Source organism: Acutalibacter sp. 1XD8-36 (genome assembly GCF_009917525.1).
Lineage (GTDB): Bacteria > Bacillota > Clostridia > Oscillospirales > Acutalibacteraceae > Acutalibacter.
The window spans coordinates 114,152-224,473 of the sequence record NZ_QZDU01000003.1; the positions used below are offsets into that span (position 1 = coordinate 114,152).

Sequence of the window (110,322 nt, forward strand, 5' to 3'; positions counted from 1 at the left end):
CGTCCAAATCGGGCTGGAAGGGCACGCCAAGCTTTTCGGCCATCTCTGCGCCGCGCTTTGAATCGCTGTCCCAGAGGCAGGAGAGGGTGGTGCGGGAATTGTTCTGCACGGCGGTGGCGTACTCCATTGTGTGCACGTGCCATGCGCCCAAAACTGCTACGTTCATAATAATTTCCTCCAAAGGTTTATATTACTCATGCTTCTCCAAGCATGGCTCTAACACAGTTTGCGGCCTCAAAGTCCTTGCTGCCCATGCCGTAGCCCACCTGCAGGAGGGTCATAACGGGCATGTCGCCGAATTTAGTGGCGAAGTGCCTGAGGAGCGCCGCGCCGGTGGGGGTGCAGAGCTCGCCCTTGATTTTGCCCCCAAAGATGGGCACGCCTGTGAGAATATGGGCGGTGGCAGGGGCCGGGACAGGCAGTATGCCGTGGGCGCACCGGACCTGGCCGCTGCCCACATGCACCGGGGAGACGATGACCTGCTCCGGGGACAGCCTGTCCATTAATAGGCAGACTGCGGCTACATCCGCCACAGCGTCCATGGTGCCCACCTCGTGGAAGTGGATTTCAGTTACCGGCACGCCGTGGGCGTGGCTCTCGGCCTGGGCTATCAGATTATATACAGCCAGAATGTCGGACTTCACCTTCTCGGGGATGTTTAGGTGCCCGCTTACAATATGCTCGATGTCGTGCATACCGCTGTGGTGGTGGGAATGTCCGTGCTCGTGATGATGCTCACGTTCGTGATGTTCGTGTCCATGATGTTCGTGCTCATGATGTTCATGTTTATGTTCATGGTGGTGCTCTTCACCTTCGGTATGTCCGTTTACAGACACCTCCATATGGGTGCCGGTAATGCCGCATTTCACCGAGGGCTGGGCTGTGAACTCCACCCCGGGTATACCCAGGGCGTTCAGTTCGTCTATAAAGCCCGGGCGCTCCTCTGGGGGAAGGAGCTCTAAAAGGGCGGCGGAGAGCATGTCCCCGGCGGCGCCCATATTGCAGTCAAGATACAGGGTCTTCATATATGGTCCTCTCCTTCTGTTTTATCCTATTATAACAGATGCGGGGGATTTGTCAATGTGAAGGGGACTCCAGTGTTGACTTTTGGGCAGACGGTGGGTATAATAGGTCTTGTATACGAAAGTCTTACCAATAATAACCAAAGTATTTTAGAAAAGAGGTCAGCAAAAATGGAAGAGAATAAAAAGACTCAGGCTCAGGAGCTCAGCGAGAAGCTTCTGATGGACAAGGCTAAGCCCTCAAGGGAGGCCGCCCTCAGGGACGCCCCCAAGGCCATGGATTTTGCCGAGGGCTATAAGGATTTCATCACTGCCGCAAAGACCGAGCGCGAGGCCGTGGACTGGACTGTTACGGCGGCTAAAGCGGCGGGATTTGTGGAGTTTGACCCGCTGAAGAAGTACAGCGCCGGGGAGAAGGTATACTATAACAACAGGGGCAGGGCCATGTGCCTGGCGGTTATCGGCAAAAACGGCGCAAAGGACGGCGTCAGGATAGCCGCGGCCCATATCGACAGCCCCCGGGTGGATTTAAAGCCCATTCCCCTGTATGAGAGCGGGGAGCTGGCCCTTCTGAAGACCCATTATTACGGCGGCATTAAGAAGTACCAGTGGACGGCGATACCCCTGTCCATCCACGGAAAGATTGTGAAAAAGGACGGCAGTGAGGTCATCCTGAACGTGGGCGAGAACCCCGGGGACCCTCAGTTCTGCATTACCGATATCCTGCCCCACCTGGGGAAGGACCAGGCCGTAAAGAAGCTGGGCGAGGCCTTCACCGGCGAGGATTTAAATGTGCTCATAGGCAGCCTGCCCCTTGACAAGGAGGGGGAGCAGCTCTATAAGCTGAATGTTATGAAGATTCTCAACGAGCAGTATGGCATTGTAGAGAGCGACCTTATCTCCGCCGAGCTGGAGTTTGTGCCCGCGTTCCCCGCCGCCGACATCGGCTTTGACCGCAGCATGGTGGGTGCTTACGGGCACGACGACCGGGTCTGCGCATACCCGGCCCTCCAGGCGCTGTTTGCCAGCGAGGCCCCGGAGAAGACCTGCATTGTCTGCCTGGCTGATAAGGAGGAGATTGGCTCTGTGGGCAATACCGGCCTCTGCTCGGAGTACCTGAACTACTTTGTCTGTGACCTGAGCCGTGCCGAGGGCCTGGAGCCCCAGCATGTGTGGAGCAAGTCGAGCTGCCTTTCAGCGGACGTGACCGCGGCCTTTGACCCCACCTATGCCTCTGCCTTTGAGCCGGGCAACTCCACCTATGTGAACCGCGGCGTAGGCATTGCCAAGTACACAGGCAGCCGCGGCAAGGGCGGCAGCAACGACGCCTCGGCCGAGTTCCTGGGCTGGGTGCGCAGGGTCCTGGACAACGCCGGCGTGCTCTGGCAGATAGGTGAGCTGGGGAAGGTGGACCAGGGCGGCGGAGGCACCGTGGCTCTGGACATTGCCCGCCTGAACGCCGACGTCATCGACATCGGGGTGCCGGTGCTCAGTATGCACGCCCCCTTCGAGGTCATCTCCAAGGTGGACCTGTATGCGGCCTATCAGGCGTTCAAGGCCTACTTTGAGGCTGAGTAAGCAATAAAAAAAACCAGGCAGTACGGCGGCTTTCCATACTGCCTTTTGTTTGGAGATGTTTTTATGACTGTACTGTACCTGGTCTGCTCGCCCGTGCTGCTCATAGCCGGAGGGGCCATAGCTTTCTTCACCTTCCGCTGGGGACGAAAGCTCAGAGAGCGCGGGGTAAAAAGCGGGGCCCTTTTCGGGCTGTACTTCATCAGCGGGGTATGGCTGCTGATGGGGATAGTGTTCATGATATACGGACTGCTGGGGGTGATGTGAGGGGCGGTCATGGCGAAAGCGCCCCGAGGACCGGAGCGCTTCATTTAAAGTGCATCAGTTATTTATGTACTTTACCGCTGTGCCGTAGGCCAGCACCTCGGCGGCTCCGGCCATAATGGCGGAGCCCGAGAAGCGCAGTGACACTATCGCGTCCGCGCCCATCTGCTGTGCCTGCTCCACCATGCGCTGCATGGCTATGTTCCGGGCCTCGTCCATCATTTTTGTGTAAGACTTCAGCTCGCCGCCTACCAGGGTCTTGAAGCCCTGGCCTATATCCTTGCCGATATTTTTGGACTGGATGGTGCTGCCTGTTACTACGCCCAGGGCCTGGATGGGCTGTCCGGGGATGTCGTTGGTGTTTACGATGAACATTTGCGTTGCCTCCTTATATTGGTGTGATATCATTATAATATCATCAAAGGGAATTGTCAAGGGGATTGGGCAAAAAAACGCGCCGGCCTTCCAAGGGAAAACCGGCGCATTGCCATTACGTTATATATTTACTATTTATCTCAAATACTATTACTTTGTCTTACGCTCCGGGACGACCTCGGACTTGTCCACTGAATGGGCCACAAGCCCGGGCTCCTGGGGCTCAACCTCGGGTATTGCCAGGTTCATGATGATACCCACGATTATGCCAAGCCCGATATTGGTAAAGTTAAAGGTGGCGTTACCGATAACGGCGCCGCCAATCGCCAGGACCAGCATGACCGCCGCAATGCACAGGTTGCGGTTTTTTGTAAAGTCCACGTGGTTTTCAACCAGCGTCCTCAGGCCCACAGAGGCTATCATGCCGTACAGCACAATGCACGCCCCGCCCAGCACGCAGTTGGGCACGGACTGTATGACACCGATGGCTTTGCCGAAGAAGCTCACCACTATGGCGACAATGGCGGCTATCCGCAGGGAGGCGGGGTTATAGTTGCCGGTGGCAGCCAGCACAGCGGTGTTCTCGCTGTAGGTGGTGTTGGGAGGGCCGCCTACTAAGCCGGCGAAGACTGTGGCTAAGCCGTCGCCCAACATGGTGCGGTGCAGACCGGGGTCCTTGGTGAAGTCCTTGCCCACAACAGCGCCGTTGGCGTACACATCACCCACGTGCTCAACGCAGGTGACTATGGCAATGGGCGCTATCATGCCGATGGCGGTGATGTTGAAGCTGGGCAGGACAAAGTGGGGGGCCTGAATCCAGTTATAGTCGGCGATGACCCCGGTGTTCATAAGGGCCGCGGGGGCAAGGCCTGTCTTTGTGACGATGAGGGAGAGCACATAGCCGCCCACCAGGGCTATCACAATGGAGGACATCTTTACCATGCCCTTGCAGCAGCTGGAGAGCACCACGGCTGTGAGGCAGACGATGGCCGCCAGCACCCAGGCCCATACATAGGTAGGCATGTCATAGCCCTCTCCGAAGATGGGGAGGGCGCTGCCGTCGGGACCGTACTGGGTCTGGATATTGTTGATGGCGGAGGAGGCCAGGTTCAGGCCAATCAAAGTGATTCCCACGCCCCGGACCACCGGGGGGAAGAGCTTGTCGATAAGGCCCTTGCCGCAGAACCTTATCACCAGGGACAGCAGCAGGTAGAAGGCACCCGCGGCTATAATGCCGCCCATTGCCGCCGAAACCTGCTCGTCATAGGTTGCCCCGAAGCTTGAGTTGCCTATTACCCCGCAGAGTGCCGAGATGAAGGCGAAGGAGCTGCCCAGGAAGGTGGGCATGCGCCCGCCGGTGCAGAGGTGGAAGATGATGGTGCCAACGCCGGCGCAGAACAGGGCCACACCCACATCAAGCCCCGTGAGCAGCGGCACCAGTATAGTGGCGCAGCTCATTGCAAAGGCGTGCTGAAATCCCAGGGCCAGCGCTTTCTTGGCGCCAAGCTTCTCGTACTCCTCAGACCGGGGGAACAACAGGCGGTTGAGCTTAGATAGAATTTCCATTTTTTGGCCTCCTCTATTTAGTTGTATAAAAGCTTAAACGGCCTAATTGTAGCAGAGTGGGGGAAGTTTGTCAATGATATTAACGAATTATGAAGAAATTTCTGTGAAGCCGAGTTTACAGATGTCCTGGAAATTGATATAATAGGGGCAGCTGATAGGAAAGCCGGGGATAAGGCTGTGTGGTATGTGGGGAAGATTGACAGGGGGATATACTCGTGTGTCGCGGGGGAGATTTTGACGGACGAGGTGGTTATTACGGATGAACGTGTGGAGCATATAAAGGAGCGGCACCCGGGGGATTATGAGCGCTTTGTGGGCTATATTCCTGATATCATCGCAGAGCCTGACTATATTATCTCGGCAAATAAAGATAATACCGCTGTGATTTTAAAGGAGATAGAAGATAATGGTGAGAAGTTTAAATTGGTTTTGAGGCTAAAGGTCAAAGCTGACCCTGTGGAGTATAAAAATTCTGTTCTGACCTTTTGGCATATAGGGAATGTGACCTGGATGAAAAGCCTGAAGAATAAAAAAATACTTTACAGGAGGGAATAGTTTTGCTATAATTATAGTAGGATAAGGGTAGGCTTTGAGGTGAAAAGCGCGTCTTCATACGCCGCGTGCTGCTGCAACGGGCAAAAGAGATGCCGGGAGTGACGCTCCGGCCAAAGCCAAACTTTTTAGGGGATACCGCAGGGTGTCCCCTTTCCTTTTGCAACCCGCAATTTCCTCCCCTCAACCGTCTTGAACTTTGCGAAAATTGTGCTATAATATAAAGATATCAAGTATTTAGTGAAAGGAAGTCTTTTTAGCTATGGCAATGAAAGAATTTCAGGCCGAATCGAAACGGCTGATGGACCTGATGATAAACTCCATCTATACCCATAAGGAGATTTTCCTTAGGGAGCTTATCTCTAATGCCAGCGACGCCATTGACAAGCTCTACTATAAGAGCGTCAGCGAGGGGGTCACCGGCCTTAACCGGGAGGATTTCTTTATCCGCATTGAGGCCGACAAGGAGGGGCGTACCCTTAGGATAACCGATAACGGCATCGGCATGACCGCTGAGGAACTGGACAATAACCTGGGTGTTATCGCCAAGAGCGGCTCGCTGCAGTTTAAGAGTGAGAATGAAAAGAATGACGCGGATGTGGACATTATCGGGCAGTTTGGCGTTGGGTTTTACTCGGCGTTTATGGTGAGCTCGAAGGTGGTTGTGGAGACAAAAGCCTTTGGAGCAGAGAAGGGCGCCATGTGGGTCTCTGAGGGCCTTGACGGCTATGAGATATCAGACAGCAGCTGGAACAAGCGGGGGACGCGCATTACCCTCACAATCAAGCCCGACACCGAGGACGAGAACTACAGCGAGTTCCTGGACCAGTACAGGCTAAGCCATTTGGTCAAGCGGTACTCGGACTATATAAGGTATCCTATTAAGATGGAGATGCAGCGCTCCAGGATGAAGGAGGGCACGGGCACCGAGGGCAAGGAGCCCGAGTATGAGAGCTATTTTGAGGAGGAGACCCTCAACTCTATGGTGCCAATTTGGAAGAAGGCAAAGAGCGAGGTCACTGACGAGGAGCTGAACGGCTTTTATAAGGAGAAGTTCGGGGACTGGCAGGACCCGCTGAGGGTGATACGCACCTCCACAGAGGGCGCTGCTACCTATACCGCCATGCTCTTTGTGCCAAAGGCCGCGCCCTATAATTACTATACCCGGGATTTTGAGAAGGGCCTGCAGCTCTATGCCAGCGGGGTGCTTATTATGGACAAGTGCGCCGATTTGCTGCCAGACTGCTTCAGCTTTATGCGGGGCCTGGTGGACTCCCAGGATTTGTCGCTGAATATCTCCAGGGAAATGCTGCAGCACGACAGGCAGCTGAAGCTTATTGCCGGGCGGCTTGAGAAGAAGATAGCAAGCGAGCTTAAATCCATGCTGGAGAACGACAGGGAGAAGTATGAGGAATTCTGGAAAAGCTTTGGTTTGCAGATAAAGTACGGCATGTATGAGGGCTTTGGTGCCAAGAAGGACGAGCTCAAGGACTTGGTGCTGTTCACGTCCTCCAATGAGAGGAAGCTTGTGAGCCTCAAAGAGTATAGGGAGCGGATGAAGCCGGAGCAGGACTGCATATACTATGGGTGCGGGGAGAGCGCCCAGCGCATTATGGCGCTGCCCCAGGCCGAGGCCCTTGTGGAGAAGGGCTTTGAGATTTTGTGCCTGACGGATGATGTGGATGAGTTTGCCCTTAAAATGCTGGATAAGTACGACGAGAAGGAGTTTAAGAACATCACCGCGGAGGGCCTGGACTTACAGAGCGACGAGGAGAAGCAGCACACCAAAGAGCTTGCCGACGAGAATAAGGGGCTGCTCGAGGCCATGGGAAAGGCCCTTGATGGGAAGGTAAAGGAGGTCAAGCTGAACGCAGGGCTTATGAGCCATCCCGCCGCCATGTCCACCCAGGGGGAAATATCCTCTGAGATGGAGAAGGTGCTGAACAATATGCCCGCAGGTGAAAAGGTGAAGGCCCAGAGGGTGCTGGAGCTGAACCCTGAGCACCCGGTCTTCGGCAAGCTTTGTGAGCTGAAGGACGACGAGGAGCGGCTGGGCCTCTATGTCAATGTGCTGTACGGCCAGGCGCTGCTGGTGGAGGGCACGCCCCTTGAGGACCCGGCTGAGTTCGCAAGGCAGGTCTCGGCTATAATAGTCTGATATTTTAATTGAGATAAATCGAAAGGAGCCGGTATGAACCAGGCAAATTACCCCAGTTATCCAAATTATCCAGAGGGCCAGGGCTGCCCGGCCTATCCCGCCTATCAGGGCCAGCCGGCGCAGAACTTCCAGGGCCAACAGGGTTATCCGGCGCAGCAGGGATATCCGAGGTATACCCCGGGATACTATCCTGCCCAGGCGCAGGCCCCGGCCTTTGCGCTCAGGCAGAAGGACCCAAGAAAATCAGGGGCACTGAGGACGCTGAACACGGTGGGACTGCTGATAGTGGCCCAGACGGTGCTGAGCTTTGCGCTGCAGGCGGCGGTGTCCGTAATCTGCGTGGCGGCTGGCGTGAATATTATGGGCGACAACCTGGCGATGGTGATGCTGTCCGTCGGGCTCTCGCCGGTGTGCACGGCGCTGCCGCCCCTTATCTATATGGTGAAGAAGGACTGGAACTTTCACCTGCGCTTTGGCAGGAGCAGCTTTATTGGATGTGTGCTGGTAATCCTTGGCGGGCTTGGGGTGTGCATGGCTGCAAACATCCCTGCGGCGGTAATAAAGGAGCTGCTGGAGGATTACGGGGCGAAGGAGCTGCCCAGCGTTTTGGGGAATGGGGGCGGCTGGCTGAACTTTTGGATAGAGTTCCTGGGCGTGGCGGTGATGGTGCCGGTGCTGGAGGAATTTGCCTTTCGGGGGGTAATACTCTCATCCCTGAGAAGGTTTGGCACAGGCTTTGCAATAGCGGCCTCGTCGGTGATATTCGGCATGGCCCATATGCAGCTCTCAAGCGTAGTTTTCGCTACAATAGCGGGGGTTGCCATGGGCGCGGCCTATGTTATCACAGGAAATCTCTGGGTGAGCGTGTGCATACACGCTATGAATAACGGCATTGCCGTTATTGAGAGCTATTACTACCTGTTCACAGGCTGGGGCCAATCGAAGCAGGAGCTGCTTGCCGGAATCACAATGGTGACCGTCTGTGCCCTGGGTATGCTGGCGCTGGTGCTGCTGTTGGCGCTGAGAAAGAGGCTGTTTCCGAAGCGGGAGCCAATGGTCCCGGCGGACGGCGTGCTGTATGCGCCGCTGAGGGTAGGGGAGTCTATACTGACGCTGCTGAAATCAGTGGTGCTCTGGGCCATAGCCGCGATGGTGGCGGTGGAGACAATCATGCTGTTTTTTATCTGAGGGCAGTATGAAGCTTGAGTTTCTGCCGGAGAAGCGGTTTATGGAAAGGGCGCTGGAGCTGGCGCTGGAGGCCGGGGAAGCCGGTGAAGTGCCTGTGGGCGCTGTGATAGTGAGCGGCGGGCAGGTGATAGGCGAGGGGCGCAACAGGCGGGAGAGCCTGGGGAATGCCATTGCCCACGCGGAGATTGAGGCTATCGCAAGGGCCTGTGAAAGGCTGGGCACCTGGCGGCTGAGCGGGTGCCAGCTTTACGTAACGCTGGAGCCCTGTCAGATGTGCGCGGGGGCGGCGTATAATGCCAGGGTAGAGCGGGTGGTATTTGGGGCGGAGAGCCCGGAGGCCGGGACGCTGAAGATACCCGCCTACCCAGGCTTTATGGAAGATGAAGCGCGGCAAATCCTGCGGGACTTCTTTGCGCGGCAAAGATAACGGGGTCCAGGGGAACAGGTTCCCCTGGCGGGGTTTGGGGCAGCGCCCCAAGGTCTGGCGCGGCCAAAGGCCAGCGTAAAAAAGAGGGCTTTCTCAAAGGAAAAGCCCTCTTTCATTATACCATAAACCTTGACATTACCATATTTTTATGCTATATTTTTCACCGTTAGGACTCCGCGGTGCCTGCGGCATAGCACAATAATAAATTAGCTATACCGTAGCCGAACACAGGAACAGGGTGCAAATCCCTGGCGAACCCGTCGCCGTAATGACGGAGCCCGCGCCCCCGGAAGCCGGTACAGCAGGGCCGGACCATCCGGGAATTGCCACTGGAAATTATAACAGCATTTATAATGCTGCTTCTGGGAAGGCCGGGCGCAGGCGCTGATGTCAGAGCCGGAAGACTTGCCCGGAGGGCCGCAGGGTAGCTGCGATGTTCAGCGAGCCCTGCAGAAGCGCGGCAGACTGCGTACACAGCAGCCCGCGCCCTTAGTCTGGGGTTTTATAGTAAACGTACTTAAAATCTGTATATTCCGGCTTTTAAACTGCGTAAACTATACCCCGGCAGGCCACCCTAAAATAAATATTTTTAGGAGGCATATTACTATGCAGAACAAAACTATCGCTAAGAGGACGGCGGCGCTTCTGCTGGCGCTGCTAATGACCGTGGGAATCTTTGCCGGGTGCAGCAAGGGCGGCGGCAGCGGGGAAAAGAAATCCGTTACCGTCACTGTGACCCATAAGGACGGCAGCACCAAGGACTTTACCTACGAGACCACCGAGGAAATGCTGGGGGCTGTCCTCCAGAAGGAGGGCCTTATTGAGGGGGAGGACTCCCAGTACGGCCTGTTTGTAAAGGCTGTTGACGGCTATACCGCCGACGAGGGCAGCCAGGAGTGGTGGCGCCTGACGGTGGACGGAGAGACGGCAATGACCGGCATTGACTCCACCCCTATTGAGGAGGGCAAAAGCTACGGCCTGGTGCTGACGGTGGGCTACTGATGAACAAGCGCCTTTTATCCATGTGCGTCATGGCAATGATGGGTGTGCTGCTGACAGCGGGCAAGGAGGTAATGGCCTTTCTGCCCAACTTCGAGCCGGTGACCCTTTTAATTGTGCTGTTCACCTTGAGCTTCGGGCCGGTGGCAATGGGGGCCGTCTGCGTGTTCCTGCTGCTGGAGGGGCTGCTGTACGGATTCGGGAGCTGGTGGGTGATGTACCTTTACATATGGCCGCTGCTGGCGGCGCTCACCTGGGTTTTCAGGCGCATGGATAAGGCGTGGCAGTGGGCGGTGTTCGCGGGGCTGTATGGCCTGTGTTTCGGGACGCTGTGCTCGCTGACGTACCTGCCTGTGGGCGGGGTGCGGATGATGTTTGCCTGGATTATAAGCGGGCTCCCCTTTGACTTTATGCACGCCGGCGGCAATTTCCTGCTGATGCTGCTGTTGTACAGGCCGTTAAAAGGGGCTCTGGACAGGCTTAGGGGGGTGAGTGGGCTGTGAGGTACTTTGCAAGATACTTTATAGATTTCGGGGCCATTGCCCTGGTGTATGCCCTGGTGCTTTTCAGGCGGTGGCGGGCCCGGGGCCGGGACGTGCTGGTGGTGCGCACGCTGATGTACGCGTACCTCACATTAGTGCTCCTTGTCACATTGATGCCGGTGATAGCTTCGTTGCCATTTATGCTGAACCACCCCTATGAGCCCATGAACATGACGCCCTTTGTGGACGTTTTTGAGGGGCGGGGGGATTTTGTGAGGCAGGTGGCGCTAAACGTGGTTATGACTGCGCCCTTCGGGTTCCTGCTACCGCTGTGCAGGCGGGCGGGCTTTGGAAAGACGGTGCTGTGGTGCCTGCTCATGAGCCTTTCCATAGAGCTTATCCAGCCGCTCATGAGCGGAGGAAGGAGCTCCGACATTACGGACATTATCACAAATACGGCCGGAGGGGCGATTGGGTACGGACTGCACGTCCTGTTCAGGCCGGTTACAGATTGGCTTTTGGAGCGCCTGAAAAAGGCTGAGTAAAAAAAGAGCTGTCCCGGAAAATGGGACAGCTCAATTCTTTGGTTTCAGCGCTTCATGCGCTCCATGACTATGCGGGCCATCTCGCCCACGTTCTTCATGGAGGATATCTCGCCCATCTTGAACTTCATGCGGAACTCCCGCTCTACGGCGGAGATGAGGGTGATATGCTCCAGGCTGTCCCAGTCCTCGATGTCGTCGGCGGTGGTCTCGGGGTTGACACGGATGGAGCTATCGTCAAATACATCCTGGAATACCCGGTCGAGCCTTGCGAATACGTCTCTTGCGTCCATTATACATGCCTCCTTTCAGTTTAGGTTAATCTACGGCACCGGCGGCGGGGGGAGCCGTGGTGGGGCCGGGCTGGGGGTATGGGTCGGTGACTGACTCACCGGCGTTCTGGTCGATGATGGCCTGGATGTAGTTTGCATTGTCACCAACCACAGAGAAGGCTGAGACTGTGAACACCACGTCGGTTATGCCCAGGTCACGAATCATGCTTACAAGGTTGCGCTCCATATACCGGATGTCGGCTACGTATATCTCGCCGAAGGAGCTGGTATAGAAGGGGACGGTGGCGTTGCCGTAGCTGTCCTTCATAACTAAGAGCTTGCGGCCGTTCTGCACATCGGTGGTGATTTTGACAATATACTGGTCGCCGCCGAGATAGACAATATAGGGGTCCTCGGGGACCTCGGCACCGAAGAGGTCGTCATCATCCCAGGAGAAGTTGAAGGCCTGGTCGTAGTAGACGGCGGAATAGGGGACGCCGGGGAGATAGTAGATAAAGTCCTCGGGGTCGCTGAGAAGGTCCGCGGATTTGGACCAGCTGTACATGGTGCCCATGGAGTTTTCAATCTTCTTGGAGGTATAGGTGGAGATGTCCGCAAAGGGTACTCCGGCGGCGTTGGCGAAGGCCTGGGCCGCGTAGTAGGCCCCCAGGGGCTGCCAGTGGTGGTCGGTGCGGCAATAGATTGGCTCTTCTGAGTGGGCGGAGAGGGCGCTGCAGATGTTCAGGGGCTTTATTGCAGGGTCGAGCTTCTGGTGGACGCTGTCGAAGCACTGGGACTGGTCGGCAACATACTCCTTATACTCCTCCGGGGTGTAGAACTGGCAGGGGAGGGGGGCGGGCATGGACCAGATGTTTACAGAGGGGTCCACCTTTTGGCGCAGATTATTTAGGGCCGAGGCGTAGGCGTCGCCGCTGCCCCCGGCGAACATCTCCATGCCCCGCCAGTGTCCGTCCTGCTTGATTATCATGATATTCTCGATGATATCCTTGCCCTCGACCTCTTGGTTGGGGAAGGGGTCGGCGGTGGGGCCGGGGTCGGGGTTGGCTGGGACGGCGTCCATACGGCGGCCCGCGGCGCCTGCGGGCAGAACAGTTCCGCTGCCTTCGCCAGCGGAACTATCGTTGTTCATGGGGACAGGGGTGGGCTCGGACGTTGGGTTATCGTCGGTTATTTTATTTATCTTGCCCACGAACTGCACGGAGTTGTCGGACTTGGGCAGGCCGAAAAGCCGCTTGAAGCTGTTGCCAAGGTTTTTAAAGCCGTCATGATTCGGGACGGTATCATCATAGTAGGTGGCAACCCCTGCGGTGAAGTCGCCGGAGAAGTAGCTCTCCAGGGTGAACTTTGGAAAGGCGGCCAGGTCGCGTTTTTCAATAAGGGACTTGGTGGAGCGGGGCAGCACCAGCAGGAGAACCGACGTTGTGGCGAAGGCCAGTACCAGTACCAGCAGGCAGAGGACGGACATGCGGCTGCTGAGGACACGGCGGCGGTCGGCCTTTTTGCGGCGGCGCGGCTGTGGGGGCGGCTGGGATGAGGGGTCGCGCATATGCTTTATCTCAGGGGTTTCCATTAGAGTCACCTTGCTTTCATTATGGTATGGCTGGAGCTAGAAGCGCCAGTAGAGGAACACATTGTTGGTGGCGTCCACCAGCAGGATACTCACTATGGCTAAAAGGCCCATGCAGGCGATGAGGGAGCCTGCGCGCCCAGCTATATACAGGGAGTCCTGGGAGGACTCCAGGAAGAAGCTCTTGATTTTCGGCAGGAGGGGCAGGCTGCAGGCCACGGAGACGGCGATAAGGAAGAGGTTGTTCTGGAAAGAGGCCCAGGTGATGGGGTCGAAGAAGGGTGCCGCGCCGGTTATAGCTCCCACAGCGGTGATGTTTTTGAAGAACAGGCCGAGCTGGGAGAGGTCCTCAAAGTAGAAAATGCCGAAGCCGATGATTATGACAAGCTTGCTGTAGATATGCTTCCACCATAGGGGCCACTTTTTAATCCGCTTCTTGCCCAGCTTCTGCTCGAAGAATATAAAGCAGCCAAAGTATAGGCCCCAAATAATGTAGTTCCAGGCGGCGCCATGCCAGACGCCGGTGCAGAACCATACAAGGAAAAGGCTTATATACTTGCGGTTCTGACCGAAGATGGGCACATAGAGAAGGTAATCCCGGAAGAAGGAGCCAAGAGAGATATGCCAGCGCTGCCAGAACTCCGCTATTGTCCGGCAGGCAAAGGGGTGGGTGAAGTTCTCGTCAAAGTGGAAGCCGAACATGCGGCCAAGGCCTATGGCTATGTCGGAGTAGCCGGAGAAGTCAAAGTAGACATAGAGGGAGTAGACTATCACCGTGTACCAGGTGCCGAGGAAGGAGAGGGTGGAGATGTCCTTGCCGAAGAAGGAGTCCACTATCACCCAAAGGTTATTGGCAAGTACCACCTTCTTTGAGAGGCCGACTATCACCCTGAGGGCGCCGTCGCAGAGGTCCGTGGGGGTGACGGTGCGGGACTCAATCTCCTCCTCCACCACGCTGTACCGCACGATGGGGCCGGCTATGAGCTGGGGGAAGAGGGAGAGGTACAGAAGAAAGCGGGAGTAGCGGGGCTGGACCTCCACGGTCTCCCAGTAGCAGTCCAGGATATAGGATATGGCCTGGAAGGTGAAGAAGCTTATGCCTATGGGCATACGTATCTGGGGCACCGGCAGGGACAGGCCTGAGAGCCCGTTCAGGTTTTCCACAATAAAGCCGCTGTATTTGAATATCACCAGCAGGGCTATGTCAATTACAATGCCAAGGGCCACAGCGACTTTGTCTCTGCCGGTGCCCCGGTTTTTGCCGATAAGTATGCCTATGTACCAGTTGAGGAAGGAGCTGAATATGAGCAGGACAATCCATAGGGGCTCGCCCCAGGCGTAGAATATCAGGGAGAAGACTATGAGCACCACGTTTTTTGCGGGCAGGGTCTTCGCCAGGAAATAGCTTATGAAGCATAGGGGCAGGAATATGTAGATGAAGAAAAGGTCTGCAAATACCAAATGAGGTCAGCTCCTCTTATAGTTTTCGTATGCGGGAGGGGCCCTCGCTGCGCTGGGAGGACTTGACTATCATGGGCGTGCGGCTCTCCCGGTGGAGCACGGTGGTGCGGGGTGGGGTCACCAAAGGGCTGTGGCGATGGACCCTGCGGCGGGGGGCATACCTGCGGCGGCGCCCGCGGAATGCAAAGAATGCAATACAGACCGCGGCGGCGGGCAGGGATATAAGCAACCCCAAGGGAAGGGCCCCAAGGCCTTTCCCCTCCTCCTCAGGCTCCGGTTCTGCCAGGACCGGCTGGCCCTCTGGGGTATCGGTGAAGGCCTCGGCCTCCGCTGCCGCCTCGGTGATGAACTTTGAGACCCCGGCATCGTAGGCGCGGGCGGCGAAGTCCGGCTCCAGCTGGGCGTCGAGCATGGACTTGAGAAGGTCTGTGGTGAAGTGGGACTGAAGGCCGTCCCCTGCCGCGGCTACGTAGTCCTCGTCGGATATGGACAGGGCCAGGATAAGGCCACGGCCCTCGGTCCCTCCCACCTGCCAGGACTTCATCACCGAGCGTAGGTACTCTACCCGCTGGGTGTAGCCGGTCACAGGCAGGGTGTCCATTGTGAGGACAACGAGCTGGACAGAGCGGGAGCTGAGCCCGGCGTTTTTTGTGAGGATAAGGGATTTGGTCTCGCCGCTGAGCACGTTGGCTCCGTCGCTATAGTAGAAGTCGGCGCCGGGCTCGGGGATAGCAGGCCCGGACTCGGCGCGGGCGGTATTGGCTGCCCCACAATATAAAGACGATAAAAGAAACAGGAAGGTCACAAATAACAGGGAAAAAATCTTAGAAAATCTCAGCCTGGCGCTGCGCTCCATAATACTCCTCCTGGAGGGACAAAATAAGGGGCAAATATCCCCCTATATATTCTAACCCGAAAAGGGAAGGGTGTCAAGCTACGATATATGGTGGAGGATATAGGGGTATGGGCAAGAGAAAGCTGCCGGGGAATACCCGGCAGCGGCGGTATTGAGGCTGACCCGCCGCAGGCCTCCCAGCCGGTTATCGGCGGTGGCGGTGCAGGCGGTCAGAAAAAGGCATAGCAGCAGGAATACTGCCAGCAGCTTTGGGATAGACATGGGAAAACTCCTCCTACCCCTATAGTCTGGCCCCTATTCCCTGATATATTCCCGCACGAAGAAGTCCGCTCCGACGCTCTCGGCGACCTTCTGGCAGGCGTCGAGCTCCGCCTTGGGGAGGGTGCTCACGGCGGTCATGCGCACATGGGGCACGTTCAGGACTGCTGTGCTTGTAAAGCGCAGGATGGCAGGGAAGGCCCTGAGACCGAAGCGGCTGTGGCAGAGCCTGTCATAACCCTCGGGGGTGCTGGCGTTGAGGCTTATTGAGACGGCGTCAACACGCCCGTCCAGGTCCAAGGCGGCGTTGCGGCCTGTTATGAGGTTTGCAAGGCCGTTGGTGTTTATGCGGATGAAGTGGGAGCCTGTGGAGCGTATCTGGTCGCAGAGCCACATCATGTCGTCCCAGCGGCAGGCGGGCTCGCCATAGCCGCAGAAGACTATCTCGGGGTATGTATTCAGATCCCGGCGCTGCAGCTGGGCCCAGAACTCCTCCCTGGTGGGCTCCCCGCCCTGATACCAGAGGTTATTGGAGTAGAGGCTGCCGGAGCTGTTCTGCCTGAGGCAGAAGTCGCAGCGGTTGGGGCAAGAGTTTGTCATATTGATGTACAGGTTTACGCCGTATTCGTAGGTGGCGCTGGCTCCGTATAGCTGGCTAATGTGGTTTTCCATACAGATTATACTCCTATTGTGTTGCTCCTAAAGATTTAGTATGCGTTGGGGCTTTGGGCCGTTACCCGGGGGATTCGGCCCTCAAGACGGAAGAGCCGCCGGATATTTTGGTTGGAGGCCTCCAGGACCTCCCGGGTGGTAATGCCCCGAAGCTCCGCGATTTTGGCGGCGGTATGGGGAATCATGCTGGAGTCGTTGCGGCGGCCCCTATGGGGCTCGGGGGCCATATAGGGGGCGTCGGTCTCCAAAAGCAGGCGGTCGAGGGGTATCCCGGCGGCTACCCGCAGGATTTTCTTGGCATTTTTAAAGGTGACCGCGCCGCCGATACCGATATACATGCCAAGGTCCAATATTTCCCGGGCCATCTCAAGGCTCCCGGAGAAGCAGTGCAGGACGCCCTGGGGACGGTACTCTCTGAGCAGCTCCAGCACGTCGGCGTGGGCGTCCCGGTCGTGGACGCATACCGGCAGGTCCAGCTCCTTTGCAAGGGAGAGCTGGGCGGCGAAGACCTCCCGCTGGCGCTCCCTTGGGGCGCAGTCCTCCCAGTGGTAGTCAAGGCCTATCTCGCCTACAGCCACGGCGTCACCCCGCTCCAGCCAGACCCTGAGGCACTGTAGCCAGTCCTCCGGCAGGCTGCCGTCTATCTCCTCGGGGTGTATGCCCACGGCGGCGAAGATATAGGGGTTAAGGTCGGAGAGGCCCACGGTGGAGGCGCAGGTGAGCAGGCGGGTGCCCATATTTATGACGCAGCGCACGCCGGACAGGGGGAGCTGCTTCTCTAAAAGCCAGGCCCTGTCCTCCTGGAAGGCGCTGTCGTCGTAGTGGGCGTGGGAGTCGTATATTTCAAAGTAATCCTCAGGGCCCATATCAGCGGACCTTGCTGCCGGCGGGGATACCGTCGGCGAATATCACTTTTACGTCGTTTTCCCCGGCGTCGGCGGCTAATATCATGCCCTGGCTCTCCACGCCGCAGAGGGTGGCGGGCTTAAGGTTTGAGACCACTATCACATTATGGCCTGTAAGCTCCTCGGGCTTGTACCAGGGGGCGATTCCTGAGGCTACCGTGCGCACCACCCCGGTGCCGTCGTCCAGGCTGAGCTTTAACAGCTTCTTTGCCCGCTTCACCGGCTGGCAGTCGATTATTTTCGCTACCCGCAGGTCCACGGCGGCGAAGTCGGTGATAGCTATTTTCGCTATGCCATGGAGCTCCTTATGGAGCTCGGCCTTCTTTTGCATGTCGTCCTCAGTGGGGGCGGGGGAGCTGCCGGCGTATTTTTCCTCCATGCGCTTCATAATGTCCTCCATCTCCTGGCGCTCAAAGAGTATGGAGGGGGAGTCCGTGACCTTATTGCCGGAGGCGGGATAGTTGTTGGTCCTGTCAAGGAGCTCCCAGGGCAGGGGCACAGTGCCCAGCTGCCGCAGTATGGAGACTGAGGTTTCGGGCATGAAGGGGAACAGCAGGGTGGCGCTGGTGGTGATGGAGTCCACCAGGTTATAGAGCACTGTGGAGAGCCGGGCGCACTGGGTGGGGTCCTTGGCTAAAATCCAGGGGGTGGTCTCGTCGATATATTTATTGCAGCGCTTTAAGAGGGTGAATATCTCCGAGAGGGCGTCGGCTGTGCGCAGCTGCTCCATTTTAGCCGCAACCTTATCCCGGCAGGAGGCCACGCAGGCGTGCAGGTCGCTGTCCTCGGGGGCGGTTATTTTGCAGTCCTCCACCTTGCCGTCGAAGTATTTGTTTATCATGGAGACAGTGCGGTTTACAAGATTTCCCAGGACATTGGCAAGGTCGCTGTTGGTGCGGTCGTTTATCAAGTCCCAGGTGATGTTGCCGTCGTTCTCGAAGGGCAGCTCCCTGAGGATATAGTAGCGCACAGCGTCCGTGTCGAACACGTCCACCAGGTCGTCGGCGTACATGACGTTCCCGGCGGATTTCGACATCTTGCTGCCGTCCATTAGGACCCAGGGGTGTCCGAAGACCTGCTTGGGAAGGTGGAGGCCCAGGGCCATAAGGAAGATGGGCCAGTAGATGGTGTGGAAGCGGGTGATGTCCTTGCCGATTACATGGATGCCCGCGGGCCAGTATTTTTTGAAGAGCTCATCGCTCTCGCCGCCGCAGTGGTAGCCAAGGCCGGTGATATAGTTGGTGAGGGCGTCCAGCCAGACGTATATTACATGCTGGGGGTCGAAGTCCACAGGCACGCCCCACTTGATGGAGGTGCGGGTGACGCAGAGGTCCTGAAGCCCGGGCAGCAGGAAGTTGTTCATCATCTCGTTGCGGCGGGATACGGGCTGGATGAAGTCGGGGTGGGAGTTGATATGGTCTATGAGCCGCTGGGCATAGTTGCTCATTTTGAAGAAGTAGGCTTCCTCCCGCTCCTTCCTGGGCTCGCGGCCGCAGTCGGGGCATTTGCCGTCTATCAGCTGGCTCTCGGTGAGGAAGGACTCGCACTCGTCGCAGTAGAGGCCCTCATAGGAGCTCTTATAGATGTCCCCCTGGTCGTAGAACTTTTTGAATATCCTCTGGACCTCTTTTACGTGATAGTCGTCGGTGGTGCGGATAAAATGGTCGTAGGAAAGGTTCATCAGGTCAAACTGCTGCCTTACAAGGGACGAGGTGCCGTCCACGAACTCCTTCGGGGATAGGCCGGAGGCCTTGGCCTTCTGCTCGTTCTTCTTGCCGTGCTCGTCGGTGCCGGTCTGGAAGTATACGTCATAGCCCTGCATACGCTTGAAGCGGGCTATGCAGTCGGCTAAAACAGGGTCGGCAATGTTGCCGATATGGGGCTTGCCCGAGGTATAGGCTATGGCCGTGGTGATATAATAAGCGCCTTTTGATTCCATTGGTATCCTCCGTAAGCTTTGGTATTTTTGAACTGTATATATTTTCTTATATTATTTCCGTTTCATGCACTCCCTATCGGCTCTTTATCGGGCGAGCAGGGCGGAGAAGACCGCCGCCAGCATTAAAAGCGCCAGCGCGCCGGCTATGATACGGACGAGCATGGTGCGTCGGTCGGGTCGGGGCTTCATTGTGCACGCTCCTTTTCTGTGTAAGCCGTAATTAAACTACATTTTACCATTTTTTTTTCAATTTGTAAACACTTGAGCGGAGAAAAAAGCGCTCCCGAAAGGGAGCGCTTTCTGTGCTATTTTGGCAGATACCAGTAGGAATTGAAACCGTGGTTATATACCCTCCCGCCCTTTGGCACCTGGGTGAGGGTGTTGAAAATATTGTAGTAGTCCCCGGCGCCCATGCCGGTGCAGATGGCGCCGAACATGGCGGTGGCAAGGTTTGGCAGGGCCATACCTATTATATAGGGAGTGAGGCCGAACACCAGGTTTGGGAGCAGGCTCATGAAGATAAAGCGGGATTTGCTCATGTCCTCGGTGCCTATGACGAAGAGCATGCCCTGACGCAGGTTCGTGTAGAGGTACACGTCCTCCCTGAAGCATACGGCGTGCAGCAGCTCGTGGGGCAGCAGGACAGCCATGGGCAGGAAGCACCCGGCTATCATCTGGCCTGTGTTGAAGGTGCCCTGGCAGCGCTGAAACGCCGGTGCCGCAAGCAGTATTAAAATGAGCACGCACAGGCCGTTGGCTATCAGAGACAGGGCCTTGGTATCCCTGACTTCCCTAAACTGGACCGCTCTCGAACGTCGAGGGGCACGGGGCAGGGAGGCGGGGTCCAGGTTATAGGTGCCTTTATAATGCAGTCGCATATGTCAGTCCCTGAGAATGACGCCGTTGCCGTCGAAGCGGGCGCCGTTTGAGGAGAGAATCGTTACACCCTCGATGAAGGCCCATACTGCGGTGGCGGCAGTGGCGAGGCCGCAGGTGAGCAGGCCTCCGGCAAGGCTGAGCACAAGCTGGATTACGCCCCGGGAGTTAAAGCCCAGGTAGAAGTTATGCACGCCGAAGATTCCCAGTATGATAGCCAGAAGGCCTGCCGCAAGGCGGCTCTTCTGCTGGTAGCCCGCGGGGGGAGTAGTGTATATGGGCTGCCGGGGAGGTTCCGGGCGGTAGCTCTGGGTGGTGTAGTTTGGGGGCTGATAGCCGGAGTAGGGCTGGGAATAGGGCTGCTGGCCGGAGCTTTGGGGATGGCCGGGGTCGCCGGAGGGCTGGGTGTTAAAATTATATACGTACTGGTTCTGAACCGTGGGCTGGGGCTCCACAGGGGGCTCCGGCGCATGGGGCGGCTCGGTGGTGAACTCGATAGCCGGGGGCTCCGGCTGAGGGTCCAGGGTGAGCTGGGGGGTGGGCTTTTCCCAGGCTGGGGTCGGGTCCGGCGCTGGAGCCTGGGGAGCGGGCTCAGAGGCCTGACCCTCCTGTGGGACGGTGGCAGCGGGCTCCGCGGGTGCCTCGGGCTGCTGGGGGTTAAGGTCCTTGTTTTCCATATCGTTCATGAGTGCTGCCTCCTTAGTCTTTCAGGTAGACGCCGTTGGCGTCGGTGTTTATACGTCCGTCCAGAAGCTTAATGCCGTCCAGTATGCCCCATATCTGCATGACGATGGCTCCAACGCCGCAGGTCAGGATAGATATGAGCAGTTGCATAAGGCCCCTGGAGGTGTTGCCAAGGTAGAAGCTGTGTACGCCGTAGGCCCCAAGGATTATTCCGAAAATACCCGCAGCGATACGGCTGCGCTGCATGTAGCCGGGAGGCGGGTCAATGCCCGCCTGAGGCTGGTATTGTGGGGGATTGTACATGGGCTGCTGGCCCTGGGGCTGGTAGCCGTTATTATAGTCTGCCATAATCTCTGTCGCTCCTTTATACCGGCTTTTGCCGTGATTCTTTTCCGTAGGTATATCTTAGCACGAGTAATGTTAAGAAAGCAAGGGGGTGGGGGCAAAAGTAAGGTATTCTTAATCAGTAGAAAGGTTTTTGGCGGCGGAGGACCGGTTTTTTGAAAAAATATTTATTTTTTTTCGCGGAAGTTCGCCTTTTTTACGAAACTTTGGGGTGTTTTCGAGGTATGGTTGAGAGGAGGTTTCATGAGCATAAAAAACAGCGGAAATCTGAAAGGAGTGGTTAGGCCTTGTTTCGGAAGAAGCAGGAGAGGCCCGCGGCACTGAGCGTGCAGGCGAGGCCGGCGGGCGGGTTTAACGGGCTGCCCCTTGGAGCGGGGGAGCGGGAGCTGTACAGGGCTCTCAGGCAGTCGGTGCCCATAATCGACGCGGCTGTGTATAAGCTGAGGCGGCTTATAGGGGATTTTAAGGTGAGCTGCCCGGACTTAAATGTACAGGAAAGGCTGCAGAGGTTTTTGGACGGCGTAAAGGTAAACGCCGGGGGCACAGGGATAAATGAGTTTCTGGGGATATACCTTGAGGAGCTCATCACCTATGGGAACGCCGTGGGGGAGATGGTGGCCTCCGGGGGACAGATAGGGGCGCTGTATAACGCGGGGCTGAGGGACCTGGAGCTGGAGGACGACGGCTCTTTGGGCATTAAGGTGTATGTGCTGGAGCCCGGCGGGCGCAGGGAGTGCACGTGCAGGGAGCTGCTGCTTGTCTCGGCGCTGAACCCTGAGGCGGGGTCCCTCTGGGGGGTGTCGCTGCTGAGGGGGCTGCCCTTTGTGAGCTCGGTGCTCACGCAGATATACCAGACCCTGGGGACGAACTGGGAGCGCATGGGGAACGTGAGGTTTGCTGTGACCTGCAGGCCGGACGGCGCCCCGGGCGGGGCCCTGGAGCGGGCCAGGCAGATGGCGAAGGAGTGGAAGAACGCTATGAGCTCCAGGGAGCCAAGGGACTTTGTGGCGGTGGGGGATGTGTCCATCAAAGCCATAGGGCCTGATAACCAGCTGATGGAGAGCGAGGTACCTGTAAGGCAGATGCTGGAGCAGATAGTGGCGAAGCTGGGGCTGCCGCCGTTCCTTTTAGGGCTTAGCTGGTCCTCCACGGAGAGGATGTCCAGCCAGCAGGCGGATGTGCTCACAAGCGAGCTGGAGGCATACAGGAGGGTGCTGACCCCGGTGGTGCTGAAGGTGTGCAGGACCTGGCTGATGCTTGAGGGGCTGCCTGTGGAGTGCGGGATTGTCTGGGACGAAATCACAATGCAGGACGAGGTGGACCATGCCAACGCGAGATATTATACGGCGAGGGCCAGGAAGCTTGAGAGGGAGCTGGAAGCAGAGGACAGAGAGAGGGGGAGCGTTTTATGAAAGAGGGGCTTGTGATGAAAGCGGCGGGAGTGCCGGGGAGGGAGGACATGGAGGCTATAAACAGGTACACCAGAAGGGCGTATGGGCCGGAGGAGGTGTATATGTTTTCCCTGGTGCTCTGTGACAATGAGATAGACCGGGACTTTGAGAGGTTTTCTGTTGAGAGCCTTGAAAGGCTGCGGGAGCTGTTTTTGGGGAAGACCTGTATCTTTGACCACGAGCGCAAAAGCGCCAATCAGACGGCCCGCATATACCATACGGAGCTGGAGCAGGCAAAGGGGGAAATAACCCAGGCCGGGGAGGGGCTGGTGCGCCTTACAGCCAGGGCGTACCTCCCCAGGACCCAGGGGAATAAGGAGACCATCGAGCTTATTGAGAGCGGGATTTTAAAGGAGGTGAGCGTGAGCTGCTCGGTAAAGCGCGGGGTCTGCGGCATTTGCGGAAAGGAGAGCTGTGAGCACAAAAAGGGCGGCACCTATGGGGGCAGGCTGGCCCATACGGTACTTACCGAGCCTACGGACGCCTATGAGTGCTCCTTTGTGGCTGTGCCGGCCCAGAGGGGCGCGGGAGTGGTTAAGAGCGCGAAGGTGGAGAAGCTGCTAAGTGGTGAGTATGGAGGGGAGGTGACTCTCAGCAAGGCCCAGGTGACGGAAATAGGAGAGCGGTTTAAACGTCTCTCCGAGAAGGCGGGCTGGGGAGAGCGCTACCGGATGAAGCTGGAGCAGGGCGTGCTGAAGTACAGCGCCATCGTGCAGCCGGATATGCCAAGGGCTGTGATGGAGTCGGCGGTAAAGGGGCTGTCCATTGAGGAGCTGTCCGCTATGGAGAAGACCTATAGCGGGATGGCCCAGAAGATACTGCCACTAAAGCCCCAGCTTATGCCGGCAGCCTGCGGCAGGAAGGAGAGCAATAACAGGGACTTTAAGATTTGAGTAATATACAAAAAATAAAAAATACACTAAATTTTCAGGAGGATTTAGCTATGGCTTATTATGAGAATATTTCTTTGGAGAAGGGCATGTACACAACCCCCGGCAAGAGCTTCAGCCAGGTGCTGGAGGAGCTGGACAGCTCGGAAAACTACCGGGGAACGCCGATGGAGGGTCTGGACGCGTACCAGCGGCAGCTCAAGCGTTTTGCCATTAAGGTGAGCGGGCCGGAGTCCGGAACGCTGGAGAGCTTTTTCCAGAGCACCCAGAGCGCTGCACTGTTCCCGGAATATGTGGCCCGGGCGGTGAAGCAGGGCATGGAGAGCGGCACAAGGGCCGAGGACCTGGCGGCGACGGTCACCAGAATAGACGCCATGGACTATAGGAGCATAGTAGCCGAGCCTGAGACCGAGGGCGATACCGGCGAGCTAAAGATTGTGGCAGAGGGGGCGCTGCTGCCCAGCACGAAGATACATACCAGCGCAAACCTGGTGAGGCTGCAAAAGCACGGCCGTATGCTTGTGAGCACCTATGAGGCGCTGAGGTTCCAGAAGCTGGACCTGCTGACGGTGACTCTGCGGCAGATAGGGGCTTATATGGCAGGGGCCCAGGTGAAGGACGCGGTAGAGGTGCTGATGAACGGCGAGGACGGGAATACCCCGCTGACGTTTAAAAAGGGCACGCCCAATTACGGCGACTTCATCGGGCTCTGGGGGGAGCTGGCCCCCTACGAGCTGAACACGGTGGTGGCAGGGACGGCGGCTATGCAGAAGCTTTTGCAGGTGGAGGAATTTAAGGACGCCCAGGCGGGGATGAACTTCCAGGGGACCGGGACCCTGTGCACTCCCCTGGGGGCGAAGCTGATACATGTGCCGGGGATGGCTGCGGATAAGATAGTGGTGCTGGACAGGGGCTGCGCATTGGAGATGGTGCAGTCGGGGGACATAAACCTGGACTGCGATAAGCTGATAGACAGGCAGCTGGAGCGGGCAGGCATCAGCGTTATCAGCGGGTTTGCAAGGATATTCAAGGACGCGGTGTCCGGCCTGGACTGCGGCGCGTAACTGACAGAATGAACTAGGCTGAAGGCGGGGGCGCAAAGCGCGAAGGGAGTCAAGGGAGATATGTCCCCCTTGCGGGTCTAGGGCGGCTTCGCATGGCGAATGCCAGGAGCCCTAGTGGGGTTTGGGACGACTTCGCACAGCGAATGCCAAAAGTCCCAGCCGCCGTAGGCCGTAAATATAATCCTAAAAAGGAAACGGAGAAAGGGGTAACAGCCATGACTATAAGCACAGAAAACGTAGCCGAGAAATTCAGGCTCTACAGCGGCGAGGAGCCTGACGGCAATGAGCCCGTAAGGGAGGCTCTTTGCAGGGAGCTTTGCAGGGAGTGCGCGGCGTGGGTGGCGGCAAGAATAAAGCCCGAGCTCACGGATACCGAGGGCACCGAGAGCGAAAGGAACGCCCTGGAATGCCTGGCGGCAGCGGAAGCCTTCTGGCAGCTGGCGGCGCTGGACCAGGCGGCGGCACCCCAGGGGGTGGGCTCAGGCGAGATAAAAATACAGCTTGGTGACAGGCTGGGGGCGGCACAGCGGCTGCGGGACGAAAAGGGGCTTGCCTGCCGGGGGCTGACAGTTGAGGACGGATTTTATTTCGGAACGGCATGAGAGGAGGTAAAGGGTCATGGGGACGGCTAGGGAGATTTTGCTGGGCCTGCTTGAAATGTTCCGGGCGGCTATGCCTGAGGTGGAGTTTCGGGAGGCCTTAAGCGCGAAGGAGGCCTTCAGGCCGGGAGCCCGGGTGTGCGTTATGGGCGCGGTCTCGAAGGAGAGCGAGCAGGGCGGCGAGTGGAGCGGCAAGCTGGCCTTTACAGTGTATGTGCCAAGGGGCAGGGGCAGCGCCGATGATGTTCTGAATAAAATGGCGGAGCTTGCAAAGGCGGGAGAGCCTTTATTTGCGGGAGTTGAGCGGGGGGCGGCGGCCTTAGACAAGGCTGGCGGAGCCGTAGCCGCCGGGTGCGTGTTCACCTTCCTGCGGGCCGGGAGCGCCGGAGGGAAGAAGGTGAGATACCCGGTGGAGATAAACGGCGAGAGATGTACTGCCGCAGGCTGGAAGGTATCGGAGAAGGAGTCCGGGGAGGGGATAAGGGCCATTGGAGAGAGCGAGCCTTTCTATTATAAAGGAAGCCGGGGATTTACGGTGGAGGTTCAGGGGCTGGATTTTGAGAGCCCGGAGGAGCTTGAGGGCTTTACCCTGAGGCTTGGGAGCCAGAGGGTGATGTACACAGGGTGCAGGTGGAGGAGCCTCTCGGCAGAGGGCAGCGGGGTGCTGACTGCCGGGAGGAGAATAGAGATAGAGGGGGAATGAGCATGGAGAGCCTGGAGCGGGCGGAGGAGCTGAGCAGGGAGATTGAACGGGACAGCAGGAGGTATCCCGGGACTATAGGGGAGGCGCTGAGATGAGGCTGATGACTATGAGCTTCAAGGGGCTTTGCTGGCAGGTAAACCCCACTGAGCTGAATGTGGAGTACGCCCAGAATATCCGGGAGACCACCCTGCCCTTTGCCGGGAGCAGGCTGACGGACCTGGGGGTGAAAAAGCGGCAGGTGACCGGCAAGGGGTATTTTGTGGGCAGTACCTGCATGGAGCAGTGGAGGAAGCTTGAGGAGCTCTTTGGGCAGGGCGGTCCTGGAAACTTGCAGCTTCCGGGGCTGGAGCCCTTTAGGGCTGTGCTCTCGGGGCTCAGGCTGCTGGGGGAGGAAGGAGCGGATATTGTGAAGTACAGCTTTGCTTTTACCGAGGTATGGGCCGGAGAGAGCTATAGGGGCCAGGGGGTGCACAGGGCCGAGGCCGGGGAGAGCCTTTGGGACTATGCCGGAAGGTATGGCTGGGACATGGAGCTGCTGCGGGCGGCTAATCCCCATATCAGGGATATCGCCTGCCTGGAGCTTGGGGAGGAGGTGTTTGCGCCGTGATTTACTGGGGGGTAATGCAGGACGGCGGGAGAATGCTGCTGGGGGACCCGAGGGAGGCGGCGCTCTCCTTTGACTGGGATGCTCCGGCGGACCAGCTAAAGGCGGTCTTCCCGGCTGACAGAATTTGGGAGGATATCAACGAGGTCTGTATGTATGAGGGCGGCAAGGGGGTCTTCAGGGGAATAGTGGACGAGCAGAACACCCGGCTCACCTCTGAGGGGCTGTTTGTGGAGCTGGTGTCCAGGAGCAGGGAGGCACTGCTTTTGGACAATGAGGCCGAGCCGGTGATTATTAAGAGGCCCTCCCTGGAGAGCATACATAAAAGGCTTATAGAGCCGCTGGGGTTCGGGCGGATAAAGGGGGAGAGCGAAAGCGTGCCGGGGGAGCTGAGGGTTGAGAAGGGGGCCTCCTGCTGGCGGGTGCTCTGTGACTTCTGCGGGGAGTATTTGGGGACCGAGCCCTATGTTGACTTTGAGGGGGACATACGCTGCGAGGGGCTGGGGGAAGTGAGGGCGGAGCTTCGGGACGTGATAAGCGCGGAGCTCCAGAGGCTGCCCTATAAAAGGCTGAGCGCGGTGTGGAAGCAGGGCTACCGAGGGGGCTACGACACCCTTTACAGCGACCCGGAGGCACCTGTAGTGCGCAGGAGATATGTGAGCGCCCAGAGCGGCAGGGACCCGAGGGGAATGCTTGAGGAGGCCAAAAGGGACAGCGGGCTATTGACGGTGGTATGCGCCGGGGGTGTCTGGCCCTTAAGGGGGATAATAGCTGACGTGTCTGTGCCGGGGCTTGGGAGGTTTGAGGGCTGCCGGGTGCGGCGGGGCACGTATTTTAGGGATGGAAACGGTGAGCGGACAAGATTAGTGCTGGAAAGGGGGAAAGGGGATGTGGCTGACCAGGAAGCTTTTTGAGGGCGGCGGCGTGAGGCTGCACAGCGGCAGGGTAGAGGAGGCCGGGGGCTTCTCGGTGCAGGGGGAGAGCCTGTTTAAGGAGCCGGAGCAGCTTCTGCCCTATGGACTCATGAGCGTTGCCGAGGCGGGGAAGCAGGCGGTAATGCTGGACGGCTACTGCGCCGGGGTAGCCGGAGTCCCGGACAGCGGGCTGCAGGCGGGTGAGACCAGGCTGTACTCGGCGGGGGGCGCGGAGATATGCCTTTTAAACGACGGCAGGGTGGTTATAAACGGACAGGCCTTTGAGCCAAAGGAGGGTTAGAGCTTGGACACGGTTGTAAAGGACGGCGGCTTCGTGCCGGGACCTGGGGGGCTTCCGGCAGTGGCCGTGGGGCTTGAGGAGACGCTGAACTATGTGCGGCTGAGCCTGGCGGTAAGGCAGGGGGAGTTCCCATATGACAGGGGCATGGGCAGCAGGCTGCACCTGCTTGACAGGGAGGAGGAGCATGCCCCGGAGCGGGCTTTGGCTATGGCGAACGAGGCGCTGCTGTGGCTGCCGGGGGTGCGGGTGACTGAGGTTTTTATAAGCGGCGGGGGCATGAGCTTTAGGGTGTCGGCCCCGGCGGGAGAGGGGAGTGTTGAGCTTGGAGAGCTATAGGGAGATACTTGAGAGGATGAAAGGGGAGTACACAGAAAGGAGCGGCAGCAGGCCGGAGGATGTTTCGGATATAGGAATCAGGCTGCAGGTGATGGCTGGGGAGGTGTACAGATTACAGGCGCGGATGGACTGGCTGTGGCGGCAGGCCTTCCCACAGACTGCCGACGGGGAGCGGCTGGACATGCACGGCATGGAGCGGGGCGTAAAGCGCAGGGGCAGCGAGAAGGCCAAGGGAACCCTGGTATTCTCAAGATATGTGCCGGTGAGCTTTGACCTGGTGATACCAAAGGGGACTGTCTGCGCTTCCTCGGGGGAGGCGGCAGAGTATGAGACCACAGAGGAGGCTGTGCTCGGCGCGGGGTCGGTAACGGTAGCTGTACCGGCTATGGCGGTGACAGGGGGCAGCGGTGGGAACGCCGCGGCGGGGTATATAAACACCCTGGTGAGTGAAGTAAACGGCATAAACTATGTGACAAACCCCAAGGCCTTTTCCGGCGGCACGGACCCGGAGCAGGACGGGGACTACAGGAAGCGGATACTTGAGGGTATCGACAGGCTTGAGGGCTTCGGCAGCCCGGGTTACTTTGAGGGCATAGCTTTGGAGCACGAGGGCGTGCGCTCGGCCCAGGCGGGGGTCTCAGGGGACGGCTCCATGGTGACGGTCTACGTCTGGGGAGACGGGGCGGCTGTCTCCGAGGAGGCGGCCGCTGCCCTGCAGGAGGAGCTTAACGGCAGGTGCCCGGTGGGTGTGGAGGCTGTGGTCCAGTCCGCCGGAACAAAGAAGGTGGCGGTGGGCGCGGCGCTGAAAATGCGGGAGGGCGTGGAGTTCAGCGCCGTAACCGCCTCCCTTACAAATGCTGTGAAGGCCTGGCTTGGGAAGCGCTCTGTGGGGGAGAGCGTGTATATGGCGGACATACAGCGGCTCATTATGGACACGGAGCCGGGCGTGGGCAGGGTCAACTTTATTGACTCCAGCCGGGACCATGAGGGTACGCTGGGCATAGTGCCAACGGCCGGCATGGTGGTATTCTCGGAGGTGAAGTGATGGACAGCGTTGAGAATATGAGGAAGATACTGAACGGCTCTGGGGCCTATAGGCTGGACGGCGGCACCATGATAGACCAGGAGCTGGAGGCCTACGGCGCGGGGCTCAGGCCGGTTGAGGAGAGCCTTGTAAGGCTGGAGGGGGATATTTTTGCCGCCACCGCCGGGCCGGAGCGCCTGGGTATCTGGGAGCGCTTATACAGGCGGCAGTCCTCCTGGGCGGACATTGACACCCGCAGGCGCGGCGCTGCCGCCGCCCTCTCCCGTCGGGGCGGGCCGGTGCTCATGAGGGATATGGAGGGCATACTGGACGCCGCGGGGATAAGGGGGAGCGCTGGCCTTGAGGAAGGGAAGATGGTCATACATGTTCAGGAGTACCTGGGTATCACGGAGGCCGAGGCCCGGAAGGTGGCGGAAAGGATGATGCCTGCGGGGGTCAGGTGGGAGATTCGGGCGGATTGACTATGCTTTTTGAATCTGGTAGAATGGAAAAAACAACATGTGAGTCGGGGTGCGCATATGATACCAAAAATCAAAGCTGTTACGCCGCTGCCGGATTTTTTTCTGCGTGTGGTTTTTGATGACGGAAAGTCGGTCCTATATGATGTGAAGGAGGATATGGAGCAGATAGAGAGCTACAGGGATTTGCGCTCCATCACGGGCCTTTTCAATCAGGTCCAGCTTGACCAGAGCCGGACCTGTGTGTTCTGGAATGACAGGATAGACCTGCCGAGTGACACTATTTATGAGTATGGCAGGGTGCAGTAGTACGAGTATTTGAGCAAAAACAGAAAGTCCCCCGGAGGTTTTGCCTGCCGGGGGCTTTCTTGCATTATCCCCCAATCCCCCGGCATATATTTATACCATCCAATCACATACCTGCAAGGAGTGTATGAATATGAAAAAAACTGTCGCTTTGATGCTGGCCCTGCTGCTGGCTGTAATTTTCCTGCCGGGGCTTGCCGCCCGGGGGGAGGGGGTTGAGATATCCGCGCCGTCGGCTGTGCTTATGGAGGCGGGGACCGGGCGGGTGCTCTTTGAGAAGAACTCCCGGGAGGTGAGGCCATGCGCGTCCATTACCAAGGTCATGACCCTGTGCCTTACCTTTGACGCTTTGGAGAGCGGCCAGCTTTCCCTTGGGGACCAGCTCTCGGCCTCGGCCCACGCTGCGTCTATGGGGGGCTCGGATATCTGGCTCAAAGAGGGGGAGCTCATGAGCGTGGACGACCTGATAAAGGCCACGGTGATAATGAGCGCCAACGACGCGGCTGTGGTACTGGCTGAAAACGTGGCCGGGAGCGAGGAGTCCTTTGTGCAGAGGATGAACGAGCGGGCCGGGGAGCTGGGCATGGAGGATACTGTATTTAAAAACTGCAACGGCCTGGACGAGGAGGGGCATGTCACCAGCGCCTATGACGTGGCGCTTATGAGCCGGGAGCTTATAAGGCATGAGAGGATAACCGACTACACGCTGACCTGGATAGACTACGTGAGGGACGGCGCGACCCAGCTTGTGAACACCAACAAGCTCATACGCAGCTATCAGGGCATAACGGGCCTGAAGACCGGCACGACCTCCCAGGCGGGGAGCTGCATAACCGCTACCGCCGAGAGGAACGGCCTGAGGCTCATTGCCGTGGTGCTGGGCGCGGGGAGCACCGACGACAGGTTCAAGGACGCCGCAGCCCTTCTGGACTACGGCTTCGGCGGCTGGTCGGTGACGGTGCCGGAGAGCCCGGAGCTGCCCATGGTGCCGGTAAAGGGGGGCATGGAGGAGACTGTGGGGGCAGAGGCCGGGGAGAGCCCGGAGATACTCATGGAGTCCGCCTCGATGGGGGAGATTGAGGAGCAGATAAGCTGGGTGCCGGAGCTGAAGGCCCCGGTGAAGAAGGGAGATATTATAGGGAAGATAACCTATTCCGCAGGGGGCGAGGTGGTGGCGAAGGTAGATATCACCGCCGCCGGGGACGTTCCCGCCATAAGCTTTTCCTCGGCCTTTACCTACCTGCTGTATAGCTTTCTTGGCCTTTAAAAAAAGTTTTTAGCCAATCTTCGGAAACTTGCCTTGCAAAATGCTCAGACTTATTGTACAATATAGGTTAGAAAAAAGTTACCGCCCCATAGCGGCATGTTTGCCGCGGGGCCTAGCAAAGGAGTTTTGAAAATGCCGCTAAAACTGGACGACAGGTATTTAAAAGGCTTTGTTTCACAGCACGAGTACGAGGGTATCGGGGCGCAGGTAAAGTGCGCTTCGGAACTGCTCATGTCCGGCAAGGGCCAGGGCAACGACTTCTTAGGATGGGTCACCCTGCCTGAGGACTACGATAAGGAGGAGTTCGCGCGAATCAAGTCCGCAGCCGAGCGCATAAAGAAGAACTCCCAGGTGTTCATCGTCATCGGTATCGGCGGCTCCTATCTGGGGGCGAGGGCCGCTATCGAGTTTCTGAAGTCGGATAAGTACAATAACCTGCCAAAGGACACCCCGGATATCTACTTCACCGGGAACTCAATCAGCTCCACCGCCCTGCAGGAGCTGGTGACAATCTGTGAGGGCAGGGACGTGTCCATTAACATGATTTCAAAGTCAGGCACCACCACCGAGCCCGCCATAGCCTTTAGGGTCTTCAGGGAGCTTCTGGAGAAGAAGTACGGCAAGGAGGGCGCAAGGGAGCGTATCTTCTGCACCACGGATAAGGCCCGGGGCACCTTAAAGCAGCTTGCCGACAAGGAGGGCTTTGAGACCTTCGTTGTGCCCGACGACGTGGGCGGGCGCTTCTCCGTGCTCACCGCCGTGGGCCTGCTGCCCATCGCCGTTGCAGGCTGCGATATCGACGCGCTTATGGGCGGCGCGCGCAAGGCAATGAAGGCCTATACGAGCACTGAGCTTGACGAGAACGACTGCTATAAGTATGCGGCTATCCGCAATATACTCTATAATAAGGGCAAGTCCGTAGAGGTCATGGTGAGCTATGAGCCCTGCTACGCAATGATGAACGAGTGGTGGAAGCAGCTCTACGGCGAGAGCGAGGGCAAGGACCAGAAGGGCCTGCTCCCTGCCTCGGTGGTCTTCTCCACGGACCTGCACTCCCTTGGGCAGTATATCCAGGACGGGCGCAGGCAGCTCTTTGAGACCGTGGTGCTCATCGACCAGCCCAAGCACCAGGTCACCCTTGGGAAGGACCCCACCGACGTGGACGGCCTCAACTACCTTGAGGGCCGCACCATGGCCTTTATAAACGAGAAGGCCTTCGAGGGCACAGTGCTGGCCCATAACGACGGCGGCGTGCCCAACGTGGTGATACACGCCAGCGACTTCTCCGAGGACACCCTGGGCCAGCTTATATACTTCTTCGAGAAGGCCTGCGCCATCTCCGGCTACCTGCTGGGGGTCAACCCCTTCGACCAGCCCGGCGTTGAGAGCTATAAGAAGAACATGTTCGCCCTGCTGGGCAAGCCGGGGTATGAGGACCAGAAGGCCGCCCTGGAGGAGCGTATCGGGCGCTGATAAAATTTTGGGACGAAACGGTCCGCTGTGCGGGCTGTCAAAATATTACAAAACAAAGGAGAGTTAAATATGGTTACTCTTTTAACAGGAAAAAAAGGTTCCGGCAAGACAAAGAAGCTCATTGAGCTGGTGAACGTGGCCCTGGAGAAGTCCAACGGCAATGTGGTCGTCATCGAGAAGGGCAAGCAGATGACCTTCAACATCCCCTACGCCGCCCGCCTGGTGGACTCCGACGCCTATGACATCAAGGGCGCGGAGACCCTGCAGGGCTTCATCTGCGGCATCTGCGCGGGAAACTACGACGTGACCGACATCTTCGTGGACTCCACCCTGAAGATTACCGGCACCGGCGCCGCCGAGATAGAGGGCCTGGTAGCGGAGCTCAAGAAGCTCAGCGAGACCGCCGACACCAATATCGTCCTCTCGGTCTCCGCCGCCGAGGAGGATATACCCGCCTCTATGATGGACTGCGTGCTGAAATAAGTCTTGACAAATCACATTTTGGAAACTATAATATACTTTGTGAAAGTTCGGCAATTCTAGGCCGGAGGCTTTCGTGAAGCTGCCAGAGGTATATGCGATATGGAAATTGACCTGAAAAAGCTGTTTCAGTCAGACGCTTTAGAGCGTCTAAATGTGGAGCTGGACCTTTCCGGGGTGGAATTGGGCGGTGCCAAGCCGTTTTGTGCGCCCGTGAGGGTCGAGGCCCGGCTGAGGGGCTTTGCCGGTTCAGTGGAGCTGAGCGCCCGGGTGGAGTATACCATGAGTATGCCCTGCGACCGGTGCGCGGAGCCTGTCGTGCGCGATTATACAAAGGAGTTCTCCCACACCCTGGTCCGTGAAAGCCAGGAGGACACGGCTGAGTTTATCACTGTGCCCGGTGAGCGGCTGGACCTGGACGCCCTGGTGCTGGAGGACCTTTTGATGGACAGCCCAGGCCAATTCCTCTGCAGGGAGGACTGCAAGGGGTTATGCCCGAGCTGTGGAAAAAACTGGAACGAGGGAATGTGCGCCTGCGGGGCGCCGCAGACGGACCCAAGGCTAGAGGTTTTAAGGCAGCTGCTTTGACTCTGAAAAAATCCATCTATAAAAATTAAGGAGGTGCTGAAAATGGCGGTACCCAAGAGAAAACTGTCCAGTGCCCGCAAGAATAAGCGGCGCTCAAACGTGTGGAAGCTTCAGGCCCCCGCGCTGATGAAGTGCCCCCAGTGCGGAGAGTTCAAGTCTCCCCACCGTGTCTGCTCCCACTGCGGTTTCTATAACAACCGGAAAGTGGTCGACAAGGGCGCGTAAGCGCACTTCGTCGTACAAGGATGCGTAAGCGAGCTTTATTAAACGAGGGAGCTCAGCCTGTTTTAAAGGACGAGAAGGGAACGCCGGAGGTTCTGGGCGCTCCCTTTTTTGTTACCGGAAGATATATGGAAGGGGGCGGCGGTGTGGTAAGGATAACCGGCGTTGAGGAGGGGAGCCGCGCTAAGCGCGCGGGCATTTGCCCCGGGGACATTCTCATAAGCATAAACGGCCACGGGATAGGGGATATTTTAGATTACCGTTTCTTTGAGACCGAGCGGGAGCTGAGGCTCCTGCTGGAGCGGGAGGGCAGGGAGTACAGCCTGGAGCTGGTGAAGCCCCGGTATGCCGGGCTGGGGCTGGAGTTTGACAGCTACCTTATGGACAGGGAGCGCTCCTGCCGGAACAAGTGCGTGTTCTGCTTTATAGACCAGCTCCCAAAGGGTATGCGGGAGACGCTCTATTTTAAGGATGACGACGACAGGCTCAGCTTCCTCTTCGGCAACTATATCACCCTGACAAATATAGACGACAGGGAGGTTGAGCGCATACTTGAAATGCACATCAGCCCCATAAATATTTCCGTGCACACAATAGAGCCCGAGCTGCGGTGCAGGATGATGGGCAACAGGTTTGCGGGGGAGAGCCTTAGGCACCTGTACCGGCTGGCGGAGGGGGGCATACAGCTCAACTGCCAGATAGTCCTCTGCCCGGGGCTAAACGACGGCGGGGCGCTGGACTTCACCCTAAAAGAGCTCTGTGGGCTGAAGGGCAGCCTGCAGAGCGTGGCCTGTGTGCCGGTGGGCCTTACAAGGTACAGGGAGGGATTGTATCCTTTGGAGCCCTTTGACAGGGAGTCCGCGGGAGCGGCTCTGGAGATAATTGAGGGCTGGGGAGAGCGCTGCAAGAGGGAGCGCGGGGCCCGGACGGTGTACGCCTCGGACGAGCTGTATATACTCTCGGGGAGGGAGCTGCCGCCCCTGGAGTTTTACGAGGATTTCCCCCAGATAGAGAACGGCGTGGGAATGCTGCGGGATTTGGAGGACAGCTTCCTCTGGGCCATTGAGGAGGCCGGGGACGTGGAGCTGGAGGGCCCCAGGCACGTCACCATACCCACCGGGGAGTGCGGCTATGATTTTTTGAATAAAATGCTTGACGTACTGCGGGATAGATGTCATAATTTAAGCATAGACCTTGTGCCCATAAAAAATGAGTTCTTCGGCGGCACAGTAAACGTCACCGGGCTGCTGACCGGGCGGGATATCTGCGCACAGCTTAGAGGCCGGGAACTGGGGGACCAGGTGCTTATCGCAAACAACATGCTGCGCTCCGGAGAGGATGTCTTCCTGGACGACATGACCCTTTTGGAGCTCTCCGAAAATCTTGGCACCCCGGCAGCAAGGGTAGGCAGCTCCGGCGCGGACCTGCTCTCGGCCCTCCTGAACCAAAGCAATCCCGAAACCACATCCCATAACCCCTACGAATACCAAAGCTGGGAAACGGATAAAAGTTAAAGATGATAAGTGAAAGATAAAAAGTTTTTGAAAGGTGTCGGAAAACTTTTTTCAAAAAGTTTTCTGACAGAAGGTGGGAAAAATGCCAAAGCCGATTGTAGCCATAGTGGGGCGGCCCAACGTAGGCAAATCCACTTTATTTAATAAGATAGTAGGGCGAAGGCTGTCCATAGTTGAGGACACCCCCGGGGTCACCAGGGACCGTATCTTTGGGGACGCGGAGTGGTGCGGGCGGCAGTTCTCCCTGGTGGACACAGGAGGCCTGGAGCCCGCCTCCAGGGACGTGCTCCTGACCCAAATGCGGGAGCAGGCCCAGATAGCCATAGACTCCGCCAGCGCCATTATATTTGTCACCGACATCCGCACAGGGGTCACAGCCACGGACCAGGAGGTGGCCAGCCTGCTGCTGAAAAGCGGAAGGCCGGTGGTGCTCTGCGTGAACAAATGCGACAGCGTGGGACAGCCGCCGGTGGAGTTCTATGAGTTCTATAACCTGGGGCTGGGGGACCCGGTGATGGTCTCCTCGGTCCACGGCCACGGCACCGGGGACCTGCTGGACAGGGTGATGGAGTCCCTGCCCGAGGAGCCGGAGGAGGAGCCGGACGGTGAGATAATCAAGGTCGCCGTTATAGGCAAACCCAACGTGGGCAAGTCCTCCCTGGTGAACAGGGTGGCGGGGGAAAACCGCTGCATAGTCTCGGACATGGCGGGGACTACAAGGGACGCCGTTGACATGACTATCGAAAACGAGCACGGCACATTCACCTTTATTGACACGGCGGGCCTTAGAAGAAAGTCCAAGGTTGAGGACTCCGTGGAATACTACAGCAACCTGCGGGCGGAGATGGCGGTGGAGCGGGCCGACGTGTGCCTTATCCTGATAGACGGCACCGTGGGCTTTACAGACCAGGATTCCAAGGTGGCGGGCATTGCCCATGAGGCCGGGAAGGGCTGTATCGTCTGCGTAAATAAGTGGGACGCGGTTGAGAAGGACGATAAGACCATGGACCAAATGCGCCTGAAGCTGGCTGAGGACTTCTCATTTATGAGCTACGCCCCAATCATCTTTATCTCGGCAAAAACTGGGCAGCGGCTCTCGAGGATGTTTGAGCTTATAAAGCTGGCGGCTATGAGCAACTCCATGCGGGTCACCACCGGCGCTTTAAACGATGTGCTGGCCCAGGCGGTGAACCGGGTACAGCCGCCCACGGACAAGGGGCGCCGCCTGAAGATATACTATATGACCCAGGCCTCTACCAAGCCGCCCACCTTCGTGTGCTTCTGCAACGACCACGAGCTTTTCCACTACTCCTACCAGCGGTACATCATTAACCGTATCCGGGAGACCTTCGGGCTGGACTGCACGCCGGTGCGCCTGATGATTCGGGACAAGAAGGACGAGAAAGAATAAACTAGGGGGAGAAAAACATGTCAATGCAGGCTGTATTTATTCTGGCGCTGATAATTTCAACGGTGATAGGCTATCTGCTGGGGGGAGTGAGCTGGGCTATAATCCTCACCAGGATAGTCCAGCGAAAGGACATCCGGGAACAGGGCAGCGGCAACGCGGGCATGACAAATGTGCTCAGGAGCGTGGGCAAGCTCCCGGCCCTGCTGACCTTTGCGGGGGACTTTATAAAGTGCGTGGCAGCCGTGCTCCTGAGCCAGCTTGCCCTCTACCTGCTGGCTATGGCCTTTACAGACATAGCTCCCGGGGCGGAGCTCTTTAGATACACCCGCTATATTGCCGGGACGGCCTGCGTGGTGGGGCATATCTTCCCAATCTATTACGGCTTTAGGGGGGGCAAGGGCATTGTGACCGCGGCGGCAATGATACTTCTCACGGACTGGCGGGTGTTCATAGCCGTCATACTTACCTTCGGCCTGGTCTTTGCCTGGAAGAAGATAATGTCCCTGTGCTCGGTGACAAGCGCGGGGATGTACCCGGTGTGCACCTTCCTGATAGTCTTTTTCATGGACTATAGCCGGGGCTTCTGCGGGCTGGAGTACCTGCTGTTTGCCACAGGGGTGAGCGTGTTCGTGGGGGTGCTGGTGATGGTGAAGCACCGGGCGAACATAGGGCGGCTTATGAGGGGCGAGGAGAAGCCCATTATCGGGACAAAATCACGCTGACAAAGCATAGCAGGGATTATGAGGGGGACATGGGTTCCCCCTCATTTGTGGTTTGCATAGGTACGGACACAGGTAAAAGTTTATGCTACATAGAGGAGGAATGATTTATGGACTGCAATTTCAAGACGGCTGAGGGCCGGTTCAACTTCCGGGTAGGGGCCGTGATTCAGCGGGGCGGCAGGCTCCTGGGGGTACACGACCGCCCGGGCGACGAGAAGTTCCACTACCTGCCCGGGGGCCGGGTACAGCTGCACGAGACCATGGAGGAGGCCCTGAGGCGGGAGCTCCGGGAGGAGCTGGGGGTTGACTCCAGGGTGCTGCGCCCCCTATGGCTGAGGGAGTGCTTTGACGACGGAGATGAGCCGCCGTACCATGGATTTGAGGTGTATTTCCTGGTTGAACTGGACTGGGACGCCCTGCCCAGTACCGACGGGCCATTTGAGCGGGCGGACACCGGCGGGGAGCAGCACTTTTTCAACTGGATTGAGCCGGGGAGTTATCAGGGCTATATACACCCGGAGTTTGTGCGCCGGAGCTTCCCGGAGCTGCCGGAGAGCTTTACGCTTATCACTGACAGAGTTTCCGGGGGCGCGCGGCCCGGCGGCGACGTAAAATTTCCCACTGAAGCGGGGCTTTTCAACTTCCGGGCTGCCGGTATCTTCGTCCATGAGGGAAAACTCCTTGCGATGACGGAGCCGGGAATCGGGCACTACTACCTGCCCGGGGGCCGGGTGCGGATAAATGAGGCCATGGAGGAAGCCCTGAGGCGGGAGGTCCGGGAGGAGCTGGGGGTTGGCTCCAGGCTGGTGCGCCCCCTATGGCTCTGCGAGAGCTTCTTCCCCCTGGGGGGCCGGCAGGTCCACGAGCTGGCAATGTACTATTTAGGGGAGCTGGACTGGGAGCGGCTCCCGGCCCTTGAGGGGGAGTTCAGCCTTGCAGACAGCGACGGCGCTGAGCACAGCTATAGGTGGCTCACAGAGGAGGAGGTGAAAAGGGCCAGGATATACCCCATACCCATGCAGGAGTGCTGGCCTGTCCTGCCGGAGGAGTTCACCCTGTACAGCAATGTCAGGGACCGTCGAATCCTGTAAAAATTTACAGAAAATTCACATTTAGGCACATCTTGCTCTCCAGGGATTGACTTTTGCCCGGGAATGTATTATCATTAGCATAAGCTCCCATAATATTTGCAGATGAAAAATCCCGGGCAAAGGGCCGTATGCGGCCTTTACAAGCCCTATAGGAAGTGGAAATTTGAATAAATACGTGATTCATGGAGGCCACCGCCTTTGCGGTGAGGTCGTAATAAACGGCGCTAAAAATGCCGCGGTAGCCATACTGCCCGCGGTAATACTGTCCGACTCCCCCTGCCGCATTGAAAACCTGCCGGATATCTCCGACGTGAAGAACGCCGCCTATATCCTGGAGGAGATGGGCGCGGCGGTGAGCTACCCGGACAGGCATACTATCGATATAGACCCAAGGCCCATCAGCACCCATATTGTCAGCGCGGACGTGGCCCGCGGCATGCGGGGCTCCTACTACTTTATCGGGGCGCTGCTGGGACGGTGCAGGCAGGCACTGGTGCCGCTGCCGGGGGGCTGTGACTTCGGCGTGCGGCCCATTGACCAGCATTTAAAGGGCTTCGAGGCTTTGGGCTGTGAGCACAGCCTGGACAACGGCGGCATGATTTCCGTCACGGCCCCAAACGATTTATTCGGAGCGCATATATATTTGGACGTGGTTTCAGTGGGGGCCACCATCAACATCATGCTCACGGCAGTGAAGGCCCGGGGCGTGACTGTTATTGAGAACGCCGCCAGGGAGCCCCACGTGGTGGACCTTGCCAATTTCCTGAATACCATGGGTGCTGACGTGCGCGGTGCAGGCACCGACACCATTAAAATACATGGCGTCCAGCAGCTGCGGGGCGTCTGCTACGCCATTATACCCGACCAGATAGAGGCGGGCACCTATATGATGGCTGCCGCCGCCACCCACGGTGACATCACCGTGCGCAATGTCACCCCCCAGCACCTGGCCTCTATTTCCGCAAAGCTGGTGGAGATGGGCGTGCACGTGGAGGAGGGCGACGACACTGTGCGGGTCACCTGCGACAGGCAGCTCAGAAAGTGCAACGTGAAGACCCTGCCGCACCCGGGCTTCCCCACGGATATGCAGCCCCAGATAACTACCCTGCTCTCTGCGGCCGGGGGTATCAGCATGGTGACCGAGAGCATTTACAGCGGCGGGCGCTTTAAGTACGTGGACGAGCTCAGAAAGATGGGCGCGAAGATTACCGTAGAGGGGAGCCTCGCGGTGGTGGAGGGCGTGCCCATGCTCAAGGGGGCGCCTGTGCGGGCTTTAGATTTGCGGGCCGGGGTAGCCATGGTGCTGGCAGGGCTCATGTGCGACGGCGTGACCCAGGTGGAGAATATCAAGTTTATCGAGCGGGGCTATGAGAATATTGTGGATAAGCTGGCGAGTTTAGGCGCTGACATATACCTGGAGAAGACCCCCGACCGGACCATGTACCAGATTGGATAGAAGAGAGGGAAAGTGGGCCGCTGAGATACTGGGTATGCAGAACCCGGACGGCACCTGGGGGAGCCAGTTCCACACCCTGTCCATGCCGGACCGCCGCCGGGGGCTTATCACCACCGAGCAGGCTTTGAGACGGCTGAAGATACTGGGATTTACCATCGGGGACGAGCCTGTCAGACGCGCGGTAGACTGTATGCTGGCCTGCCTGCGGGGGGAGCGGAAGATTGACAGCTACTGGGAGAAGGGCCACGACTGGGCGCTTTTCACAAGGCTCATGCTCTGCACATGGGTGCGGGAGTTTGACCCCGAGGAGCCCTTGGCCCTGGATTTCGCCCGCCGTTGGGCGCGGGTAATCGAGGGCGCGTTCGCGGGGGGAGGCTATGATTTTGCGGCCTACAGTGAGGCGTATACGGCCGAGTTTAATTCCCCTATCCGTGGCGGCAGGGAGCGGGACTTTGTGGATTTCTACCATGTAAGCCTGCTGAGAGGCATGCTTACTGAGGGTACGGAGAGTAAGTTTTTAGACTATATAGTAAATAAGCCTGAGGGTATCTACTATATATGTGACGGCCCGGTGAGTGTGCCGCCAAAGGAGTTTGCCTCCCGGGAGACAGTGCGGTATTTATCTGCGCTGGAGCTGCTGCTGGGCTATAGACTGGGGCCGGGGAAGCTGCGTTTTGCCGCAGACTGGCTTCGGGAGAACCGGGACGCCGGCGGGCTCTGGGACCTGGGGCCCAAGGCTGCCGACCGGGTGCATTTGCCCCTTGCGGACTCATGGCGCAGGAAGGGCTCCCGGCAGGCCGACTGTACGTACTGGGTGGGGAGTATCCTCGCCCGGCTGACTTAGAATATCCGCACCCTGCCGACGGCGGGGTGATTTTATGGGGAGGGGTACATATGGCAAGGTTTTGCCCGCTGTTCTCGGGGAGCTCCGGGAACAGCTCATACCTGGGCTCTCGGAGCGCCGGGGTGCTTATCGACGCGGGGGTAAGCGCAAGGAGGCTTGACGGACGCATGAAGCTCTGCGGCATAGACCCGCTGGCCGTTGGGGGGATACTTGTCACCCACGAGCACAGCGACCATGTGAGCGGCATAAGGGTCTTTGCCAGGAAGTACGGCCTGCCGGTGTACGGCTCGGCGGGTACCCTCAGGGCCATTGGGGACAGCCTGGAGGGGGTGGAGCTCATTGACATCGGCGCGGGGGCAGAGATAGCCGGGATGGAGGTGCGGCCCTTCCCCACCTCCCACGACTGCCTTCAGCCCACAGGTTACCGCATACATACTGAGGACGGCAGGGATTTCTGCTTCGCCACTGACCTGGGGTATCTCTCGGAGGAGGTCCGGGAGAACCTGCTGGGCTGTGATATGGTGGTGATAGAGTCAAACCATGACGTTGAAATGCTGCGCAACGGACCGTACCCCTACTACCTTAAGCGCCGCATACTCTCCGACAGGGGGCACCTCTCCAACGCCGTCTGTGCGGAGTTTCTGCCGGAGCTCTTAAAGAGCGGCGTGCGCCGTTTCGTGCTGGCCCATTTGAGCGACACCAACAATACCCCTAAACTTGCCCATGAGACCTCCCTAGCCGCCCTTGTCCGGGAGGGTTATGTGAGTGACGTCGACTTTATATTGCAGGTAGCCATGCCCGAGAACACCGGAAGCCATACGGTTATCTTTTAGGAGGGCCTATGCTGGGAGTGAAAATTGTCTGCCTGGGCAAGCTCAAGGAGGAGTATTGGCGGGCGGCGGTGAGGGAATATGAGAAGCGCCTGTCGGCCCTGTGCAGGTTTGAGCTGGTGGAGCTGCCTGAGGCGCGGCTTGGGAGCTCCCCTAATAAGGGGGAGATATCGGCGGCCCTGGAGCGTGAGGCGGGGGCGGTGATACCGAAGCTGGAGGGCATGGTAGTGCCCTTGTGCATAGAGGGCAGGAAGCTGGACTCGGTGGGGCTGAGCAGGCTGCTGTCGGGGGCCATGCAGTCGCCGGGGGCCATAAGCTTTGTGATTGGCAGCTCCTATGGGCTGTCGGACTCGGTGAAGGCCCTGGGGACGGGGATATCCATGTCGCCCATGACCTTCCCCCACCAGCTTGCCAGGGTCATGCTCTGCGAGCAGATATATCGGGGGCTCCAGATTCTGCGGGGCGCGCCCTACCATAAGTAAGAGTCCACCCGGTTGGGTGGACTCTTTTGGCTGTTATTGAAAAAGTTTTTAAATGTCGAGCTTCATGTCGTCCGGCTTTACCCAGCCCAGCTTACGCAGGCCCAGGTCGAACAGGAGGGCCAGTATGGCGGGAAGGACTATGCTTATAAGTATGAGCCCCAGCCAGTCCATGGCGGTTATCCCGGCCTTGACCCCCTGGGACACGTCGCTTACCCAGCCGGAGTACACGCCAATCTGCCCCACCAGCCCACAGGTGCCCATTCCCGAGGCCACGCCGCCGGAGGGGTCGTTCATCTGCAGGCCGAAGACACAGGTGGCTATGGGGCCGGTCACAGCCGAGGCAAGGGTGGGGGCTATCCAAATGCGGGGGTTTTTCACGATGTTTGGCACCTGGAGCATGGAGGTGCCAAGCCCTTGGGCCACGAGGCCTCCCCAGCCGTTTTCCCTGAAGCTAATCACCGCGAAGCCCACCATCTGGGCACAGCAGCCCGCAACCGCCGCGCCCCCTGCAAGCCCAGTGAGCCCGAAGGCCGCGCAGAGCGCCGCAGAGGAGATGGGCAAGGTGAGGGCTATGCCCACCAGCACCGAGACGATTATCCCCATCCAGAAGGGCTGCAGAACTGTTGCGTCCTTAATGAGCTGCCCGAAGGCCGCCGCCGCCGAGCCCACCGCCGGGGCCAGGAGATAGGCCAGGGCTGTGCCGCTGCCGATGGTGACAATGGGGGTTACCAAGATGTCCACAGGGGTCTTTTTGCTCACCAGCTTCCCCAGCTGGGCGGCTGCTATAGCCATTATGAGCACGGCTAATGGTCCGCCGCCCCCTCCAAGGCTGTTTGCCGCGGTGCCCACCGCTGTCAGTGAAAACAGTACCAGCGGGGGTGCTTTAAGGGCGTAGCCGATGGCCACAGCCATTGCCGGGCCGGACATGGACTTTGCGAAATTCCCGACCTCCTCTAAAACAGGCAGGCCGAGCTGTGTCCCCAAAGTGGAGATTATAGTCCCCACCAGGAGGGAGGCAAACAGGCCCTGGGCCATGGCGCTCATTGCGTCCACAAGATATAGCTGTACATAAGTGCTGACCCGCTCCCAGCCTGTGGACCTGCGGGGGGCGTGATTCTGTTCCTTTGCCAAAATAGGTTCTCCTTCCGTTTTCAGACTAATGCCACCGAAAGGAGCGCCGCCGGTGGTTCACCACAAGGGCAGCGCCCCATCGGCAAAATGTTACTATGGAAAATCTATATTGACTATGTTGCCAAAATCAGCCGCCCGCTAAGAGTTTCGAGGTCGCCGCCGGGTTTTTCCCGGTCTGATGGTCGCCTCAGGGCTCCTTGGCGGTTTACGGCGGATTTTAGCCGTATTGAGTTTGAAAGAATAGAAAATATGTTTACTGTACCGCTTCCCCAAGCCGGAAGGCGATTTCCCTCTGCACCCGCTCAAGGTCCGGGTCGCAGAGCAGGGGCAGCACCTCCAGGAGCTCCGAGGGGGGCAGGTCCCACCAGCGAAAGCGCAGCAGCAGTTCCCTGAGTTCAGGGGTGAAGCGCTCCTTTATAAACCGGGCGGGGTTGCCGCCGAAAACCGTATAGGGCGGGACCTCGCAGGCTACAAGGGAGTAGGCGGCGATAATGGCGCCGTCCCCGATTTTCGTCCCGGGCATGATAATGCTCTTGCGCCCTATCCACACGTCATTGCCGATTACGATATCGCCCTTATGGGGGAGCTGGGACAGATGGGGCGGGGTGCGCTCCTCCCAGGCGCCGCCGAAGACATTGAAGGGGTAGGTGGTGACGCTGCTCATACGGTGGTTGGCGGGGCCCATAATGAAGCGGGTACCCGAGGCTATGGCGCAGAATTTGCCGATAACCAGGCGGTCGCCGAACTCGGGGTAGTTAAAGAGCACGTTATTCCTTTCAAAGGCCGTGGGGTCGTTTTCATCGTCGTAGTAGGTGTAGTCGCCCACGGTGATATTTGGGGCCTCTATAACATTTTTTATAAAGCAAGAGGTTTTATACTCGTTGGGGTATACCGCATTCGGGTCGGGTATGCGCTCCATAAGCTATATAACTCCTTTGTGGTCTTTTAAATATGGGTATCTATATAATTATACCGGCTTTGCCTGGGAAGTCAAGGGGTGAGGAAAGAAAATGCCGGGAAAGCGGGCGAAAATGTAAACTAAGGGCGGTGGACTTCGGGCCCGGATTGGGTTATACTTTATCTAAACTTTTTTGAAAGGGGATTTGAAATATGGGTTTAGGCAGCAGTATTTTTGAGGCCAGGAAGAAAAGCGGGCTCTCCCAGGAGGAGGTGGCCGGGAGGCTTGGAGTGAGCCGCCAGACCATCTCCAAATGGGAGCTGGACGAGACCCTGCCGGACATACGCCAGGCGAAGCAGCTCTCGGGGCTGTACAAGGTGACCCTGGATGAGCTGGTGGACTTCGACTTGGAGGTGAAGGAGATTGAGGAGGCCATCCGGCGCACCAGCGAGGAGGCCCAGAAGAAAATCAACTGGACCGACATGTGGGCAAAGAAATACCCGGTGCTTGCAGCTTACAGGGGAGAGGTGGAGACCGGGGGCTATGAGGAGAAGCTAAGGGAAATGCTGGCGCGGCTGCGCCGGGAGCAGGGGTATTCTGAGGAGGACGCGTTTTTGGTGCTAAAGGATATCTTGGCCCAGATTTGGAAGGGATAAGACTGTAGATAGTACAAAAAGGACTGCTTACACAGAGATAGGCAGTCCTTTTTGCACATAACAGCAGAGAAAATATTTGACAGATGCTGTCGTATCTGGTAGAATTGGTATAGCCCCGAAAGGGGCGGGGCGCTGCGATAAGTGCAGGCGGTTTGGCGATATCCTCCGAAGGGAGGTGAGCCTTTATGCCGATTACCTTTACATTTCATATTTGGGGAATTACCGTGTCAATTAAACTGACCGTACCCAAGAAAAAGGTAACAAAGCAAAACCGCCACTCCGACAAGTGACGGTTTTGTAGTACACTATAAAATCAACACTGGAGCCAGACCGCTTACCACACAGCGCCCTCTTTGTTTGTATTATAGCACCTGCAAACCATGTTTGTCAAGAACCATGTTTATGTAGGCCTTGACTTGAGGTTATATAAGTGATATAATTCTTATGAAAGAAAATAAAATCATTCAGGAGGATTTTTTATGGACCGTTTTGAGAAGGTTTCAAGCCAGGGCAAGCTGACCGTTACGGAGATTTGGAGGGATAAGGAGACCGGCGTTCTCTACCTGTTCCACAAGGACGGGTATGCCGGGGGGCTCACCCCGTTGCTGGATAGGGACGGCAAGCCCATCGTTACCCAGGGCTGAGTGCGGCGGGATATGTGCCGGATAAGGCCTGTGACCCCAGATGACCTGTCGGCCCTCCTTACCATTAAAGACGACCCGACGCTCCACCGCGACCGGCTTCGCCAGCAGGGTGAGGGCTCGGCGGTATACCTGGGGGCGTTCACGGACGGCGGGGCGGCGGGGTTCGTGCTGCTGTCGCTGGAAAATAAAGCCGGCGTCATGCCGTACACGAACAATAGCCGCTGTGCGGACATGATAGACCTGCTGGTAGCAGAGCCATTGAGGGGCCGGGGTATAGGCTCCAAGCTGGCGCGGGCCTGCGAGGAGGCCTGCCGGGAGAGGGGAGTGCCGTATCTCGGCCTGGACGTGAACCCGGAGGATAATCCGGCGGCAAAGCGGCTGTATGAAGGGCTGGGCTATACCGCCGTTGGGGAGCTGCACCTGGACGGAGTGTACGGCTATGTCAATGAGGACGGCACTCCGGGGGAGTATGAGGACTGGTGTATCGACATGATAAAGAAGCTGTAACATAACAAGGCCGGGCGCTCTCAGGGAACGCCCGGCCGGATTTTTGCACGTTACAGGTTATCAGACAACACCCTGGGCAATCATAGCGTCCGCAACCTTCACGAAGCCCGCGATGTTCGCGCCAACCACATAGTTCTTCTGGTGGCCGTACTTTTCCGCCGCAGCGTCGGCGTTTGCGAAGATGTTCTCCATGATACCCTTGAGCTTTGCGTCAACCTCCTCAAAGCTCCAGGAGAGCCGCTGGCTGTTCTGGCTCATCTCCAGGGCGGAGGTGGCAACGCCGCCGGCGTTTGCAGCCTTGCCCGGGGCGAAGAGCACGCCTGCCTGCTGCAGGGTCTCGGTAGCCTCCAGGGTGGTGGGCATGTTGGCGCCCTCGGCTACAGCTATGACGCCGTTTTTGATAAGCTCCTTGGCGTCCTCAAGCTGAAGCTCGTTTTGGGTGGCGCAGGGGAGGGCCACGTCGCACTTGACGGTCCAAACGCCCCTGCCCTCGTGGTACTCGGAGCCCGGACGGTAGTTCTTGTACTCGCTGAGGCGCTGGCGCTTGACCTCCTTTATCTCCTTAATAGCGGCAAGGTCAATGCCCTCGGGGTCGTAGACCCAGCCGGTGGAGTCGGACATGGTGACAGGCTTTGCCCCCAGCTGATAGGCTTTCTCGGCGGCGTATATAGCCACGTTGCCCGCGCCGGAGATAACCACGGTCTTGCCCTCCAGATTATGCCCGTTCTTCTTTAGCATGGCGCTGGTGAAGTACAGGAGGCCGTAGCCGGTGGCCTCGGTGCGGGCCAGGGACCCACCGTAGTTAAGGCCCTTGCCGGTGAGCACGCCCCCGAAGCAGTTTTTAAGGCGCTTATACTGCCCGAACATATAGCCAATCTCCCTGGCCCCGGTGCCGATGTCCCCGGCGGGCACGTCGGTGTCGGCGCCGATGTGACGGAAGAGCTCGGTCATGAAGCTCTGGCAGAAGGCCATGACCTCACGGTCGGACTTGCCCTTGGGGTCGAAGTCGGAGCCGCCCTTGCCGCCGCCGATGGGCAGGCCGGTAAGACTGTTCTTGAATATCTGCTCAAAGCCTAGGAATTTGATTACCCCCAGGTTTACCGAGGGGTGCAGCCGCAGGCCGCCCTTATAGGGGCCGATAGCGGAGTTGAACTGTACACGGAAGCCGCGGTTGACCCTCACTTTGCCGTTATCGTCCACCCAGGGCACCCGGAAGATTATCTGGCGCTCAGGCTCTGTGATGCGCTCGAGGATGCCGTTCTCCTGGTACTTGGGCTCGGCGTTTATCACAGGCTCCAGGGAGGTGAGCACCTCGGTGGCGGCCTGGATGAACTCGGGCTCGGACTGGTTTTTCTGCTTTAGCAGCTCCAGCTGCTCGCTTACATAAGACATTGGATAATCCCTCCAAAATGCAAGTTTATTTTTTCATCCTGCAAAACTTGCTCCTATCTTACCACATTTTTTTGGATTTTACAAGGGGTAAATTGAGAAAAATTCCTTGGGGCTACAAATGGACCGGGATAAAAATGCAAAAGGCTTGACACGGGGCGGCAAATTGTTTAAAATAACAGAGTATGGGTCCAGAGAAATGTTTTGGAAGGAGCGACCTACAAATGAGCCAAAGGGAAGTGTACGAATCCCCGCTGTCCGCAAGATACGCGGGCCGGGAGATGAAATATCTGTTCTCGCCGGACAAGAAGTTCCGCACCTGGCGCAGGCTGTGGATAGCTTTGGCGGAAGCCGAGCACGAGCTCGGCCTGCCGGTAACTTCTGAGCAGGTGGAGGAGCTTCGCGCCCACGCTGAGGATATCAACTATGAGGTGGCGGAGGCCAGGGAGAAGGAGGTCCGTCACGACGTTATGAGCCACGTGTACGCCTACGGCCAGCAGTGCCCGGGGGCCGCGGGAATCATACATCTTGGGGCTACATCCTGCTATGTGGGGGACAATACCGACATAATTATAATGACCGAGGCGCTGGCGCTTATCCGGGACAAGCTGGTATCTGTGCTGAGGGTCCTCTCAAAGTTCGCCCTGGAGCACGCCGGGCTGCCGACACTGGCCTTCACCCACTTCCAGCCCGCCCAGCCGACAACTGTGGGCAAGCGCGCCGCGCTGTGGATACAGGATTTGCTGCTGGATTTGGAGGACGTGGAATACCAGCTTTCCAAGGCAAAGCTCCTGGGCTCAAAGGGCACCACCGGCACCCAGGCCAGCTTCCTGGAGCTTTTTGAGGGGAATCACCAAAAAGTGAAGGAACTGGATAAGAAAATTGCAGAAAAGCTGGGCTATAAGGAGAGCTTTGCCGTGTCGGGCCAGACATATTCACGGAAGCTGGACAGCCAGATGCTGAATATTTTGTCAGGTATTGCCCAGAGCGCCGCGAAGTTTTCCAACGATATCCGGCTTCTGCAGCACCTCAAGGAGGTGGAGGAGCCCTTTGAGAAGGGGCAGATTGGCTCCAGCGCCATGGCCTATAAGCGCAACCCCATGCGCACGGAGAGGATAGCCTCCCTTGCAAGGTATGTCATGGTCGACGCGCTGAACCCGGCCCTCACCGAGGCCGGGCAGTGGTTCGAGCGCACCCTTGACGACTCGGCCAACAAGCGCCTGAGCGTGCCGGAGGCCTTTTTGGCGGTGGACGGCATCCTGACCCTGTACGCCAACGTGGCCGACGGCCTGGTAGTGTACCCCAAGGTGATAGAGCAGCACCTGCTGCGGGAGCTGCCATTTATGGCGACGGAGAACATCATGATGGACGCGGTGAAGCGGGGCGGCGACAGGCAGCAGCTCCACGAGGCCATCCGGGTGCACTCCATGGCGGCGGGTAAGGTGATAAAGGAGCAGGGGGGCGAAAACGACCTGCTGGAGCGCATAGCCGGGGACCCGCTGTTCGGCGTGACCCTGGAGGAGCTCCGGGAGATACTGAAGCCTGAGAAGTACGTGGGCCGCGCCCCCGAGCAGACCATGGACTTCCTCAACGAGGTGGTCGGGCCGGTGCTGGAGCGGTACAAGGACGCAAAGACCGTGGAAGTGGAGGTTACTGTATGACAAGACTTACGCTGCATGTGCCGGAGCCGGAGGAGCTCGATTTCCGTCAGAAGCTGCTGTCCGACCCCGAGAGCATGGGCTATAACGCGGGCTGCGGGCTGGAAAGCCCGGGTTATCATAACGACACCGGCTGCATAGACTTTCCCAGGGAGGACTGGGACGGCTGGTATGCCCGCTGGGTGGGTAATGAGCCGGAGCGGTTCTACGCCTACCTTAAAGATACAGAGAGCGGCGAATTCGTGGGCGAGGTCAGCCTGTACGAGACCGGCGGGCCCGGAGTGTACGAGATGGGCATAGTGCTGCACAGCTCCCGGCGGGGGAGGGGCTACTCCAGCGAGGGCGTCAGCCTGCTGCTGGGCCACGCCTTCGGGGAGCTGGGGGCCAAAGAGGTCACAAACTGCTTTGAGCCCACCCGCGAGGCCGCGCTGAAGATACACAAGGCCGCCGGGTTCAGGGTAGTCCGGGAAGAGGGTGGCCTGTTATATTTGAGCATAAAAAGTAATAGTTTTAAAGAGGTATAAAGAATATGGTCAAAGCAATCGTAGGCGCCTGCTGGGGCGATGAGGGCAAGGGCAAGATAACCGACGTGTTGGCGGAAGATTCCGACATAGTTATACGCTTTCAGGGCGGCTCAAATGCCGGGCATACTATTATAAATGAGTATGGCAGGTTTGCCCTGCACCAGCTCCCCTCAGGTGTTTTCCGGCAGAATATCACGAATATTATAGGCAACGGCGTGGCGTTTTCTGTAGAAAACTTTGTCACCGAAATGCAGTATATAAAAGACGGCGGCGTGCCCGAGCCCAGGATACTGATTTCAAACCGCTGCCAGGTGCTCATGCCCTACCATAAGGAGCTGGACGGCCTGGAGGAGGCGAGGCTTGCCGACAAGGCCTTCGGCTCTACAAAATCAGGCATAGCCCCCTTCTACTCCGACAAATATGCAAAAATAGGCTTCCAGATAAGCGACCTTTTTGACGATAAGGACGCCTTATACGAGCGTATCGACCACGTGCTGGGCCTGAAAAATGTGCTCTATACTGAGCTCTACCACCGTGAGCCCCTGAACCGGGACGACATCTATAATAAGCTCATGGAGTATAAGGAGATAGTTGCCCCATATGTTGCGGACACCACCACCCTGCTATACAACGCCGTGAAGGAGGGCAAGACCATCCTCCTGGAGGGGCAGCTGGGCTCCCTGAGGGACCCGGACATGGGTATCTACCCCATGACAACCTCCTCCTCGCCCCTGGCGGGCTTCGGCACGGTGGGCGCGGGAGGCATACCGCCCTATGCCATCGGGAAGATTTACTGCGTGGTAAAGGCCTACTCCAGCGCCGTGGGAGCGGGGGAGTTTGTCTCGGAAATCTTCGGGGACGAGGCCGAGGAGCTCCGCAAGCGCGGCGGCGACAAGGGTGAGTACGGCGCGACCACCGGCCGCCCCCGTCAGGTGGGCTGGCTGGACCTGGTGGCGGCAAAATACGGCTGCATGGTCCAGGGGGCTACGGACGTGGCATTCACTGTGCTGGATGCGCTGGGGTACCTTGACGAGATACCGGTCTGCGTGGCCTATGAGCTGGACGGCAAGCAGATAGACTACTTCCCGCCCACGGCCCAGCTGAAAAGGTGCAAGCCTGTGCTGGAGAAGCTGCCCGGCTGGAAGTGCGATATTAAGGGTATCAAGAGGTATGAGGATTTGCCTGAGAATGCCAGGAAATATGTGGAGTTTGCTGAGAAATACCTGGGCGTGCCGGTGACGATGGTTTCAAACGGCCCGGCCCGGGAGGATATTATGTATCGCTAAGGTTAGGCTAGGAAGGGAAAACAGTCTGGTTTCGGGCTGTTTTTCTGTTTTAGACCTATGTTCCGGGCTTTGAGCAAACTGCCGCAGAACAGGACGACTTTAAGGAGGAGATTTTATGTGTGGAATCGTTGGTTATATCGGAGACAGCCAAGCGGCCCCGGTGCTGCTGGAGGGGCTGACTAAGCTGGAGTACCGGGGGTACGACTCGGCAGGGGTGGCGGTGCACAATGAGTCCGGCCTGCACGTGGTGAAGGCCAAGGGGCGGCTCTCGGTTTTGGAGGGGATACTGGATGGGGGCGGGAAGCTCCCCGGCACGGTGGGTATCGGACACACCCGCTGGGCTACCCACGGCGCGCCCTCGGATGTGAACTCCCACCCCCAGGCAAGCGGCGGCGGGCTCTTCGCGGTGGTGCATAACGGCATTATCGAGAACTATATGCAGCTAAAGGAGCATTTGATTCGCCGGGGCGTGGAGTTCGTCTCCGACACGGACACGGAGGTGGTGGCCCAAATGCTGGAGCACTACTACCGGGGGGACGTGCCGGAGGCAATACGCCAGGTGACCGAGCGGGTGCAGGGCAGCTACGCCCTGGGAATAATCTGCGCGGACTGCCCGGATAAGGTGTTCGCCGTGAGGAAGGACAGCCCGCTGATAGTCGGCCTCTCGGATGGGCAGAATTTTATAGCCTCGGATGTGACGGCGATTCTGGCCCATACCAGAAGGATGGTGCGCCTGAAGGACCGGGAGATAGCCGTGCTCACCCGGGAGGGGGCGGAGTTCTTCGACAGGGAGCTGGAGCCGGTTGAGAAGCCGGTGGAGACGGTGGAGTGGGACATAACCGCCGCTGAGAAGGGCGGCTATGAGCACTTCATGATGAAGGAGATTTGCGAGCAGCCGGAGGCTTTGAGTAAAACTATCTCACCCAGGATACAGGCAGGAAGGGTAGTGCTGGACGACTTGAAGCTGACAAAGGCCGATATCGAGAATATCAGCCGGATATTCATTGTGGCCTGCGGGACCTCATATCACGTGGGGGCCGTGGCGAAATATGCCTTTGAGAAGCTGCTGAGAATGCCCATTGAGACGGATGTGGCCTCGGAATTCAGATACCGTGAGCCGATTTTGGACGAGCGCACTTTGGTTATTATAATCAGCCAGTCCGGTGAGACCGCCGACACCCTTGCGGCCCTGCGGGAGGCGAAGAGGCAGGGGGCCAGGACCCTGGCTATTGTGAATGTGGTGGGCAGCACCATTGCCAGCGAAGCCGACGATGTGCTCTACACCTGGGCGGGGCCGGAGATAGCCGTGGCCTCCACCAAGGCCTACAGCACCCAGCTTGCCGTCATCTACCTGATAGCCCTGCACATGGCCCAGGAGCTGGGGACTCTGCCGGAGGGCGAGCTTGCGGAGTTCGTAGGGGCTCTGGAGAGGCTGCCGGAGCTGGCGGGCAGGTGCCTGGAGGACAGGGAGACCATACAGCATTTTGCCTCACGGCATTTTAACGCTAAGGATATTTACTTTATAGGCCGGAACGTGGACTATGCTGCGTCCCTTGAGGCATCGCTGAAGCTGAAGGAAATATCATATATCCATTCTGAGGCGTACACCGGCGGGGAGCTGAAGCACGGGCCGATTTCCCTGATTGAGGAGGGCACGCTGGTGGTGGCAATCTGCACCTGCGGGCGGCTGTTCGGGAAGATGGCGGCGAATATCCGGGAGGTGAAGGCCAGGGGCGCGGTGGTGCTGGGGCTGTGCACGGAGGAGTTCGCACAGGAGATGAAGGGGGTCGCGGACTGGCAGTTCTGCGTGCCGAAGGTGCCGGACTTTATGCTGCCCTCAATGAGCATACTGCCACTGCAGCTATTCGCGTACTATGTGGCATCCATGAAGGGCTGCGACATAGATAAGCCCAGAAATTTGGCAAAGTCTGTAACGGTGGAATGAGAAAAAATGTGTGTGAGGGATGTATGAAAGGTCAGATAGAGCGTCTAAAAGATGTCAAATTATTTGTATTGGATATGGACGGCACCATATATCTTGGTGACAGGCTGTTTCCATACACCAAGGATTTCCTGAGGGCAATTCAGGAGTCGGGGCGGGATTTTTGTTTTTTTACCAATAATAGCTCAAGGAATAGGGAGGCGTATTTAGCTAAGCTGCACAGGATGGGCATAGAGGTGCCGCCGGAGAAAATGCTAATCTCAAACCACGTGATACTTCGCTGGCTCCGGGAAAACCGTCCGGGAGGAAGGGCCTATGTGGTGGGAACAGAGCCCCTGTTGGCGGACTTCAGGCAGGAGGGTATCGAGCTTGACGACCATGGGCCGGACTATGTAGTTCTGGGCTTCGACACCAGCCTGACCTATGACAAGCTTGCCAAAGCCTGCCATTTTATCAGGAACGGAGCAGAGGTGTTCGGGGTAAACCCCGACTGGAATTGCCCGGTGGAGGGTGGATTTGTGCCGGACTGCGGGTCGATAGCGGCGCTGGTGAGGGCGTCGACAGGGGTGCAGTGTGAGTTTTTCGGCAAGCCCTCGAAGCACACTTTACAGTATATATTGGATGTGTGCGGGAAGCAGGCCCAAGAGGTTGCGGTAATAGGGGATAGGCTCTATACAGACATTGCCGTAACAAAGGAGTCTGAGGCGGTGTCGGTGCTGGTGCTGAGCGGGGAGACCACAGTTGATATGCTGGCAAATTCTGAAATAAAGCCCGATGTAATCGCGGAAAATGTGGGTGAAATCGGGGCATATTTACGGCAAAACGGGTGAAAATACTCTCAAAGGAGGGCGTTTATGGAGTATTTTAATGCGTTTTGGGTGGGCGGGCTCATATGCCTTGCGGGCCAGCTGCTGATAGACCTGACAAAACTGACCCCCGCCAGAATAATGGTGACATATGTCACGGTTGGCGTGCTTCTGGGGGCGCTGGGAGTTTACACACCGCTGGTGGACTTTGCGGGCGCGGGGGCGACAGTGCCCCTGTGCGGGTTCGGATGGGCACTCTCCGAGGGCGTCCGAAGGGCAGTGGTGGAGCAGGGCTTCCTTGGCATATTCACCGGCGGCCTGACCGCAGGGGCCGCAGGGACCACCGCAGCAGTATTTTTCGGGTACCTTGCCGCCCTTGTTGCAAAGCCCCGGGACAAATCATAGCAAAAGCCTCCGGAACCCCCGGAGGCTTTTTAACTCAAAAGTTTCGTCCACCTTTACAAAGGTGGCAGGGTGTGGGGCAGCGCCCCACGACCTAGTTGCAGGCCCCGCCTGCTAATTACAAAATCCAACCACCCCACTACAATAAGACACCCGCTGAAACCATAACCCAGGCAAGTCCCGGGCAAGCTCATCACAAACAAAATAGAACTCCTCATCATCCCAGCCGTCCCCCACCTGGGCACGGCACTCCTCCAGCTGCGCCCGGCTGCCAAAAGCAACATCACCTATCAGAAGCTCTCCCCCGGGCTCAAGAAGCTCCAAAATTTTGGCTAAAAAGGGGAGCTTTTGGGAGTCGCTGAGATGGTGCAGGGCATAGGTGGACACAATAAAATCGTAACGCCGGGAGGCAAGCTCCGGGTGCAGCCCCTGGGTAAAATCCCCGCAATACAGCTTGGCATCGGGCATTTTAGCCTGGGCTGCGGCAAGCATTTTGGGTGAAAAATCCTGGCCGTAAATCCGGCAGCCCGCGTCATACAGCTTAGAGGTAAGGGTGCCGGTCCCAAAGCCGATGTCAAGGACGGTTGGCGTACCGCGGCTAAGGCAGCGGCTGTAAATCAGAGCCAGCACCTGCCTGTAGCCCGCGAAGGGGTAGGTATCAGAGTTGTCTGAAAGGCCGACAGCTTTATCATAGCCATCGGCCCAGAGGTCAAATCCAGTTTTGTCCAGCATAAAATACTCCTCTCAGAATACAGGGAGGAGGGGGAAGCACCGAGTTTCCCCACAAGAAAGCAAGCCCCTAAAAGGGCCAGCAGATTTTCAAAGGGTCACTGAATAGAGCAGTCCAGGTAGTGCTCCAGCTCCTCCTCGTCCTTTTTGTGGTCGAGATACATGAGCAGAGCCGCGACTGAAGCCGCGACAGCAGCTATGGCAGAGATAAGGCCAATAAAAAGCGCGAGCTTGGTCCCTTTTTTCATAGCGGACACCTCCAAAATGAGATACATTGTAACTATTATAATAACCAAGTTTGTGGGAAAAGTCAAGACAGATTTTGTAAAAAGCAAAAGAAAAAAGGCCCGGCACCCTCAAGCGGGCAGCCAAGCCTCCAAACCGGCGGGACCGGTTACGCCCCAGCGTGAAGCTTCTTGTCCAGAGCGGACTTTTTATGGGCGGCGTTATTCTTATGAATTATGCCCTTAGCAGCAGCCTGGTCGATTTTCTTGAAGGCGGCGCGGACAGCGGCCTCCTTGTCAGCGGCGTTGCTGTCGATGGCTGAATTGGCCTTCTTGAGCTGAGTCTTCAGAGCGGAATTGAGGGCCCTGTTCTGCAGGGTCTTCGTGGCGATGACCTTAACGCGCTTTTTTGCGGATTTGATGTTTGGCAATCGTGACACCTCCTTACCCATCGTCATACTACCTGCTATGATAGCACAGTTTCTGAGAAAATGCAAGTGTTTTTTATAAGAACGGTGAAATCCCGGTAACATAATCAAAAGAGAAAGCCAAGGTCCTCTTGGCTTTCCTTGCTAAAATATTTAACTATATTGACAGTGATATATATGGGTTCAATAAGTTACCATGTAATACCCAGCAAAATCATAATAATTATGTGGTTCATAGCCAGAACCAAAATCCCGGTCACAAACACTGGGATCATAAATTTTGAAATTGCCAGCATCGGTATTTTGAATATAGCCCTCATACCCACGTTTATGCGACCAATAACCGCCTTTATCCTGACGGAAGAAATGGAAATCTCTAGCTGTAGACCCTACGTATGAGAATGCGAGAGCAATCTTGTATTGCCGATACCCAGGCTTTGCATCTGCAGTTGTCGGTTTAACGGTTTTTCCATTAAAATACTTTGCGTCAGCACCGAGCAAGATTGTCAGATTTCTTCTCATGTAGTTTACAGAGTAGTGTTGGCCTGATGAAGAATAGCCTATAACATACATGGGGTCACCGTAACGTGAATAACAATTCATGGCGTAAGCATAGCAATTAGCTTTTTCACGTACTGGATCATCCCATAAATCTTCGTCGTAAGCATGTTCGTAACCTCCTGTTGGAAGAAACCCCCCTCCATCAGGGGGAAGCACGACACTATATGACGATGTATCATATTCATCTATCGAAGTATGGGAATCATCCTGCTCGGTGCCAGCGAAAAGAAGTGGATTGTAGTTGACATAAAGGCGTTCATCTTCTGGAATCAATGCGAAATACTCTATCCAATCCAAAACATAAATCTTGCTTACAACATCCTCATCTTCAAGAGGCAAATCATTATACCAATCCCACCATCTATCGGGGTCGGGGGCATACTTTTCTACCATCTCCTGAATAACCGGGTTGTTCCTCAGTTGTTCTACCCGCGCGGCAACGTCTGAATTAGAAGTTTCAGCATAAGCCTGCAAATTGATACTGCATACTGTGAGAATCAGTACTAACATTAACGAAAGAACTTTTTTCATGTGGTTTCAACTCCATTTCTTTATTTTAACAGAAGTGCTGTGCAAAAGCATTTATCACCTCCCTGTTTTTCTAAAAATAGTATATCATAACACATGGCATATGTCAATGATAAATAATAGTTTTTACGATTTTTCATAATCTGTTGGCATTGTTTGTAATCCATCAACAAGGAAAATGCAAGAAAAAAGCAACCGCCCCCAGGCTAGGGACAGCGGTTACTGAGTGACGTTTTACAAGGCCAGCCGGACAAAACGCTGAATTCTGCCCTCACTCTTCTTTAGATTATATTATACCCTTGCTGGGAGGGAGGTGTCAACGGGAAAATGTGAAAGAATTGTGAATTGTAAAAAAATGTGAAAAAGGCTCTTGACTTTTCCTGACCATGTGATTAGAATATAGTTAGCACTTGAGAGAGCCGAGTGCTAAAAATTACAAAAAGCTGTTTCTTTTTGCCGGGGGCCGTCAGTTTTGGGCGGCGGCTGTACCGGCGGATTAGCGCTCCCCCGGGGCGCGGATATAGCCGGGGAGAAAGGATACGGTGTTTTTTATGAAAATCAAGCCACTTTTGGACAGGGTGCTCATCAAGACTGAGGACGCGGAGGAGACCACAAAGAGCGGCATCGTGCTGGCGGCAAAGTCCGTTGAGAAGCCCCAGATTGCAAGGGTAGTCGCTGTGGGCCCCGGCGGAGAGGTGGACGGCAAGGAAATCAAGATGTACCTCAAGGAGGGCGACAGGGTCATCTCCGCCAAGTACAGCGGCACAGAGGTGAAGGTTGACGGGGAGGAGTACACCATCGTCAAGCAGAGCGATATCCTGGCTGTTGTTGAGTAAAGAAATCTATACTATATAAATAGAAAGGACAGATTATCATGGCAAAGAAAATCGTATACGGTGAGGAGGCCCGCAAGGCGCTTCTGGCAGGCGTCAACCAGCTGGCCGATACCGTTAAAATCACCCTGGGCCCCAAGGGCCGCAACGTGGTGCTGGACAAGAAGTTCGGCGCCCCCCTTATCACCAATGACGGCGTTACCATCGCCAAGGAGATAGAGCTGGAGGACGCTTATGAGAATATGGGCGCCCAGCTGGTGAAGGAGGTCGCTACCAAGACCAACGATGTTGCCGGCGACGGCACCACCACCGCTACCCTGCTTGCCCAGGCTCTGGTGCGCGAGGGCATGAAGAACGTCACTGCCGGGGCAAACCCCATGGTCCTTAGGAAGGGCGTGCAGAAGGCCACCGACGCTGCCGTTGAAGCCATTGTGAAGAACAGCCAGAAGGTCAGCGGCACTAAGGACATCGCCCGCGTTGCGGCTGTCTCCTCCTCAAGCGACGAGATAGGCCAGCTCATTGCCGACGCCATGGAGAAGGTCACCGCCGACGGCGTTATCACCGTTGAGGAGAGCAAGACCGCCGAGACCTACAGCGAGGTTGTCGAGGGCATGATGTTCGACAGGGGCTATGTGACCCCCTATATGGCTACCGATACGGACAAGATGGTGGCTGAGCTGGACGACCCCTATATCCTTATCACCGACAAGAAGATTTCCAATATACAGGAGATACTGCCCCTTCTGGAGCAGATTGTCCAGGGCGGCAAGAAGCTGCTGATAATCGCCGAGGACATTGAGGGCGAGGCCCTTACCACCCTTATCCTCAACCGCCTGCGGGGCACCTTCGTGTGCGTGGCAGTAAAGGCCCCCGGCTTTGGCGACCGCAGGAAGGAAATGCTGGTGGACATCGCCACCCTCACCGGCGGCCAGGTCATCAGCGAAGAGGTCGGCCTTGATTTGAAGGACACCACCATCGACCAGCTGGGCCGCGCCCGCCAGGTGAAGGTGGACAAGGAGAACACCATAATTGTGGACGGCGCAGGGGATTCCCAGGCCATCCAGGGCCGCGTGGGCCAGATTCGCGCCCAGATTGAGACCACCACCTCCGAGTTCGACAAGGAGAAGCTCCAGGAGCGCCTGGCTAAGCTGGCCGGCGGCGTAGCCGTCATCAAGGTGGGCGCTGCCACCGAGATAGAGATGAAGGAGAAGAAGCTGCGCATTGAGGACGCCCTGGCTGCCACAAAGGCTGCCGTTGAGGAGGGCATAGTAGCCGGAGGCGGCACGGCCCTTATCGATGCCATCCCCGCTGTGAAGGCCTATGTCGAGTCCTCTGAGGGTGACGAGAAGACCGGCGCTGCCATCGTGCTGAAGGCCCTTGAGGAGCCCGTGCGCCAGATTGCCGCCAATGCCGGCATTGAGGGCTCTGTTATCGTGGAGCAGCTCAAGCGCGAGCAGAAGGTGGGCCAGGGCTACAATGCCCTCACCGGGGAGTTCCAGGATATGATTGAGGCGGGCATTGTCGACCCCACCAAGGTTACCCGCTCCGCCCTGCAGAACGCCTCCTCCGTTGCGGCGACCATACTCACCACCGAGTCTTTGGTGGCCGATATTAAGGAGCCCACTCCTCCCGCCGCACCTGCGCCGGATATGGGCGGGATGTACTAAGATAATCAAGCAATAGGAAGCTTTAAAGGCCGGTACCCAAGAGGCTGGGGGCCGGCCTTTTTGTGTTTTTCCCCTTGCTAAACCCGGGATAATATAGTACAATTAGGCAAAAGCCAGGCAACTAATTTTTGGAAATGAGGCGATTGTTTGAAGCTGAAATATTTGGGGACTGCGGCGGCGGAGGCTGTGCCGGCGCTGTTCTGCGAGTGCGAGGTGTGCGAGCGGGCCAGGGAGCTGGGCGGGCGGAATGTGCGCACCAGGAGCCAGGCGCTTTTGGATGGGCGGCTGCTAATTGACTTCCCTGCGGACACCTATCTGCATGTACTGCGGGAGGGCCTGCGGCTTCATGAGATAAACTCCTGCATTGTGACCCACTGCCACTCGGACCATATATACCCCGGGGACCTCTGGTGCCTGATAAGCTATGCCGGACGGCGCAGGGAAAAGAGGGCCTTCCATCTCTATGGCACCGGGGCGGTGCTGGAGATGGTGCGGGCCCAGTGTGAGGATATTGAGCAGATAATCCGGGAGGGCGGGCTCTGCCTCCATGAAATCAGGCCATTTGAGCCCTTTGAGGTGGAGGGCTACAGGGTCACGGCCCTGAAGGCCGACCACGGCGCGCCGGAGTCGGTGGTGTATGCCGTGGAGGGGCCCGGGGGAAAGGCCATGCTCTATGCCCACGACACCGGGCTGCTCCAGGAGGAGAGCATGGAGTACCTGCGTGGGAGCGGGCTGCGCTTTGGGCTGGTCTCCTATGACTGCACAAACGGCCTGCTGGAGCACGGCGAGCGCAACCATATGGGGATAAACGGCGACGTGCGTTTCAGGGAGCTGCTGGAGAAGGCCGGTGTGCTGGCTGAGGGCTGTGTGCATGTGGCAAACCATTTCTCCCATAATGGCGGCGGGGCCGGGTATGACGAGATGGTCCCGGCTGCCGGTGAGAGGGGCTTTTTAACCTCCTATGACGGCATGGAAGTTGAGTTTTAAGTGAAACTATAATAAAAGGAGCGGGTGTATGAAATTTACAAGAGGCTACTGGCTGAACAAGCCCGGCGTTGAAAATTTTGACTGCGTACAGATTCGGGAAATCCGGGTGGAAAATGGGAAGGTCTACCTTTACAGCGTGCCCTATCCCCAGGACGAGCGGGGCATGGGGGGGCCTGTGCTGGAGATGGACATAAGCTCCCCTAGGCGGGACATTATCAGGACGGAGGCCTGGCACTTTAAGGGGAGCGCAAAGAAGGCGCCGGAATTTGAGCTCGAGACGGAAGACTGCCCCCTGGAGACGGAGAAATTTGAGGGGGGGATTACCCTTAGGAGCGGCGATACCAGCCTGAGGATAACCTGCCGTCCCGCAAGCTTTACATATTATTATAAGGGCAAAAAGCTGACAAATGTTGGCGATAAGTTTGGGCACAGCATGATAAGCTATATGCAGACCCCTGAGGGGCCGTTCATGCGGGCCCAGCTGGATTTGGACATTGGGGAGAAGGTGTACGGCCTGGGGGAGCGGTTCACACCTTTTGTCAGGAATGGACAGGTTGTCGACCTGTGGCAAGAGGACGGCGGCACCTGCTCGGAGATTTCCTACAAGAATATCCCCTTCTATCTAACCAATAGGGGGTACGGTGTTTTTGTCAATTCCAGCGGGCCGGTGAGCTATGAGATATGCTCTGAGGTGGTGACCCGGGCGCAGTTCTCGGTGCCGGGGGAGAAGCTGGACTTTATGGTAATTGGCGGCGGGGAGCCAAAAGAGGTACTGCATAATTATACGGCACTCACCGGGCGTCCGGCGCTGCCCCCTGCCTGGACCTTTGGACTGTGGCTCTCCACCTCATTTACCACAAACTATGACGAGGATACTGTCAATGAGTTTGTAAACGGCATGGCTGAGAGGGATATCCCTCTGGAGGTCTTCCACTTTGACTGCTACTGGATGGCTGAAAATGAGTGGTGCAATTTCACCTTTGACCCCAAAATGTTTAAGGACGCCCCGGGAATGCTGAAGCGCCTGAAGGAGCGCGGACTGCGCATATGCGTGTGGATAAACTCCTATATCGGGCAAAAATCTCCCCTTTTCCGGGAGGCAATGGAGCTGGGCTACCTGCTGAAGCGCCCGAACGGGGATGTCTGGCAGTGGGATTTGTGGCAGGCTGGCATGGGCCTAGTGGACTTCACCAACCCTGGAGCCTGGAAGTGGTACCAGGATAAGCTGCGCGGGCTGCTGGATATGGGGGTGGACTGCTTTAAGACAGATTTCGGCGAGAGGATACCCACGGACTGCGTTTATTATGACGGCAGCGACCCTGAGCTTATGCATAATTATTACACGTATCTGTATAATAAATGCGTTTTTGAGCTGCTGGAGGAGTATAAGGGCAGGGACGAGGCCTGCCTGTTTGCCCGCAGCGCCACCGCCGGCGGTCAGAAATTCCCGGTGCACTGGGGGGGCGACTGCTCCTCAAACTACCTGTCTATGAGCGAATCCCTGAGGGCGGGGCTCTCACTGACCTGCTCGGGGTTTGGCTTCTGGAGCCACGATATCAGCGGGTTTGAGGGCACCGCGCCCGCGGATGTGTATAAGCGCTGGGCGGCCTTCGGGCTGCTCTCCACCCACTCGCGGCTGCACGGCTCCAACTCCTACCGTGTGCCCTGGCTGTTTGACGAGGAGTCGGTGGACGTGGTGCGGAAGTTTACCAAGCTGAAGTGCTCCCTCATGCCTTATCTGTACTCAAAGGCGGTGGAGGCCCATAGGACCGGCGTGCCGATGATGAGGGCAATGGTGCTGGAGTTCCCGCAAGATATTGCGTGTGGTGACTTGGACAGGCAGTATATGCTGGGTGAGAGCCTGCTGGTAGCGCCGGTGTTTACCAAGGAAGGTGATGTGGATTATTACCTGCCGGAGGGCCGGTGGACAAACCTGCTTAGCGGGGAGGTTGTGACCGGCGGGCGCTGGGTGCATGAGGTGCACGACTTCATGAGCCTGCCGCTGATGGTGCGGGAGAACACAATCCTGCCGGTGGGGGCGCTGGATTCCACTGTGGAATATGACTATTCCAAGGGCCTGACGCTGCATGTTTTTGAGCTTAATGACGAGGCGCAGTGTGAGGTAGTGGACATGAACGGTGAGAAATTCCTGACAGTTACTGCTAAGAATGTGGCAGGGAAAGTCAGCTTCCACTTTGAGGGACAGGCTGAGGGACTGAAGATTGTCCTGCACGGTGCCGATGGTGAGAGAGTAGTTGAGGTAAGTACGGATTTACAGGATTTGACAGTTTGATAAATAAGAGTCCTGCGGGGATGCACCTCGCAGGACTTTTATTTTTTTAGCACGGATATGGTCTCGACACAATAGTAACGGTAAATTTCTACTGTGTTTTCTGTCAAAACCTCACCGGGTACGGCGGGAGCTACGGCAGGCGGACAGCTCACTGAGAGGCCCGCCAGGGTGCGTCCTACGGAGTCGGTGATTGACAGCTTTTCACTGGGGGAGAAGAGCGCTTGACGAAGGGTCAGGAGTTGCTGGGGAGGCTGGAGGGCTGGGAGCCGGTGAGGCAGCGGCGGGCGCAGGGGGAGATTGATGATGGCCGATTCCAGCTGGTGGAGGGCCTCCGGCGGGGTCTCGGGGGTGGGCATGAGCACCAGGTAGTCGGGGTCGGCGTACTCGGGGTGGATACCCTCTGACTGTAGGAGGTCGGCAAGCTCCGGGCCGGTATAGCCGCTGGAATGGGTAGAGATTGTCAGCTTTATGGGCTCGTCTCCGGCGAACTGCCAGTTTTTTTGTGAGAGATTTGACTTTAAAGCTGTCAAATACTGAATGGTGTCAGCCAGTTTTTGTGGGTAATTCTTGTCAAGATATAAGTTACATAAATCTAATGACTGGAGTATCAGATATGAGGGGCTGGTAGAGCCGAACATTGACATGGCATGACAGGCATTGCTGGCATAGATTGACGGTGAATTGTGTGAAATATGTAGGTACGCACCCCCCGTGAGGACAGGGAGGGTCTTGTGCGCGCTGTCACAGCAGAGGTCCGCGCCAAGGTCCAGGGGGTGGAGGGAGGGGCTGAGGAAGCGCAGATAGGCTCCGTGGGCGTTGTCAACAAGGAGGGGTACATGGTGGCGGTGTGACACCTCGGCCAGGGATTTGATGTCGGCTGTGTTGCCCAGGTAGTCGGGGCTGGTGAGGTAGACGGCGGCTGCGCTGGGGTGCCGGGTGAGCATATCATCAAGATATGATGGGGGTATATCACACCGGCACAAGCTGTAGCGGTCATTCTGTGGGTAGAGCCAGCAGACATCCAAATCCAGGAGCGCGGCGGCGGTGAGGAAGGCCTTGTGTGCGTTGCGCCCGGCCAGAATCAGCGGGCGGGCGGCGGGGCCTTCGGCGCGGGCCAGGAGGGTCAGATAGAGCATGGCGCGTATGCACTGGGAGGAGCCTCCGGTGGAGTAGAGGGTGGCGGCTGAGCCAAAGAGCCTGGCAGCATTTGACTGGCTTTCCCGGATAATGCCCTGGGGGCCGTACAGGTTGTCGGCGCCGCCTATCTCGGTGATGTCCCAGGGCTCGCAGCCCAGGAAACTTATCCCCTTATGCCCCGGCATGTGGAGGCGGGAGGGGCTTGAGCCGGCATAAAACCTGACAAAATCATGGATTGGCGTGGTCATGAGTTCTGAGGCTCGGCTTCCGCGGCCTTGAGCATAATGGCACACTCCATGCGCTTGCGGAACAGCTCGCAGCCGGCCTCGTAAATGCCGCTGATACTTCCGGTGGCGTGGTAGGCGTTGGCGGCGCAGCCCCCTGAGCAGTAGAGCTTGGCCCAGCAGTCGGCGCAGTCCGGGCGGGAGTAGACGTTGCAGGCCCGGAACTCCTCTTGGATGGCAGGGTTTGTCACACCGTCAAAGACATTCCCCAGCTTATATTTTTCATCACCTACAAACTGGTGGCAGGGGTACAAATCCCCCCAGGGGGTGACAGCCATGTACTCAGTGCCGGAGCCGCAGCCGGAAATCCGCTTATATATACATGGGCCGCCCTCCAAATCAATCATATAGTGGTAGAAGGTGAAGGGCTTGCCGGATTTCCTGCGCTGGAGCATTAGCTCTGCAAGCTTCTCGTACTGCTCCATGACAATTTTCCTGTCAGAGTCTGTCAGTGCCGAGGGGTCGTCCGGGGCGCAGACCACCGGCTCCATGCTGAGCTCGGTGAAGCCCAGGTCCAGCATGGCCTTGATGTCCTCCAGGAAATCGGGGTTATGGTGGGTGAAGGTGCCGCGCATATAGTACTGCTTACCATTTCTGCTTTTGACAAGCTTCTGGAACTTGGGGACAATGGCGTCGAAGCTCCCCCGGCCCTGGTAGTCTACCCGGAAACGGTCATTTACTTCCTTCCTGCCGTCCAGACTGAGGACAACATTTGACATCTCTTTATTACAAAAATCAATCACATCATCGTCGATAAGCATGCCGTTGGTGGTGAGGGTGAAGCGGAAATTCTTGCCGGCATTTCCCTCAACGGAGCGTGCATATTTGACAAGCTCCTTCACCACCTGCCAGTTCATCAGGGGCTCGCCGCCGAAGAAATCCACCTCCAGGTTCCTGCGGCTACCGGAGTTTTCAATGAGAAAGTCCAGGGCGCGCCTGCCCACCTCATAGCTCATAAGGGCCCGCTCCCCGTGGAAATTCCCTTGGCTTGCGAAGCAGTAGGAGCAGTTGAGGTTGCATGTGTGGGCCACGTGGAGGCAGAGGGCCTTAATAACGCTGCCGCTGCGGGCCTTGAAGTCCCCGGCCATAGGCTCAAAGCTGTCGAGGGTGAAGAGCTTCCCGGCCTGCTCCAGAGCTGAAATCTGGTCTAAGCATGACAGTATTTCAGGCTCCGTGAGCTCCTCTCTATGGCTGTATTTGTCAAGGATTATTGAGACTATCTCCTCCCGGGGGAGCTCTTTATACATTGCAATCATGTCATAAGCTGCCTCGTCCACCACGTGGACAGAGCCTGAGCAGGTGTCCAGAACTATGTTATAGCCGCCGAGCTTGTATTGGTGTACCATGGGTCAGTCCTCCCTAAAATATGTCAGCATAAAAAAGTGCCGCCGGGTTAGGGCGGCACCGAAACCTGAGGGGCGGTTACTCCTCGGTTTTGTTTTCACACTCCTGGTTTGCAATCCCGCAGCTGGTCTTGCAGGCGGACTGGCAGGAGGTCTGGCACTCGCCGCAGCCACCGTTCTTGGCGCTCTCGCAGAGGTCGCGGGTGTTCAGGGTCTTGATTAAATCCATGGGGTTTCCCTCCGTTCACATGAGTTTTTTATATTTTAGCACAAGGGCGGGGGGTTGTCAAGAGTCCCGCTTCTGTTCATTGAGCGGCTGCGGCTCATATTCCACAGCGCCGCTTTCTACCCAGAGCAGAAAATCGGCAAGCTGTCTGTCCTCCAGGCCAAGCTTTCTTAGGCCTTGAATCAATCGGCTCATTTCTTGCATGTTCATAGTTTACGCTCCTTTTTATCCGGCGGTCTGTGTGTTTGCTTTCATCCACATTATACATTTTAGTTGAGCAAAAGTCAAGCTGTTGTGGGCCTTACGCCCCCATCTCCTTCTGCAGCTCCTGGAGGGTCTTCACCAGCTCCAGCGTTACGGACTTCAGCTCAAGGCCGGTCTGGGCGGCGAAGAAGCGCAGGTAGAAGTTGCCGGAGAAGCCCATCACGTTGAATTCGGCGGTCTCCCAGTCCCGCTGGGCCCCGGTGAGGGTGGCGGTGCCAAGGAGGTTCCGGTCCTGGAAGACGGAGAGGGGCAGCTGGGACACGTCGTTGCTATCGGTGGAGCGCAGGGTCAGGGTCAGCTTATACAGCCCCTGCTCCTTTATAGACACGCCGAATCTTGTGTTATCACCCTTCTCAAGGCCGATAAGTGAGATGTCGAAGTCAATGCGGTTGTCGCCGCCCGCCTCAACGTAGAACATCTCGGCGCTGTCCCCGTCGTCCAGGGAGGGGGCTTCCGAGAGGGCCCGGTCAAGCTCGGTCTCTATGCCCCGGAGCCGCTGGAGGGCCGGGGACTGGAGGAGGAAGTTGCAGATATTCCCGGCGGAGCGCAGGTACTCCCAGCGGTCCACGGTGCCCTTTTCGAGGCCCTCGGCGGAGTTGTCGTGCATGGCGTTTGACGCGGAGTCCGGCACCACCATGAACAGGTCGTTCTGTGCCCGGACCATTGCGGCGGTGTTGGTACGCTCGCCCTCCTGGCCCTCGTCGTTGGACTTGGCCCACCAGTCGGTCATGACCATGCCGGTATAGCCCCACTGGCCGTGAAGTATGGTGGTGAGCAGGTCGTAGTTGCTGGCGGACCAGAGGCCGTTTACCGGGTTATAGCTCGTCATGATGGAGCGGGCGGCCCCGGCCTTTACGGCTATCTCGAAGGGGCGCAGGTAGATTTCCCGCAGGGCCCGCTCGGATATTACAGCCTCCACGTCGTGCCGGTGGAACTCCTGGCTGTTGCAGGCGAAATGCTTGATGGTGCCGGTTACGCCGTACTTGTGCATTGCGTTGAGCTGGGAGGCAGCCATCCGGCCTGTGAGCATGGGGTCCTCTGAGAAATATTCGAAATTCCTGCCGTTAAGGGGGTGGCGGTGGATATTTATGCCGGGGCCCAGAAGGGTGTCTACCTTATTCTTACGAAGCTCCAGCCCTTCGTACTCGTAGAGCTCGCTTACAAGCTCAGGGTCGAAGGTGCAGGCCTGGCAGGTGCCGTTGGGCATGGCGAAGGCGTGGGTGCCGCAGTCCATGCGTATACCGCTGGGGCCGTCGGCGCAGCAGCCGGTGGGTATGCCGAAGTCCAGCAGGCGCTTTGTGACCCCGCCGAAGGCTCCAGCCGTGCCGGGGGTGACCTTGGGGGAGCACATGCCCTCGCCACGGACTATGCAGCAGAGGTCATCGTCGGTGAGCTGGCTGAGGAACTGGTCCATAGTCACCTTGCCGTCGGATACGTCCGAGAGCTTATAGCCCTTATCTCCGGTGCAGCTCTCTGACTTTATGAGCTTCTCATTGCGCCTGTCCATGGGGTTCACGGTCCTCAGGGGTGCGGGCTCGTAGGCTTTACTATAGATACCGTCTTGGGGCGTGCCGGGGCGCAGGCGGTCGAAGGGGGTAACAGGGGCGCAGGCCTCCTCAAGCTGCTCTACTACAGTTTCATCTAAGGTGACTGAGCCAACCTTCTCCGCCGAGCGCACGTCGGTGCCTATATAGAAGGTATACTCGCCGCCCTCAAGCACCCAGGCGGACTTGTGCCCGGTAACGCCGGAGTCGTCGTAGCTGGCAAGGGCGCTGGGCGTGAAGAAGAGGCTGAAGCCCTGCTGCTCGCCGGGGGCCAGCTCACGGGTCTTGGCAAAGTGGCAGAGGGAGCGGGCGGGCTGGCCCAGCTTACCCTGGGGGGCCTCGCAGTAGACCTGCACCACCTCCCGTCCCGGGCGGGAGCCGGTGTTCCCCACCGTGACGCTGAGCCAGATATTGCCGTCATCGCCCAGGGATACGGATTGGTTTGAGAGCTCGAAAGTGGTGTACGTCAGGCCGAAGCCGAAGGGGTACAGCACCTTGTCCGGGGCGAAGGTCTCAAAATACCTGTAGCCCACGTACACGTCCTCGGGGTAGAGGTTGCGGCTCTCGCTGCCGAAGTTTCCGGCGGCAGGGTAGTCGCTGATGTCCCGGGCGATGGTGTCCGATAGCCTGCCGCCGGGACTCTGTATGCCGGTGAGCACGTCTGCTACGGCAAGGCCGCCCTCCTGACCCCCCTGCCATACATACATGACGGCCCCGGGCTTATACTCCTCCACCCACTTCATGTCCAGGATGCCGCCGGAGTTTATCACCACGGCTACCCGGCGGAAGCTTTCGCATACGGCCTTCAGCATGTCAAGCTCGGCCTTGGCGGGAAGGTAGCTGCCCTCCACAGCGGAGCTGTCCTTGTCCTCACCGGCGGTGCGGCCCAGGATTACAACAGCGGCCTCGTTGGCCCGGGCGGCGGCTGAGACGGTCTCGGGGGAGAGGGGCATTTCCTCCTGGTACCAGGGCTCGTTGGCCCAGCCCTGCCCGGGGTCGAAGGGGTGGTCCTCTATCCAGGACTCATAGACGGACTTGAGCTCCCCGTCCACAGTTACTCTGCCGGAAGCTTCAAGGGCCTCGGTGATGTTCGGCACATGCCCGGTGTTCACAAGGCCGCCGGAGCCTGTGCCGGACTTATAGTAGTTGAACTGGCTGCGCCCGAAGACAGCTACTTTCGCCCCCTCGGGAAGGGGCAGGGCCTGGCCCTCGTTGCGAAGGAGCACGCAGCCCTCGGCTACAGTGCGGCGGGCAAGGGCAGAATACGCGCCGGGCTCAAAGGTTTTCATAAAATTACCGCCTTTCTGATTTGAATACTTTAGACTATTATACCAGAGATTTACAGTTTAGGCAAGGGTACGGACAAAAATACACAAAATCTGACCCATTGAATGGGAATATCTGTGGATGAAATAAAATTCATAGTTTGCCCTTGACAATGTATATTTATGCGGTTATAATGTATGACGAAAACTAAATTCAAGAAGGAAGTGCGGTAAATATGAAGCTGAAGAAGATTTTAGCCCTCCTGCTGGCCCTATGCCTTATTGTGACGGCGGCAGCGGCCTGCGGGGACGGGAAGAAGGGCGAAAAGCTGAAGGTGGCAACAAGCCCGGACTTTGCGCCCATGGCCTTTGTGGACACGAGCAAGCAGGGCCAGGAGCAGTATGTGGGCTTTGACATGATGCTGGCAAGGTATATTGCCGACGAGATGGGGATGGAGCTTGAGATAATGCCGATGAGCTTTGACGCCTGCACCACGGCTGTGAGCATGGGCACCGTTGACATGGCTATATCCGGCTTCTCCTGGAGGCAGGACCGTGAGGACGGATTTAACCTCTCGGACTTCTACTATCCCGGGGACAACGAGAGCGACCAGGTGGTAATCGTGCGCAAGGAGGACGAGGGCAAGTACACCAAGGCCGAGGACTTTAACGGCGTGAAGGTGGGGGCCCAGACCAGCTCCCTCCAGGAGTCCCTCTGCCAGGAGCAGCTTCCCGGCTGCGAGATAGTGGTGGTGGGCGACCTGGGCACGGCCCTCCTGCAGCTTAAGAAGGGCGACTTTGACGCCATGGCTGTGGCAAAGGGCCAGGCCGACGTGTTCATGTCCAACGACAGCGATGTGGCGCTCTCGGGCTTCCAGTTCGAGGTGGACGAGAAGTACACAGCCAATGTTATCGTTTTGAAGAAGGGCAACGACGACCTGACTAAAAAGGTCAATGATATACTGAAAAAGGCCTACGACGCCGGGGTCTACGGCGAATGGTACGACGAGGCCAAGGAGCAGGCCATGAGCGCCACCGCCCAGGAGGTCACCATTGAGGATGAGCCCTCCTCCGGTGAGGAAGGGACAGAGGGCGGCGAGTCCTCCCAGCTTGAGTCAGAGTAATAAACAGGAAGACCGCGTACCCGCCCGGCAAAACGGGCGGGTACTGTTATAGCAAGCTATAATTATACTATATAAATAAATTATAAATAAAAAATAAAACACAGAAATTTTGGAGGGAGCAGGGGAATGGATTTATCGCAGATAGGGCCGAATATAGTGAAGCTCTTGCAGCAGTATTGGCAGGTGTTCCTGCTGGAGGGCGTTACGAACACCCTGAAGCTGACAGCCATAGCGGTGCTGTTCGGCGTGATTCTGGGGACGCTGGTGGCCATGGGGAAGATGTGCAGGTTTAAAGTCGTGCGGTTCATAATCGGGGTGTATATAGAGGTGATAAGGGGCACGCCCATATTATTGCAGCTGTACATATTCTACTTTGTGCTCTCAAACGTGTTCTCCTTTTTGCCGCTTACGCCATTTATGTGGGTGGCCCTGGCCCTGTGCATAAACTCCTCGGCTTATGTGTCCGAGGTGATAAGGGCGGGCATACAGGCGGTGGACAAGGGGCAGACCGAGGCGGCAAGGAGCCTTGGGCTCTCCGGGCGGCAGACCATGACGAGGATAGTGCTGCCCCAGGCAGTGAGGAATATCCTGCCGGCCCTGGGCAACGAGTTTATTATGATGCTCAAGGAGACGTCCCTTGCCTCCACCTTCTTCCTGGGGGATTTGATGACCTCGTACCTTTTGGTGGGCGGGGCCACGTACCTGCGGTTTGAGGCGCTGATTATTGTGGGCGTTATCTATCTCTGCCTGACCTTCCCGCTGAGCAAGGTCGTGGCGGCTTTTGAGAGGAGGATGGCACGTGGAACAGCGGACTGAGCTTATTAAAACGGTGGACCTGCATAAGAGCTTTGGGAAGCTCCAGGTTCTGAAGGGTGTGTCGGAGACCATACATTCCGGCGAGGTGGTGTCGGTGATAGGGCCCTCGGGGGGCGGGAAGAGCACCTTTTTAAGGTGCCTGAACCTGCTGGAGACTCCGGAGCAGGGGCAGATATTTTTTGAGGGCGTGGAGATAACCGGGAAAAAGGTGGACATCGACCTGCATAGGCAGAAGATGGGCATGGTGTTCCAGCACTTCAACGTGTTCCCGCACCTGTCGGTGAAGCGGAACATCACCCTGGCCCCAACCCTTGTAAAGGGCATGAGCGAGGGGGACGCGGATAAAAAGGCCATGGAGCTGCTGGAGCGGGTTGGCCTTGCGGACAAGGCAGAGGTCATGCCCGGGAAGCTCTCCGGCGGGCAGAAGCAGAGGCTTGCAATCGTGCGGGCCCTTGCCATGGAGCCGGACGTAATGCTCTTTGACGAGCCCACCAGCGCCCTGGACCCTGAGATGGTGGGGGAGGTGCTGGAGGTCATAAAGGGGCTGGTAGAGGCCGGCATGACAAGCGTGATAGTCACCCACGAGATGGGCTTTGCAAGGGAGGTATCCGACAGGGTGCTCTTTATGGCGGACGGGGTAATAATGGAGTCTGGGGCGCCGGAGGAGCTGTTCAGCAGCCCCCAAAACCCCAGGCTCAAGGATTTTCTCGGAAAGGTACTATAGCTAAAAGCTGTTTAATGTAATGGAGGTATAGGCATGACTAAAGCTGAAATATACAAGCTGCTGGAGGAAAAACAGGAGCTGTTCACAGAGGTATCGGACAGGATTTGGGGGGACCCGGAGCTGTCTTTGTCGGAGCACAGGGCGGCTGAGCTGTATGAGAGGACCCTCTCTGAGCTGGGCTTTGAAGTGGAGCACGGTGTGGCGGGGATAGAGACAGCCTTCTCGGGGAAGTTCGGCAGCGGGAGGCCGGTGATAGGCATACTGGGGGAGTATGACGCTCTTGCGGGGCTGAGCCAGAAGGCCGGGGAGCTCTCCCCCTGTGAGGAGGTTGAAGGGGGGCACGGACACGGCTGCGGGCACCATATGCTGGGGGCCGGGAGCCTGGCGGCGGCCTGGGCCGTAAAGGAGTACCTGGCGGCCTCAGGGGAGAGCGGCACGGTGATATACTACGGCTGCCCCGGCGAGGAGGGAGGCGCCGGCAAGGCGTTCATGGCCCGGGAGGGGCTGTTCTACTCCCTGGACGCGGCGCTGACCTGGCACCCGGGCACGGCTAACGAAATCTTTACCGGGACGAACAACACCTCTATGCAGGTGGAGTACACCTTCAGCGGCATAGCCGCCCACGCCGCAGGGAACCCCCACCAGGGGAGAAGCGCCCTGGACGCGGTGGAGCTGATGAACATAGGGGTGCAGTTTTTGAGAGAGCATATCCCAAATACCGACTGCCTGCACTACGCCATCACCAATACCGGGGGTATTTCCCCAAATGTTGTGCAGAGCAAGGCTACAGTTCTATATATGGTGCGCTCAAACACGGTGCCCCGGAACAAGGAGCTGCTGGCAAGGGTGGACAATATTGCCAAGGGCGCGGCACTGATGACCGACACCACCTTTAAGAGAAGGTTCATTGACGGCACGGCTGACCTGCTGCCCAACGAGACCCTTGAGCGGGCCCTCTACGCCAATATGGAGGAGATACCCCTGCCAGAGTACACAAAGGAGGAGCGGGACTTTGCCGCGGCTTTAGACGCCACCTGCCCGAATGACGGCGAGCTGCCGGGAATCGGGGCGAAGTACGACCCTGAAATCCGCAGGAGGGTGTCGGAGCTGTCGGACAACGGAAAGGCCCCGCTGAACGACTTCCTGTGCCCCTTCTTCCACAGCACCAACCAGGAGCCGGGCTCCACCGACGTGGGGGACGTGAGCTGGCAGACCCCAACAGCCCAGATAAGCACCGCCACCTGGACCGCCCATTCCCCAGGGCATAGCTGGCAGAATGTGAGCGGCGGGAAGACCGGCATAGCCCATAAGGGGCTGATGTACGCGGCGAAGGTGCTGGCGGGGACAGCCATAGACCTGCTGACAGACCCGAAGCTGCTGGAGGCTGCCCAGGCTGAGTTTAAAGTGGCTGCTGCAAAGGGCTACGACTGCCCGATAGAGCCGGACGCAGTGCCGGTGCCCGTGGAAGAAATGCTATAGCAGAATGCTATGGGAGAGCGCGCGAAGCGAAACGCGGTCCAGGTGCGCCCGGCACCTGGCGGGGTTTGGGGCAGCGCCCCAAGCCCTTAACTCAGAGCGAAGCTCTGAAAAAAGGTAACCACATGAAAATCGACAGACTAATAGGAATACTATCCATAATGCTGCAGCGGGAAAAGGTCACAGCGCCTTTTCTCGCTGCGACTTTCGAGGTCTCCCGCCGCACCATTAACCGGGACATCGAAGCCCTCTGCCGCGCCGGAATCCCAATCTCCACCAGCCAGGGCGCGGGGGGCGGGCTGGCTATCATGAGCGGCTACAGGGTTGACAAGGCCCTGCTCACCTCCGGAGACATGCAGGCGATTCTAGCCGGGCTCCGGAGCCTTGACAGCGTCAGCGGCACCAACAGGTACTCCCAGCTAATGGAGAAGCTGGCGGGCCCGAAGCTCATGGCCCAGGAGGGCTCCCTGCTCATAGACCTGGCCTCCTGGTACAAGGGGCCCTTGTCTGAAAAGCTGGGCCTTTTGCAGGAGGCCATCAGCGGCTGCAGGCTGGCGGGCTTCAGGTACTACGGCCCGGGCGGGGAGTCCCGGCGGACTGTTGAGCCCTACTATATCGTGTTCAGATGGGGCAGCTGGTACGTGTGGGGCTTCTGCCTGAAACGAAATGACTACAGGCTCTTTAAGCTGAACCGCATGGCGGGCCTCACACTGCTGGAGGGCTTTGAGCCCCGGGAGATACCCTACCCGGATTTGAGCGACGAGCGGGTATTCCCCGGGAATTACCGGGTGGAGGCCATTGTGCCGCCAAAATACAAGTGGCGGCTGGTGGAGGAGTACGGCGAGGGGTGCTTTACTGTGGAGCCGGACGGGCGGTGCAGGTTTCAGATAGACTTCACGAACCTTGACAGCGCCGTTGACTGGCTGCTGGAGTTCAGGGGCGATGCCGAGCTTATAGACCCACCTGAAGTCCGGGAGGAGCTTTTGAAGATGGGGAGAAAAATTATTGAGCGGTACGGGGAAACATGACATACTGTTGTCATGTTTATGGGGGTATAATGGGATAAAATTATCCCTATGGAGGTAAACTGATGGACGTCAATAAAGCTAAAAGGTTCATCACCGATACCGCCCGGCCCCTGGAGCTGGCGGAGTACAGGTGTATATTCGAGGGCGGGCCGAGGCGGGCGGTGGCTGAGGAGCTTAAAAGGTTCCAGAACCCGGACGGCGGTTTCGGAAATGCCCTGGAGCCGGACAACTGGAACCCCGGCTCCACCCCCATCACCACCAACGACGCCATAATCCGCCTGCACCACTGCGGCGCCCTGGGAGAGGCCGGGGACATGGCGGAGGGCATTGCCCGGTGGCTGAGAAGCGGCGAGGGCTTCCTGCCGGAGAAACGGCGCTGGGCAGGGTCTGTCGCCTCAAACCTTCTATATCCCCACGCTGTCTGGTGGGAGCCCGGGGACCATGAGGGCGAGGGCTGGAACCCCACGGTCTCCCTGGCGGCGTTCATGGCCTGCGTGGACGGCGAAGAAAAGTGGAAGGAGCTGGTGGGGGAGGCCTTCCGGTGGCTTGAGTCGGCGGAGAAGATAGGCAGCGACGAGGCGAAGTGCTTTATCCTGGCCCACGGGCTTTTGGAGCTGTACGGTGTTACGGATGTGATAGACCTTGAAAAGGGCCGGGATGCGGTGAGAAGGGCCGTGGGCCTGTCCCTCTGCCGGGATGTGGAGAAGTACGGCGTAGACTATGCGGCGGGGCCATCGGCCTTCTTCTGCTGCGAAGGGTATCTTCCGGCGGGGATAGACGGGCTCATTAAGGCCGATTTAGGGGCCGTGGACAGGCTCCAGATGGAGGACGGCGGGTATGACATAACCTGGCAGTGGAACACCCCCTATGAGGAGGAGTTCAGACAGGCCCGGGAGTGGTGGAGGCCAAAGGTCACTATGGAGAAGCTGGGGTTCTACCTGGCATTTAAGGGAGGGGAATTATAATGAAGCTTGTGCCCACAATAAATTTCGGCGGGAACTGCCGGGAGGCCATATATACCTATGAAAGGGCCTTCGGCGGCAGGATAAACTGCCTGATAACATACGGCGAGGCGGACGACCCGGCGTATAACCCCCTGCTTAAAGAAGGCCAGGGGGAGTATATATACCACTCCGAGCTGCTGCTGGGCGGGGAGAGGATTATCATGGCGGACCATATCGACATAGAGTTTGAGACCTGCTACTCCAATTTCCTGACTGTGATGATGGACACAAAGGAGGAGGTACAGCGGGCGTATGAGGCGATGAAGGAGGGGAGTAAGACCATATACCCCATGGAGGCCACGCCATACAGCTCCTGCCGGGTAGTCTTCGTGGACAGGTTCGGCATACGCTGGGGGATTATGACCGAGCAGACAGAGAGATAAATCCAAAGGGCGCTGTCCGGCTTGACCGGGTGGCGCTCTTTTGCTATAATTAAAGAAAAACGTAAAGGAGCACCCAATGAAACCCTTCGATTCACGTCAGTGCAAGCTTCTTGCCGCCCGGGAGCTGTCCCCCGGCATATTCGACTTCACAGTGTCCTGCCCGGAGCTTGCCGCCTTAGCCGCCCCCGGGCAGTTCGCCCAGATTCTCGTCCCCGGGCACACCCTGCGGCGGCCCATCTCCATATGCTCCATAGGCAGGGAGACCCTGCGCTTTGTGTTCCAGGTGCGGGGGGAGGGCACCGAAAAGCTCTCCCGGTATAGGCCCGGGGACGATATCGACATCCTTGCCCCTCTGGGAAAGGGATTCCCCATAGACCCAAATAAGCGCACGCTTTTAGTGGGCGGCGGCATAGGCGTGCCCCCATTATTGGGAGTGGCTGAGGCCCTGGGGGGGAACGCTGTAGCTGTCCTGGGCTTCAGAAACCGGGACCTTGTGATTCTGGAGGAGGACTTTAAAAATACCGGGGCGAAGGTGCTCATAGCCACGGACGACGGCTCCTATGGGCATAAGGGCCTTGTGACAGACCTTGCCACCGGGGAGGACTTCCAGGTGCTCATGGCCTGCGGGCCCGGGCCCATGCTCAGAGGGGCGGGGGCCCTTGCAGGAGAGCGGGGCGTGCCGGGGTACCTCTCCCTTGAGCAGCGGATGGCCTGCGGTGTGGGAGCCTGCCTTGGGTGCGCGGTGGCCCTTACAGACGGCGAGGGCCGGGAGTATTTCGGACATGTGTGCAAGGACGGCCCGGTGTTCCCTATGGACAGGCTGAAGGAGGTATAGGTATTATGGAAAAAAATAATAAGCTTTCTGTGAACATAGCCGGCGTGGAGTTCAATAACCCCATAATCGCCGCCTCGGGCACCTTTGGCTTCGGAAGGGAGTACGGCGAGCTGTACCCCCTAAGCGAGCTGGGGGGGATAAGCTGCAAGGGCACTACCCTGAAGGAGCGCCCGGGCAACCCGCCCCCAAGGGTCACAGAGACCCCCGGGGGTATGCTCAACGCCGTGGGCCTGCAGAACCCGGGGGTGGAGCACTTTATAAACGAGGACTTACCATGGCTCTCAAAGCAGGGCACGAGGATAATTGCAAATATTGCCGGGAGCACCGTGGAGGACTACTGCCGGACGGCTGAGCTTCTCAACGGCACGGCTGTAGATATGGTGGAGCTGAACATATCCTGCCCCAACGTGAAGGAGGGCGGGGTGCAGTTCGGGGTCACGGCAGAGGGGGTGGAGGGTATTACCCGGGCGGTGCGGGAGCGCTGCAAAAAGCCCCTGATGGTGAAGCTCTCCCCCAATGTTACCGACATCACCGAGATGGCTATAGCCGCCGAGAGCGGCGGGGCCGACGCTTTGTCCCTTATAAATACCCTCACAGGTATGCGCATTGACATCAACTCACGCCGCCCTATAATCAGGAACAATACCGGGGGGCTCTCGGGCCCGGCAGTGCTGCCGGTGGCAATACGCATGGTCTGGCAGGTATGTAATAAGGTGAAGCTGCCTGTTGTGGGCCTTGGGGGGATATCCACCTGGCAGGACGCGGTTGAAATGCTCCTGGCCGGGGCGGTTGCCATACAGGTGGGCACGGCTATCTTCACCGACCCATACGCGCCCATAAAAATCCGGGACGGGCTTCTTGAGTTCATGGATAAAAAGGGCGTGAAGTCTGTATCAGAGCTTACAGGGGGGGTGAGGCCGTGGTGACAAGGATTTATCTTATCAGGCATTGTCAGTCCATGGGGAATATCGAGCACAAGTTCCAGGGGCAGTATGACGCGGACATAAGCCCCGCCGGTGAGAAGCAGCTGGAATTATTGGGCCTGCGATTTCGGAACGAGCCCATTGACGTGATATACACAAGCCCCCTAAAACGTGCCCGGTTGACCGCGCAGGCCATCGCCAAGTACCATAATGATATAGAGGTGATAGACGAGCCGGGCTTTATTGAGATGAACGTGGGTGAGCTTGAGAACCGCTCCCTGAAAGAGCTGGCGCTGAACTACCCGGAGACCGCCGAAAAATGGGACCGGTACCCGGACCTTTGTGAGTTCCCCGGGGGAGAGACTATGGCGGAGGTATACGAGCGGGTGAACAGGGCCCTTGACAGGGTGATAGCTGAGAATCCGGGGAGGACTGTGGTAATAACTACCCATGGCGGGGTGCTCAGGAATCTCTACGCCCGGATACAGTTCGGGGAACCGGCGGGCATAAGAAAGAGCGAGGTCTTCGGCAATACCGGGGTGAGCACGGTAATAGCCGAAGGGGACAGGCTGTGCTTTGAGAGTACAAACGACCTTTCGCACCTGCCAGAGGACATGCGCAGGCCGCCCACAAAATTCTCCTTTGAGGCCTTTAGGGGGAGTGAGCCGGTATGATAATCATGGGCGTCGACCTGGGCCATGCCCGGACAGGGCTCTCGGTCTGTGACAAAAATGAGCTGCTGGCAAGCCCCCTTAAGGTGATATGCCAACGGGACCCGGAGAAGCTCTGCCGTGAGATAGCGCAGGCGGCGGGAGAGGCAGAAGCCGGGCTCATAGCCCTGGGGCTCCCCCGGAACATGGACGGCTCCGAGGGGGAGAGCGCCCGCTTTGCCCGGGAAATGGGGGCGAAGATAGGGGAGCTCACCTCCCTGCCGGTGCGTTTTGTGGACGAGCGGGGCACTACCCTTACCGCCCACGGGTATTTAAACGAGACCAATACCCGGGGCAAAAAGAGGAAGGCCGTGGTGGACGCGGTGGCGGCGGTGGTGATACTTGAGGACTTTTTGCAGTACAGGAGGAACCACAGGGAAGAAAGCTGATTTCCGGGCCATACTATATTAAATTATAATTATATTATAATTTAAAAACTATAATAAACAGCAGACGGAAAGGTGTGGTAATATGTGCGGCAACAAACGTAAGATAGTCCTGGTGGGCACAGGGATGGTGGGCATGAGCTTTGCCTATTCAGCCCTCAACCGGGGGCTCTGCGACACGCTGGTGCTGGTGGACGTGGACAAGAAGCGGGCCATGGGCGAGGCCATGGATTTAAACCATGGGCTGGCCTTTGCCGGGAGCAGCATGAAGATTTACGCCGGGGAATACTCGGACTGCTCGGACGCGGACATGGTGGTGATATCGGCGGGGGTGGGGCAGAAGCCCGGGGAGTCCAGGCTGGAGCTGCTAAAGCGCAATACCGAGGTGTTTCAGTCTATTATAGAGCCGGTGGTGCGCTCGGGCTTCGGCGGGGTCTTCCTGGTGGCCACAAACCCGGTGGACATTATGACCCGGGTGACCTTCGAGCTCTCGGGCTTTAACCCAAAGAGGGTCTTCGGCACCGGGACCACCCTTGACACCGCAAGGCTCAGGTACCTTTTGGGGGAATATTTCGCCGTTGACCCCAGGAACATGCACGCCTATGTTATCGGCGAGCACGGGGACAGCGAGTTCGTCCCCTGGAGCCAGGCCATGATAGCCACAAAGCCTGTGATAGACGTGTGCGGACAGTCGGGGGGCAGGTACCAGCTTTCAGAGGTGCAGAGGCTGAGCCTTGAGGTGAGGGACGCGGCCCAGCGCATAATCGAGGCGAAGAAGGCCACCTATTACGGCATAGGCATGGCGATGGTGCGCATAGCCCGGGCGGTGCTCTCAGACGAGAACTCGGTGCTGACCGTGTCCGCAAGGCTCTGGGGGGAGTACGGCCAGAGGGGGGTCTATGCAGGGGTGCCCTGTATTGTGAACCGAAACGGCGTGGACCGGGTGCTTGAGCTGGGGCTCACCGAAGAGGAGCAGGAGAAGTTTAACGAGTCCTGCGGCATACTGGAGGAGAACTACCAGGGGCTGGAGCTATAGAGCCTGTTTTAAAACAGGCTCTGGTGAGCGGGGCGGTAAACCCTTGTGGTGCTGCCCCGCCCCATATACATCCGGCTGGGAATTTTGCAAAGACGTTTCCAAAGGCCGCGATTTTATGTTGACAAACGGCGTAAAATAGTGTATAATTCCTAAGGTGTAAAGAGAATCCCTTTACAGAGATACAGAGGGGCCGCCTGAGGGGGCGGGAGGAGAAAGGAAGGATAGCCCGGATGCCCAAGGACCTGAGGATATCGGTGCTGCTGGACTTTTACGGAGAGATGCTCACCGATACCCAGCGTGAGACCCTTGACGAGTACTATAACCAGGACATGTCCCTGGCGGAGATAGGCGAGGAGCGGGGTATAAGCAGGCAGGGCGTGAGGGACTCCATAAAGAGGTCCAAGGAGCAGCTTGTTGAGATGGAGGAGAAGCTGGGGCTTGCAAAGAGGTTCCAGGAGGTACAGGGGGCGCTTGCCGAGATATGCGACTGCGCCCTTGAGATACAGGAGCTGAACGCCGGGGATATAGAGGGGATTGACAGGAGCGCCCAGGAGATAATCGGCCTGGCGCAGAAAATCTCGGACGAGGAGTAGTCGTAGCAATGGCATTTGAGGGCTTAGCGGAAAAATTAAGCAGCTCCTTTAAAAAGCTGAGGAGCAAGGGAAGGCTCACCGAGGGGGACGTTAAGGACGCCATGCGCGAGGTGCGCCTGGCCCTTTTAGAGGCCGACGTGAACTATAAGGTGGCAAAGGAGCTCACCGGGAAGATAACGGAGCGTGCCATAGGCGAGGAGGTCATGGAGAGCCTGACCCCGGCCCAGATGGTGATAAAAATAGTCAACGAGGAGCTGACCTCCCTTATGGGCGGCAGCGAGGAGCGGCTCAAAAGCCCGGCCCATCCCCCGGCGGTGATAATGCTGTGCGGACTGCAGGGCGCGGGCAAGACAACCCACGCGGCGAAGCTTGCCTATATGCTGAAAAGCCAGGGGCATAGGCCCCTGCTTGCGGCCTGCGACGTGTACAGGCCGGCGGCTATAAAGCAGCTCCAGGTGATGGGCGAGAAGGCCGGGGCCCCTGTGTTCGAGCGGGGCACCGGGGACCCGGTGGAAACGGCGAAGGAGGCCGTGAGGCACGCCAGGGACTACGGCCACGACTACCTTCTGATAGACACCGCCGGGCGCCTGCAGATAGACGAGGAGCTTATGGACGAGCTTAAGCGCATGAAGGAGGCCGTGAGCCCCACGGATATCCTGCTGACGGTGGACGCCATGATAGGCCAGGAGTCTGTAAACGTGGCGAAGGCCTTTGACGAGCTTCTTGACATAACCGGCGTGATACTCACAAAGCTGGACGGCGACACCAGGGGCGGCGCGGCGCTCTCCATAAAGGCGGTCACAGGAAAGCCCATTAAGTTTGCGGGCTCCGGGGAGAAGCTGGAGGGCCTTGAGGTGTTCCACCCGGACAGGATGGCCAGCCGGATACTGGGTATGGGAGACGTGCTGAGCCTTATCGAGGAGGCCGAGCTAAGGCTTGACGAGAAGGCCGCTGCGAAGACCGCCCAGCGGATGATGAGCAATAAGCTGGATTTAAACGATATGCTGGAGCAGTTCCAGCAGGTGAAGAAGATGGGGCCCATAAAGGGCATTTTGCAGAAGCTGCCCGGGGTGGGCAATAAGCTGGACGATGTGGACATTGACGACAGGATAATGGACCGCACGGCGGCTATAATACTCTCCATGACCCCCTACGAGCGCTCACACCCGGACGAGCTGAACGCCTCGAGAAAAAGGCGGATAGCGGCGGGCTGCGGGCAGAGGGTGGAGGACGTGAACAGGCTCCTCCAGCAGTTCAGGCAGACCCAGAAGCTTGTGAAGCAGTTCGGCGGCAAGAAGGGCAAAAAGAAGCTGAAGGGGATGGGCGGTATGCCGCCGGGTATGCCCTTCTAGGAGGTCAGCGGATGACGAAAGAAGAGATAGCCGGGTATATCGACCGGGGCGCCTGCTTCTATGTGGACCTGTTCGGCAGAGCGGAGCATATGGAGAAGGTGGAGCGGGAGCATTACTCCTTCGTGAGGCCCCGGGGCGGGGTGTACGGGATAAGCTTCGTGTACGACCTAAAGCTGGACAGACTTCCCGCCGGGGAGCTTTTGGAGCAGGCCCGGGAGATAAGGGCGCTGGGGATGCCGGTATGGGTCGGGCTTACCGACTCGGACCGGGTGTTCCAGGCCTGTACCGGCAGGGAGCGTCCGGAACCCGGCCGGGAGCCCGGCATGGACGACGAGGTCTATATGTATACGCTGGCAGGACCGGAGGAGATGGCCGGGCCGCAGGTTACAGAGGCCGGGAGCCAGGCCGAGTTTGCGGAGTGGGCAGGGGTCGTGAACGGCGTCCTGTCCGGCGGCAGGGAGGACCTGCACCCGGTTTACCACTACCCGCTGTGCAGGGACGGGCTGCTCAGATGCTACTTCCTGCGGGATACAGAGGGCAGGGCGGTGTCGGCGGCGGCTCTGGCGGTGGACGGCGGGTCCGTGTCCCTGGAGTTTGTGGCCACATTGCCGGAGCACAGGAGGAAGGGATATTCCGGAGCCCTGTGCAGGAGGGCCGTCCGGGACGCCTTTGGGGGCGGCGCTGATATCGTCACTGTCCGGGCCGTCGACGGCATAGCGGCGAAGCTCTATGAGAGCGTGGGATTTGAGAGGTATTGAGCAAAAGGACTATGAAACAGGATTTCAAGGAGTGCCCCGGCACTATAGACGAGGGCAGGCTGTTCGGGTTCAAGTCCTGGCAGGAGCACGTGGCGGCGGTAGCTTCGCCGCTGGCGGCTGTGAGCGGGTACAAGAGCAACGGCAGGAGCAATCTTACAATGCAGTCCTGGCTGGGGGTACACGGAGACAGGCTGGTGCTCATGAGCGTTGAGCGCGGGAGCCATCTGTACGGCATACTCAAAGAGCGGGGCGAGGCGGTGGTGAACTTTCCCACAGCCGGGAGCTTTAACCGGTGCATGAGGAGCATCGGGGGCAACGGCTGGGAGGAGGACGAGATAGAGTCGGCGGGGCTTACGGCTGAGAGGGCGCGGGAGATAGACGCACCCAGGGTGGCTGAGTGCCCGCTGAGCCTGGAGTGCAGGGTGCTCTGGGAGCACGAGGCCGCGCCCGGGAGCAGCGATGTGACTGTGTGCATGAAGATAGTGAGCGTAGCCGTGGACCAGGAGCTGTGCCGGGAGGGGCTGCTGTATAATATCCGTTCCCGGAGCGATATAGAGACAGGCGCAAAAACAGGTCCGGAGGCTGGGGTAATCACCAGCTTGGGGCCCTATGAAAATTTACCTGAGTGAATAAACGCACAAAATGTGCTTTATTATAAATATTAACATAAATCATCATTTGGAGGTAGTTAAAATGGCAGTAAAAATCAGGCTGCGCCGCATGGGCGCTAAGAAGAATCCCTTTTACCGTATCGTGGTAGCGGACTCCCGCTTCCCCAGGGACGGGCGTTTTATTGAGGAGATTGGGTACTATAACCCCATGGAGGAGCCCAGCGTTGTGAAGGTTGACCCGGAGAAGGCCAAGAAGTGGATTGAGGACGGGGCACAGCCCACAGACACTGTGAGGGAGCTTTTCAAGAAGCACGGCGTTATCTGAGAAACCAGGGTTTAGGGCAGATATAGAAATGAGAGGAGGGAGAAGGAATTGCAGGAGCTTTTGAAGGCTATAGCCTCGGGGCTGGTGGAGCGGCCGGAGGAGGTCAGCGTGACCGCCGAGGAGAATGAGAATGGTGTGACTGTGTACCATCTGCATGTAGCGGAGGAGGACATGGGAAGGGTCATAGGGAAGCAGGGGCGTATTGCCAAGGCCATAAGAGTGGTCATGCGCGCGGCTGCTACCCGGAATGATATGAAGGTAATGGTCGAAATCGAGTGATAGCATGAGGGCGCAGGAGCGCCCTTTTTTGTTGCAGGGCGCGAAGCGAAAAAAGTTTTTGAGGAGTCAAGAGGAACTTTTTATAAAAAGTTCCTCTTGGGAGAGGGGCAAAGCCCCGATAAGAAAAAGCACGACAGCAGAGGAACAAAAAATGAAACAATACCTAGAAGCAGGCAAAATAACCCGCACCCACGGAGTCCGGGGAGAGCTGGTAATGGAAATCTGGGCCGACTCCCCTTCCATAATATCAAGCCTCAGCGAGCTATACTACGACCCCGACGGCACCCGGCCCATAGGCCTGATAAGCAGCCGCGAACACAAGGGCCGCCTATTATTAACCCTAAAATCAATCAATACCGTAGAGCAGGCCGACAGGCTCCGGGGCAAAATTCTATATTTAAACCGTGACGACATAACCCTCCCCGAAGGCCGCTACTTCCTGGAGGACCTAATAGGCCTTCGGGCCATAGACGGCGAAACCGGGCAGGCCTACGGCACCATCACAGAGGTAATCCCCGCCCCGGCAAACAATGTCTACAGAATCACAGACGGCGGCAGGGAGTACCTGTTCCCGGCGGTGGAGCATATGATAAAGAGCACGGATATCCAGTCCGGCATAATCGAGCTGCTGCCAATCCCGGGCATTTTCGATGGGGACGGTGAGGAGGCCTAATGCGCATAGATATCTTCACTCTGTTCCCCGAGATGTTCCCGATGGTGCTGGAAAACAGCATTGTGGGCCGGGCCAGGCGGCGGGGCTTTTTACAGGTCTGCTGCCACCAGCTCAGGGACTTCTCCCCGGACAGAAGGGGCCGGGTGGACGACACTGTGTTCGGCGGGGGAAAGGGTATGCTCCTCACCGCCGAGCCCTTTGCCCGGGGCCTGGATGCCCTCTGTGAGCACCTGGGCTATATGCCATATATAGTGTATTTGTCCCCGAGGGGCCGGGTGCTGGACCAGCAGAAGGCAAGGGAGCTCTCGGCTCTGCCGGGGCTGGCGCTCCTGTGCGGGCACTATGAGGGGGTGGACCAGCGGGTGCTGGAGGAGTACGGAGTGGAAGAAATTTCCATCGGGGATTATGTGCTCACCGGTGGGGAGCTGCCCGCAATGATTCTCACAGACGCGGTGAGCCGTATGCTGCCGGGGGTGCTCTCTGAGGAGGCCTGTTTTGAGGAGGAAAGCCACTATAAGGGGCTTTTAGAGTACCCTCAATACACAAGGCCTGTGGTCTGGAGGGGCCGGGAGGTTCCGCCGGTGCTGCTCTCGGGGCACCATGGGAACATTGAAAAATGGCGCAGAGAGCAGTCAATACTTGTCACACAGCAAAACCGTCCGGACTTATACGAGGCCTATTCAAAAAATTTACACTGAAAAAAAGTTTCAAAATATTTGTTTAAACTGTACAGTCAGAGATTGAATATAAATTTTTCCTTGTTCATCTGCCCAAAAATGCGCTAAACTTGTTGACGGCGGGAAAAAATGTGGGTATAATTAGCATAGTTTGTGAGGACTTCACGGACCGGCCCATATGATGCGGTTTGTGAACGTCCAAGGGCTCTGGAAGCCACGAAAGCAGTAAAACAAAAGTCTTTGGGGTCCAATTTCAAAATTCTGTAGGAGAGTGAATGTACATGTGCGCAAAGGAAGTTCTGGTTCAGAATCAGGTAGGTCTTCATGCCCGCCCCGCCACTTTCTTTATCCAGAAGGCTAATGAGTTCAAGTCTTCTATCTGGGTAGAGAAAGAGGAGCGGAGGGTAAACGCCAAATCCCTGCTGGGTGTGTTGAGCTTAGGGATAGTTGGCGGCGTGAGCATCCGTATCATCGCCGACGGCACCGACGAACAGGAAGCCGTAGACGCCCTGGTGGCCCTGGTAAATTCCGGGTTCGCCGAGTAAGGCTCTGAGAAATTGGGCACCGCAGGTATTGCGGTGCTTTTTCTTTAGTGTGGAGAGGTGACAGCCATGGACGAGAGAGAGGAAAAACGGCGGGAGCTCAGGGCTAAGGCCATGCAGCTGCCCTTGACCCCGGGGGTGTATATTATGCACGATAAGTCCGGGGAGATAATATATATAGGGAAGGCAAAGGCCTTGAAGAACAGGGTCAGCCAGTATTTCGGGTCGGAGAGGAATCATGACGCCAAGGTGCGCAAGATGGTGTCCAATGTAGACTATTTTGAGTATATACTCACCGACAGCGAGTTTGAGGCGCTGGTGCTGGAGAGCAGCCTTATTAAGCAGAACCAGCCCAAGTATAATATTTTGCTGAAGGACGACAAGGGGTACTGCTATATAAAGATAAGCGGCGGGGATTGGCCCAGGCTCTCGGCGGTGCTCCAGAAGGATGATGATGAGGCGAAGTATATAGGGCCCTATCTCAGCTTCTGGTCAATCAGGGAGACGGTGGACGCTGCCAGGAAGATATTCAGGCTGCCGGACTGCAACAGGAAGTTCCCAAGGGACATTGGGAAGGACAGGCCCTGCCTTAACTTTTATATTGACCAGTGCTGCGCTCCCTGCCGGGGGAAGGTGAGCAATGAGGACTATAACGAGGCGTTTTTGCAGGCCCTGGACTTTGTGAAGGGGGGCAGCAGCACCTCTGTGCGGGAGCTCACAAGGAGGATGGAGCAGGCGGCTGAGGAGCTGGACTTTGAGCTGGCGGCAAGGCTTCGGGACAGGATAAACGCCATAAATAAGCTTCGGGACAGGCAGAAGGTGGTGGAGAGCTCCGTGCCTGAGCAGGACGTTTTCGCCCTGGCCCAGGGGGAGAGCCAGACGGCCTTTGAGGTGTTCAGGTTCACAGGGGGAAAGCTCACCGACAGGGAGAGCTTTCTCACCGAGGGCACCGAGCCGGACCCTGAGGCGCGCTCCGGGTTCCTTCGCCAGTATTACGCCATGAGGGACAGGATACCCCCGGTGGTGACCTTAGACGGCGAGTGCGACGAGCAGGAGCTTGTGGCAAGGTGGCTGACGGACAGGCGGGGGAAGACGGTGAAAATAAACGTGCCCCAAAAGGGGAGCCAGAAGCACCTGTGTGATATGTGCCACAATAACGCCGCCGAGTATCTGGCCCAGAGGTCGGGGCTCCAGGGGCGGGACGCCTCGGCCCTGGACGAGCTGCGCAGGCTCCTGGGCCTTGAGAAGTCCCCGGCCTATATCGAGTGCTATGACATCTCGAACCTCCAGGGGGACGAGAACGTGGCGGGCATGGTGGTCTTTGAAAACGGCAGGCCCTTAAAGGCCGCATACAGGCGCTTCAAGATAAAGACCGTGGAGGGCCAGGATGACTACGGCTCCATGCGGGAGGTCATAGGCAGGCGCTTCGGAGAGTATAAAACGAAGCAGGCAGAGGGGGACAATACCGGCTTCGGGCGGCTGCCGGACCTTATCCTGCTGGACGGAGGCCGGGGGCATGTGAACGCGGTGCAGCCGGTCCTGGAGGAGATGGGCATAGAGGTGCCCCTATACGGCCTTGTGAAGGACGACAAGCACAGGACCCGGGCCATAGCCCAAAGCGGCGGGGAAATATCAATCACCTCCACCAGGAAGGCCTTTACCCTGCTCTCCACCATACAGGACGAGGTGCACAGGTTCGCCATCGGCTACCACAGGCAGCAGCGGAAGAAGTCCGCCATATCCAGCACCCTGCTCTCAATAGAGGGCGTGGGCCCCCAAAGGGCAAAGTCTCTTTTAAAGCATTTCAAGACAGTCACGGCAGTGGGCGAGGCAGAACTTTCAGAGCTTGAGAGGGCCCCCGGCATGAACAAGCCCTCAGCCAAGAGGGTTTACGACTATTTTCATGGGGAAAACAGTTGACATTTGCAGTAAAAAATGGCATAATAACGTGAGAAAGTTTCGTCCACCTTTTCAAAGGTGGCAGGGTCTGGGGCAGCGCCCCGGGACCTTACAAGGGAGCAGAACATGCGAATTATAGCAGGAGAACGCCGGGGCAGGAAGCTCCTGTCCCCGGAGGGGACCGAGGTGCGGCCCACCACCAATATGGTAAAGGAATCCGTCTTCAATATATTGCAGTTCGGCATAGAGGGCCGCAGGTTCCTGGACCTGTTCGCAGGCTCAGGCCAGATGGGCCTGGAGGCCTTGAGCCGTGGGGCCAGAGAAGCCGTATTTGTAGACAGCAGCCGTGAGTCCCTAAGAGTGATAGAAAAAAACATCGCGTCGGCAGGCTTCGGCGACAGGGCAAAGGTAGCGGCGTCGGACTTCGCGGGCTTTTTAAAGGCCGGGCGGGACTCCTTCGACGTGGCCTTTATAGACCCGCCCTACAGGGAGGGCCTTATGGAGCGGGCCCTGGAGCTCACGGCCCTTCGGATGTCCCCGGGGGGAGTGATACTCTGCGAGCACGGCAGCCGGGAGGAGCTGCCGGAGAGGGCGGGGGAGTTTTTTAAGGCCAAGGTGTATAAGTACGGCAAGACGTCGGTGACGGCGTACAGGGCCGGTGAGAAACAGCAGAGGAGCGGGGAGACATGAGCTGCCATATTACCACAGCCATCTGTCCGGGCAGCTTTGACCCGGTGACCCTTGGGCACCTGGATATTATAAGCCGGGCAAGCAAAATTTTCAGTCGGATAATAGTGGCTGTGCCGGTAAACCCGGACAAGCGCTACAGCTTCACCGTGGAGGAGCGCATTGACATGCTCTCCAAGGTCACGAAGGCCGCGGGGCTCTCCAATGTGGAGTGCGACCGGGTGGAGGGCCTGCTTGCGGACTACGCCAGGGAAAAGGGCGCGGCAGTGGTGGTGAAGGGCCTGAGGGCCCTGACGGACTTTGAGTATGAATTCCAGCAGGCCCTGACCAACAAGAAGCTGAACCCCTCTTTGGAGACCATATTTCTCTCCACCAGCGCGGAGCACATGTTTTTAAGCTCCTCAATGGTGAAGCAGGTGGCGGGGTTCGGGGGGGATATCTCCCATTTTGTGCCGGGGTGCATACTGGACACTATAAGCGAGAGGCTCTGCTCAAGGCGGTAAGGGCCTTGATTTAGAATGCCGGGAAAGGAAACGGAGCAGAATGAGCAATAATCAAGCGACCATCGAAGACCTGATAGACGAAATGTACGACGCCCTTGAAAAGGGCTGGAAAATGCCCCTATCCTCCGGGAAGGTGCTGGTGGACAGCGAGGAGATACGGGATATCCTTGACGATATCAGAGACGTGTTCCCCCAGGAGATAAGCGAGGCAAAGCGCATAGTCGCCGACCACGGGCAGATTATAAACGAGGCCAGGCGCCAGGCGGACAGCATTATCCAGGCCGCGGAGGAGCGGGCAAAGTCCCTTGTGAGCCAGGAAGAGGTCGTACTGAAAGCCCAGCAGCGGGCAAACGAGGTGCTTGCCCAGGCCCAGACCCAGTCCAGGGAGACCAGGAAGGCCTGCAACGAGTATGTGGAGGAGATAATGCGCCGCACGGACGAGTCCATATCCGAAAGCCTCACCGAGCTCCGCAAAACCAGGCAGAATATCAAGAACTCTCAGAGAAATTCACAAATGTAGGCAGGATATTTTGTGCAGAACAGCCAGATTGCTAATAGTGATAATTTTCCCCTTGCTAAATGGAGCAAGGGGAATTTTTGTTCCCACAAAATAAGGTCGAAGGCACGTTCGAGCTTTCCCGGGCCCCAGGGGAACAAGATTTTGCGGTTGCAATCAGGTGGGGGATAAGGTATAATAATAACACCCAAGTGGGGTAAAGTGGGGTAAAGTGGGGGAGGTGAGGAGCCATGCTGACAGGTGAATATCAGCACAGCATGGACCCAAAGGGCCGGGTAACGGTCCCCTCCCGCTTCCGCGAGGAGCTGGGCGAGCGCTTCTATGTGATGATTGGCACGGACGGCTGCCTGAACCTCCTCTCCGAGGAGCAGATACAGATAGCCACGGAGAAGATAAAGGCCCTGCCGCCCCAGCAGGCAAAGCTCCTTCTCCGGAAGACCTTCGGCCAGGCGGCCGAGGTGGAGCCGGACAAGCAGGGGAGGATACTTATCCCCGAGCAGCTGAGGAACTACGCGGGGCTCACTAAGGATGTGACGCTGGTGGGGGAGTCCACCAGGGCAGAGCTCTGGGACACCGGGCGCTGGAAGGCCTATAACGACGCCCAGGACCCGGCGGATATTGAGGAGCTGATGAACCTGCTGACGCTGTAAGGTCCCGGAAGGCCGGGAGCTTTCAAACTTCAGCATATTCAGCATATAAACTTATTTTAGCACAAAGGGGGGCGGCCTGCAATGGATTTTGAGCATAAGCCCGTCCTCTTCAGGGAGACGATAGAGTCGCTGAACATAGTGCCGGGGGGGACCTATATAGACGGCACGCTGGGTGGCGGCGGGCACTCCCGGGCCATACTGGAGGCCCTGAAGGGCTCCGGCAGGCTTGTGGGCATAGACCAGGACCCTGACGCCATAGAGGCCGCCGGGGAGCGGCTGGGGGGCTTCCCGAACTTCACGGCTGTGAGGGGGAATTTCTCCCGGATGGGGGAGCTCCTCTTGGAGCTGGGGATAACTGAGGCCGACGGGGTGCTCCTTGACATAGGGGTGTCCTCCCACCAGCTGGACACGCCGGAGCGGGGGTTTTCCTACCACCACGACGCCCCTTTAGATATGCGCATGAGCCAGGAAGGGCAGAGCGCCTTTGACCTTGTGAACGGCCTTGGGAGCCGGGAGCTGGGGGAGCTAATATTTAAGTTCGGAGAGGACAGGAGTGCAAGGAGGATAGCCGAGGGTATCGTCAGGGCCCGGGGGGAGGGCCCTATAGAGACCACCGGACAGCTTGCAGAGATAATAAAGGAGTCGGTGCCCGCAGCGGTAAGGCGCGGCGAGGGGCACCCGGCGAGGAGGACCTTCCAGGCGCTGAGGATAGCGGTGAACGGCGAGCTTGAGGCCCTGGAGCAGGGGCTGGACAGCGCCCTAAAGCTCCTTCGGCCCGGGGGAAGGCTTGCGGTGATAACCTTCCACTCCCTGGAGGACAGGATAGTAAAGCGCAGGATGGCGGAGTATTGCAGGGGCTGCACCTGCCCGCCGGACTTCCCGGTGTGCGTATGCGGGAAGAAGCCGGGGGGGAGGCTCGTGCACCGCAGGGGGGTAGCTCCGTCAGAGGAGGAGCTGAGGGAAAACCCCAGGGCCCGGAGCGCAAGGCTCAGGGTTTTGGAAAAGCTGTAACTTTTGGGAGAGAAAAAATCAGGCAGGCCAAAGGGGCCGGCCGGGGAGGACGAGTAAATGGCGAACAGGGCTGAGGCATACGATTTTTCGTATTTTGAGGACAGGAACAAAGCAGAGGGGTACGGCACGAATGACTACGGCGTGGTTGACTACGGCATAGACGGCAGCCACGCGTACCAGCCCATGGAGCTGCCCCAGGCTGAGCCGGAGCCGAAAATTGTCGAGCTGCCAAAGCAGGAGCCTGAGGGCGAGCCGGAGCAGAGGCGCAGGCCAAAGCGGAACCTTATGCGCATGGCGGCGTGGCTGTGCTTCGGGCTGATATTCTCGGCGGTGATGACGGCGGTGTACAGCGAGGTGCAGCTGACTGAGCTGACCGAGAAGATAAACGAGGCCAAGAAGGACCTGGAGGAGGCAAAGAGCCTGGAGGTGCAGCTTACCATGCAGGCGGCCCAGAAGATGTCCGACGCGGAGGTTGAGCGCTACGCCACGGAGCAGATGGGCATGGGGAAGGTCACAGGGTCCCAAGTGGTGTACCTGCACGTGGCCCAGCAGGACCGGGGCACGGTGGTGCAGGAGCTTGGCGAGGGCTCCTGGCTTGACAGGGCCATAGCGGCGGTGAGGGGCTGGTTTGCCTGATTGGGAAGAAGGGTTCCGGGGAACCCCAGGGCTTCCCCAGAACCCCTGGCAGTAATAACCCCGCCCCGTAGAGAATAAAAATGAAACATCGAGGGCCAATCCCGATTTTGGCTCTCATTTTTATAAAAAGCTTTCGGAGGAGAGTGTATGGCAAAGGGCACAGCTGAAAAAATAAGAAAGAAGGCAATAGGCCTTATGTGCGGGCTGCTGATAGTGGGCTTCGGCGCGGCGGCAATGAGCCTTGTGCACTGGCAGCTTATAAACGGCGAGGAGCTCAGCGCCAAGGCCATGGAGCAGAGCCTGAGGAGCACTGGCCTGCCCGCCATGCGGGGCACCATTTACGACGCCACAGGCACAAAGGTCCTGGCCCAGAGCGCTTCGGTGTGGACGGTGGTGCTGGAGCCTCACTACCTTGCAGAGGACGACAACCTGAGAAGGAAGGTGGCAAACGGCCTTTCGGAAATCCTGGGCCTTGACGCCGCCGAGCTCTATGAGCGCACCGGGGAGGTGGGCTCATACTACGACGTTATAGCCCGCAAGGTGGAGACAGAGGTCAGGGACAGGATAACCCAGTTTATGAACGACAACAAGATAGGCAACGGCATAAGGCTTATAGCCGACTATAAAAGGTACTACCCCTACGGCACCGTCGCCTCCAATATCCTGGGCTTCACCGGGGACGACAGCCAGGGGCTGGAGGGCCTGGAGCTCTACTACGAGGAGGAGCTCTCGGGGAGCGCTGGCAGGCTGATAGCCGCGAAAAACGCCTTCGGCACGGATATGCCCTTTGAGTATGAGCAGATAGTGGAGGCCGAGAACGGCTATAACCTGGTGCTCACCATTGACGAGACAGTGCAGAGCGTCCTTGAGAAGTACCTTAAGGAGGGCATAGAGAAGTTCTGGATAAAAAATGGCGCCGTGGCGGTTATGATGGACGTGGACACCGGGGGTATCCTGGGCCTTGCAACATACCCCTACTACGACCCCAACGACCCCTTTACCATACTTGACCAGAACCTGCTGGAGCAGGTGGAGTCGGTACCCGAGGGGGACGAGCGGATAGAGGTCAAGAGGGAGGCCATGAGTGTCCAGTGGAGGAACAAGGCGGTCTCGGACCTCTACTACCCGGGCTCGGTGTACAAGATGTGCGTGGGCTCAATGGGCATAGAGGAGGGGCTGATAACAGAGGATAGCCAGTATACCTGCACTGGCGGCGAGAAGCTCCAGGGGGTGAAGGACCCCATACACTGCTGGAACCATGACGGCCACGGCACCACCACCTTCAGGGAGGGGCTCTGCAACTCCTGCAACCCCTGGTTCATGCACATAGGCAGGGAGCTGGGCCCGGACCTTTTCTGCCGCTATAGGGAGGCCTTCGGCCTGGCGGATAAGACCGGCATAGACCTGCCCGGGGAGGGAAGGAGCATATTGCACAGCGTGGACAATATGGGCGAGGTGGAGCTGGTGGTTGAGGCCTTCGGGCAGAACTTCTCCATAACCCCCATACAGATGATAACCGCCAGCGCCGCCGTGGCAAACGGCGGGTACCTGGTAAGGCCCCATGTGGTGGACAGGATAGTGGACGAGGACGGCAATATCGTAAGGAACGCCGACTGCAGCTACAGGCGGCAGGTGATATCCGAGGACACCAGCGCCACGATATGCGATATTTTAAGGCAGAACGTGGCCTCGGGCACTGCCAGGGGCGGCTATGTGTCCGGCTACAGGATATGCGGCAAGACAGGCACCTCGGAGAAGGTGGATAAGCATAATGAGGACCTGCTGGAGGACCCCAACGCGAAGATGACCTATATTGCCTCATACTGCGGCTTCGCCCCGGCTGAGGACCCGAGGTACGCCCTGCTTGTGTTCTTCGACGAGCCGGACGCCAGCTCCAACGGCGGCTATACCGCCGGAAACGCCATAGCCGGGCCCATCTTCTCGGCTATCATGCAGGAGCTGCTGCCCTATCTGGGGGTTGAAGTCATGTATGACGAGGACGAGTACAACGAGCACAGGGACACCGCCGCGCCCAACGTGGTGGGCATGACCATAAGGGAGGCTGTTGCCGCCATAAGGGAGGCCGGCCTTGAGTACGACATAGAGGGCAACGGCGACGACGAAGAGGGCTGGGACGAGTATAAGATAACCGAGCAGATACCCGAGGGCGGCGCTACAGTGCCCCAGGAGGGCAAGGTGGTGATGTTTACCACCGGCTATAATGTGAACGAGGTTATGGTGGAGGTGCCGGACTTCTTCCAGATGGATTTGATAAACGCCAGCTATGAGGCCCATATAAACGACCTGCAGATAACTGTAAACGGCAACCGGGACGGGGACACCAGGGTAATGATGCAGGGCATACCCGCCGGGGAGAAGGTGAAGAAGGGCACGGTGATAACCCTGACCTTTGCAAGCAACCTTAGCACGGACACATCCGTTACCATAGCAGAATAAAAAAGGGGAAACTGAGGAGGAAGCGCAAAATGAACAGTACATGGTTCCTGATAACGGCGGCGGCAGGCTTCGGGGTCACAGCGGTGCTGGGCTGGTGGGTGATACCGCTGCTCCACAGGCTGAAGTTCGGGCAGACTATCCGGGAGATAGGCCCGAAATGGCACAAGAAAAAGCAGGGCACCCCCACAATGGGGGGGATAATGTTCATCGCCGGCACTACGGCGGCGGTGCTCATATGCGTGCCCCTATGGTATATCCAGCAGGGCTTTGAGACCCCCCTAATGCTCACGAGGGTCTTCGGGGGCCTGGGGATGGCGCTGGGCTACGGGGCCATTGGCTTTATGGACGACTATATCGGCATAGTAAAAAAGCGCAACCTGGGGCTTACGGAAAAGCAGAAGCTGGTCCTGCAGTTTCTGGTGGCAGGGGCATACCTGCTGTCTATGAAGCTCGCCGGGGAGGACACGACCACTATAATCCCCTTTATAGGCCCTGTGGACCTGGGGCTGATGTACTACCCCCTGGCGGCAATACTGATAGTGGGCCTTACAAACGCCGTGAACTTCACCGACGGCATTGACGGCCTGAACGCCTCCGTGACAATGGTGGTCTTTGTGGCATTCACCGTATGCGCGGCACACCTGTCCATGGCGGGAATGACTGCCCTGGGGACGGCTTCGGCGGCGGCCTGCCTTGGGTTTCTTCTGTGGAACTTCCACCCGGCAAAGGTGTTCATGGGCGACACCGGCTCCCTGTTCCTGGGGGGCATGGCAGGGGCCCTGGCCTTCGGCCTGGATATGCCAATACTGCTTTTGCCGGCGGGGCTTATATACTGGGGGGAGATACTCTCAGTTGTGATACAGGTCACGTATTTCAAGCGCACAGGGGGCAAGCGGCTCTTCAAGATGTCCCCCATACACCACCACTTTGAGATGTGCGGCTGGAGCGAATATAAGATATGCGGGGTCTTCGGCGGCATTACCGTTATCGGCGGGATTCTGGCGGTGCTGGCTGTATTGTACGGCGTCTGACTGGACAGAATAGGTATTATGGGTACATTACTTTAAAAGGAAAGGGGGGCTTTCATGCCCGCAGGAGCGGTACGAGGGAGAGCGGCTCAGAGAGCCGGCGGAGTAACTCGTAGAGTTGACTCCACAGCCAGGGGCCTGCGCCGGGTGCCGGGGAACAGGCCTCCGGAGGAGCGGCGGGAGCCGGAGAGACGCAGGCGCAGGCGCAAAAAGCACTATAAGCTCATCTCCCTGGGGGAGGGGCTTGACATGCCGCTGCTGGTGTTCATTATGGTGCTCCTGGCAATCGGCCTTGTAATGCTGTTCTCCGCAAGCTACGCCGAAAGCTATTACAGGGAGGACAACAGCTACTTTTATATAGTGCGCCAGGGGGAGTTCGCCCTGTTCGGCGTTGCTGCCATGCTGTTTATCTCCACCATCGACTACCACTACTACCATAGGGGCAGGACCACCCTGTGGGTGGCGGTGGGCACGGTGCTGCTGCTGGTGCTGACGCTTTTGATTGGCTCCTCGGAGGGTGAGGCGACCCGCTGGCTTGAGCTGGGGCCTGTGAGGCTCCAGCCCTCGGAGGTGGCGAAATTTGCCATAATACTGCTCTTTGCAGACTTTGTCTCCCGCTGGGAGAAGGAGATGGACACATTCAGAAGGGGGGTAATGCCCTTCGCCCTGGTGCTGGTGCTCTTTGCCGGGCTCGTCATGGCCGAGCACCACCTGTCCGGCACCCTTATCATCGGCCTGCTGGGCTTCATGATGATGTTTGTGGGGGGCACCAAATTCCGCTGGCTTGCAATGGGGGCCCTGGGGGCGGCGCTGGTAGTGTACCTCTATATGAACAGGGGCGGCGAGGGCTCTGAAGCCTACCAGATGGGCCGCATAGAGGTGTGGCTGAACCCCTTCGAGGAGAACGACGCCACCTGGCAGACCCGCCAGTCCCTCTACGCCATAGGCTCGGGGGGGCTCTTCGGGGTGGGCCTGGGGCAGTCCAGGCAGAAGTATATGTACCTTCCAAAGCCCCAGAACGACTTCATATTCGCCATAGTCTGCGAGGAGCTGGGGCTGGTGGGGGCGCTGGTGATAATGATACTCTTTGCCCTTCTGGTGTGGCGGGGGGTGCATATCTCCCTTAACGCCAAGGACACCTTTGGCAAAATGCTGGGCCTGGGGCTCACCTTCCAGATAGGCCTGCAGGCGGCGCTGAATATATGCGTGGTGACAAATACCGTGCCGAACACGGGCATTAGCCTGCCCTTTTTCAGCTACGGCGGCACGGCGCTCTTAATGCTGCTGGGCGAGATGGGCATACTGCTGAATATATCGCGCTCGGCTAATGTTGAAAAAACCTGAGGGGAGCAACGGGAATGCGGATACTTTTCACCGGCGGGGGCACCGCCGGGCACATAAACCCAGCACTGGCTGTGGCAGGCTACCTGAAAGAGCAGGAGCCCGGCACGGAGATACTGTACGTGGGCAATAGGGGGGGCATGGAGGAGAGGCTGGTGCCCAAGGCCGGATATAATATGGCCTTTATCACCATCTCCGGCTTCCAGCGGAAGCTGAGCTTTAAAAACGTCATGAAGAACGTGAAGACCATAAAGCGGATATTCACCGCCTCCATAGAGACCAGGAAGATAATAAAGGACTTCGCCCCGGACGTGTGCGTTGGCACCGGGGGATATGTGAGCGGGCCGGTGATACGGGAGGCGGCTAAGCTGGGGGTGCCCTGCGTGATACACGAGTCCAACGCCTACCCGGGGGTCACCACAAAGCTGCTGTCAAAGCATGTGCACACAGTCATGCTGGCTGTGCCGGACGCGAAGAAATACTTTGACAAGGGCGTGCGCACAGTGGTCACCGGCAACCCTGTAAGGGGCGAGGTGCTGAATATGGACAGGGAGCAGGCAAGGCGGGAGCTGGGCCTTGACAGCAGGCCCGTGGTGCTCTCCTTCGGGGGGAGCCTGGGGGCCGCCGCCCTGAACCGCGCCGCCGCGTATATGCTCTCGAAAAGCGGGGAGAAGGGGGCGTATCAGCATATCCACGGATACGGCCAGAACGACCCAATGTTCCTGGAGGAGCTCACCGAATACGGCCTGGACCTTTCGGAAAACCCCCAGATAAGGGTGCTGGAGTACATCGACAATATGCCCCTATGCCTTGCCGCCGCGGATTTGGTGATAAGCAGGGCCGGGGCCATGACCCTCTCGGAGATAGAGGCAAAGGGCAAGGGCTCGATACTGATACCCTCTCCCAACGTGGCGGAGAACCACCAGTTCCACAACGCAATGGCCCTGGTGAAAAGGGGCGCGGGGGAGATAATCGAGGAGAAGGACCTTACAGGGGAGGCCCTGTGGAAGAAGACGGAAAAGCTCCTCTGCGACCCGGAGCGCCTTGAAAAGCTGGGGAAGAACGCCAGGAAAATGGAGATACTGGACGCAAACAGGAGGATATACCAGGTGATAAAGGACGCCTGTGAAAAGAGGGTCTGGTCCAGGTGAAATACGAGATAGTAAAGCTCCGGGAGCGCCCGGAGCTTGTGCCAGAGGCCGCCCGCTGGTTTGAGCACACCTTCCAAATCCCCGAGAGCGTGTATCTTGAGAGCATGAAAGAAATGCTCTCAAACAGGGGCCCCGGGTCTTCCTGTAAAGCCGGGGCCCCTGTCCCCCAGTGGTACGCGGCTATGGACGGCGGGGTTATTTTAGGGGGCATGGGGGTCATTGAAAACGATTTCCATAACAGGCCCGACCTTGCCCCAAACGTCTGCGCCGTGTACACGGACGAGCCCTATAGGGGGCAGGGGATAGCAGGGGCCCTTCTTGAGGCCGTGTGCGGGGATATGGCCTCCCTGGGGATAGACACACTGTACCTTGTGACGAGCCATACCGGGCTCTATGAGCGGTACGGCTGGGAGTTCCTGTGCATAGTGGAGGGGGACGATGGGCCCGGGAGGATGTACATTCACAGGAGTGAGGAAAAATGATGGAACTGAGAAAATGCACGATAGCTGACCTGGACCGGCTGGCTCTCTGGTCCATGCAGGCCCAGGCGGACATGCGCCAGGGCAGCCCCTGGGGTGACGTGGAGGAGAGCCCCGAGCTGCTTGCCGGTGAGCGGGAGACTGTGGAGCGAAGGCTTCTTGGGGAAGACTTTGACTTGTATGAGTTCATAGAGAATGGCGAGGCCGTGGGCATGGTGACGGTGGAGCGGGCGAGGAAAAATCCCGGAGTGGGCCTTGAGAGCTTCTTTATATGCCGGGAGCACCGCCGCCGGGGCTGCGGCACCAGGGCCCTGAACGCTTTGATGGAGCACCTGGGGGAGAAGGAGCTGGATTTGGACGTGTTCTGCTGGAACAGCCGGGCCATAGCCTTCTATAGAAGCTTCGGCTTTAAGGAAATCTCTCTGCACATGAATTACGGCACCTGAAATCACAAAATCTCCCCGGGTTCATAAGATATCATAGCTAACATAATCGAGGTGTTGTCTATGATGTTGATTGACGGCCCGAGCCGCCTTATGGGGGAGCTGGAGGTACAGGGGGCGAAGAACAGCACGCTGCCCCTTTTGGCCGGGGCGCTCCTGTGCAGGGGACAGACGGTTTTGCACAACTGCCCGGAGCTCAGCGACGTGGACGCTGCGGTGAAGATTCTGGAGCACCTTGGGTGCCGCTGTAAGCGGGAGGGCCACGACCTCACTATAGAAAACGGCGTCACCTGCCACGAGATACCCGAGGAGCTTATGAGGCGTATGCGCTCGTCCATCGTGTTTTTAGGGGCTATAATCAGCCGCTGCGGCGAGGCGAGGCTCTGCTCGCCGGGGGGCTGCGAGCTGGGGCCACGGCCCATAGACCTGCATATCTCCTCCCTTAAAAAGCTAGGGGTGCAGGTGAAGGAGAGCGGGGGGTGGCTCCACTGCTCGGCCCCGGGGGGGATAAACGGCGCGTATGTGTCCCTCTCCTTCCCAAGCGTGGGGGCCACGGAGAACCTGATACTTGCGGCGGTCTGCGGGAGCGGCACCACTATAATCGCAAACGCCGCAAGGGAGCCGGAGATAAGCGACCTGTGCGAGTACCTGAACCGCTGCGGGGGGCGGATTTACGGCGCGGGGGAGAGCTGCATAATCATCGACGGCGTGAAGGAGCTGTACGGCGCGGAGCACAGGGTAATGCCGGACAGGATAGCCGCCGTGACCTATATGGCTGCGGCGGCGGTGACCGGGGGGAACGTGACCTTGAGGGACGTTGACAATACCCATATACTGCCCATGCTCACCCCCTTTGAGGAGAGCGGGTGCAGGGTGCGGCAGCTAGGGGGCTGCCTTGACATACTGGCCCCCAAGAGGCTTTCGGCGGTGAGGCATATACGCACAATGCCCTACCCCGGCTTTCCCACGGACGCCCAGCCGGTGGTGATGACAATGGCGGCGGTGGGGGACGGTACAAGTGTATTCGTTGAGAACATATTTGAGAACAGGTATAGACATGCGGAGGGGCTTAGCCGCATGGGGGCCAGGGTGAAGGTAGAGGGAAAGGTAGCGGTAGTTGAGGGAGTGCCGGAGTTGACCGGCGCGACGGTGGAGGCAATGGATTTGAGAGGCGGGGCAGCGCTGATAGTGGCGGGGCTCTGCGCCCAGGGGAGCACGAAGGTGCGGGGGATGGAGTATGTTGAGAGGGGATACGAAAAAATCGGCGAGCACCTAAGTGAACTGGGGGCAAAAATCAAAAGTTTTTGAAAGGTGTCGGAAAACTTTTTTCAAAAAGTTTTCTGACAAAGGGGGGGAAGCAAAAGCGTGAGCGAGCGAAAAAGGAGAAGGCCCGAGCGTGAGCGCCGGGGCTTCGAGGACATAAAATCAGACTCCACCGGCAGCCAGACAAAGCCCGAGTGGTTCGAGCAGCAAAAGCGCGAGCGCGAGCGTGAGCGGGGCCGCCAGCCCCGTGACAAATCCGGAAATAACTCAAGAGATAAATCAAAGAATAATTCAAAGGGCAATTCAAAGGATACCCCCCGGCGAAAATCCCAGCGGGGCCAGACCAGCGGTGCCCGGGACGCCCGCCCAAGAGGAGCCCCCTCCCGAGACGCCAGGGGCAGACAAAGCCCCCGCCCGCCCAGCCGCCGCGACGAGCCAAGGAAGCGCAAAAAACCAATGAGCCTGTTTAAACGCAGGCTGTTGATAGTCCTGGCCCTTCTTGGCATGATAGCCGTAACGGTATTCCTTGCGGAGTCCCTGCTGCTGAGAGTAACGGAGATAAAGGTAACCGGGGACGAAATCTATGCCCAGGAGGACATACTAAAGCTCTGCGGCGTGAGGGAGGGCGACAACCTCCTGCTGATACCGGCCTCAGACAGGGAGCAGAAGCTTGAGAGCCAGCTCCCGTACATCTCAAAGGCAAAGATAACCCGGAAGATACCCGGCACCGTCATAATAGAAATAACCGCCTCCAGGGGCGTCTGCTCCATAGAGTCCGGTGGGGCCTGGTACGTGATAGCCGGGGACGGCAAGGTGCTGGAGACCTGCCCGGGGCCAAAGGAGGGGCTGATGCAGGTGCTGGGGGTGACGGTGCAGAGCGCCAAGGTGGGGGAGACCCTGGTGCTGGACAACGAGGAGGCCTCCACGGTATTCACCGAGATAGTGGGCATAATCGACCGCCTGGGCGAGAACGGCCAGAGCGCCGCCTCGGAGTTCACAAAGATGGACCTTACGAACCTATATGATATGCGCCTGTGGTACCAGGACAGGATAGAGTGTATCTTAGGCAGCAATATCCAGCTTGACTATAAGCTCACATACGGCTACGGCATACTGACGCACCCGGACCCGAAGAAGAGGGTAGGGGAGGATAAGAACGGCTCGCTGGACCTGAGCTATCTGCCCACAAAGCGGGCCGCATATTTCACCCCCAATGAGGGAAGCCCCGGGGCAAGGCCAACCGTGGCCCCGGACGGCACCGTGCCCGACGAACCCGCGGCAACGGCTACCCCGGAGCCCGGCAGGGGCGACGGCATTCCGGACGGCCCCTTTACAGGCTGAGGCCGCAGGGAGCAGAGGGGCTTTCCGGCGCTCTATATATAGTGCCCGCCTGTGGGAGCCAGCGTATTTTCAAGAAAAAAACAGGCTTTTCCAAGGTTTTTTAAAAGATTAACCTTGAAATTTCCCTGAAAAAGTGCTAAATTATACTGTGTAACACTAGGTTGACGTAATCCGGCAGAGGAGGAGTCGCCGGATTTTGGAAAGTATTTGAAAGTATAGAAATAGAGAAATGAAGGGTGGAAGTAAAAAAATGCCATTTGAAGTTGATAATCTCATGGACGAAACCCCACAGACCATAAAAGTCGTAGGCGTGGGCGGCGGCGGCGGGAACGCCGTCAACCGCATTGCAAGCGCCGGAGTGCGCAGCGTGGAGCTGGTGTGCATGAACACCGACAAGCAGGCCCTCCAGCGCAGCCAGGCCACAGTAAAGGTGCAGCTGGGGGAGAAGCTCACCAGCGGCAGGGGCGCGGGCTCCAAGCCCGAGGTGGGCGAGAAGGCCGCCGAGGAGAGCCGGGAGGTCATACTCCAGACTTTGAAGGACGCCGATATGGTGTTCATCACCGCAGGCATGGGCGGCGGCACCGGCACCGGCGCCGCCCCGGCTGTGGCGAAGATAGCCAGGGAGCAGGGGGCGCTCACCGTGGGCATTGTCACCAAGCCCTTCGCCTTTGAGGGCCGGCGCAGGATGGAGCAGGCCGAGAAGGGCATAGCCGCCCTGAGGGAGCATGTGGACTCCCTGGTGGTGATACCCAACGAGCGCCTGAAGCTGGTGTCGGACGAGAGGATAACCCTTTCAAACGCCTTCCAGGTAGCCGACGACGTGCTCCGCCAGGGCGTGCAGAGCATTTCCGACCTTATCCAGCTCCCCGGCATAGTGAACCTGGACTTTGAGGACGTGAAGTCCGTTATGCAGGACGCCGGGTACGCCCATATGGGCGTGGGCCACGGCAAGGGTAAGGACAAGGCTGAGCAGGCGGCTATGGCGGCTATCTCAAGCCCCCTTCTTGAGACGAAGATAGCCGGGGCCAGGGGTGTTATAATCAACATAACCTCCAGCGCGGACATAGCCCTGGACGAGATAGACACGGCCTCCCAGATAGTCACCGAGCGGGCCCATGAGAACGCAAACATAATCTGGGGCGCCACCTTCAACGAGGAGATGCAGGACGAGATGGTGGTTACTGTCATCGCCACCGGCTTTGAGGGCATGAACGGCGAGAAGAAGGCCCCTTTGGATATTGACCTGGACGACGACTACCTGGGCCCGGTGAGCGCCCAGAACGACACCGCCAACAATATCAACAGCCGCAGCTCCATGGGCGGCAGCGTGGGCAGCGCTTCCATACGCACCGCCTCCAGCTATAACAGGAACCCCGACAAGGTGGACCCTACGGTTATTGACGACGACGACACCTTCACGGATATAATGTCCATATTCAACAGGAAATAAGAGGTTAAAAAACATGACAAAGATAACTGGCGTGCACCATATAGCCGTGTTCCCCACGGCTGACAAGTATAATGAGACGGTTGATTTTTACACGAAGCTTTTAGGCTTCCCTGTAACCCAGAGCTGGGGGGACGGGGAGCAGAAATGCCTGATGGTCTCCTGCGGGGACAATTCCTGCATGGAGATAATCCCCTCGGAGAAGGAGCACGGCAAGGACGGCCCGCTGGTGCACGTGGCTTTCTGGTGCGGGGACGGATTGGACGGGATAGTTGAGGACGTGCGCCGTGCGGGGTACACCGTGCGGGTTGAGCCCCAGGAGGTGGAGCTCTGCGGGAAGACTGTGCGCAATGCGTTCTTCTATGGGCCTCTGGGCGAGGAAATTGAGCTGTTCTGGGTGAAGTGAAGAAGTATTTTTGAGGCCTTCGGCGACCTGCAAATACTCAAAAAAATCAAGCGGTTCCGGCGCAATGCCGGGACCGCTTACTACACCAAAGGAGGTCCGCCCCATGCCCATCCAAGGAATAAACCAGCCGGAAACCATACAGCTCCCCGGCCCATACCGCCTGAGACGGTACGACGGACACTGCGAGCTGGCACTGCCCGGCTACCGGGACCCGATGGTCTATGAGAATTCCGAGGGCATATTTGATATAGATAAGATTCCCGATTTGGACTATGTGCAGAGCATGTGCCGGTATCTTGACGCAAACGGTGAGCTCTACTTTATCGAGGCGCTGGAGGAGGGCGTGTACGTGCCCATCGGGGACGTGACCGTGAAGGACGAGAACCCGCCCATCGCAATCTGGCGGGGGGAGTACCGGGGGAAGGGCCTGGGAACATTAGTGATGACGGCAGTAATCAACAGGCTCAGGGAGCTGGGCTATGAGAGGATACATGGCTCTACCGTGTACAAATGGAACGAGAACTCCCTAAAAATGCACCTGAAGCTGGGCTTTAAGGTGGTGCGGGAGACGGAGAAGGATTATTGCCTTGACCTGGAGCTTTGAGGAAGGAGTGTCGGAAATGGACGAGATAATACTTAACACCAGCGAGCTTGCGGAGCGTGCGCGTGACCTCCGGGCGGGGCAGAGGGTGCTGCTGTCGGGGACGGCCTACACCTCCCGGGACGCGGCCCATAAGCGCATAATAGAAATGCTGGACCGTGGTGAGGAGCCGCCCTACCCTTTAAAGGGCGCTGCAATATATTACGCCGGGCCCACCCCCGCCCCCGAGGGTATGCCCATAGGCTCATGCGGGCCCACCACCAGCGCACGCATGGACCCATACGCCCCAAGGCTTCTGGATTTGGGGCTCAAGTGCATGATTGGCAAGGGCGGGCGCTCCCCCCAGGTGGTTGAGGCCATGAAGCAGAGTGGAGCCGTGTACCTCTGCGCCGTGGGCGGCGCGGGGGCGCTGGCGGCAAAGTGCATTACTGAGTGCCAGGTCATCGCCTTTGAGGATTTGGGCTGCGAGTCCGTAAAGCGGCTGACCCTGCGGGACTTCCCCCTTATTGTGGGCATAGACAGCCTTGGGGGGAGCATACTGGTATGAGCAATATGAGCCGGGAGAGGCAGGGGAGCCTTGCGGGGGCCGTGGGTATCGGCACCAATATACTGCTGTTTGTAATAAAGCTCATAGCGGGCCTGCTGTCCGGGAGCGTGGCAATAATGGCGGACGCGGTGAACAACCTGACGGACTCCGGCTCCTCTATCATCATGCTGGTGGGCTTCAGGCTCTCGGGCAAGCCCGCCGACCGTGAGCACCCCTTCGGGCACGCGAGAATCGAGTACCTCTGCGGGGTGATAGTCTCCTTCATCGTGCTGATACTGGGGCTGGAGCTGGCGAAGACCTCAATAGGCAAGATATTCTCCCCGGAAAAGGCCAGCTTCGGGCCCATATCCCTTATAGTGCTGGGGGTGTCGGTCTTAATAAAAATCTGGCTCTGCCTTTTCTACACAAGGGTGGGCAGGAATATCAACAGCCAAAGCCTTATAGCAACTGCCAGCGACAGCAGGAACGACGTTATCTCCACCTCGGTGGTGCTCCTTGGAGCCCTTCTGACCCGGCTGACAAGCCTTAACCTGGACGGCTGGCTGGGCCTCTGCGTGGCGGCCTTTATTATAGTATCGGGGGTGAAGCTGACTATTGAGACCGCCGACCCCCTGCTGGGCCGTGCCCCGGAGCGGGAGCTGGTGCAGGGGATATATGACAGGATAAGGAGCTATGAGGGGATTATCGGCATACACGATTTGACCGTGCACAGCTACGGCGAGGGCCGCACCTTCGCAAGCGTCCACTGTGAGGTACCCGCCGAGGACGATATTTTAGTCAGCCACGACCTTATCGACAATATCGAGCGGGACTTTCTCACAGAGGAGAATATCCACCTGGTGATACACCTGGACCCGGTGATTACCTGCGACCCCAAGGCCAACGAGCTGAAGGAGAGGGTGATATCCCGGGTGGAGGCCCTGTACCCCCAGGCGGCGATACACGACTTCCGGGTGGTCTGGGGCGTGACCCACTCCAACGTGCTTTTTGACGTGGCGGTGCCCTTTTCAGTAAAGGACAGCGACGAGCAGGTGAAGGCAGAGGTCACGGCCCAAATCGAGGCTATGGACCCCACTTACCGGGCTGTGCTTGCGGTAGACAGGACGTGCGTTGACCAGAGCTAGGCTCTGGTCAACGCACGTCCTGGAGTTTTCCTCGACTCCGAAGGAGTCGCCCCCGCTTCGCGGGGTACCGGAAAACTCCTGCTTTTGTGGAGGCCCTTTGGAGTGGGGTGCCGGGGAATATTTGATTTTGTGGGGAGGGTTTGGGTATGGGAAACCAGCCGCTCCGGGTTGGGGGGAGCGGCTGGTTAAAAGACAGTTGAAATTCGGGCTGGCTGTTTTGGCTTGTGTTCTGAGCCGGACAGTGCCCGTTTATTTTTTGCTCTGTTTTGATGGTGTTGTGATATTTTTCCGGGAATCTGTCAAGCCCCCGGGATTCTTGTGGGGGTGAGGACTTTTACCGGGACGCCCATTTTGCGGCAGTTGTCTATGACGAATTTTGTGCCCCGGGACTGGCCGTCCCAGAAGGCCAGGACCAGGTCGGAGTGCTCTATTATGGTGATGTTCCGGCGCAGGGGGGCGCCCCTGCCGTACTTATCGTAATCGGGCAGGAACTCTGTAAGGGGGATATTGTGGGCCCGGGCATAGGCCCTGGCGCTCTGGTCCACGCCCCTGGCCCCGCCGGAGACTATCTCCGTGGTGCCCTCGGGCAGGTACCTTTCAAGGTCGGGCACGGTGAGCCCCCTTGAGCCTATGACCGCCACTTTCATATGCCTGCCCCCTAAGATATTTTTCATATTATAGCACATCTGTTCGGGAAAATAAAGGGGTTTTGCAAATTATTTTTTTAGCTCTGTGCCGGGGTAGTAGTGGGCCAGAATTTCCTCATACCCCGCCCCGCGCTTTGCCATGAACACCGCCCCCGCCTGGCTCATGCCCACCCCGTGGCCCCAGCCCCGCACTGTGAAGCGCAGGCCGCCCTCTGAGGCCTCCCAGGTAAAGCAGGCGCTGCGCAGGCCTAGGGCGGCCCGGAGCTCCTGGCCTGTGAACTCCTTGTCTCCTGCCAAAAGGGATTTCACTGTCCCCGAGGGGGTGTACTGCACATCGGTAAACAGGCTGGCTGGGTCAATACCGCTGAGCCCCAGGGCGCTTTCAAGCTCACCAGCGGTGAACTCCGCAAAGCTCAGGTAGCCGTCGCTGAAAAGGTCCCCGGGGCTTGCCACGGCCTGGAGGTAGGGGTGCTGCACATTGGCGTCTTGGGCCCAGACATTCTCCACGCTCTCGGTACTGCCGGGGGATATTGCAAAATATGAGGCCAGAATCAGCTCCCCCTCATAGGTGAGGGCCTGGCCCTCTACAGAGTCCACCACCCGCTCAAGTATATTTCTGTACTCCTCATAGTCCTCCCCCCAGCGCTCCCGCATTCCCTCCTCGGTCACATACACCAGCCAGCTTTCGGTGTCGCAGGCAATCTCGCTGTCCCGCTGGCGGCTATAGAAGGTGTAGGCAGCCACGGCCTGGGCCTTCAGGGCCTCCTCCGGGGCGTGCAGGTCCATCTCGCAGGCCAGGTCCGCTATGAGGAACTCCCGCCGGTCCACGGTTATCAGCTCCCCTGTGGCAGCGTCCCGGAGCTTAAAATCCGTGCCGCCCTCTATGGGCGCCCTGTCCAGGGGGCCGGGGATTGGGGAGGGGGCAGGTTCACTGGAACTGCCAGTTTCCCTGGAGACGTCGTGCTCCTGAGACTCGGCAGGCCCCTGGGAGCTGCCAGGCTCCAAAGACGCTTCAGGCCCGGGTGAAGCCTCCGGGCCGGGGACGGTGGCGAAGAGTATCGGCGGCAGGAGGGTTATGGAGAGGTACAGGGTGAGAAAGCAGATGAACAGGCGGGCGGCGGGCTTTTTCATTTTCAAGCGCTCCTTTTTCGTCCAGAATTTTTGTGGGTATATGGTGATTTGCATAACATATTGCCGAAACTTGCAAAATGGCTTGACTATAACCCTATAAAGGGGTAATATATTAGAATAACTGAAAGGGAGGTAATTTGCTTATGCAGCGACTGAATAAGGAGAGCCCCGAGAGCACCACTATCTCCGAGCTCTGTGAGGAATACAGGAGAAACAACTCCATAAGCCGCCGGGAGTTCGAGCGCTTCGACGTAAAGCGGGGACTGCGCAACGCCGACGGCACCGGGGTCATGGCGGGGCTTACCCATGTTTGCAACGTCCACGGCTACCTTATCGACGACGGCGACAAGGTCCCGGACAGGGGGCGGCTCACCTACCGTGGCATAGATATCGGGGACATAGTGGAGGGCTGTGCCGCCGAGGGGCGCTTCGGCTTTGAAGAGGTGGTATGGCTGCTTATCTTCGGGGAGCTCCCGGACCAGCGCCAGTATAAGCGCATGTGCGATTTGCTGTATGACAACAGGGAGCTGCCCGAATACTTCCCCGAGGACATGATTATAAAGGCCCCCAGCAGGAATGTGATGAACAAGCTCTCCCGCTCGGTGATGGCCCTCTACTCCTATGACGACGACCCGGAGGACACCTCCCTTGAGAACAATATGCGCCAGAGCATATCCCTGATAGCAAGGCTTCCCTCTATAATGGCCTATGCCTACCAGGTGAAGCGCAGGCATTTTGACCGGGAGAGCATGTTCTTCCACCCCTACGAGCCGGGCCACTGCACCGCCGAGGCAATTTTAAACGCCCTGCGCCCGGACAGGCAGTTTACAAGGGCCGAGGCGGAGCTTTTGGATTTGTGCATGGTGCTCCACGCGGAGCACGGCGGCGGCAATAACTCCACCTTTACCACAAGGGTGCTCACTTCCGCGGGCACGGACATATACTCGGCTATAGGCGCGGCGGTGGGCTCCCTTAAAGGCTACAGGCACGGCGGGGCAAACCACCGGGTCATGAGCATGATGAGGGAGATAATGGACAGTGTGCGGGACTGGAAGGACGAGGAGGAGGTTGAGGCCTACCTTGAAAAGATACTCCGGGGGGAGGCCCACGACGGCAGCGGGCTTATCTACGGCGTGGGCCACGCTATCTATACCCTCTCGGACCCCCGGGCGGTGATACTGAAGGGGAAGGCAAAATCCCTTGCAGAGGAAAAGGGCTATGGTGACAGGCTGGGGCTTTACGAGCTGGTGGAGCGCCTTGCACCCAGGGCCTTTTTGAAGGTGACAGGCAACGAGAAGGTCATAAGCGCCAATGTAGACTTTTACTCGGGGCTGGTGTATGAGATGCTGGGCATACCCGAGGATTTGTACACCCCCATGTTCGCCGTCTCAAGGATAGCGGGCTGGTGCGCCCACAGGATAGAGGAGCTCACAACAGGGGGCAGGATAATGCGCCCGGCATACAGGGCCCTGCCGGTGAAGCAGAGGTATGTGCCCTTCCGGGAAAGAAAAGTACAGTAAATTCTATTTGAAAACTCCCGGAAATATGTTATAATGGTCCCAAGACTTAAATCGGGAGGGATTTATATATGGATAAAAAAAGGCCCACTATAAATCTGGGCTTAAAGCTGGTGGTCTGCGGGATACCCCTGGGGCTGACCCTCCGGCTCATACAGATGAACGCCTTCTTCGACTTTGAAACAGGCTTTTATACCGGGATGGGGGAGGCCCTTGCCTGGCTGAGCCTGCTGCTGCCGGCGGCCATGGCTGTTGCTGCCGGGGTGTTCTTCTTTAGGAACTCCCAGGCCTTCACAGGGAGGGCCCAGGGGTTTTGCCAAACCCCCGGCCCTGCAAGGGGGCCAGCGGGCTTCGCGGGCTTTTCCGGCGGGGTGCTGCTGGTGACGGGGGCCTATATGCTAAAGGACTATATGAGCTATGTGAGCTTCGGCATAAACCAGTTCGACTCCACCCCCGGGGGCTGGATGCACCTGCTCATGGCGGTGCTGTCCGTTGCGGTCGGGCTTCTCCATATCCTCACGGCCCTCTGGATGGCCCTGGGCCGCGAGCCCTATAAAAAGGCCCCCCTGCTGTACCTGCCGGGGGTGCTGTGGGGGCTGAGCCTGCTGGTGGTGGTGTACGTGTTCCACGCAAGGTTTGCCTCCCTGGTGGAGAACCTTTTCTCCGTGTTCTCCACAGTCTTCCTGCTGATGAGCCTTACGGCGCTGTGCCGGGTGCTGGCAGGGGCCGGGGAGCGGGAGGCCACCGGGAAGCTCTTTGTATACGGCGGCCTTGCGTCGGTGCTGGTGATACCCTACGACCTCTCAAACGTGGCCCTGGCCGTCACAGGCAGAGCCTACTACGGCGAGCTCCCCGCCATATACGCCCTCTCAAGGCTCTCGGTATGCCTCTTTGTGCTGTCCTTCATGCTGAGCTGCTACAGGACCGGCGTGGACAAATCCCTGGACGGCGCCCAGGCAAAGCATTTGGACGGCTGAAGGGATTATCGGGCTTGACAGATCCCCGGGAAGATGGTACAATACCATTAGAGAAGAGCAAAAAATAACCGGGCACTGTCCGGCTCGAATGTGAGACGGAACGGCTGGCCCGGGTTTAAAACTACTTTACGAAAGTAGCCGCTGCCTTTGGACCGGAGCGGCTACTTTTTCGTATCAAAACTTCCCCACACCCTCAGCCCAAACCAAAGGGTCCCCACAAAACCAGAGCTTTCCCGGCACCCAACTCCAAAGGGTCTCCACAAAAGCAGGAGTTTCCCGGTACTCCGCTTCGCGGGGGCGACTCCTTCGGAGTCGAGGGAAACTCCGGGACTTGACCAGAGCATAGCTCTGGTCAACGTCCGCAGAAGGGCTTGACAGACAGCCCGGCATATGATATACTGTAAATATAAATTCATCCTAAATGATTACATATGGCGTATGGCTTCAGTAGGGGCCAGAGCTTTTTCATATTGATAATCTCCTTTCACAGGCGGGCAGTCGTTATCTCCAGGTACCGGAGTCGGCTGCCTGTCTGTGTTGGTTTAAGAGGCGGCGCGTATTTTTCCCGTATAAAAATATTGGTAGGGACTTGTAATTTTGGAAGAAATGTATTAAAATAGAGGAAAGCTCAGTATCCATAAACTTTTAGGAGGTTTTTCCAATGTCTGTAAAAGTTGCAATCAATGGTTTTGGCCGTATCGGCCGTCTGGCCTTCCGTCAGATGTTCGGCGCTGAGGGCTATGAGGTGGTCGCCATCAACGACCTTACCAGCCCCAAGATGCTTGCCCATCTTCTGAAGTATGACTCCGCCCAGGGCCGCTACGCCCTGTGCGACAAGGTGGAGGCCGGCGAGGACTCCATCACCGTAGACGGCAAGACTATCAAGATTTATGCCGAGAAGAACGCCGCCGACCTGCCCTGGGGCGAGATTGGCGTTGACGTTGTGCTGGAGTGCACCGGCTTCTACTGCTCCAAGGACAAGTCCCAGGCCCATATCGACGCGGGCGCCAAGAAGGTCGTCATCTCCGCCCCCGCCGGCAGCGACCTGAAGACCATCGTTTTCTCCGTCAACGAGAAGACCCTTACCGCCGAGGACAAGATTATCAGCGCCGCCTCCTGCACCACCAACTGCCTGGCCCCCATGGCAGACACCCTGAATAAGTACGCTGAGATTCAGAGCGGCATTATGACCACCGTGCACGCCTTCACCGGCGACCAGATGGTTCTGGACGGCCCCCACCGCAAGGGTGACCTGCGCCGCGCCCGCGCCGCCGCAGTGAACATCGTCCCCAACTCCACCGGCGCTGCCAAGGCTATCGGCCTTGTAATCCCCGAGCTCAACGGCAAGCTCATCGGCTCCGCCCAGCGCGTGCCTGTGCCCACCGGCTCCACCACCCTGCTGGTAGCTGTTGTCAAGGGCGAGAATGTCACCGTTGACGGCATCAACGCCGCTATGAAGGCTGCCGCCTCCGACTCCTTCGGCTACACCGAGGAGCCCCTGGTGTCCTCCGACATCATCGGCATCACCTACGGCTCACTGTTCGATGCCACCCAGACCATGGTCACCGAGATAGGCGGCGGCCTCTATCAGGTCCAGGTGGTCTCCTGGTACGACAACGAGAACAGCTACACCAGCCAGATGGTGCGCACCATTAAGTACTTTGCCTCTATCTAAGCCCAAAGGCTTAGCCGGAGTGTAGAAAGAAACCCCTGGGGACAGGCTCCCCGGGGGCTTTTGTTTGACAAAGTATTTTATCTATGCTAGAATAGAAATAGACGTTGTCGCATAATGGCGGTTTAGCAACTCCCCTGAAAGGGGGTGAGGCTGATGGGAAAGGTATGGAAGTACATAATAGCCATTTTATTCTGGCTTATAGTACTGATATACATAGCACCAAAAGCATGCTAGCCGCCCGGTGCGCCCCGGACGGCTAGTGTTGCAAACACTAATCGAATTTTAGGGCTAAACCGCCGTGCGGCAGCGTCCCTTTATGCTTATATTATACCCCGGGCCATGACCCTTGTCAAGCCCGGTTTTGTTTGACAAAGAA

The 110,322-nt window shown here is 57.9% G+C and carries 120 protein-coding genes and 1 riboswitch (1 of these 121 running past the window's edge); of the genes, 91 read left to right on the forward strand and 29 right to left on the reverse strand.

Translation table 11 applies throughout. The annotated features are described in order from the left end of the window. Together D5270_RS07065 and D5270_RS07070 are read right to left on the reverse strand one after the other, a co-directional pair. Positions 1–166, reverse strand: partial view of a Gfo/Idh/MocA family protein gene (locus D5270_RS07065; protein WP_166543433.1) — the 5' end (the start) only. 803 nt of this gene lie to the left of the window's left edge; the window shows 166 of its 969 coding nt (coding positions 1–166); its start codon is at positions 164–166; its stop codon lies beyond the left edge, outside the window. Between the two features lie 28 nt (positions 167–194). Continuing rightward, complete coding sequence (locus D5270_RS07070; RefSeq protein WP_166543434.1) at positions 195–1,025, reverse strand: LarC family nickel insertion protein; 831 nt, start codon at positions 1,023–1,025, stop codon at positions 195–197. 168 nt (positions 1,026–1,193) lie between these two features. Here D5270_RS07070 and D5270_RS07075 point away from each other — a divergent pair, with 168 nt between their 5' ends. Beyond that, positions 1,194–2,600, forward strand: coding sequence for an aminopeptidase (locus D5270_RS07075; RefSeq protein WP_166543435.1), 1,407 nt, complete (start codon positions 1,194–1,196; stop codon positions 2,598–2,600). A 63-nt stretch (positions 2,601–2,663) separates the two neighbouring features. Next, complete coding sequence (locus tag D5270_RS07080) at positions 2,664–2,864, forward strand: hypothetical protein (RefSeq protein WP_166543436.1); 201 nt, start codon at positions 2,664–2,666, stop codon at positions 2,862–2,864. A 54-nt stretch (positions 2,865–2,918) separates the two neighbouring features. Here D5270_RS07080 and D5270_RS07085 read toward each other — a convergent pair whose 3' ends face one another. Together D5270_RS07085 and D5270_RS07090 are read right to left on the reverse strand one after the other, a co-directional pair. Further along, the gene (locus D5270_RS07085; protein WP_166543437.1) at positions 2,919–3,236 is read right to left on the reverse strand and encodes a YbjQ family protein; all 318 of its coding nucleotides are present in this window, start codon (positions 3,234–3,236) and stop codon (positions 2,919–2,921) included. A 150-nt stretch (positions 3,237–3,386) separates the two neighbouring features. Then, positions 3,387–4,802, reverse strand: coding sequence for a uracil-xanthine permease family protein (locus D5270_RS07090; RefSeq protein ID WP_166543438.1), 1,416 nt, complete (start codon positions 4,800–4,802; stop codon positions 3,387–3,389). A gap of 186 nt (positions 4,803–4,988) precedes the next feature. Here D5270_RS07090 and D5270_RS07095 point away from each other — a divergent pair, with 186 nt between their 5' ends. The 7 genes from D5270_RS07095 (at position 4,989) to D5270_RS07125 (ending at position 11,153) form a co-directional block, all read left to right on the forward strand. Next, on the forward strand, positions 4,989–5,357 hold the full coding sequence (locus tag D5270_RS07095) for a PBECR2 nuclease fold domain-containing protein (RefSeq protein ID WP_330587432.1): 369 nt from the start codon (positions 4,989–4,991) through the stop codon (positions 5,355–5,357). Between the two features lie 259 nt (positions 5,358–5,616). Further along, positions 5,617–7,512, forward strand: coding sequence for a molecular chaperone HtpG (gene htpG / locus D5270_RS07100; protein WP_166543440.1), 1,896 nt, complete (start codon positions 5,617–5,619; stop codon positions 7,510–7,512). 33 nt (positions 7,513–7,545) lie between these two features. Further along, a complete protein-coding gene (locus tag D5270_RS07105) occupies positions 7,546–8,700 on the forward strand; it encodes a CPBP family intramembrane glutamic endopeptidase (RefSeq protein WP_166543441.1) in 1,155 nt (384 codons plus the stop codon). 7 nt (positions 8,701–8,707) lie between these two features. Beyond that, the gene (locus tag D5270_RS07110) at positions 8,708–9,127 is read left to right on the forward strand and encodes a nucleoside deaminase (RefSeq protein ID WP_166543442.1); all 420 of its coding nucleotides are present in this window, start codon (positions 8,708–8,710) and stop codon (positions 9,125–9,127) included. Positions 9,128–9,286: 159 nt separating this feature from the next. After that, positions 9,287–9,554, forward strand: a riboswitch (cobalamin riboswitch). A 179-nt stretch (positions 9,555–9,733) separates the two neighbouring features. After that, positions 9,734–10,129, forward strand: a complete 396-nt coding sequence (locus tag D5270_RS07115) for a DUF4430 domain-containing protein (protein ID WP_166543443.1) — start codon at positions 9,734–9,736, stop codon at positions 10,127–10,129. Beyond that, positions 10,129–10,629 (forward strand): hypothetical protein, encoded by a 501-nt coding sequence (locus tag D5270_RS07120; protein WP_161472338.1) that lies wholly within the window; start codon positions 10,129–10,131, stop codon positions 10,627–10,629. Before D5270_RS07115 ends, D5270_RS07120 begins: the two co-directional genes overlap by 1 nt. After that, on the forward strand, positions 10,626–11,153 hold the full coding sequence (locus tag D5270_RS07125) for a VanZ family protein (RefSeq protein ID WP_166543444.1): 528 nt from the start codon (positions 10,626–10,628) through the stop codon (positions 11,151–11,153). Before D5270_RS07120 ends, D5270_RS07125 begins: the two co-directional genes overlap by 4 nt. Positions 11,154–11,197: 44 nt before the next feature. Here the strand turns inward: D5270_RS07125 and D5270_RS07130 are convergent, their stop codons facing one another. The 11 genes from D5270_RS07130 to D5270_RS07180 form a co-directional block, all read right to left on the reverse strand. After that, on the reverse strand, positions 11,198–11,443 hold the full coding sequence (locus D5270_RS07130; protein ID WP_166543445.1) for an acyl carrier protein: 246 nt from the start codon (positions 11,441–11,443) through the stop codon (positions 11,198–11,200). Positions 11,444–11,468: 25 nt separating this feature from the next. Beyond that, positions 11,469–13,013: a DHHW family protein gene (locus tag D5270_RS07135; RefSeq protein ID WP_166543446.1), complete on the reverse strand. Its 1,545-nt coding sequence runs from the start codon at positions 13,011–13,013 to the stop codon at positions 11,469–11,471. A 36-nt stretch (positions 13,014–13,049) separates the two neighbouring features. Then, positions 13,050–14,471: an MBOAT family O-acyltransferase gene (locus tag D5270_RS07140; protein ID WP_166543447.1), complete on the reverse strand. Its 1,422-nt coding sequence runs from the start codon at positions 14,469–14,471 to the stop codon at positions 13,050–13,052. A 16-nt stretch (positions 14,472–14,487) separates the two neighbouring features. Further along, positions 14,488–15,327, reverse strand: coding sequence for a TPM domain-containing protein (locus D5270_RS07145; protein ID WP_166543448.1), 840 nt, complete (start codon positions 15,325–15,327; stop codon positions 14,488–14,490). A gap of 78 nt (positions 15,328–15,405) precedes the next feature. After that, positions 15,406–15,588, reverse strand: a complete 183-nt coding sequence (locus D5270_RS07150) for a hypothetical protein (RefSeq protein ID WP_166543449.1) — start codon at positions 15,586–15,588, stop codon at positions 15,406–15,408. A gap of 33 nt (positions 15,589–15,621) precedes the next feature. After that, positions 15,622–16,257, reverse strand: coding sequence for a TatD family nuclease-associated radical SAM protein (locus D5270_RS07155; protein WP_166543450.1), 636 nt, complete (start codon positions 16,255–16,257; stop codon positions 15,622–15,624). Between the two features lie 35 nt (positions 16,258–16,292). Then, a complete protein-coding gene (locus tag D5270_RS07160) occupies positions 16,293–17,123 on the reverse strand; it encodes a TatD family hydrolase (protein WP_166543451.1) in 831 nt (276 codons plus the stop codon). A 1-nt stretch (position 17,124) separates the two neighbouring features. Then, positions 17,125–19,101 carry a methionine--tRNA ligase gene (gene metG / locus D5270_RS07165; RefSeq protein ID WP_166543452.1) on the reverse strand — a complete coding sequence of 659 codons (1,977 nt, stop codon included), beginning with the start codon at positions 19,099–19,101 and terminating at the stop codon, positions 17,125–17,127. Between the two features lie 305 nt (positions 19,102–19,406). Beyond that, complete coding sequence (locus D5270_RS07170; RefSeq protein ID WP_166543453.1) at positions 19,407–19,979, reverse strand: DUF3267 domain-containing protein; 573 nt, start codon at positions 19,977–19,979, stop codon at positions 19,407–19,409. Positions 19,980–19,982: 3 nt separating this feature from the next. Next, the gene (locus tag D5270_RS07175) at positions 19,983–20,663 is read right to left on the reverse strand and encodes a TM2 domain-containing protein (protein WP_166543454.1); all 681 of its coding nucleotides are present in this window, start codon (positions 20,661–20,663) and stop codon (positions 19,983–19,985) included. Positions 20,664–20,676: 13 nt separating this feature from the next. Then, on the reverse strand, positions 20,677–21,009 hold the full coding sequence (locus D5270_RS07180; RefSeq protein ID WP_166543455.1) for a TM2 domain-containing protein: 333 nt from the start codon (positions 21,007–21,009) through the stop codon (positions 20,677–20,679). A gap of 284 nt (positions 21,010–21,293) precedes the next feature. On the opposite strand from D5270_RS07180, the gene D5270_RS07185 reads away from it, so the two are divergent. The 25 genes from D5270_RS07185 (at position 21,294) to D5270_RS07305 (ending at position 42,057) form a co-directional block, all read left to right on the forward strand. Beyond that, on the forward strand, positions 21,294–22,418 hold the full coding sequence (locus D5270_RS07185; protein WP_166543456.1) for a serine/threonine protein phosphatase: 1,125 nt from the start codon (positions 21,294–21,296) through the stop codon (positions 22,416–22,418). Then, positions 22,415–23,350, forward strand: coding sequence for a hypothetical protein (locus D5270_RS07190; protein ID WP_166543457.1), 936 nt, complete (start codon positions 22,415–22,417; stop codon positions 23,348–23,350). Before D5270_RS07185 ends, D5270_RS07190 begins: the two co-directional genes overlap by 4 nt. 50 nt (positions 23,351–23,400) lie before the next feature. Further along, positions 23,401–24,411 carry a phage major capsid protein gene (locus D5270_RS07195; protein WP_166543458.1) on the forward strand — a complete coding sequence of 337 codons (1,011 nt, stop codon included), beginning with the start codon at positions 23,401–23,403 and terminating at the stop codon, positions 24,409–24,411. Positions 24,412–24,626: 215 nt separating this feature from the next. Next, on the forward strand, positions 24,627–25,013 hold the full coding sequence (locus D5270_RS07200; RefSeq protein ID WP_166543459.1) for a hypothetical protein: 387 nt from the start codon (positions 24,627–24,629) through the stop codon (positions 25,011–25,013). 16 nt (positions 25,014–25,029) lie between these two features. Next, a complete protein-coding gene (locus tag D5270_RS07205) occupies positions 25,030–25,713 on the forward strand; it encodes a hypothetical protein (protein ID WP_166543460.1) in 684 nt (227 codons plus the stop codon). 91 nt (positions 25,714–25,804) lie between these two features. Beyond that, complete coding sequence (locus tag D5270_RS07210) at positions 25,805–26,320, forward strand: LysM peptidoglycan-binding domain-containing protein (protein WP_166543461.1); 516 nt, start codon at positions 25,805–25,807, stop codon at positions 26,318–26,320. Beyond that, positions 26,317–27,231 (forward strand): hypothetical protein, encoded by a 915-nt coding sequence (locus tag D5270_RS07215; RefSeq protein WP_166543462.1) that lies wholly within the window; start codon positions 26,317–26,319, stop codon positions 27,229–27,231. The genes D5270_RS07210 and D5270_RS07215 overlap by 4 nt, the downstream gene beginning before the upstream one ends. Continuing rightward, positions 27,206–27,532 carry a hypothetical protein gene (locus D5270_RS07220; protein WP_166543463.1) on the forward strand — a complete coding sequence of 109 codons (327 nt, stop codon included), beginning with the start codon at positions 27,206–27,208 and terminating at the stop codon, positions 27,530–27,532. The genes D5270_RS07215 and D5270_RS07220 overlap by 26 nt, the downstream gene beginning before the upstream one ends. A gap of 3 nt (positions 27,533–27,535) precedes the next feature. Next, positions 27,536–27,868, forward strand: a complete 333-nt coding sequence (locus D5270_RS07225; protein WP_166543464.1) for a hypothetical protein — start codon at positions 27,536–27,538, stop codon at positions 27,866–27,868. After that, positions 27,855–28,913, forward strand: a complete 1,059-nt coding sequence (locus D5270_RS07230; protein WP_166543465.1) for a baseplate J/gp47 family protein — start codon at positions 27,855–27,857, stop codon at positions 28,911–28,913. Before D5270_RS07225 ends, D5270_RS07230 begins: the two co-directional genes overlap by 14 nt. Beyond that, a complete protein-coding gene (locus tag D5270_RS07235) occupies positions 28,913–29,374 on the forward strand; it encodes a hypothetical protein (RefSeq protein ID WP_166543466.1) in 462 nt (153 codons plus the stop codon). Before D5270_RS07230 ends, D5270_RS07235 begins: the two co-directional genes overlap by 1 nt. A 57-nt stretch (positions 29,375–29,431) precedes the next feature. Continuing rightward, positions 29,432–29,680 carry a DUF2442 domain-containing protein gene (locus tag D5270_RS07240; RefSeq protein WP_166543467.1) on the forward strand — a complete coding sequence of 83 codons (249 nt, stop codon included), beginning with the start codon at positions 29,432–29,434 and terminating at the stop codon, positions 29,678–29,680. Positions 29,681–29,810: 130 nt separating this feature from the next. Beyond that, entirely contained in the window at positions 29,811–30,944 is a 1,134-nt protein-coding gene (locus D5270_RS07245; protein WP_243150249.1) for a D-alanyl-D-alanine carboxypeptidase family protein, read from the forward strand. 132 nt (positions 30,945–31,076) lie between these two features. After that, positions 31,077–32,417 (forward strand): glucose-6-phosphate isomerase, encoded by a 1,341-nt coding sequence (locus D5270_RS07250; protein ID WP_166543469.1) that lies wholly within the window; start codon positions 31,077–31,079, stop codon positions 32,415–32,417. 69 nt (positions 32,418–32,486) lie between these two features. Next, complete coding sequence (locus D5270_RS07255; protein ID WP_166543470.1) at positions 32,487–32,900, forward strand: hypothetical protein; 414 nt, start codon at positions 32,487–32,489, stop codon at positions 32,898–32,900. Between the two features lie 99 nt (positions 32,901–32,999). Then, on the forward strand, positions 33,000–33,485 hold the full coding sequence (locus D5270_RS07260; RefSeq protein ID WP_166543471.1) for a YceD family protein: 486 nt from the start codon (positions 33,000–33,002) through the stop codon (positions 33,483–33,485). Between the two features lie 42 nt (positions 33,486–33,527). Beyond that, entirely contained in the window at positions 33,528–33,710 is a 183-nt protein-coding gene (gene rpmF / locus D5270_RS07265) for a 50S ribosomal protein L32 (RefSeq protein WP_166543472.1), read from the forward strand. 20 nt (positions 33,711–33,730) lie between these two features. Beyond that, positions 33,731–35,221 (forward strand): DUF512 domain-containing protein, encoded by a 1,491-nt coding sequence (locus D5270_RS07270; protein WP_243150251.1) that lies wholly within the window; start codon positions 33,731–33,733, stop codon positions 35,219–35,221. 82 nt (positions 35,222–35,303) lie between these two features. Then, entirely contained in the window at positions 35,304–36,632 is a 1,329-nt protein-coding gene (gene der, locus D5270_RS07275) for a ribosome biogenesis GTPase Der (RefSeq protein WP_166543473.1), read from the forward strand. 17 nt (positions 36,633–36,649) lie between these two features. Continuing rightward, positions 36,650–37,354, forward strand: coding sequence for a glycerol-3-phosphate acyltransferase (locus D5270_RS07280; protein WP_166543474.1), 705 nt, complete (start codon positions 36,650–36,652; stop codon positions 37,352–37,354). 107 nt (positions 37,355–37,461) lie between these two features. Further along, positions 37,462–38,445, forward strand: a complete 984-nt coding sequence (locus tag D5270_RS07285; RefSeq protein WP_166543475.1) for an NUDIX domain-containing protein — start codon at positions 37,462–37,464, stop codon at positions 38,443–38,445. A gap of 163 nt (positions 38,446–38,608) precedes the next feature. Beyond that, positions 38,609–39,901 carry a UDP-N-acetylglucosamine 1-carboxyvinyltransferase gene (locus D5270_RS07290; protein ID WP_166543476.1) on the forward strand — a complete coding sequence of 431 codons (1,293 nt, stop codon included), beginning with the start codon at positions 38,609–38,611 and terminating at the stop codon, positions 39,899–39,901. Further along, entirely contained in the window at positions 39,894–40,745 is an 852-nt protein-coding gene (locus tag D5270_RS07295; protein ID WP_166543477.1) for a hypothetical protein, read from the forward strand. Before D5270_RS07290 ends, D5270_RS07295 begins: the two co-directional genes overlap by 8 nt. A gap of 50 nt (positions 40,746–40,795) precedes the next feature. Continuing rightward, positions 40,796–41,578 carry an MBL fold metallo-hydrolase gene (locus D5270_RS07300; RefSeq protein ID WP_166543478.1) on the forward strand — a complete coding sequence of 261 codons (783 nt, stop codon included), beginning with the start codon at positions 40,796–40,798 and terminating at the stop codon, positions 41,576–41,578. An 8-nt stretch (positions 41,579–41,586) separates the two neighbouring features. After that, positions 41,587–42,057: a 23S rRNA (pseudouridine(1915)-N(3))-methyltransferase RlmH gene (locus D5270_RS07305; protein WP_166543479.1), complete on the forward strand. Its 471-nt coding sequence runs from the start codon at positions 41,587–41,589 to the stop codon at positions 42,055–42,057. A gap of 48 nt (positions 42,058–42,105) precedes the next feature. Here the strand turns inward: D5270_RS07305 and D5270_RS07310 are convergent, their stop codons facing one another. Next, entirely contained in the window at positions 42,106–43,188 is a 1,083-nt protein-coding gene (locus D5270_RS07310; RefSeq protein ID WP_243150252.1) for a PTS sugar transporter subunit IIC, read from the reverse strand. Between the two features lie 253 nt (positions 43,189–43,441). Beyond that, positions 43,442–44,107 (reverse strand): CatB-related O-acetyltransferase, encoded by a 666-nt coding sequence (locus tag D5270_RS07315; RefSeq protein ID WP_166543480.1) that lies wholly within the window; start codon positions 44,105–44,107, stop codon positions 43,442–43,444. Positions 44,108–44,298: 191 nt separating this feature from the next. On the opposite strand from D5270_RS07315, the gene D5270_RS07320 reads away from it, so the two are divergent. The 3 genes from D5270_RS07320 to D5270_RS07330 all read left to right on the forward strand — a co-directional run bounded on the left by D5270_RS07320 (position 44,299) and on the right by D5270_RS07330 (position 45,893). Further along, positions 44,299–44,742, forward strand: a complete 444-nt coding sequence (locus D5270_RS07320) for a helix-turn-helix domain-containing protein (protein ID WP_166543481.1) — start codon at positions 44,299–44,301, stop codon at positions 44,740–44,742. A gap of 479 nt (positions 44,743–45,221) precedes the next feature. After that, positions 45,222–45,386 (forward strand): DUF6440 family protein, encoded by a 165-nt coding sequence (locus D5270_RS07325; protein ID WP_166543482.1) that lies wholly within the window; start codon positions 45,222–45,224, stop codon positions 45,384–45,386. Positions 45,387–45,398: 12 nt separating this feature from the next. After that, positions 45,399–45,893, forward strand: coding sequence for a GNAT family N-acetyltransferase (locus D5270_RS07330; protein WP_166543483.1), 495 nt, complete (start codon positions 45,399–45,401; stop codon positions 45,891–45,893). 60 nt (positions 45,894–45,953) lie between these two features. Here D5270_RS07330 and gdhA read toward each other — a convergent pair whose 3' ends face one another. Further along, the gene (gene gdhA, locus D5270_RS07335; protein WP_166543484.1) at positions 45,954–47,285 is read right to left on the reverse strand and encodes an NADP-specific glutamate dehydrogenase; all 1,332 of its coding nucleotides are present in this window, start codon (positions 47,283–47,285) and stop codon (positions 45,954–45,956) included. Positions 47,286–47,506: 221 nt separating this feature from the next. On the opposite strand from gdhA, the gene purB reads away from it, so the two are divergent. From purB to spoVAE, 6 genes are all read left to right on the forward strand, one after another. After that, a complete protein-coding gene (gene purB, locus D5270_RS07340) occupies positions 47,507–48,943 on the forward strand; it encodes an adenylosuccinate lyase (protein WP_166543485.1) in 1,437 nt (478 codons plus the stop codon). Next, positions 48,940–49,464, forward strand: coding sequence for a GNAT family N-acetyltransferase (locus D5270_RS07345; protein ID WP_166543486.1), 525 nt, complete (start codon positions 48,940–48,942; stop codon positions 49,462–49,464). The genes purB and D5270_RS07345 overlap by 4 nt, the downstream gene beginning before the upstream one ends. Before the next feature lie 5 nt (positions 49,465–49,469). Continuing rightward, on the forward strand, positions 49,470–50,750 hold the full coding sequence (locus tag D5270_RS07350; protein WP_166543487.1) for an adenylosuccinate synthase: 1,281 nt from the start codon (positions 49,470–49,472) through the stop codon (positions 50,748–50,750). Positions 50,751–50,865: 115 nt separating this feature from the next. Beyond that, complete coding sequence (gene glmS, locus D5270_RS07355; protein ID WP_166543488.1) at positions 50,866–52,695, forward strand: glutamine--fructose-6-phosphate transaminase (isomerizing); 1,830 nt, start codon at positions 50,866–50,868, stop codon at positions 52,693–52,695. 23 nt (positions 52,696–52,718) lie between these two features. Then, positions 52,719–53,522 (forward strand): HAD-IIA family hydrolase, encoded by an 804-nt coding sequence (locus D5270_RS07360; protein WP_166543489.1) that lies wholly within the window; start codon positions 52,719–52,721, stop codon positions 53,520–53,522. Positions 53,523–53,546: 24 nt separating this feature from the next. Beyond that, positions 53,547–53,903, forward strand: coding sequence for a stage V sporulation protein AE (gene spoVAE, locus D5270_RS07365; RefSeq protein ID WP_161472380.1), 357 nt, complete (start codon positions 53,547–53,549; stop codon positions 53,901–53,903). A gap of 111 nt (positions 53,904–54,014) precedes the next feature. Here spoVAE and D5270_RS07370 read toward each other — a convergent pair whose 3' ends face one another. The 4 genes from D5270_RS07370 to D5270_RS07385 all read right to left on the reverse strand — a co-directional run bounded on the left by D5270_RS07370 (position 54,015) and on the right by D5270_RS07385 (position 56,373). Next, on the reverse strand, positions 54,015–54,632 hold the full coding sequence (locus D5270_RS07370) for a class I SAM-dependent methyltransferase (RefSeq protein WP_166543490.1): 618 nt from the start codon (positions 54,630–54,632) through the stop codon (positions 54,015–54,017). 95 nt (positions 54,633–54,727) lie between these two features. Next, entirely contained in the window at positions 54,728–54,877 is a 150-nt protein-coding gene (locus D5270_RS07375) for a hypothetical protein (protein WP_166543491.1), read from the reverse strand. A gap of 146 nt (positions 54,878–55,023) precedes the next feature. Further along, the gene (rpsT, locus tag D5270_RS07380) at positions 55,024–55,284 is read right to left on the reverse strand and encodes a 30S ribosomal protein S20 (protein WP_166543492.1); all 261 of its coding nucleotides are present in this window, start codon (positions 55,282–55,284) and stop codon (positions 55,024–55,026) included. A 180-nt stretch (positions 55,285–55,464) separates the two neighbouring features. After that, the gene (locus D5270_RS07385) at positions 55,465–56,373 is read right to left on the reverse strand and encodes a hypothetical protein (RefSeq protein WP_166543493.1); all 909 of its coding nucleotides are present in this window, start codon (positions 56,371–56,373) and stop codon (positions 55,465–55,467) included. 548 nt (positions 56,374–56,921) lie between these two features. Between D5270_RS07385 and D5270_RS07390 the strand changes: the two genes are divergently transcribed. From D5270_RS07390 to yicI, 4 genes are all read left to right on the forward strand, one after another. Then, a complete protein-coding gene (locus tag D5270_RS07390) occupies positions 56,922–57,206 on the forward strand; it encodes a co-chaperone GroES (protein WP_161472384.1) in 285 nt (94 codons plus the stop codon). A 38-nt stretch (positions 57,207–57,244) separates the two neighbouring features. Continuing rightward, positions 57,245–58,870 carry a chaperonin GroEL gene (gene groL, locus D5270_RS07395; protein ID WP_166543494.1) on the forward strand — a complete coding sequence of 542 codons (1,626 nt, stop codon included), beginning with the start codon at positions 57,245–57,247 and terminating at the stop codon, positions 58,868–58,870. Between the two features lie 147 nt (positions 58,871–59,017). Next, positions 59,018–59,857, forward strand: a complete 840-nt coding sequence (locus D5270_RS07400; protein WP_166543495.1) for an MBL fold metallo-hydrolase — start codon at positions 59,018–59,020, stop codon at positions 59,855–59,857. A 28-nt stretch (positions 59,858–59,885) separates the two neighbouring features. Then, positions 59,886–62,150, forward strand: coding sequence for an alpha-xylosidase (gene yicI / locus D5270_RS07405; protein ID WP_166543496.1), 2,265 nt, complete (start codon positions 59,886–59,888; stop codon positions 62,148–62,150). A 38-nt stretch (positions 62,151–62,188) separates the two neighbouring features. Here the strand turns inward: yicI and D5270_RS07410 are convergent, their stop codons facing one another. The 5 genes from D5270_RS07410 to D5270_RS07430 form a co-directional block, all read right to left on the reverse strand. After that, on the reverse strand, positions 62,189–63,535 hold the full coding sequence (locus tag D5270_RS07410; protein ID WP_166543497.1) for a PLP-dependent transferase: 1,347 nt from the start codon (positions 63,533–63,535) through the stop codon (positions 62,189–62,191). Then, on the reverse strand, positions 63,532–64,917 hold the full coding sequence (gene scfB / locus D5270_RS07415) for a thioether cross-link-forming SCIFF peptide maturase (protein WP_166543498.1): 1,386 nt from the start codon (positions 64,915–64,917) through the stop codon (positions 63,532–63,534). Before scfB ends, D5270_RS07410 begins: the two co-directional genes overlap by 4 nt. Positions 64,918–64,993: 76 nt before the next feature. After that, the gene (gene scfA, locus D5270_RS07420; protein WP_166543499.1) at positions 64,994–65,143 is read right to left on the reverse strand and encodes a six-cysteine ranthipeptide SCIFF; all 150 of its coding nucleotides are present in this window, start codon (positions 65,141–65,143) and stop codon (positions 64,994–64,996) included. Between the two features lie 57 nt (positions 65,144–65,200). Next, entirely contained in the window at positions 65,201–65,350 is a 150-nt protein-coding gene (locus D5270_RS07425) for a hypothetical protein (protein WP_166543500.1), read from the reverse strand. 91 nt (positions 65,351–65,441) lie between these two features. Beyond that, on the reverse strand, positions 65,442–68,237 hold the full coding sequence (locus D5270_RS07430) for a glycoside hydrolase family 3 protein (RefSeq protein WP_166543501.1): 2,796 nt from the start codon (positions 68,235–68,237) through the stop codon (positions 65,442–65,444). Positions 68,238–68,449: 212 nt separating this feature from the next. Here D5270_RS07430 and D5270_RS07435 point away from each other — a divergent pair, with 212 nt between their 5' ends. The 41 genes from D5270_RS07435 to D5270_RS07635 all read left to right on the forward strand — a co-directional run bounded on the left by D5270_RS07435 (position 68,450) and on the right by D5270_RS07635 (position 103,999). Beyond that, positions 68,450–69,337, forward strand: a complete 888-nt coding sequence (locus D5270_RS07435) for a transporter substrate-binding domain-containing protein (protein WP_166543502.1) — start codon at positions 68,450–68,452, stop codon at positions 69,335–69,337. Positions 69,338–69,463: 126 nt separating this feature from the next. Continuing rightward, entirely contained in the window at positions 69,464–70,153 is a 690-nt protein-coding gene (locus D5270_RS07440; RefSeq protein ID WP_207709324.1) for an amino acid ABC transporter permease, read from the forward strand. Beyond that, on the forward strand, positions 70,137–70,877 hold the full coding sequence (locus tag D5270_RS07445) for an amino acid ABC transporter ATP-binding protein (RefSeq protein ID WP_166543503.1): 741 nt from the start codon (positions 70,137–70,139) through the stop codon (positions 70,875–70,877). Before D5270_RS07440 ends, D5270_RS07445 begins: the two co-directional genes overlap by 17 nt. 33 nt (positions 70,878–70,910) lie before the next feature. Then, positions 70,911–72,356: an amidohydrolase gene (locus D5270_RS07450; RefSeq protein ID WP_166543504.1), complete on the forward strand. Its 1,446-nt coding sequence runs from the start codon at positions 70,911–70,913 to the stop codon at positions 72,354–72,356. A gap of 122 nt (positions 72,357–72,478) precedes the next feature. Then, positions 72,479–73,381 (forward strand): helix-turn-helix transcriptional regulator, encoded by a 903-nt coding sequence (locus D5270_RS07455; RefSeq protein WP_166543505.1) that lies wholly within the window; start codon positions 72,479–72,481, stop codon positions 73,379–73,381. 62 nt (positions 73,382–73,443) lie between these two features. Further along, the gene (locus tag D5270_RS07460) at positions 73,444–74,346 is read left to right on the forward strand and encodes a hypothetical protein (RefSeq protein ID WP_166543506.1); all 903 of its coding nucleotides are present in this window, start codon (positions 73,444–73,446) and stop codon (positions 74,344–74,346) included. Beyond that, entirely contained in the window at positions 74,346–74,768 is a 423-nt protein-coding gene (locus D5270_RS07465) for a VOC family protein (RefSeq protein ID WP_166543507.1), read from the forward strand. Before D5270_RS07460 ends, D5270_RS07465 begins: the two co-directional genes overlap by 1 nt. A gap of 76 nt (positions 74,769–74,844) precedes the next feature. Then, on the forward strand, positions 74,845–75,603 hold the full coding sequence (locus tag D5270_RS07470) for a dihydroorotate dehydrogenase electron transfer subunit (protein ID WP_166543508.1): 759 nt from the start codon (positions 74,845–74,847) through the stop codon (positions 75,601–75,603). A gap of 5 nt (positions 75,604–75,608) precedes the next feature. Next, entirely contained in the window at positions 75,609–76,529 is a 921-nt protein-coding gene (locus tag D5270_RS07475) for a dihydroorotate dehydrogenase (RefSeq protein ID WP_166543509.1), read from the forward strand. Further along, positions 76,523–77,200: a histidine phosphatase family protein gene (locus D5270_RS07480; protein ID WP_166543510.1), complete on the forward strand. Its 678-nt coding sequence runs from the start codon at positions 76,523–76,525 to the stop codon at positions 77,198–77,200. Before D5270_RS07475 ends, D5270_RS07480 begins: the two co-directional genes overlap by 7 nt. Next, positions 77,197–77,625, forward strand: a complete 429-nt coding sequence (gene ruvX / locus D5270_RS07485; protein WP_166543511.1) for a Holliday junction resolvase RuvX — start codon at positions 77,197–77,199, stop codon at positions 77,623–77,625. The genes D5270_RS07480 and ruvX overlap by 4 nt, the downstream gene beginning before the upstream one ends. Before the next feature lie 82 nt (positions 77,626–77,707). Continuing rightward, positions 77,708–78,658 carry an L-lactate dehydrogenase gene (locus tag D5270_RS07490; RefSeq protein WP_166543512.1) on the forward strand — a complete coding sequence of 317 codons (951 nt, stop codon included), beginning with the start codon at positions 77,708–77,710 and terminating at the stop codon, positions 78,656–78,658. Between the two features lie 230 nt (positions 78,659–78,888). After that, a complete protein-coding gene (gene ylxM, locus D5270_RS07495; RefSeq protein WP_166543513.1) occupies positions 78,889–79,251 on the forward strand; it encodes a YlxM family DNA-binding protein in 363 nt (120 codons plus the stop codon). Between the two features lie 8 nt (positions 79,252–79,259). After that, complete coding sequence (gene ffh, locus D5270_RS07500; protein WP_166543514.1) at positions 79,260–80,603, forward strand: signal recognition particle protein; 1,344 nt, start codon at positions 79,260–79,262, stop codon at positions 80,601–80,603. An 11-nt stretch (positions 80,604–80,614) separates the two neighbouring features. Continuing rightward, positions 80,615–81,361 carry a GNAT family N-acetyltransferase gene (locus tag D5270_RS07505; RefSeq protein ID WP_166543515.1) on the forward strand — a complete coding sequence of 249 codons (747 nt, stop codon included), beginning with the start codon at positions 80,615–80,617 and terminating at the stop codon, positions 81,359–81,361. Between the two features lie 11 nt (positions 81,362–81,372). After that, on the forward strand, positions 81,373–81,990 hold the full coding sequence (locus D5270_RS07510) for a flavin reductase family protein (protein ID WP_166543516.1): 618 nt from the start codon (positions 81,373–81,375) through the stop codon (positions 81,988–81,990). A 64-nt stretch (positions 81,991–82,054) separates the two neighbouring features. Then, on the forward strand, positions 82,055–82,297 hold the full coding sequence (gene rpsP, locus D5270_RS07515; RefSeq protein ID WP_161472405.1) for a 30S ribosomal protein S16: 243 nt from the start codon (positions 82,055–82,057) through the stop codon (positions 82,295–82,297). Positions 82,298–82,345: 48 nt separating this feature from the next. After that, positions 82,346–82,576, forward strand: a complete 231-nt coding sequence (locus tag D5270_RS07520) for a KH domain-containing protein (protein ID WP_166543517.1) — start codon at positions 82,346–82,348, stop codon at positions 82,574–82,576. A gap of 151 nt (positions 82,577–82,727) precedes the next feature. Further along, positions 82,728–83,249 (forward strand): ribosome maturation factor RimM, encoded by a 522-nt coding sequence (gene rimM / locus D5270_RS07525; protein WP_166543518.1) that lies wholly within the window; start codon positions 82,728–82,730, stop codon positions 83,247–83,249. Continuing rightward, positions 83,249–83,947 (forward strand): tRNA (guanosine(37)-N1)-methyltransferase TrmD, encoded by a 699-nt coding sequence (gene trmD, locus D5270_RS07530; protein ID WP_166543519.1) that lies wholly within the window; start codon positions 83,249–83,251, stop codon positions 83,945–83,947. The genes rimM and trmD overlap by 1 nt, the downstream gene beginning before the upstream one ends. Positions 83,948–84,207: 260 nt before the next feature. Next, complete coding sequence (locus tag D5270_RS07535) at positions 84,208–84,471, forward strand: HPr family phosphocarrier protein (RefSeq protein ID WP_161472409.1); 264 nt, start codon at positions 84,208–84,210, stop codon at positions 84,469–84,471. 66 nt (positions 84,472–84,537) lie between these two features. Next, complete coding sequence (gene uvrC / locus D5270_RS07540; protein ID WP_166543520.1) at positions 84,538–86,388, forward strand: excinuclease ABC subunit UvrC; 1,851 nt, start codon at positions 84,538–84,540, stop codon at positions 86,386–86,388. 105 nt (positions 86,389–86,493) lie between these two features. Beyond that, on the forward strand, positions 86,494–87,057 hold the full coding sequence (rsmD, locus tag D5270_RS07545) for a 16S rRNA (guanine(966)-N(2))-methyltransferase RsmD (protein WP_166543521.1): 564 nt from the start codon (positions 86,494–86,496) through the stop codon (positions 87,055–87,057). After that, positions 87,054–87,557 carry a pantetheine-phosphate adenylyltransferase gene (gene coaD, locus D5270_RS07550; protein ID WP_202612330.1) on the forward strand — a complete coding sequence of 168 codons (504 nt, stop codon included), beginning with the start codon at positions 87,054–87,056 and terminating at the stop codon, positions 87,555–87,557. The genes rsmD and coaD overlap by 4 nt, the downstream gene beginning before the upstream one ends. 40 nt (positions 87,558–87,597) lie before the next feature. Further along, positions 87,598–88,077, forward strand: coding sequence for an ATPase (locus D5270_RS07555; RefSeq protein ID WP_161472412.1), 480 nt, complete (start codon positions 87,598–87,600; stop codon positions 88,075–88,077). A gap of 227 nt (positions 88,078–88,304) precedes the next feature. After that, positions 88,305–88,724 (forward strand): division/cell wall cluster transcriptional repressor MraZ, encoded by a 420-nt coding sequence (mraZ, locus tag D5270_RS07560; RefSeq protein WP_161472413.1) that lies wholly within the window; start codon positions 88,305–88,307, stop codon positions 88,722–88,724. Positions 88,725–88,805: 81 nt separating this feature from the next. Further along, on the forward strand, positions 88,806–89,735 hold the full coding sequence (rsmH, locus tag D5270_RS07565; RefSeq protein WP_166543522.1) for a 16S rRNA (cytosine(1402)-N(4))-methyltransferase RsmH: 930 nt from the start codon (positions 88,806–88,808) through the stop codon (positions 89,733–89,735). A 57-nt stretch (positions 89,736–89,792) separates the two neighbouring features. After that, a complete protein-coding gene (locus tag D5270_RS07570; protein ID WP_161472415.1) occupies positions 89,793–90,371 on the forward strand; it encodes a hypothetical protein in 579 nt (192 codons plus the stop codon). 147 nt (positions 90,372–90,518) lie between these two features. After that, positions 90,519–92,828, forward strand: coding sequence for a penicillin-binding transpeptidase domain-containing protein (locus tag D5270_RS07575; RefSeq protein WP_166543523.1), 2,310 nt, complete (start codon positions 90,519–90,521; stop codon positions 92,826–92,828). A gap of 29 nt (positions 92,829–92,857) precedes the next feature. Continuing rightward, positions 92,858–93,859 carry a phospho-N-acetylmuramoyl-pentapeptide-transferase gene (mraY, locus tag D5270_RS07580; RefSeq protein ID WP_166543524.1) on the forward strand — a complete coding sequence of 334 codons (1,002 nt, stop codon included), beginning with the start codon at positions 92,858–92,860 and terminating at the stop codon, positions 93,857–93,859. A gap of 54 nt (positions 93,860–93,913) precedes the next feature. Further along, a complete protein-coding gene (ftsW, locus tag D5270_RS07585; RefSeq protein ID WP_243150255.1) occupies positions 93,914–95,200 on the forward strand; it encodes a putative lipid II flippase FtsW in 1,287 nt (428 codons plus the stop codon). Between the two features lie 14 nt (positions 95,201–95,214). Further along, on the forward strand, positions 95,215–96,348 hold the full coding sequence (gene murG / locus D5270_RS07590; protein WP_166543525.1) for an undecaprenyldiphospho-muramoylpentapeptide beta-N-acetylglucosaminyltransferase: 1,134 nt from the start codon (positions 95,215–95,217) through the stop codon (positions 96,346–96,348). Continuing rightward, the gene (locus tag D5270_RS07595) at positions 96,345–96,830 is read left to right on the forward strand and encodes a GNAT family N-acetyltransferase (protein ID WP_166543526.1); all 486 of its coding nucleotides are present in this window, start codon (positions 96,345–96,347) and stop codon (positions 96,828–96,830) included. The genes murG and D5270_RS07595 overlap by 4 nt, the downstream gene beginning before the upstream one ends. Then, positions 96,827–97,273: a GNAT family N-acetyltransferase gene (locus D5270_RS07600; RefSeq protein WP_166543527.1), complete on the forward strand. Its 447-nt coding sequence runs from the start codon at positions 96,827–96,829 to the stop codon at positions 97,271–97,273. Before D5270_RS07595 ends, D5270_RS07600 begins: the two co-directional genes overlap by 4 nt. A gap of 60 nt (positions 97,274–97,333) precedes the next feature. Further along, on the forward strand, positions 97,334–98,578 hold the full coding sequence (gene murA, locus D5270_RS07605) for a UDP-N-acetylglucosamine 1-carboxyvinyltransferase (RefSeq protein WP_166543528.1): 1,245 nt from the start codon (positions 97,334–97,336) through the stop codon (positions 98,576–98,578). A gap of 57 nt (positions 98,579–98,635) precedes the next feature. Then, positions 98,636–99,874 carry a cell division protein FtsQ/DivIB gene (locus tag D5270_RS07610; RefSeq protein ID WP_166543529.1) on the forward strand — a complete coding sequence of 413 codons (1,239 nt, stop codon included), beginning with the start codon at positions 98,636–98,638 and terminating at the stop codon, positions 99,872–99,874. Positions 99,875–100,124: 250 nt separating this feature from the next. Next, entirely contained in the window at positions 100,125–101,324 is a 1,200-nt protein-coding gene (gene ftsZ, locus D5270_RS07615) for a cell division protein FtsZ (RefSeq protein WP_166543530.1), read from the forward strand. A 13-nt stretch (positions 101,325–101,337) separates the two neighbouring features. Further along, a complete protein-coding gene (locus D5270_RS07620; protein WP_166543531.1) occupies positions 101,338–101,727 on the forward strand; it encodes a VOC family protein in 390 nt (129 codons plus the stop codon). Positions 101,728–101,830: 103 nt separating this feature from the next. Next, positions 101,831–102,331: a GNAT family N-acetyltransferase gene (locus tag D5270_RS07625; protein ID WP_166543532.1), complete on the forward strand. Its 501-nt coding sequence runs from the start codon at positions 101,831–101,833 to the stop codon at positions 102,329–102,331. A 16-nt stretch (positions 102,332–102,347) separates the two neighbouring features. Next, entirely contained in the window at positions 102,348–102,875 is a 528-nt protein-coding gene (locus D5270_RS07630; protein ID WP_166543533.1) for a FumA C-terminus/TtdB family hydratase beta subunit, read from the forward strand. Next, the gene (locus D5270_RS07635; protein WP_166543534.1) at positions 102,872–103,999 is read left to right on the forward strand and encodes a cation diffusion facilitator family transporter; all 1,128 of its coding nucleotides are present in this window, start codon (positions 102,872–102,874) and stop codon (positions 103,997–103,999) included. The genes D5270_RS07630 and D5270_RS07635 overlap by 4 nt, the downstream gene beginning before the upstream one ends. A 299-nt stretch (positions 104,000–104,298) precedes the next feature. Here D5270_RS07635 and D5270_RS07640 read toward each other — a convergent pair whose 3' ends face one another. Both D5270_RS07640 and D5270_RS07645 read right to left on the reverse strand, forming a co-directional pair. After that, on the reverse strand, positions 104,299–104,646 hold the full coding sequence (locus D5270_RS07640) for an SLOG family protein (RefSeq protein ID WP_166543535.1): 348 nt from the start codon (positions 104,644–104,646) through the stop codon (positions 104,299–104,301). A 69-nt stretch (positions 104,647–104,715) separates the two neighbouring features. Further along, positions 104,716–105,777: a SpoIID/LytB domain-containing protein gene (locus D5270_RS07645; protein ID WP_166543536.1), complete on the reverse strand. Its 1,062-nt coding sequence runs from the start codon at positions 105,775–105,777 to the stop codon at positions 104,716–104,718. A gap of 143 nt (positions 105,778–105,920) precedes the next feature. Here D5270_RS07645 and D5270_RS07650 point away from each other — a divergent pair, with 143 nt between their 5' ends. From D5270_RS07650 to gap, 3 genes are all read left to right on the forward strand, one after another. Continuing rightward, positions 105,921–107,297, forward strand: a complete 1,377-nt coding sequence (locus tag D5270_RS07650) for a citrate synthase (protein ID WP_166543537.1) — start codon at positions 105,921–105,923, stop codon at positions 107,295–107,297. Positions 107,298–107,365: 68 nt separating this feature from the next. Next, complete coding sequence (locus tag D5270_RS07655) at positions 107,366–108,271, forward strand: hypothetical protein (RefSeq protein WP_166543538.1); 906 nt, start codon at positions 107,366–107,368, stop codon at positions 108,269–108,271. A gap of 661 nt (positions 108,272–108,932) precedes the next feature. Then, positions 108,933–109,946 (forward strand): type I glyceraldehyde-3-phosphate dehydrogenase, encoded by a 1,014-nt coding sequence (gene gap, locus D5270_RS07660; RefSeq protein ID WP_166543539.1) that lies wholly within the window; start codon positions 108,933–108,935, stop codon positions 109,944–109,946. Positions 109,947–110,322 lie beyond the last annotated feature (376 nt).

What these genes read in the sequence shown, in the direction of transcription:
- D5270_RS07555 (WP_161472412.1), top strand. Translation starts at nt 87,598, where the DNA reads ATGAGCAATAATCAAGCGACCATCGAAGACCTGATAGACGAAATGTAC.
- D5270_RS07210 (WP_166543461.1), top strand. Translation starts at nt 25,805, where the DNA reads ATGAGGCTGATGACTATGAGCTTCAAGGGGCTTTGCTGGCAGGTAAAC.
- D5270_RS07410 (WP_166543497.1), bottom strand. Translation starts at nt 63,535, where the DNA reads ATGACCACGCCAATCCATGATTTTGTCAGGTTTTATGCCGGCTCAAGC.
- D5270_RS07315 (WP_166543480.1), bottom strand. Translation starts at nt 44,107, where the DNA reads ATGGAGCGCATACCCGACCCGAATGCGGTATACCCCAACGAGTATAAA.
- murA (WP_166543528.1), top strand. Translation starts at nt 97,334, where the DNA reads ATGATGTTGATTGACGGCCCGAGCCGCCTTATGGGGGAGCTGGAGGTA.
- D5270_RS07105 (WP_166543441.1), top strand. Translation starts at nt 7,546, where the DNA reads ATGAACCAGGCAAATTACCCCAGTTATCCAAATTATCCAGAGGGCCAG.
- D5270_RS07620 (WP_166543531.1), top strand. Translation starts at nt 101,338, where the DNA reads ATGACAAAGATAACTGGCGTGCACCATATAGCCGTGTTCCCCACGGCT.
- D5270_RS07145 (WP_166543448.1), bottom strand. Translation starts at nt 15,327, where the DNA reads ATGGAGCGCAGCGCCAGGCTGAGATTTTCTAAGATTTTTTCCCTGTTA.
- rimM (WP_166543518.1), top strand. Translation starts at nt 82,728, where the DNA reads ATGAAACAATACCTAGAAGCAGGCAAAATAACCCGCACCCACGGAGTC.
- D5270_RS07120 (WP_161472338.1), top strand. Translation starts at nt 10,129, where the DNA reads ATGAACAAGCGCCTTTTATCCATGTGCGTCATGGCAATGATGGGTGTG.
- D5270_RS07285 (WP_166543475.1), top strand. Translation starts at nt 37,462, where the DNA reads ATGGACTGCAATTTCAAGACGGCTGAGGGCCGGTTCAACTTCCGGGTA.
- D5270_RS07150 (WP_166543449.1), bottom strand. Translation starts at nt 15,588, where the DNA reads ATGTCTATCCCAAAGCTGCTGGCAGTATTCCTGCTGCTATGCCTTTTT.
- mraZ (WP_161472413.1), top strand. Translation starts at nt 88,305, where the DNA reads ATGCTGACAGGTGAATATCAGCACAGCATGGACCCAAAGGGCCGGGTA.
- D5270_RS07510 (WP_166543516.1), top strand. Translation starts at nt 81,373, where the DNA reads ATGAAACAGGATTTCAAGGAGTGCCCCGGCACTATAGACGAGGGCAGG.
- ftsZ (WP_166543530.1), top strand. Translation starts at nt 100,125, where the DNA reads ATGCCATTTGAAGTTGATAATCTCATGGACGAAACCCCACAGACCATA.
- ruvX (WP_166543511.1), top strand. Translation starts at nt 77,197, where the DNA reads ATGATAATCATGGGCGTCGACCTGGGCCATGCCCGGACAGGGCTCTCG.
- scfA (WP_166543499.1), bottom strand. Translation starts at nt 65,143, where the DNA reads ATGGATTTAATCAAGACCCTGAACACCCGCGACCTCTGCGAGAGCGCC.
- D5270_RS07300 (WP_166543478.1), top strand. Translation starts at nt 40,796, where the DNA reads ATGGCAAGGTTTTGCCCGCTGTTCTCGGGGAGCTCCGGGAACAGCTCA.
- D5270_RS07090 (WP_166543438.1), bottom strand. Translation starts at nt 4,802, where the DNA reads ATGGAAATTCTATCTAAGCTCAACCGCCTGTTGTTCCCCCGGTCTGAG.
- D5270_RS07535 (WP_161472409.1), top strand. Translation starts at nt 84,208, where the DNA reads ATGTGCGCAAAGGAAGTTCTGGTTCAGAATCAGGTAGGTCTTCATGCC.
- D5270_RS07135 (WP_166543446.1), bottom strand. Translation starts at nt 13,013, where the DNA reads ATGGAAACCCCTGAGATAAAGCATATGCGCGACCCCTCATCCCAGCCG.
- gdhA (WP_166543484.1), bottom strand. Translation starts at nt 47,285, where the DNA reads ATGTCTTATGTAAGCGAGCAGCTGGAGCTGCTAAAGCAGAAAAACCAG.
- D5270_RS07255 (WP_166543470.1), top strand. Translation starts at nt 32,487, where the DNA reads ATGGTTACTCTTTTAACAGGAAAAAAAGGTTCCGGCAAGACAAAGAAG.
- D5270_RS07440 (WP_207709324.1), top strand. Translation starts at nt 69,464, where the DNA reads ATGGATTTATCGCAGATAGGGCCGAATATAGTGAAGCTCTTGCAGCAG.
- D5270_RS07115 (WP_166543443.1), top strand. Translation starts at nt 9,734, where the DNA reads ATGCAGAACAAAACTATCGCTAAGAGGACGGCGGCGCTTCTGCTGGCG.
- D5270_RS07085 (WP_166543437.1), bottom strand. Translation starts at nt 3,236, where the DNA reads ATGTTCATCGTAAACACCAACGACATCCCCGGACAGCCCATCCAGGCC.
- D5270_RS07260 (WP_166543471.1), top strand. Translation starts at nt 33,000, where the DNA reads ATGGAAATTGACCTGAAAAAGCTGTTTCAGTCAGACGCTTTAGAGCGT.
- D5270_RS07435 (WP_166543502.1), top strand. Translation starts at nt 68,450, where the DNA reads ATGAAGCTGAAGAAGATTTTAGCCCTCCTGCTGGCCCTATGCCTTATT.
- glmS (WP_166543488.1), top strand. Translation starts at nt 50,866, where the DNA reads ATGTGTGGAATCGTTGGTTATATCGGAGACAGCCAAGCGGCCCCGGTG.
- D5270_RS07250 (WP_166543469.1), top strand. Translation starts at nt 31,077, where the DNA reads ATGCCGCTAAAACTGGACGACAGGTATTTAAAAGGCTTTGTTTCACAG.
- D5270_RS07460 (WP_166543506.1), top strand. Translation starts at nt 73,444, where the DNA reads ATGGACGTCAATAAAGCTAAAAGGTTCATCACCGATACCGCCCGGCCC.
- D5270_RS07635 (WP_166543534.1), top strand. Translation starts at nt 102,872, where the DNA reads ATGAGCAATATGAGCCGGGAGAGGCAGGGGAGCCTTGCGGGGGCCGTG.
- D5270_RS07235 (WP_166543466.1), top strand. Translation starts at nt 28,913, where the DNA reads ATGGACAGCGTTGAGAATATGAGGAAGATACTGAACGGCTCTGGGGCC.
- D5270_RS07645 (WP_166543536.1), bottom strand. Translation starts at nt 105,777, where the DNA reads ATGAAAAAGCCCGCCGCCCGCCTGTTCATCTGCTTTCTCACCCTGTAC.
- purB (WP_166543485.1), top strand. Translation starts at nt 47,507, where the DNA reads ATGAGCCAAAGGGAAGTGTACGAATCCCCGCTGTCCGCAAGATACGCG.
- D5270_RS07465 (WP_166543507.1), top strand. Translation starts at nt 74,346, where the DNA reads ATGAAGCTTGTGCCCACAATAAATTTCGGCGGGAACTGCCGGGAGGCC.
- D5270_RS07330 (WP_166543483.1), top strand. Translation starts at nt 45,399, where the DNA reads ATGTGCCGGATAAGGCCTGTGACCCCAGATGACCTGTCGGCCCTCCTT.
- D5270_RS07160 (WP_166543451.1), bottom strand. Translation starts at nt 17,123, where the DNA reads ATGGGCCCTGAGGATTACTTTGAAATATACGACTCCCACGCCCACTAC.
- groL (WP_166543494.1), top strand. Translation starts at nt 57,245, where the DNA reads ATGGCAAAGAAAATCGTATACGGTGAGGAGGCCCGCAAGGCGCTTCTG.
- htpG (WP_166543440.1), top strand. Translation starts at nt 5,617, where the DNA reads ATGGCAATGAAAGAATTTCAGGCCGAATCGAAACGGCTGATGGACCTG.
- D5270_RS07240 (WP_166543467.1), top strand. Translation starts at nt 29,432, where the DNA reads ATGATACCAAAAATCAAAGCTGTTACGCCGCTGCCGGATTTTTTTCTG.
- D5270_RS07305 (WP_166543479.1), top strand. Translation starts at nt 41,587, where the DNA reads ATGCTGGGAGTGAAAATTGTCTGCCTGGGCAAGCTCAAGGAGGAGTAT.
- D5270_RS07475 (WP_166543509.1), top strand. Translation starts at nt 75,609, where the DNA reads ATGGAAAAAAATAATAAGCTTTCTGTGAACATAGCCGGCGTGGAGTTC.
- D5270_RS07130 (WP_166543445.1), bottom strand. Translation starts at nt 11,443, where the DNA reads ATGGACGCAAGAGACGTATTCGCAAGGCTCGACCGGGTATTCCAGGAT.
- D5270_RS07190 (WP_166543457.1), top strand. Translation starts at nt 22,415, where the DNA reads ATGAAAGAGGGGCTTGTGATGAAAGCGGCGGGAGTGCCGGGGAGGGAG.
- D5270_RS07370 (WP_166543490.1), bottom strand. Translation starts at nt 54,632, where the DNA reads ATGCTGGACAAAACTGGATTTGACCTCTGGGCCGATGGCTATGATAAA.
- D5270_RS07170 (WP_166543453.1), bottom strand. Translation starts at nt 19,979, where the DNA reads ATGCGACTGCATTATAAAGGCACCTATAACCTGGACCCCGCCTCCCTG.
- D5270_RS07505 (WP_166543515.1), top strand. Translation starts at nt 80,615, where the DNA reads ATGACGAAAGAAGAGATAGCCGGGTATATCGACCGGGGCGCCTGCTTC.
- yicI (WP_166543496.1), top strand. Translation starts at nt 59,886, where the DNA reads ATGAAATTTACAAGAGGCTACTGGCTGAACAAGCCCGGCGTTGAAAAT.
- D5270_RS07070 (WP_166543434.1), bottom strand. Translation starts at nt 1,025, where the DNA reads ATGAAGACCCTGTATCTTGACTGCAATATGGGCGCCGCCGGGGACATG.
- murG (WP_166543525.1), top strand. Translation starts at nt 95,215, where the DNA reads ATGCGGATACTTTTCACCGGCGGGGGCACCGCCGGGCACATAAACCCA.
- spoVAE (WP_161472380.1), top strand. Translation starts at nt 53,547, where the DNA reads ATGGAGTATTTTAATGCGTTTTGGGTGGGCGGGCTCATATGCCTTGCG.
- scfB (WP_166543498.1), bottom strand. Translation starts at nt 64,917, where the DNA reads ATGGTACACCAATACAAGCTCGGCGGCTATAACATAGTTCTGGACACC.
- trmD (WP_166543519.1), top strand. Translation starts at nt 83,249, where the DNA reads ATGCGCATAGATATCTTCACTCTGTTCCCCGAGATGTTCCCGATGGTG.
- mraY (WP_166543524.1), top strand. Translation starts at nt 92,858, where the DNA reads ATGAACAGTACATGGTTCCTGATAACGGCGGCGGCAGGCTTCGGGGTC.
- D5270_RS07155 (WP_166543450.1), bottom strand. Translation starts at nt 16,257, where the DNA reads ATGGAAAACCACATTAGCCAGCTATACGGAGCCAGCGCCACCTACGAA.
- ffh (WP_166543514.1), top strand. Translation starts at nt 79,260, where the DNA reads ATGGCATTTGAGGGCTTAGCGGAAAAATTAAGCAGCTCCTTTAAAAAG.
- uvrC (WP_166543520.1), top strand. Translation starts at nt 84,538, where the DNA reads ATGGACGAGAGAGAGGAAAAACGGCGGGAGCTCAGGGCTAAGGCCATG.
- D5270_RS07650 (WP_166543537.1), top strand. Translation starts at nt 105,921, where the DNA reads ATGCAGCGACTGAATAAGGAGAGCCCCGAGAGCACCACTATCTCCGAG.
- ftsW (WP_243150255.1), top strand. Translation starts at nt 93,914, where the DNA reads ATGCCCGCAGGAGCGGTACGAGGGAGAGCGGCTCAGAGAGCCGGCGGA.
- D5270_RS07390 (WP_161472384.1), top strand. Translation starts at nt 56,922, where the DNA reads ATGAAAATCAAGCCACTTTTGGACAGGGTGCTCATCAAGACTGAGGAC.
- rsmH (WP_166543522.1), top strand. Translation starts at nt 88,806, where the DNA reads ATGGATTTTGAGCATAAGCCCGTCCTCTTCAGGGAGACGATAGAGTCG.
- D5270_RS07195 (WP_166543458.1), top strand. Translation starts at nt 23,401, where the DNA reads ATGGCTTATTATGAGAATATTTCTTTGGAGAAGGGCATGTACACAACC.
- D5270_RS07180 (WP_166543455.1), bottom strand. Translation starts at nt 21,009, where the DNA reads ATGGCAGACTATAATAACGGCTACCAGCCCCAGGGCCAGCAGCCCATG.
- D5270_RS07640 (WP_166543535.1), bottom strand. Translation starts at nt 104,646, where the DNA reads ATGAAAGTGGCGGTCATAGGCTCAAGGGGGCTCACCGTGCCCGACCTT.
- D5270_RS07350 (WP_166543487.1), top strand. Translation starts at nt 49,470, where the DNA reads ATGGTCAAAGCAATCGTAGGCGCCTGCTGGGGCGATGAGGGCAAGGGC.
- D5270_RS07575 (WP_166543523.1), top strand. Translation starts at nt 90,519, where the DNA reads ATGGCAAAGGGCACAGCTGAAAAAATAAGAAAGAAGGCAATAGGCCTT.
- D5270_RS07110 (WP_166543442.1), top strand. Translation starts at nt 8,708, where the DNA reads ATGAAGCTTGAGTTTCTGCCGGAGAAGCGGTTTATGGAAAGGGCGCTG.
- D5270_RS07360 (WP_166543489.1), top strand. Translation starts at nt 52,719, where the DNA reads ATGAAAGGTCAGATAGAGCGTCTAAAAGATGTCAAATTATTTGTATTG.
- D5270_RS07430 (WP_166543501.1), bottom strand. Translation starts at nt 68,237, where the DNA reads ATGAAAACCTTTGAGCCCGGCGCGTATTCTGCCCTTGCCCGCCGCACT.
- D5270_RS07320 (WP_166543481.1), top strand. Translation starts at nt 44,299, where the DNA reads ATGGGTTTAGGCAGCAGTATTTTTGAGGCCAGGAAGAAAAGCGGGCTC.
- gap (WP_166543539.1), top strand. Translation starts at nt 108,933, where the DNA reads ATGTCTGTAAAAGTTGCAATCAATGGTTTTGGCCGTATCGGCCGTCTG.
- D5270_RS07490 (WP_166543512.1), top strand. Translation starts at nt 77,708, where the DNA reads ATGTGCGGCAACAAACGTAAGATAGTCCTGGTGGGCACAGGGATGGTG.
- D5270_RS07205 (WP_166543460.1), top strand. Translation starts at nt 25,030, where the DNA reads ATGGGGACGGCTAGGGAGATTTTGCTGGGCCTGCTTGAAATGTTCCGG.
- D5270_RS07075 (WP_166543435.1), top strand. Translation starts at nt 1,194, where the DNA reads ATGGAAGAGAATAAAAAGACTCAGGCTCAGGAGCTCAGCGAGAAGCTT.
- D5270_RS07470 (WP_166543508.1), top strand. Translation starts at nt 74,845, where the DNA reads ATGAAACCCTTCGATTCACGTCAGTGCAAGCTTCTTGCCGCCCGGGAG.
- D5270_RS07080 (WP_166543436.1), top strand. Translation starts at nt 2,664, where the DNA reads ATGACTGTACTGTACCTGGTCTGCTCGCCCGTGCTGCTCATAGCCGGA.
- D5270_RS07345 (WP_166543486.1), top strand. Translation starts at nt 48,940, where the DNA reads ATGACAAGACTTACGCTGCATGTGCCGGAGCCGGAGGAGCTCGATTTC.
- D5270_RS07270 (WP_243150251.1), top strand. Translation starts at nt 33,731, where the DNA reads ATGCGTAAGCGAGCTTTATTAAACGAGGGAGCTCAGCCTGTTTTAAAG.
- D5270_RS07455 (WP_166543505.1), top strand. Translation starts at nt 72,479, where the DNA reads ATGAAAATCGACAGACTAATAGGAATACTATCCATAATGCTGCAGCGG.
- der (WP_166543473.1), top strand. Translation starts at nt 35,304, where the DNA reads ATGCCAAAGCCGATTGTAGCCATAGTGGGGCGGCCCAACGTAGGCAAA.
- rpsP (WP_161472405.1), top strand. Translation starts at nt 82,055, where the DNA reads ATGGCAGTAAAAATCAGGCTGCGCCGCATGGGCGCTAAGAAGAATCCC.
- D5270_RS07425 (WP_166543500.1), bottom strand. Translation starts at nt 65,350, where the DNA reads ATGAACATGCAAGAAATGAGCCGATTGATTCAAGGCCTAAGAAAGCTT.
- D5270_RS07570 (WP_161472415.1), top strand. Translation starts at nt 89,793, where the DNA reads ATGGCGAACAGGGCTGAGGCATACGATTTTTCGTATTTTGAGGACAGG.
- rsmD (WP_166543521.1), top strand. Translation starts at nt 86,494, where the DNA reads ATGCGAATTATAGCAGGAGAACGCCGGGGCAGGAAGCTCCTGTCCCCG.
- metG (WP_166543452.1), bottom strand. Translation starts at nt 19,101, where the DNA reads ATGGAATCAAAAGGCGCTTATTATATCACCACGGCCATAGCCTATACC.
- D5270_RS07220 (WP_166543463.1), top strand. Translation starts at nt 27,206, where the DNA reads ATGTGGCTGACCAGGAAGCTTTTTGAGGGCGGCGGCGTGAGGCTGCAC.
- ylxM (WP_166543513.1), top strand. Translation starts at nt 78,889, where the DNA reads ATGCCCAAGGACCTGAGGATATCGGTGCTGCTGGACTTTTACGGAGAG.
- D5270_RS07280 (WP_166543474.1), top strand. Translation starts at nt 36,650, where the DNA reads ATGTCAATGCAGGCTGTATTTATTCTGGCGCTGATAATTTCAACGGTG.
- D5270_RS07245 (WP_243150249.1), top strand. Translation starts at nt 29,811, where the DNA reads ATGAAAAAAACTGTCGCTTTGATGCTGGCCCTGCTGCTGGCTGTAATT.
- rpmF (WP_166543472.1), top strand. Translation starts at nt 33,528, where the DNA reads ATGGCGGTACCCAAGAGAAAACTGTCCAGTGCCCGCAAGAATAAGCGG.
- D5270_RS07450 (WP_166543504.1), top strand. Translation starts at nt 70,911, where the DNA reads ATGACTAAAGCTGAAATATACAAGCTGCTGGAGGAAAAACAGGAGCTG.
- D5270_RS07325 (WP_166543482.1), top strand. Translation starts at nt 45,222, where the DNA reads ATGGACCGTTTTGAGAAGGTTTCAAGCCAGGGCAAGCTGACCGTTACG.
- coaD (WP_202612330.1), top strand. Translation starts at nt 87,054, where the DNA reads ATGAGCTGCCATATTACCACAGCCATCTGTCCGGGCAGCTTTGACCCG.
- D5270_RS07625 (WP_166543532.1), top strand. Translation starts at nt 101,831, where the DNA reads ATGCCCATCCAAGGAATAAACCAGCCGGAAACCATACAGCTCCCCGGC.
- D5270_RS07175 (WP_166543454.1), bottom strand. Translation starts at nt 20,663, where the DNA reads ATGAACGATATGGAAAACAAGGACCTTAACCCCCAGCAGCCCGAGGCA.
- D5270_RS07655 (WP_166543538.1), top strand. Translation starts at nt 107,366, where the DNA reads ATGGATAAAAAAAGGCCCACTATAAATCTGGGCTTAAAGCTGGTGGTC.
- D5270_RS07200 (WP_166543459.1), top strand. Translation starts at nt 24,627, where the DNA reads ATGACTATAAGCACAGAAAACGTAGCCGAGAAATTCAGGCTCTACAGC.
- D5270_RS07375 (WP_166543491.1), bottom strand. Translation starts at nt 54,877, where the DNA reads ATGAAAAAAGGGACCAAGCTCGCGCTTTTTATTGGCCTTATCTCTGCC.
- D5270_RS07600 (WP_166543527.1), top strand. Translation starts at nt 96,827, where the DNA reads ATGATGGAACTGAGAAAATGCACGATAGCTGACCTGGACCGGCTGGCT.
- D5270_RS07385 (WP_166543493.1), bottom strand. Translation starts at nt 56,373, where the DNA reads ATGAAAAAAGTTCTTTCGTTAATGTTAGTACTGATTCTCACAGTATGC.
- D5270_RS07630 (WP_166543533.1), top strand. Translation starts at nt 102,348, where the DNA reads ATGGACGAGATAATACTTAACACCAGCGAGCTTGCGGAGCGTGCGCGT.